The organism is Candidatus Avelusimicrobium sp. (assembly GCF_056976295.1).
In genome coordinates this window covers 1-115,343 of record NZ_DBMCTG010000004.1, presented here as the reverse complement: position 1 = coordinate 115,343, position 115,343 = coordinate 1, and the positions used below count along the sequence as shown (strand labels likewise).

The window sequence follows — 115,343 nt, the reverse complement described above, 5'->3', positions numbered from 1 at the left end:
GCCGTAAACGCCGGCGAAGCGTTCGTGCTGGCAATTACGCTGTTAATATAATCAGCCGCCACATCCTGCTGTAACAAGGGGGCAGCACCACCACCGCGGGCTACACCAACAGCCAAACACTCCTTGCTATTAAGCGTTTCATTGAACGGCTTGGCGCCACCTTTACCGTTTACGGAAAGCGTCGGAATTTGAAGCAAGCCCGTGCGTTCTTGGTATTTAGTGGGAATACCTTTGGTTCCGTTCATATTATCCGCAAACTGCAAGATTTTTTCTTGCGGATCGTTCCCGCTAGGTTTCACGTCCTTCTGCGGCGGCACAGGGTCCTGATCTTTATCACCGCCCAACTCCACCGGGAAGCCGATGTAATTGTTTCCGCCGTCGTCATACACGCAGGTAGCGGTGCTGACTACACGGCCCGGGCGGTCTTGGCCCAAAATAGCCGTAACTTTGCCTTTCTCGTCGCGTTCTTTGATTACACCATTTTGGCAGCCGCCTTTATTAATGCTTTCGCCGTCCACGGACAGGCTGTCGCACTGGCGGATTTCCCAAGTGATAATCGTACGGTTGGACGGGTTCGTTCTATCCGAACCGCGCAACTTTTTGATATTGGCGGAGTTCGCAATTACTTGGTAACCCGTGGCCAAATTCTGGGCATTGCGTTCCTTACCCAACGAGTTGGTTACAAAACCGGAGCCCGTCATTTGCTCGCTCCACGAACCTTTGTACGGTTTGATATCCATATGCGGAATATCATAATACTGGCCGTGTGCAATATTCGTAGAGGTGGTAATCGCGGACGCCACATCGTTATCTTCGCCCTGAATCATATACGAAATCAGGAAGCGGGATTTCATAGCGTTGTAAGCCTCGTCACCCGCCATACCGTTGGTAAACGTCAAGTGAGCGTACGGCATACCGTTAATCTTAGCGCCCTGGTTGGAAACCGTGGCGTGGTTTTCGCAAGTGATACGCACCAACGGATACGGACAGCGCGCACCCGTTACAAAGCCTTTGCCCTGTTTGGCACCTTTGGTGGAAACAGACAAAGAATCTTTGGCGTTGGTGTCGCCCGCATCTTTCATAATACCGCCTTTACGCAATACACCCAAGAATTTGGTGTATTTAATAGGCGTTTCCAAAGCCGCTACCTCTTCGGGGGAAACATCACCACCAGAATCAGCCGTGGCCGTGCCCGAGGAAGCCTTGGTAGGCGCGGGGGTATTTTTGCTACCAGCATCAGCCGTAGCCGTGCCCGAGGAAGGCTTGGTAGGCGCGGGTTTATCTTTTCTAATCTTTTTATTTTTAATAGCAACGCTTTCCACGAACAACGGCACAAAGTCTTTGCGTTTCGTCATTGCCGAGATGTTGCTGTTAAATGTAGTACCTCTATCAATGTAACCCACCACCAATTCTTGCGCTTGTTTGGTAGGCGTCATTTTATAGTATTTAGACAACATATCCGTAGGAATACCTACCACATAGTGGAACACGGTCCATTTGCCGGCATCTTTGGTGCTGTCAAAGTCGGCGGTATAGATACCGTCTTTGGCAAAGGTGTTGCAGTCGCCTGCTTCGGCAAAGGTCCCTTTGTTTTTACCAAAGAGTTTGCTCCACATTTTGCCAAACGCGCCGCCCAAGCCATTGCTCAGGCAGTCAATACGCTGGCTGAAAAATCCCAAACTTTCACTGTTTTGGTTGCCACCGCTCCACGGGTCCTTTTGACCGTCATCACCCTTGTAGTTAAACAAGCCATGGCAAGCATCTTTGCCAAATTCACCAAAACTGCGGCATCTTTCGCATTTTGCCCAACTTTCGGCAGTATATTTACCGCATTTGTCGGCATTACCAGCACCCTTAGCGGCACCAAACACTTTACCCATAGCACCGTCTTCGTCGCCGGTAACTAAACAGTTAAACGCACCAGCCAACCAGGTCTTTAACAGGTTATCTTTCCACTTAATCCAGTCCCATTTGCGGTTAAATTCGGCTTCCCATTCTTTCTGGGCGCGGGTTTTCATCATATCCCACCACCAGGGTTCTTTGCCGTTATAGGTGAATTTACGGTCCAAATTGCCTTTACCGCCGCCGGGGCCAAAATTGCCGCCGCCCAAACCGCCGATTTTGCCGGGTTGGACAGGCTTCATCTGCGCGTCCATTAATGCCTGCATAGCATTGGCTTTGGACATAGCATCCTTAGAGCGTCTGGCTTCGGCCGCAGACCCATTACCAAAAGAGGTTCTGGACGGTTTGCCCGCCGCCTGCAAGGGCTGCAAGGAAACCGGCTTAGGGCTGTTGCGCGGACCAGAGGCACCCACTTTGCGGGCAGCCGTTTTCATACCGCCGCCCCACATACCTACACCCAATCTGCTACCGCCGCGGGAGGTTAAGCCAGCGGAAGAAAGCGGATTGATTTTGGTAGCCGCACGGCGGAAAGCCGCACGCGTGGCAGGAGCCGCGGCACGTTTATAAATGTTAGTATTATTCTCTTCCACTTCCGTACTGGTAGAGGATTCTTGCGAAGCGTCGTACCCGTCGTGGGAAGGAATATAATCATTGGTTACTTCGTCCGTAGCGGAAGTATCATCGCCCATTTTAATCAAACTAAGCGAATCGCGCCCCGCAAACTGGGCGATTTGACCGTCCGGGTTGCCCGTGGCGGTATCAAAGCCGTACCGTTCGGGGTCAAACACGGATTCCTCACTCCCGGGAGTAACCATAGGTTCTTCGCTCACTTGTCCGCTGTACTTATACAAGAACGGCAGTAACAAGAGCGCCACCAAAGCGGCGATGAAGAACGGCGCGTCCCGTCTGGTTCTCTCAAAGAGAGTTTGTCTGGGTTTGCCGTCGCTCCCGATTTTGGAGGAAACACGATTAGCAAAAGATTTAGAACCCATAGGCTTGCTGTTCTTAATCTTATCGCTAAAGGTAAAACTGTCTTTATTATCCTTTTTGGCATCAGACGCGCCTAAAAAGGGGAATAAAGACTTCTTTTTATCTTTTTCCTCTGGCATAAGTGCCTCCTATTAAAATAAAACTGCTGGGTCAGGCCCTTTTTTACAGAGCCAAGGGATTTTTTTATCCCGATACATAAATAAAGAAATTCGTTGTTCGGAACTGGATACCCATCCCGTAACAACTTTCTTTATGCGTACTCCCTTACTTCTATTATACAATTAAATCGCCTTTTTTCAAGGGGTTAATTTCGTATCTTTCAAATTTTCCCCGATAGACGAGCCCCACTCCGGTTCCGGAAAGAAGTCCGCCCCGCGCGCAAAAGTGTCATTAACCGTGGCTTCAATATCCGACGGGCGGACACCCTCGTAATCAGCCGATTTTTTACGCGCTGCCATACAGGACTCCTGCTCTTCTAGCGTAGCCAAAGTTTGGCAGCGTTCCTTTTCCTGCTCGCAATAATTGGAATAAGTATCGTACTTATCTTCCAAGCGCAGGGTGGTGCATTTTTCGGTTTGGGCGTTTTTCATTTTCACGCCGCAGGTACTGTTTAAATTGGAATAGGCTTTTTCAACCGCCTTGCAACTATTGCGGATGCCTGCCAAATTATTGGTAAAATTTCCGTTTACGTCGTCGCAACTGGCCGGAAAGGAACCGGGTAAACTTTTAATGGCTTCGTACGAACTGGAAATTTGCTCGTCAATACTCCCGCCCGTATCCTTTAAAGTGGCGTTACACATTTCTTCCTGGTGCAGGGCCATTTTGATACTGTCCATTTCCGCCACCATACTGTTGGGGTCAATGCCCATTCCTCCGGCCATACCCGAGGAATCAAACACGCGCTTGGGCATTTCCGCCCCGCTAAAACCCGCCCCCGCCAACATTTTGCTAAGGCCGGGATTCTTGGCTCTTTTGGCCGCCATACTCGTCAACCATACATAATATAAGTCTCTGCGGGCTTTGTTCGTGTTAAAATCGGCATTGATATTCAGCGGGGTCAGCCCGCCGCCCTTTTTTAGCGTTTGGGTCAGTGCAGTAAGGCCCGAGTCCATACTCCTAGCCTTATCCACCGCGTGCATAAACCAATCCGTACCGCTACCGCCTGCAATATTGGCGTTGGCAATTTTTTTAAGCGTTTGGGTGGAATCAAAACCGTCCTTAGGATTACGGGCAAGCGCGGAGGAATCCGTGCCGAAATACACCTCGGCCTGCTGGGTGGAGTTGGCCTGCGTTTTGGCCACGGCGTTAGTGGGCACAGCCACTCCCGGGCGCTTGATACCGTCGCCCGTATCCACTTGGCTGTATGCGGTGGCAAGGGCGTCCATCGCACGGCCCTGACGGGCCAAGGATGCGTTTAATGCGCGCAAATTGAACAGTTGGGAAGCCTTAGCCTTTTCCAGTTGCTCTTTTAACGAGCCGGAATCGCCCGCAAACACATTTGAGCCGTCGGGGTCCTGGCGTTCGCCGTTCATAATTTTATTATGTTCGTTCCAGGTTAAAAGGGCCTTTAAAAAGGATATATTTTCCGTTTCCTCAGGCGAATATCCCATAGCCCACGCCAAATTGCGCAGAAACGGAATTTTCCCCACAGGGACCACAGAGCCTAACAACAGTAAAACCAAAAAAACCGCCGCCACAATGCGCACATTTTTGGAGCGCGCAAGATTTTTAACCTCTTGCCATAACAGCGGCAAAGTTTTTATATCTTCTTCCTGTTCGGTCGGTTTATTTGGTTCTGCCATAATTTCACGCAAAAAGGCGGGGACGGCACACGCCCCCGCCTATAAGTTTTATTTATCGTTTATAATATCTGTGCCCACTTTTCTCAACTGATTAAGGCCTTCTGCCTTGGCAAAATTTTTGCCTTCCTTCATAGCAAACTTCTTCATTGCGCCCGTTATTTTATTCATAAAGGTATGAAGCGGGCTCTTTTTGTTAGCAAAGGCCGCCGCAATCGTAAAGCCCAAAGCACCGACACACAAACCACTGATAATACTTGCCGCTATGGGAAGAGCCCCCCCTCCAAAGCGCGAGGCATACTGCCCTGCTTTTACCAAGGTAGCGATAGAACTTGCCATTGCCGCTGCAATAATAGCCATACCAGCAATAATTTGCCAAGTGCCGGCCAGACTTTGCTTGGTACCATTCCAAATTAAGTTATACCCAAACACAATAGCCGCCGCCGTGGTCGCCACGCTGGCTAACAGCAAAATGGTAAGCGTATTGCGGGCTTTTTGACGCGCTTTGGCTTCGTCTTCGGTTTTTTTAGCGGCATTGCCGACGGCTTTCAAGCGTTGGTTCGTCGGCGTTTTAAAATCAGCCGAACCCGTCGTGCCGACTTCCACACCACCTTCCACGCGCATACCGCCCGAGTTGTTGGAACCCGCCAAAAAGGCCGTAGAACCTTCGTTTGCGCCACGGTGGCTGTTGCCGGCTACATCAGCAGAGCGTTTGGCAATAGCCTGCAAGTCATTTCCGCCGCGGGAAAATTTACCGCTGGCAATAGTTGTCTGTCTGCCACCGGGAACAAAACCCGCCGTCTGTAATCTGGCGCCGGAACCTGTGTCCATAGCGGACACCAAGTTAGACCCGCTAGGCATTGCGCCCGAAAATTGATAATCACTTCCGCCCGCCGAACCGTTTGAGCCGGAGCGTCCGCCACCCAAGGCGCCGGAGGCTTGGTTAAACACATTTCCGCCGGAAACAGAGCCCATAGAGGCGCGCGTTAAGGTATTAACCGGACGCCCCCCGTTATTGGCCGCCGCGCGGCGGGCCGCATTGTTTACAGCCCCGCCCGCAGAATAGCGGCGAGCTTCGCCAGTGGTAGAATTATTCACTTCCGTAGCCACGTTGGCGTTCATCCCTAAACCGTCAGAGCCGGAAAGTTGAACGGCTTGACCTAAGGAACCCGCCACGTTATCTACTTTATCCAGTCCAAAGCGGCTAGCCGAGCCGTTATCGCCCAAGCGGGCGACATCATCCGGATTAGCCAGTTTATTGCTGGAATCTACAATGTTAATAGAGGTCAGTTGTCCGTTTCTTTCCTGCAACCCCTCATAAGAGGAGGCTGTTCCCGCCACAGAGGACAAAGAACGGACGGCTAACTCCTGCTTGCCCTGCTCGGCACCCACGCCAAACAAGGTGGCCGAAGCAATACCACCCACAGCAAGCGCGGTAACGGAGGTATTAAGCACCGTCAGTTGCACCTTGCCGGAGACGCTTCTTAAAAATTTAAACACGTTCATAATTTTCTCCTTACCGTTTAAACGCGTCCACAGCGTTTTGCACGCCGGACGGCTGCGCTTGCCGTTGCAGAGCGGCGCGGCGGTAAGAGGCCGCTCTTTCCAAGCGTTCCTCCTCGCGCTGTTGCGCCTCTTTTTCTGCGCGCACTTTGGCGGACAGTTGGGCACTTTCGTAATAAATTACCGCGCCCCATACCGCCCACAACGCTACTAGCAAAAGCGCAACCACACGCCAAATAGCATTGTGTTTATTCCACGGCTCAATAATCAAATTTCCAATTTGCATACCTTATTTTCCGTTTTAAGGTTTTGGCAGGGCATCAGGTCTAAATATCTTTCCCGCTGTGCCCGTTGCTCTTTTTGTTGTTGCACTAGCGGCATCTGCCCCTTTTAACCCCAATTTTTCTCCAATAAATTTATAGAAATCCTTAAAGGCTCTTCTAAAAACCCAAGCCATAGCAACCCCGGCGGCCATTAAACCGCCCACTATCATTACGGTTGTGGACATACCCGAGCCGCCCCATTTATTGGCAAACTGGCCACCCTTAACAATCGCCATCGCCGCAACAGCCAACGCCGCCACGGAAATAGCAATCGCCGCAAAAATACCCCAAAAAGAGTGCTTTAACAGCGGAATCGCAATCATTGCGGCCAAGCAAGTGGCAATCGCACGCCAGAGCCATTTTTGCAGGTTTTGGCGGTCAAGCATACGCTGAGTGGCTTCATCCACCGCGCTTTGGGTCCACTTGCCAATGCCGCGCAAATTCGCCTCATTTACATTATCAAAATCCTTAGAGCCTTGCCCTTGGCCGATAGCCACGGTGTCGCCCACAATGCGCATACCGCCCGAAACCTTGGTGCTTGCCAAGAACGCGCGGGAGCCTTCGTTGGCGGAGCGGTTGCGGTTACGGGCCGCATCTGCGGAACGCTTTTGAATAAAGACTAAATCTTTGCCCTCTTTGGACGAGCGGGCGTCGCCTACGGACAAATCTTTATCCGTGCCCAAGGAGTTATTGCCCGGGCCAAAATTGGAGCGGGAACGCATTTGCATCCCCTCTACGGTGCGGTTGGCCTGCGCCTGCGCGGAAGCAAAAATGTTACCCACTTCTTCGGGCGAACCTGCCCCGGCCACAGCGCGGGAACCTGTATTTTTACCGCTGTTTTGAATTACAAAAGAGGAATTAAATGCCTGACCGTGCCCTGCCCCGGCAGAACCCGCACTCGTACGTTTGGCACTTGCCAAAGTGGCTTTACCCGGTTTTTCTTCCGGATTTTGCGCCCCCGCTTGGGCTTGCGCCTGTGCCTGCGCACGGCTGATAACATCTTTCATACCGCTCATTGTGCCCTGTATAGCCGCTAAGGGATTTCCGTCCAGGCCCTCGCCTTTGCCGTCGTTTGCGTTCATCCCCAAGCCTTCGGTTGCACCCATTTGATAGGCGGACGGCGTGGGAGACACGGAAACAGAGGGAATTACGTCATCCTCCATAGCCTGCGCCTGCTTCTGCGCCAAGGTCATTTTTTCGGTCATTTCAATCGCCTTGGAAGGTTTGGCGCGAAAAGCAGATTCCACCTCGCCATTGGCACCGTAAGCGCCGCCGGACGCCCCGGCGACATAAACCACCTCGCCCGGGTCGTACTGGGCGGCGGGATTGAAGGCCGTGTTGTCGGCGGGTGAATCTAAATATTGCCAAGCGGCAATACCGGCCACCCCCACCACGGCAGAAAGCCCCACCGCTTGCGCGGCGGAAAGAGCCATTTTTCCGGCCCGGCCTGTCAGCCATTTAAAGATATTCATAAATTCCTCCTAACTTAAAAACTAAATTTTTTATGCTCGCTGCAACCTATATTTATTATTTTACACTTGCTGCAATCCATATTTTCGTATTCGTTCTTGTTCTTCAAGGCTCTGCTCGTTACGCTTACGTTTAGCCTCTTGCTCTTGCTTATACAATTCTGCCTTCTTCTTATAGGAATCCATCTTCTTAAACCACTCTGCTTTTATTCGTTCGTATTCCTCGAATCCTGATTTGGAATCCCCTTGTACAGGCACCACTTCCTGCTTGCTGTGTTTAGCGCGGGAATTGTACGCCGCCACACGCGTGCTTTGGTACCGGCGAGAAAGATCACCTTCCCCACTGCTTAAAGCCGGGCGCATAGCCTTGCCAAAAGCCTTTTCTTCTTTGCGCAATTCTTTGTTGTAGCGGGCCATCTCTTTATTATAAGTATCGTCTTCTGCGGAAGCCGTCGGGCTGGACGTACCGCCGGAAGGATTATCCGACGAGGCGGTACGACGGACAGGCTCCGCGGGGGCCTCGGCACCCGTAGATTGACGATAGAGAGAACGGGCAGAGCCACTAGGCGGTAACTTATCGGCAGTTGTACCCATAGCAGAAGCAAATAAACTCTTCTCTTCCGGCGTTAATTTTGATATATCTTTGTTCAAAATTTCTTTACCAATCTCAGCCGCATAATTGTTACCCGCCTTGTTGGCAGAGATATTGGCCATCCACGTATCAATGCCTTCGCTTAACTGTTGCATACCAAGATCTACCGCTTTGGTAAGCACTTGTTTCCACAAATCGTTCGCCAAGGTATTGCCAAATTTTTCATCCTCTTTCTTTTTTTCGTCTTTACCTTTTTGATTGGCATCGTCAATCTTTTTATCCAAATTGGATAAGTCGGCAGACGATACGGGGGCATTGGTATCCAAATTAAGGCCGCCCGCTTTGCTCAAATCTACCGCGCCCGTTTCGGAAAACGCTTCACTGCCTTTAATTCCGGCACCCATTAACGCGCGTTTGGCATTTATGCTTTTGCCGTCCTTTAACCCCGCCGCCGCGGCACTTCCGCGCGCAAACTGGGATAAAGCCTTTTTGGCGTCCGTATTTTTTAACTGCAAGGGGGTTTCGGTGCCTTTATCCTGGCTTTTATAAGGAGAAAAGTCCCCTTTAGGCGCACCCCAAGTGGCACTAATGCCGCTGCCGCCCGACCCGCGCATACTGGCTGAACCCAACTGGCCGATTTGCGTAGGCGTTCTGGCCCCGCCACGGCCCGAATAACCGCGCCCGGAATAGCCGGAATAAGACGAATCCGCAGAAGCCGTATCGGACGAGGTATCGCCGGAGGCCTCTTCCTCGGCCTGTGCGGCATCTTCCGCCTGGCGCTCCTCTTTTTCGGACGAACTGTAAAGCATAGTAGAATTATTACCCTGCATATCGGGGTATTTGGATGCTAATAAATATTCTTCGGCCTCGTCGTTTACAAAGGGCATTTGGGCCAAATCGTACCCGCGGGAATTAAACCCGTCAAAAGAAGAATCGTCCGCCTTGCCCAAAAAGGAAGCCATTGTAATTAATGCCACAAACACCACCACCACAATCGCCCCCAAAGTATAGGCCTGTTTGCGGTCCATTTTATTTATCTTTTGGAATACATTTCCCGGTTTTAACTTAAACATACAAAACCCCTTCACATAATAATAAAAACTACTCTTGTTGACCCGCACCCGGGGGTGCGCTCAAACACAGAGTTATATTTACCTACTTTTAGTATAGGCAGAAAACACCCTCTTGTCAAGGGTATTTTCTATGATGTTACCGTCCTTCCGGGCGCTGGTACGGCGAAGGACGCTCGTTCGCGCCTACATATTTGGTGCTGACGACCTCGCCCCCGGTTTCGCACAAATAGTTATAGCCTTTTACGCATTTGGCATCCTGTTGGCAAATCTGGTCGCGGTTGTACTTGCACAAAAAGCGGATCCGCGGCGGACGCGTGCGGGCCGTAATTACTACCTTCGTCCAAGTGCCGGAAGTGTTAATATCCAGTTTTAATTCATTTAAACTTAAAAATTTCTTCATACCCGGATTATTAAAACCCAAGTAGTTTTCTATCTTTTTTTGAATATCTTTCTTTAAAAACCGTTTATCCCAAGTGTTTGCATAATAGTCCGTTACGTGCGACTGCAACTGAAAACGCCGCCCGGCATAATAACCTGCGATTTCCATTTTTTGGCTCAAAATCAGCAAACCGAAGATTTTGATAATAAACAAAATAAAAATAACAAAAATAGGAAACAGCAGTACCACTTCGGTAGTGGCCTGCCCGCGACGGGAGCGAAAGAGAGAAAAGTTCTTCATCATCATAAATATCAGGGCGCCAGCGTTACATTATACTTAGGCAACGGGTTTGGCCACACGCAGTTATTATTGGCGCGCGGGCATTGTAATTTAACGGTGGTACGCACATACGGTTTATATTTTTGTTCCAAATTAATATTAAAATGGTTTTTAGGCAATGTATAGTTTTGTTTCAGCACAATACCGCGCCCAAACTGGCGCAAGCGAGTGCGGGACCCGGGGTCCAGATACGCAAACTGGAACATTTTGCTCTTGACGTTTTCCTCCATATTAAAATCCAAGTTATATGCGCCGTAGTGCGCGCCGGAACGGGAGGAGTCGGATAAGAAAAAACGCACGTTATTTAAGTAAAAGGGCTGTGAGTTAAGCGGCAAATAGTTGCGCAATTTGGCGGCACTCTGGCGGGCGCAGTCGGAGCGTTTGCAGTTACTTACGTTTAAATAATATACGGAACGGAACATAACGGCATTTTTACTGTTTTGTTTATACACATACGTCTGGGAATCATAAGTAGAGCCCACATACAAAAACATTTCCAAATAATATTGAATTACGTTTTTGGCAAAGTCCACACCCGGGATATAATAGTTTTCCACCAGGTCGCGGCTCATCACCGGCACCCACTCGCCGGACGAAGGCTCCTTGGGCGATTCCTTTTCCCAATCGGTGCGGGGATAGTGGTTTTCGTCCTTAGTGGTAATAGCGGGGTCATAGCGCAACCCCCAATCGGTAGATTCGGCTTTCGGCGGGGGGTTAATACCGGTTTCATAATCCGGCCCGATAGCGGGGATTCCGCCGCCGTGGTAAAAAAGTTCATAAACGCTTACCTGTGCCGGGCGGCCTTGGCGTTTGGCCTCGTCGGTAGCGTTGACCTTTTGGTCTTTGTAATAAAGCATTACACGGTAGGGGAGCGGCCCGTTGACCATACCCAAAGCGTTTAAATAAGTGCTGGCGGCAGACACCTGCGTATAGGCGGCATTATCCAAGGCAAATTGTTCGCGGACCTTAGCCATAGACACCTTGGCGGTTTCAAACAGCAAATAAATAACCAAGATAAAAATAGGCGCAAGAAGCACCGAAGGCAACAGAATTTGAGCCTTTTTCTCTTGGAGTTTGTGTTTTATACGCTGCCAATTAAACATTTTTAACTTGCCAGTAACTGCCCGATAAAGATAAACAAAAACCGCACAATATGCGTGTGAAATGCCGTTAAAAAGGCCGACAGCACCACCACCACCGTGGCAAGCATAAGCACATATTCAATAGTGGCTTGCCCGCGGCGGTGCCGAAAAAGTGCAAACGGCCCTTTTGATTGCATAGATTATTCTCCGTCCGTATCGTCCGAAATAGTCCGGCCTTCCGACGAAATAAGCCCTTTTTCAATAGCCTTTACCACGGCTTCCGTACGGCTGCTTACGCCTAATTTATGAAAAGCGCTGTTCAAATGGTTTTTAATCGTTTTGACGCTGCAATCTAACTCTTTGGCCAGTTCTTTATTGCTTAACCCTTTGCCCAAATAGTCCATTACCTTAATTTCGGTCTTTGTCAGCGTAGCCTGGGAGGGCATACCGTTATCCCCCATTTTGCGCAGGCCGTGGAGGAGTTTGCCCATTAACTGCTGGGGAATCATTAAGCCCTCGCTGGTAAAAGTTTTAATAGAGTTGACGAGTTCGGCAGCCGGAAGCATTTTGGACAAATAGCCGTTGGCCCCCGCCTGAATAGCATCTAAAACGTGGGCTTCGTCCTCAAAACTGGAAAGCATTAGTACATTTACTTCGGGGCACTGTTGGCGGATTTGGCGCGTGGCATTAATACCGTCCATTTTCGGCAGTTTGATATCCATCAAAACCACATCGGGTTTCAATTTTTTTGCCTTAGCAACCGCTTCCAATCCGTCGGCGGCTTCCCCAACCACTTCAATCCACTTCTCCCCGGTCAACACATCTTTAATCCCTTCCCGGAAGAGCGTTTGGTCATCAGCAATCAGTACCGTTACTTTTTTCTTCTTATTCATAGCAACTCCCCTGTATATTGTAAAATGTTACGAATTCATAATAGGCAACGTAAAGTTAAACGAAGCCCCTTTCCCTAAGCCCTCGCTGTGGGCCCAAATGCGCCCTCCGTGGTTTACGACGATATCCTTAGCAATGGACAAACCTAATCCCAAGCGGCCGACGCGGCTCCTGTCGCCTACTTGCGTAAAACTGGTAAACAAATTGGGCGCCTGCTGGGGATCAATACCGTCCCCAGAGTCCGCTACTGACACTTTAACATTTTTTTCATCTATTTTGCTAACGACAATTTCAATCGTGCCGTTATCGGGCGTGTGGCGGACCGCATTTTCCAAGATGTTAGAGATAACTTGGCGGACGCGTTTCTCGTCGGCAAATACCGGTACCGCTCCGCAACTTTCAAAGGTAACGCGGATATTGCGCTTGGCCCCCTTGGCGCGGAAAATTTCCGCCGTCTTTTTTAAACTTTCCGTCAGTTCAAAGCGGGCTTTTTCAATACGCAGTTTGCCCTTTTCAATAGCGGCCCAGTCCACTAAGTCCTTAATCAAATGCTCAATTTGGCCAATGGATTCGTCCATAAACATCATTTTTTTCTTTTGGTCGTCGTCCGGCGTGAGTTTCTTTTTGAGCATATCAAAACTCATTTTAAGCGTCATCAGCGAGTTGGATAAGTCGTGCGACACAATGGAAAAGAATTTGGACTTCATATTATTCAAGCGGTCCAAATCGTCGTTGCGCGTTTTTAACTGGGCAAGCAATTCTTTGTTGCTTTGTTCCAAGAAATATTTATCCAAAGCGCGGTTAATGGTGCGTTTTAAATAATCAAAATCCACCGGCTTAATCAAAAAGTCGTAAACAGACTCCTGCATTGCTTCCATAATGGCATTTAACGAAGCATAGGCGGTAATCATAATAATCTGCGTATCTTGGTTAAAAGAGCGGATTTTGCGGATAAGTTCCATACCCGTTTCGTCCGGCAGGTTGTAGTCCATTAAAATCACGTTAAAAAACTCGTTGGAACACAATTCCAAGCACTCTGCCGCCGTGCCGGCCTGATAGACTTTATAACCCTCAATTTCCAACAAATCCACCAGTGTTTCGCGCAGGTTGTTGTCATCATCCACTACTAAAATTTTAACTTGCTTCTCCATAACTCGTATCTCCGGGTTTTTTATAAATTTTCAGATAAATCTGGAAGCAGGTTCCCTTGCCCGCTTCGCTTTGAATAAAAAGTTTACCCTTGTGGCGGCCGATAGCCTTGCCTACCACGGCCAGGCCAAGCCCCGTTCCGCGGGCCTTTGTGGTAAAGAACGGCGCAAACATTTTATGGCGCACTTCCTCACTTATGCCGGGGCCGGTATCGGCGATATAAATACACACCACGCGGCGGCCTACTTTTGTACCCACGGTCAGCGTTCCGCCGCCGTTCATTGCTTCCACAGCGTTGGAAACAATGTTGCGGATAGCCTGTTTGATTTCTTCCGCATCTACTTTAATACGCACCGATTCCGGGTCCAACTCATCTTTCAGCGTAATACCCGGGATAAACGGATATGAAAGCAGAATTTCACGCAAATAACTGTTCAAATCAATCGTACTTAAAATCAAATCGCGCGTGCGGGCATACCCCAAAACCTCGCTGATAATGCTGTTGGCCTGTTTAATTTCCGCCTCAATGATGCCAAACTGTTTAAGCAACTTGGCATCCGGCGTGCGCACCAGCATTTTGATTAGGCGGGTAGCATTACTGATAACCGCCAGCGGGTTGCGGATTTCGTGGCTGATAATAGAGGCCATTTGTCCGATAGCGGCCAAACGCTCGGATTTAACCAACTCCCGCGTGGCAGCCTTTAACTCGTGGGTGCGCTCCTCTACGCGCTTTTCAAGAGCCTGGTTCATTTGAGCCAGTTCCGTCTGCGCGCCAATCAATTCCTGCCTGCGGGTATGCAACGCACCCGACATATCCACAAATGCCTGCGCCAGTTCACCAATTTCGTTATTTGGGATATCCAAATCCTCCGGGCGCACCACATAATCGCCGTTTTCGCGCTGTTTAACCGCGGCCCGGCGCAAACGCTCCAAGGGGCGCGTAATCGGTTTAATTACCCAATAACTCACCACTCCCACAAACAGCAACATCATCAAAACAATTACCGTAACGTCCCACAACGAGTGAAATGTGCTTTCTTTTAATAACTGTACGGTTACGTCGGCCGGCTGGTCCACATACACGCGCCAGCCGGAAATCGGCAAATCGGCCTCCGCCACTAAAATCTTTTCACCGGAAGACAATTTAATTTCCTTACTGGAAGAACTGCCTAATAACTTTTTTATTTCCAATACACGGTCCGTCATTTCCGGCTGCGGTTCGGCCGCCAGACCGCCGGGAGCCCCGTTATACGAAATAACTTGCCCCTCCTGCGTGGCAATCAACGCGTTCATATCCATCGGATACACCTGCAACAGCGTCTGCCCCAGTTCCGCAAGGCCTGTTTCCGCCACCAAAACGCCCGATACGCGGCGGTCGTTTAGGTGCTGGCGGATAGGAAAAGCCATCAGCATAAAAAGCCCGTCTGTGGAAGGATATACCCCGCCCAGGTAATACGGTTTTTGCTCTTTTACGCACGCTTGCAAAACAGATTTTATTTCCTGCGTCCAATTTACACTTTCTGCGCGTTTCCCGGAAGAAAGCAATAACTTTCCCTCCGTGTTTAAGGCCGCCAAGTACAAAACGGACGGGTTACTGCGGCGCAGGTATTTTAAGTCAGCGGCGTTGATGAAATTATGTCCGCCAAAATCGGTATGCAAATCCACAAAGACGGAAAAATACTGCGTACTGTGGGTAATGTTAAAGCGTACTGCCGCCGCCAAACGGCTGGCTACCGTTTGCTGCTTTTGTGAAATTTCATTTTTCAGCACGCGGCTGTTTACATCCATTAAGTGATACCCGATAACGAACATCGGCACAATGGAAATTAAAATCAGCACAAAAACCGCGTTAGAAAATAACCCGCGAAACAGACTTCCTTTTGTCTTCATAGAATCAGCATTTATCTTCAAAATATCCGGGCCGTAAGCCTGGGGCCTACCGCCCGGGTACTTTGCAAAACGGGGGCCGGGAAGTTATTTCCCTGCCCCCGTATTTTATTCAAATCAGTTTAGCAACTGCCGGCAGGAGCCGCGGCGGCCGCACCGGATTTGGCGGCGTTCGGGTTCAAGAACCCAAAGCCTTCAATTTCCGAGGCGGAACCGAAGTCCAACTGCACTTTGCCTTCCCATACAAAGGACGGGGAAGCATTGATGCCGTATTCCTGCGTATATTTGGCTTCGGCCTTCAACAATTCCACCCCTTCGGTATCAAATTTCTTCATAATTTTTTTGGAGTTGATACCGGCTTCGTCCATCGCTTTATCCCAGCGGCTGGAACGGTAGTCTTTATTGCGGATTTCCAAATATTTCCAGAATTTTTCCGGGTAGTATTTGGCAATTAACAGTTGGCGGATGTTTTCTTCCCATTCACCGGAGCCGTGCAGGCTGGAAAAACCGTCTTTGTCGCTGTAATTGACGATATAGCGCACGCGGATATCTTTTCCGGCGGGCATTTTGCCGTCTTTTTGGGCTTGGATAACCAAGTTTTCAGCCATTACGCCGTAGGGGCACTGGGACATTACAAAAATTTCCATTACGCCCGGTTTGGGGGTTTTGTTGTTAAACACACCTTGGCGGGTTTGGTGCGGCAAGATAATGTAGTCCGCATTTTCTTGGGCATAACCGTATTGCAGGTGTTTTTCCAATTTGGCGCGGATAGCATCAGTCTTTTTAATCAAATAAAGCGGCAAGAAACTGTAATCCAAACCAGCCAATTTTTCATTGGAAACAGCATCTTTATAAGATACCTTGGTTACAGCAGGCTCCGCTTCCAAAAACTGGGCGATACCGGCAGTCAGTTGGGGATCTTCCTGACCCGCTTTGTATTCATCCGATTCAATGATGACGAATTCAGCCTTGGCAGGCGCTTTTTTAGCGGTTTTGGCCGCTTTTTTGGCCGGAGCGGCAAAAGCAACACCCGCAACGGCACAAACTACTAAAATGGCAATAAGTTTTTTCATTAACCCTTGCTCTCCTTTTTATTTATCTTCCAACTCTACGTGTACCCCACGGATACCGATAGAGCACAACAAATTGTAAGCCAGTGCAAACAACACCGACGACACCAAGAACAACAAAGTGCCTTGGATAGCGCGCATAATCAAACCCATTACATAGGCAACCGTAAAGGAAAAGTCGGGATTGAATATTTCCATAAACGCGCTTAACAGCATCACCACAAATACTGCCAATGGAAAAACAGAAAACAACAACGCTGAAATATTAATTTTTTTGATTTCTACTTTCATATCTTCTCCTAAATCTTATTTTTCGGGTTCCAATACCAGCACAATGCGGTTCTTACCGGCATCGTCAGGCAGTTGAACGGCTTTTACCAAACATTTTACATTTTTATTGACAACCGTGCCGCGCAAAACCTTGGTTGGGTTTTCAAGCGCTTCGCCCACAACCTGGATAATTTCCTGCTGGCGGCCGTCAAAAATATCCAACAAGTGCACTTTTTCTTTGCCCGGCACTTTGAGTTCAAAATTAGTATATAAGATGTTGTTGTTTTCGTCAATAACCAACGCGCGGGAACCTTTCGGCACCGTTACGGCCAAAATGGTTTTCCACCAACGCTGTTCCTTTTCAAGCGACATAATTTCAACATTTTCCATACTCTTAATATCCTCGCGGATTTTAACGAGCAAACTGGAAACAGACTGCGCAACGCCGCCAATTTCATCTTTACGCGGAGGGAACGAAAGCGCTAAATTGTTAAGCGAAACGGCATCCACACTATCTTTTAAAGCCCCCAACGGACGAATAATTTTAAGCAGCAGGAACAAATACAGCACACCGCCGATGAGCAAAATCATAATAAACGCCCCGCAGGCATAGCGCACCATAGAGGACTGAATCAATTTTTGGGCATTTTCGCGCGATACGGTTACATTGACCACACCAGCCACGGCATTACCCTTGGCCAAAAGCGGAATAGCCATATCGTAATATTCGCCGCTGGATGTTAAAATGGCGCGGGGGAGACCGTCTCTAATCGCTTGAACAGCGGCATTGGAATCAAACCCCACGGACGCGTTATAATCGGCATACGACATACCTAAAAACTTGGTGTTTTCGTGCCAACGGATAGAACCGTCGTAGTTCAAATACACCAAACTGCGGATACGGTTATCGTTGCGTTGGAGACCCTTCATAATTTCGGCCTCACGGAAGGTAGCCGCGCCCTTGGGTCGGGAAGCCAGCCACTGCACCAAAGACGGCGCACGGAAACGGACCATTTCCACCATTTCGTTTTGGAGTTTTTTATCAAAAACAAATTTAAACAAATTGTAATAGAACAGCCCGCCGATAACAGACGCATACACCGTTACCAGAACGAACCACAAAAGCCATTTAGATGTCAGTTTCATATCAAAAGCAGAACTCCTATTTCATTAATTCTTCCAATTTGCGCAAGCCCAAGTCCGCATCGCTATTGCCCGGATCCAGTTGCTTAGCCACAATCCAAGCCTGGCGGGCGCGTTCATAATCGTCCTGGTTATACGCATCCAACCCTTCAATAAATTTAGCGCGGGATGCAGCGCTTGCTTCGGCAGACACCGGATTCGTGGTCGTACCCGTCAAGGTGGGCAGGGTTTCGTTCGCCCCCACCGTGCCAACGGAGGAACCGATGCCACCCGTAGCCGCACCCGGGATAACCGTTCCGCCCGTCATACCGGGCACGTTGCCGTCCACCATCACGGTTTCGGGTTGTTCCGGCAAGGTTTCCTCTGCCTTTTGTTCGGCTTTATTAGCAGCATCTTCCGCCTTTTTAGCGGCCTGTTCCGCTTTGGTAACAGCCAGTTGCGCCTGCTGTTGTTTTACGCGCAAATGGTTTTCCTTGGCGTTGCGGGCCCGCTTGATGAGGCCGTCCATCGTCGTTGTATCAGCGCCCCATTTTTTAGCGTTCGTCCAGTACGAAACGGCTTGGTCAAAACGATTGGCATTATACGAGCGGTTGCCCGCCTGATAATAACCCGCGGCAATTTCGTTTTTCAACTGGGACATATATTTTTGCACACGAGGATCGCCAGGTTGTATTTTTGTAATGCGTTCAAACACCGCGTAAGATTCCACATACTGGCCCTTGTTATAAAATTCCAGGGCTTGTTTCATAGATTCTTCCACCTGCTGTTTGCGCAATTTATTTTCCGTTTCAGCAATTTTGGATACGAGTTTCGGGTCGTCCTTACGCATCAAAAGGGCATTATACCAAGCATCCAAAGCGGCCTGATAATTGTCGTTCTTATAGGCTTCGTCGCCGCGACGGGTATATTCTTTGGCAATATCGTAATCAATTTTGCGCTTCCAAGCCTGGGCCTTGGAGTTACCGGGCTGAATCGTCAAAATTTCGTTTAATTTATCGTTGGCTTCCACCAAGCGGCCGCTGTCATAAAGGCGGATGGTTTCTTGGAATTTAGCCTCAATCACTTCGGCTTCCGAGGTCGTGCCGTAAGTGCCCATATGGCTGGCCTGTTTGGCGAGCGTTTGGGCCTGTTTAAAGTTTGGGTCAATACTTAAAATGGTTTGGGCCATTTCCTGCGCGCGCTGATAATCACCGCGTTTATAGAGGAGATAGGCATTTTCATACACCATACGCAAGGTGTAGTTTTGGATGCGCTGTTTTTCCAGTTGGACGGTGGAAAGATACTGTTTTTTCTCCTCCACGTCGTTCAAGGTGCCCATAGAAATTTTGCTCAAATCTAACAACATTCCCTCTTCCTTGCCGTGTTGGCGGACGGGAATTTCCTTGCGGAAAGTATTGGCCGCTTGCAACCACGCGGGGGCAAGGGCTACAACAAATGCCAAGGTGAAATATTTTTTCATATGTTTATCCTCTAAAAACCTGCGCCGCCGCTGACCAAACCGCTAATCATCGGGGCTAAAATTAAAATAAAAATCGTCGGGAAAATGAACATAAACAACGGAAACAACATTTTGGTAGAAGCCTGTGCGGCCAACTTTTCGGCGCGGCTCAAACGGCGGGAGCGCAGGTCGGACGAGAAGTTGCGCAACAAATCTACCAAACTGGTACCGAGTTCATCAGACTGGATAATCAAACTGACTAACGAACGAACCTCGGCTACCCCCGTGCGGGCGGAAAAGCGTTCCAATGCCTCTCTGCGGGAGTACCCCAGTTTAATTTCATTAATCGTCTTTTCCAGTTCTTCTTCCAAAATCGTTTTTTCTTTGGCAATTTTGATAATTCTTTCAAAAGCGGTCAAATAGTCCAAACCGGATTCAATAATCAGGGCCGCCAAATCTACCGTCGTAGAAAAGTTACCCAAAATTTCGGCCTGGCGTTTTTGGATTTTGCTTTTAAGCAACACATCCGGCACCATAAAGCAAAGCGGTACCAAGAAAACCGGCCAAACGGCCTGAAACAACAGCATTATCGCCGCCGGGATAGCCAAAGAAGCGATAATTTTAGTATATAAAATATCCACAGGCTGCGGGTTATCGGGGCTGCCCAGTTGCATATGCAACTCTTCCAAACTTTTTTCCAAGTGAAAGTTATGCAGGCAGAATACGGCCAAGCGGTCCATAATTTTTTCTTCCGGTTTCAAACGCGCAAAACTGGAAGTGGATTTAAAGCGGCGGACAGCCACGTCCACAATTTCTTCCTTTTTGGGTTTAGGGGCCAGCAAGCCGAAAATCGTCAAGAATACGGCAAACATCCCCACCGCCAGCAACAAATTGAGCCCTAAGGTAAACGCTAAACTGTTCATAATTATACCCGCACTTCTCCCATTTTTTTAAGTACCTTCATACCGATACCAATCCAAATGACGCAGAATAAGAATACAAACATTCCCACCGGGCTGGTGTAGAATGAAATCATTTGCGACGGGTTGAAGATAAACATAACCAGCATCATCACAAACGGCATAATACTGACCACGATGGACTGGATTTTCTGCTGGGCGGTCATTGCCTGCAATTTTTCTTCCAGTTTGCTTTCTTCGCGGATGTTTTCCACCAAGCGGGCGAAAATAACCGTTAAGTTACCGCCGACCTGGCGCTGAATAATAATAGCCTTGATGATATACGAAAGCATACGGCTTTCCACACGGTCGGAAAGGCCGTCCAAGGCTTTTTCAAAGGGAGTACCCAACTGGTAGTTTTTTACCACCAAACCGAACTCATCGGCAATTGGCGGGAGCATATCCTTAGACACGAGTTCAAACCCTTGTACAATATCCATACCGGAGCGTAAAGAGTTGGAAAGCAAAATAAGGGAATCCATTAATTGTTTATTAACGCGCTTACCGCGGCTCTTTTTAAGTGCGTCCAACACCGCCGCCGGCATACGGATACTGACAAAAGCCCCCATCAGCACCACCATTAAGAACACAAACACGCCAAAGAAGCCGCCTACCATTAACCCCAAGAACAGCCCAAACAGGGCAAACAAGCCCACCGTACCAAATACGATATATTTGATATCAATGGTTACGAATTGGCGGTTAAAATCCTCCGCCCAAGCCACGCTTTTTTGGCGGTAATCGGCCGTTAATTTGGCAATAGTATCTTTTTTGCCGTCCAACAACAAGTACACGGCAAAACCAGCCAGGGCAGAACCCAACAACACCATAATCAAACTGATAAAGCGTTCTGCGGCGGTTGTTTTGTAAATATCGGGTTTCGGCGGATAGGCAGGGATAGGCGCCGCAAAAAATTGGGAAAACAGGTGATTGGAAAGCACCACTACGCCGATAACGGACTGGCGGTATTTGTTTTCACGCTGGGAAATAGGACTGGAAAAGGATTCAATCGTGCTGAAAAACTCGCTGTTCATCAGTTCTAATGTGGAAAGCATAGAGCGCGCACGGCCTTCCATACTATCCTTCATAATAAGCGGCTGTTTGCCGCGCAGCAAGTCTTTATTCAAGCGGTCCAAGGCCGCCACCAAACGGATACGGTCGCTGACAAACCCGCGGGACAGTTGGTCCAATACCACCGGCTGTGTAGGGTCCAAAGACTTATCGGCACGGTCCAAAAAATAGTACACATTGGAAAAAGCCTGGCGCCACAAGTCCACCTCGCTGTATGTTCCTTCGTTGGGCACATAGATAACCTTGTTTTTATCCATACGCGCCAGTTCAGAAGCAAACCACTTTGGCATTTGCACCACTTTACCGGCAGCCCCACCACATTGCTCCGGCAGTTTATACACCTTTTTATCGGCAGGCAGGCTGACGTCAAAAAATTCCGCCATAATGCGCATTTTTTCCTGGGCGCATTGGATGCGCGCGCGGTCGTTTTTATTAAGCGCGCGGGCAAGCACGCTGGCAGGCGCACATAAAAACGACAGCAACATAAGGGCCAAACACAACACTTGAATTTTCTTCGTCATAATCCTTTTTCTTTTTATTAAAATTTTATGCTTTAACCGGGGCTGGCGGTGGCGGCGGAGTTTGTTTTCCGGCGGCCATTTGAGCCTGCAAACGGTGCACAGCGTTTAAGTCCGGGTCTCCGTCCGGGCCGACCGGCACGGCGTTCTTCAAAAATACCTCTTTGTCCACAGGCTGACCTTTGGCCGCAAAATCTCCAAAGAAGGTCGGCAGTTCGCCTGTCGGCGCGAAAACACCCTGCACCTTGCCGTTTTCGTCCACGCCTGTCTGCACATAGCGGAACAGGTCGGTAGATTGGATTTCGTTATCCTTTTGACCGTGCATTTCGGTAATATAAGTTACCTTTCTGGAACCGTCCGAAAAACGCGATAACTGGACAATCAAGTTGACGGCGGAGGCAATCATTTCGCGGATTACATAAATCGGCAAATCGGCGCCTGTCTGCATACACATTGCTTCCAAACGGGACACCCCGTCGCGCGGCGTGTTGGCGTGAATCGTGGTCAGAGAACCTTCGTGACCCGTGTTCATTGCCTGCAACATATCTAACGCTTCGCCGCCGCGGCACTCCCCGACCACAATGCGGTCAGGACGCATACGCAAGCAGTTTTTTACCAAATCCTGAATTGTAATAGCACCCTTGCCTTCCACGTTTGGCGGACGACTTTCCAAAGATACCCAGTGCGGCTGCTGCAAACGAAGTTCCGCGGTATCTTCTACGGTGATGATACGTTCGTTATGGGAAATATAACCGGAAATGGCGTTCAAAAAGGTAGTTTTACCGGTACCCGTACCACCGCAGACAATAATGTTTTTGCGGATGCGGACGCATTTTTCAATAAATGCCATACACTCCGGGCTAATCGTACCAAAGCGGTAGTAATCTTCGGGGCCGAAAGGCTTTTGGGAGAAGCGGCGGATGGTCAGCGTCGGGCCGGAAACAGCCAACGGCGCGATAATAGCGTTCACACGGGAACCGTCCTTTAAACGGGCGTCCACGAGCGGTACGGATTCGTCAATGCGGCGGCCTAACGGAGCCACAATACGTTTAATCACCTGTACCACTTGTTCGTTATTGCGGAATTTGTATTTGGTTAAGGTCAACTTACCTTTTTGTTCAATAAAAATCTTATCAAAGGCGTTGACCATAATTTCGGTTACGGCCGGGTCGCGCATTAAGACTTCCAACGGACCCAAACCTAAAATTTCGTCTAACAATTCCGACGAGAAACGCGTTCTCTGGTCGCGCGAGAACTGCAAGTTGGGCTGCTTTTGCAAGATATCATCTACAATCGCGGCCACGCGCTTACGTGTCTGCGCACTGGCGGAACTTTCGTCGCTGACGACAATGTGTTCAATTTCCAGCGTATGAACCACTTCTTTGTGGATTTTTTGTTTTAAATCGTCCCAGAAAGACAACTTCGTTTTTCCGGCTTCCTCCTCCGGCTCGGCAATATGACTCTCTGCCGTCGTGGTTTTGCCGTCGTCAAAGAGCACCGGGCTCCAAATTTCTTTGGAGGCTTGGGCAAATTCTTCGTCAGAAACGGAAGCGACCCAATCTTTGGGGGCCGGTTTCAAATCGCGGATTTTAGCCAACACCAGGCGCAAGCCCTTTACCCACTCGGATTGCGGATTGGTAATAATTTCTACTTCCTTACGGTTGGCAGTTGCCATTACGTCTTCGTCCCACGGCAAAAACACGTCCATTTCGCGGCCAAGGGAGGAATAGAAGCGTTCCACTTCTTCGTAAGGGATAGAACCGGGCATATCATATGCGTTGCAAATAATGCTAACGCGGTCCATAGGATAATGCTGTTCTTTATAATCGTTAAAAAGTTGGACGGTGGAATTTAAGTGCGTGCGTGTGGCTTGCGACACCCAAAAAATCTTGTCCGCGATATCAAACGAAAACGCCTGCATCGGGAAACTGGATTCCACATCCAAGAAAATATCAAAGGTTTGTGATAAACGGGATAAAATCGGGATTAAAATTTTCGGGCTGATGGCAGACACCTGCGCACGCGTATTGCCCAAAGGCAGCACCCCTACGCCCCATTGGGACATAGAAATTTTACCGCGGAGCAACCCCCCCACCACAGCGATAGAGGTATTGCCAAGCGTTTGCAAAATATCAGACACGCTGACGGGCTTTTTGATATCCAAATAGAAACTATGCTCCTGACGGGCCAAAGGGTCCAGCGGTACAATCAGCACCGGACGCTTTTGGATACCGGCCCAACCCAAGGCCAGGTTCAGTACAAGCGTGGTTTTGCCGGCGCCTTCTTTCGGGCCGGCAAAAGCGATAATCTTTGCTTCATTTTTGGGGGTGTCTTGTTCTTCTGCCATAAAAACTATTCCACAATTTCAACCGTAATAAACAGGAAGAGCGAGCGTTGTTCTTCGGTTACGTCTTTGTTCTTAAACAATAAACCGATAAGCGGAATTTTGCCCAAGAACGGCACGCGGTCCTCGGACACGTTGCGCGCACTGTTTTTCAAGCCGCCAATTACCAAGGTTTCACCGCTGTTGATTTCAACGTGTGTTTCCACATTGCGGTTCGTAAAGGAAGGGGCCGTAGCCGTACCGATTACCACAGTTCTGGAATAGTCCACGGTGGAAACTTCCAACTGGACCTGCAAGTCAATCAGGTTGTTGCGTTCCGGCATAATCGTAGGCAAGACGTTAAGCAAAATGCCGTATTCTTCCAACTGAGAGCCAACCCCCTGGTTGTTTACCACCGGTATCGGGATTTTGCCGCCTACGTTGATTTTGGCGGCATTGCCGGAAGACGTTACAATCTTCGGGTTGGAAAGCACTTGGGCGCGGCCTTCGGTTTCCATTAAGCGCAAGCGGGTAGCAACCGCCGTTTTGCGTTCAAACTCACCCAAAGACAGCACACCGGGGATAGCGGCCTCTTCAAAGTCAAAGAGTTGGTTCCAAGAGAAACCTTTTACGCTCTGCATCGTACCGCTGATTTCCACCACGTCGGCGCTGACCGCCACCAGCCGCGTTTGTTTGGCAAACGCGCCCGACGGCAACAGCACACCTAAAAGCAAGACGGTCAGAAAAACTTTTGAGATAAACTTTTTATTCATCATTGATTTGTCCTATTTATTGAAATAATTTTTCAAAAGTGGCTACTTCCATCAAGTAGTTCGTTACGTCGCCGTGCGAACGCAAGATAACCGTTACCGCCCCGTCAGACTGGGCAAGCGCCAAGGCCAAATACTGCGCATCACGCGGAGACAGAGATAAAGACAAGGCCGTCTGGTCGGAATAGGCGGCGGCATCGTCTTCTTTGCTCTTCATTGCGCTAGCGGATTTAGCATCTAATCCCTGGCCCAAGTCGGAACCGACACCCAACACTTTTACGTTCTGCAACAGGGTAACCGTTACCGTTTGGCGTTGGCCGCTCTTCATTGTGGCTTCAAACGTAAGCAAAATATCCACGTTATCATCCGGCTTAATCATACTGGCGGTGGATATCGGCACATTGGTAAGCACAAAACCTCTCATTTGCACCGGGATTTTGCTAGACAGACCGGCCTCGGGAGACAGCGAGGTTACGGCATACTTGGAAATCTGGTTGCCTTTGGGAATTTGAATACGCGCCACGGCATTTTCAATAGATTTGAAATCAGCGGGCGTGGCATAAGTGAAAGCATCCTTCTGCAAATAAGCGGCCGGCACGGGAACAGGCTTAATATAGTCGCGCTTAATCACTTCGCGCTCCTTAATGTCGCGAATCGGCACAAAAACCTGTTGGATGTTTTTGGACGCGTTAAGTTTCTTTTCCGCACTGCTGACAATCATCGCGTACACGATGGCCGCCAAAATGGCTACCACCAACGGAAGCATTATTCCTTTTTTCATTTCGTCTCCTTAAAACTGCTTTAAAAATTAATAAGTCAAATCTATTTCGTATCCGAACTTAAATATGCTTTTTCTATCGGCATACGGGTAACGGATTGTATGCGGCGCATCCCTTCGCGCCGCGGTTCGGTGGCCAGAATATAACTGGTACCGGGGAAGATTAACCGCACAGGATACGTTACCGTTACAATTACGTCCTCGTGGCGGTGCTTTCTGTACATAGGGTCCACGCCGGTAGTTTCCACCTTTACGTTTACCCCCACCCGTCCGGCATCTGAGCCAAAAACCCGCGTTTTTGCGTGGTTTATTTTCTGCGTGATGACCGTTCTGTCCGGCCTGCCGCTGGGCTTTTTAACAGCCACAAGCGAGCCGATACGGGCAAATTCATAGGAAGCGTGGTTGATAATAATCGTGTGGTATGCAATGTTGCCGTATTCAAGCACAAAGAAAATCAGTAGCATAAATACCGGCAAAATCAGCATCAATTCCGCAGTTACCTGCCCACACTTCCTACGAAAAAGTTTCATACGGCTCCAAATTACATTTCGTTCATACTGCCGGTGATTTTGTTTTTTACCTGGTCAAACAAATCCGGCATAAACTTCTTAATGAGCACACCGGCCAAACCGGCTACACCCACGACCACGACGAGCATCAATACATATTCAATCGTGTTCTGCCCTTCTTTCTTTTTCAGGCAACCCAAAGCTTGCGCTTTCAGGGCGTCCATTTTGTTTTGTAAAGCAACGATAAACTTCATATAACGTCCTCCTGATTTTTTAAAATTTAATTTGCATCATAATCCGACAAAATTATTTTAGCCCCTTGGTCAAACTGCTGCGGCACCAAATGGGAATACAACACATAGAAAGAAATGAGAGCCGTTAAAAGCCCGGCCGCCGTTACGATATATTCTACCGCAGTTTGGCCCTTTTTGTTTAAAAAAGTTTTTCTTTCATAGGTGTTCTTCATACATTAAAACTGGATAGCCAATGCAATCTGCTGCGAGGTGCCCAGCGCGCCAAACGGCGTAACGGCATAATCAATAGACGCCCCGTAACCAAACAATTCGGAACTGTAAATACCGAACCCGAAGGAAACCTTAGAGGTTTCAGCCAGACCTAAATCGCCCACCCAAGAATCTTTTTCGTTGGTGCCCGTATTCGTGCGGGTATAGTAACCTACACGCAAATCAAAGCGGGCCACTTGAAGCATATCCTCAGGGATGTGCACTTCCAAGCCAACGCCATAGCGGGCTTTATCGTCGCGGTATTTCATATATTCGCCGGACACGGTAAAATAACGGGTATTCAAATCGGCACCCAAGCGCAAACCGCGCGGCATTTCTTCTTTATCGCCAATGTTTACGAGCGCACCGCCCAGCCCTAACCAGTTGACAAGGCGCAACTTGGCCCCTACATCAAAACCGACGTTATCATAGCGGTCGGTATCCAATTTTTCGCTGATATACTTAGCCGTACCACCGATTTGGAGTTTTTGGTTGAAGAATCCGCGGGCAATAGAAAGACCGCCCACAAAGTTCTGCACCGGAACACCGACTTCGGGCTGTAATTCCCCACGATCTCCGCGAAAATCAAATCCGTCCATATCCATATAGTTCAGCGTTACACCGATAATGGTTTTGCCAATAGGCTGCAAATAAGCCAAAGTGCGCGCTTTATAACCCTGTAAATAGTCCAAATACGCAAATTGGAGTTCGCGCGTAGAGGCAGAAGCGGCACCCGCCGGGTTCCAGAACAAGGCTTCCGGGCCGTCCGCAATAGACACATAGGCATTACCTAATGCCTGGGCTCTGGGGGAGCCGGCGTCAATCTTTAAAAACGCGCTCGCGCTAGTACCGGCATTGGAATTGATAGATTCCGCCTGTGCGCCTGCGCTTAAAAGACCGACCGTTAAACAAGCAATTAAAACTTTTATTTTTATATTCATAAATCTGTTGTTGCCGGACACCCGGCCCTATTTACGGCACTAGCGGCACAATGTCCGCAGGCCCTTGGGGTTTTGCCCCAAGGGCTGTTAGGTTACGGAACCAAAATCTTTACAACTTTCTGGCAATGCTCTCGGCCGTTTTGGGCTCTAAAATCTACCAGGCCGAAATACACGCCGCGGGCAACCTTTTTGCCGTGTTGGTTGGTTCTATCCCATTTGCAGCGCAGGGCTGCGTTGCGGATATTGGGGAACGCATCCAAACCGTCGTTATCCAGTTTTACAGAGCCTTCCGGTGTATTATCCGGGTTGAACTGCAAACTGCTGCCCATAGTTACCTGGTAGTTGTTGGCATCCACGCAGGTATAGTTGCTATCGCGCACCAAATCGCCCGCCAAGTTGAAATATTTAATAGATACCGTACCGGGCACCGGCATTTTGGTAATTTCCAGCGTACCTTTGCTGGCTACGCGCAACGGGTTCGGATAGAAGAATACTGTCTTTTCCCAGTCTTCGCAGACAAAGCGTCCGTCGCCAATGGCTACCGTGGCTTTGTGCAAGTTTTGATACTGGTAAGTATCGGCCACTTTTTCAATGCTCCACTTGGCGGCATCAGCCGAGGTATCATCCGAGCCTAAAATTTCGCCGGTTACGCTGTCAATATCGGCGGAATCAAGCGCCGTTACGAAGCGGAACGGATATGTACCGTCCGGCACTTCCTGCTGGGCATAGTCGCGGCCGTCCCACACTTCTTCAATAAGTGTGGTGGCGGGACGGATACCCACAATAGCCTTTACCAATACTTCGTGGATATCTTTCACTTCCGTACCCGTCGTGGGGTTACGCAAGGTGCCCTTTTGGTAATCGTAAATCGTGGTACCGGGTTTAAAGATTTGGATAGCCACTTTCATCGGAACGGAAATCTGGTAACCAATCTTCATATCCGTATCGCGTTGGTTAAGCGCATAACCGTCCGCTTCCAAGAGGTCAAACACTTTTAACAAGTCGGCATTAATGCGGATAACCTTAACCGTTTCTTGATAGAGGTGCGGATCCGGGTAGTTTTTGGCAATCAAGCGGACCTCGTAAATGCCCGGCTTGACGTAAACACCGTTATTATCCGTACCGTCCCAATACACTTTGCGCACGGTGTTAGGGTCAAAATTGCCCGTATTGGCAATCGTCGTAGTGGAAAGGTATTTGCATACCGCTCCGGCGGCGGCGTTGCGCTCGGTCAACTTGCCGGTAGTGTCGTAGCACATATTGGGTTTCAAGGCCACAATGGCGACCTCTACCGTTGCCGCGCGGGAAACGGAGAAATCAATTTCGTACGGCGGGATAAACACCGGGCCAGTAGAAGCATTGAACAACTGCGGGGCATTGGGATATACCGTTGTAGAGCCGTCCAAGAAATACACCGAACCGCGGGTAATATTAATCTTGCTGGACACCTTATCCGTAGCGTACCAGAAAGGTTCCTGTTTTACTTCGGCAGGAGTTTTAAACGGAGCGCCGACGATATAATTCTTCGCCACACCGTTTTCCGTATATGTCTCGCCGGACTGCGCATAATAGCGGTCAAACGGTTCGTTGGAGCGGGCAGAGATAAAGAACGGATATTGTCCGTCCGGCACCGTTTCGTACGGGCAGTCTTTCAAATTCGTTTTGCCTTTGCACGCGCCGGGCTGCTGGGTAGAGGTCGGGTTGTAGAAAGACACCGCATCCCACTCCTCGGTAATCATAATGCCGTCGCCCGTCTTGGTAGAGGTGCGGTCAAAGGTTTTAATCGGCTGCAAACGCACATCCAACTTACCTGCGGCCGCATCTTGGGCATTGGCCGGGTAGTTGGTAAAAGTGGTATCGTTTACATAGATACATTTAGTATCTTGCGCCGCTACTTGGGCCGGGTCCACATAGCCTGCCGTAGCAAACACAGCGACATCCGTCGTTTTGTTACAAATACGGGGCGGCCAAGAGGTTACACCCGTGGAGAGCGTACCGATTTCGCGCTTCAAAGTTACATAGTATTGCAGTTCCGTCGTAACCGTGGAACCCACCACATAGTTCGGGTTTTCCACCACCGTTACCGTATCGCGCGTATAAGGGTTAGCCGTACCTGTAAGGGTGGTATTCGTACCAATACCAGGATTCGTCAATGTCGCAAACGGAGTGGTTACACCCATTTCGTACACATCTACACTCGCCAAGTTGGCGGCGTAACCCGTCGCCCAGGTAGAGGCATTTACCACAAAATCGCTGTAATCGCCACCCTTGGTGTTGTAGGCGGGGATGACGACATCTTTATTATAGATGTTGATTTGTACGTTCATCGCCTTGGACAACATATAGGAAATCGTAGCCTTGGCAGCACTATCGCCATATACATCCGTAGTGGCTACATCCACCACGCGGTACATATCCACCGGGAACACAGCCGAGGCTTTGTTGGTTACCGCCGGGAACATAGCGTCCTTGCTTTCCACTACAAACATATAAGTACCGGGGGTTACCATACGGCCTTGGTCGTCGCGCCCGTCCCAAGACAGCGTATTCATCTGCTGGGCAACCTGCGTGATGCCGGTTTTGGGCGTTAAGTATTTCACATCCACGCCCGCCGAGTTGGTAACTTTGGCTACCACATTGGCTTCGCGCACGATAGAATATTTAAAGATGAACGGGTCCAAACCGTAAGCGGTCGGGCTGGAACCCACGGTGGAATAACTGACCGGCTGGATAGTGATATCCACAAATCCGCGTTCAATAGCCACCTGACCCGTGTAGTAACTGAGGGTTTTTACACCCGTAAATTGTTTATTGTTGTTGGCTTCGCTGGCCGCGCAAGCGACCCCGGCATCAAATCTCGGGGTATTAGCAGTGCCGCCCAAGGCATTGTAATAGCAGCCGTTGTACGGAATTTCCGCCCACAGCACATATACATAGTTGCCGTCCGGCATCGGGGCACCATAAGCAAACTGTTCGGTGCAGGTAGCATCTGGGCAGGTAATGCCGGTGGACATTTTTTCGTTCTTGGCATAGGTGCGCGTGCAAGAAGTCGGTTGTCCGTTAGCATCTAATGCTCCGCACAGGCCGTCCCACTTAGAGGTAAAGTTCATACGGCTGGTGCGGTCTTCGGCAGAACTATATACCAAAGTACCAGTTCCATCTACAAGCTTCGGGGCCATACCCGTAGGCTGGGAGGAATTGGTGTTAATCGTATTCGTGCCGGAGTTGGTACCGGCAAAAGTGGTACCGGGCGTGTAAATATTCCAATAGACTTTGGACGCTTCCGTCGGAACGTAACTAATAGAAGCGTACGCCGTAGATTTTTTGTTCAGACCCGTAACGGCAATATCCGTCAACTTCAAGGGGTCCAACGAAACTTGGCGCGTAACGGCGCGGGAGAAATCAATGCCCGGCCACTCGTCCTGCGTTTTGGCTTGGATAGCCGCAATATAGTTGCCCGCGGGCAGGAGCATACCGCTGTCGCTGCGACCGTCCCACGAGTCGGACTCTACAATTTGTTTATCGCTTTCCACCCCTTTTATACCTTCGCCCACGCGCGGCTGCCAATCAACCAAGGTGCGAACGATTTGCTTCTCACCCGTAATTGTGCTAGCAGCACTGGTGCCATAGGATTTACTGTCATCGCTAGAAGCATCCAAAATAGCGATACGAACATCCGCGTCTTTGCTCAAACGATAAGCAAAGGTGTAGGGTTGGGCCGGCACAGCGGTAATATCCCCCACCACGGTAGGAGTACTGCGCACGGTATGTACGTTGGTTACGTCCACCTGTATCGGGATTTGGTTTTCGCCGGGGTAGGCAATCGTGGAGTTAAATTCAATTTTATCTACGGCTACGTTATCGCCGGGGAAGTCCGTCGCCACGGTGGCGCGGAAGGCAAAATCCCCATTGGATTTACCAAATTCGCCCGCAATATCGTAAGAACCGTCCCACGCGGCGCAGAAAGGAATTTCCGAGCCAGAAGGCTGCCCGTCATTGTTAAAAATAATATAGTTACAGTTCTTATTGGCGCAGTTTCCGCTGGTACCTGCGCTTAATGTATCACTACATTGCCCAGACGCCTCGGTAGTGGTGCCTAAGTTATAACATTTATTACCACGCTTTTCATAAAGAGGAGCGGTGCAAGTGTACCCGTCATTCGGCCCACCCGGGCAACGATAAGAACCACATTTAGCGGTATTATTGTTGATATCCGGATATAAATCAATAGAGCGGATAGCCGGGGTGCCTTCCGCATCTTTAATATTTTTGCCGTTATAGTATTTAACAATATCAAAAGAAATATTCTGCAACGGAAACGCAATAGAATAAGTGGCCTGGGCCATAGGTCTGTTGGTGCAGACTACCTGCATACACAAGGCTAAACAATGGTTGGGGTATTTATTATCATTAACCGTAGTATTTGGATACGGCTGATCATACTCAATCAAAGCCGAACTCACCCACGGATCTGTACTGTTTTGGTTAGACTGCGGAGCCGAGGTGGTTGTAAAACTGCGGTTATTGTCGGTAGAAATAACGCCGGTGCCCCAGTTACAATAGAGTTGTTGGGCCTCGCTCGTTGCCGTTCCCGTCGGCGCGGTATCAGCATAATACACCCCTGCGCTTCTTACGTCGGCGCGTTGGGCAAACAGCGGCGAGCAAGCCGCGACTAACAACAAAGCCAAAACGGCGCGAAGCACCGTCCGGCCCGATAAAACCCGGATTAAACTTTTAATTCTATTCATTGTGTATGTATCCATTTGGGGACTTAATTCCCGTCTAAAAATTATATTTTTTACAAATCTTTTCCGCGCCAAAAACAATGCGCACGGAACGGCGGCTGATTATAAAAATAAACAGACGCCGAACCTATACTCTTAAATTTTTGCAACTTTTGGGGCAAATGTCAACTGTTTTTTGCATTTTTCCCCGTCTTATTAGGGAAATGGCACCATCCCCTAATTTAATTAACGGCAAATTTGATATAAGAACACTTTAAAAATAGCACATCAAACGGCCACAACAAACAGCCCAATCGGTAGATCCTGAACTAAATTCAGGATGACCTCTTGTAATAACGACAGATCCCCGACTAAAACACTCGGGGATGACGAAAACATTTCAAGCACCAAGGGGAAACTCCTTAAAATAAGGGGTCATTCTGAACTTGTTTCAGAATCTACCTTTTGGGCCGTTTATTAAAAATAGCAATTCCCCATATTATAAAATAATCTCGTCATATAAGTCTCGCCACGTGGGATTGGAACCTGCAATTAAATTTTCCTTCCACGGCCGGTGCCAATTTTTAAGTTGCTTTTCTCGGGTAATCGCCGCTACAATATCGTTAAACTGTTCGTAATACACCAAACGATTTACCGAATAATCGCAAGTAAACCCTTTTAATAATTTATTTTTATGTTCATATATCCGGCGCACCAAATTATTGGTTACCCCAATATATAATACGCTATGGGTGGAATTGGTAAGGATGTAAATGTAAGCATTCATAAAATAGGGAACACAACCTGTATTAAAAACAACACAATCGGTAGATCCTGAACTAAATTCAGGATGACTCTCTTTGTAATAACGACAGATCCCCGACTAAAACGCTCGGGGATGACAAAATAATAACCCTGTTTTTTATAGGGGATGACGGCACAGGAAACCCTAAATTTCCCCCGCAGGATAACCGCCTTATTTAATCAAACTTTTTTTAGCGCATTTGGGAGCCACGGGCATTATCCGCGCCGTCGCCCGTCTGTGCCACTTGGTCGGCTACTTCGCGGTACACCGCAAAACTGCCGCGCCCGTTCTGCTTGACCACATACAGGGCTTTGTCGGCTTTTTCCAAAAGGGCTTCCGACGTTTCCCCGTCAAACGGAAAGCAGGAAATGCCTTGGCTGATACTCAAATGGACGGCTTTTCCGTCTGTATAGCGGTCCGGCAGCGTGATAGCGCAAATGCGCTCTTTTAAGCGTTTGGCAATAATTTTGGCCTCTTCGCTATTTGTGCGCGGAAGCATAACCACCATTTCGTCCCCGCCGAAGCGGCAAGGCACGTCCGTTTGGCGCAGGCTGGTGCGAATCACCCGGCTGACCTCTTTTAAGGCCCAATCGCCGATTTGGTGGCCGTAGCCGTCGTTAATTTGCTTGAACCAGTCAATATCCATAATAATCAGGCACATCGTCAAATCAAAGCGTTTGGAGCGGTAAATTTCCTCGGCAAATTTTTCATTAAAATAACGGCGGACCGGCAGTTTGGTCAGTTCGTCGTAATTGGACAGTTCCTGCACGCGCTCAAACAAGCGGGCGTTGTCAATCGTCAACGCCATTTGGGTTGCAAACTGCTGTAAAGAAATAAAGTCCAAATACCCTACTTTGCGGCGCGATAAAATATTGTCAAACGCCAAAAAGCCCACCTTGGTACGCTGGACTTTAAGCGGAATATAAATAATACTGCGGGTGGAGCGGTAAGTGGCGGCAGAGTCAAAAACCTCTTTGAGCAAGTTTTGCTCGGCCGCCGGGAGAGAATCCCCCGCCTGTTGGGTTACCTGGCCGGAAATATCCACCCCCAAAACAGACTTTATTTTGTTACCTTCGCCGTCCGTTAAATACAACCGGACGCGGTCAAAACGAAAGTATTTTTGCACGCCCTTTAAAATCAGTTCCAAGCCGTCATTTAACCGCAGGGAGGACGCAAAAATGGTTGATAAATCATTGAGCGCGGTGGAAACATTTAAACGCTGGTTTTTGGCTTGGTCAATTTCCGTATTGCGCAAATTGTGGGAAATTTCCTGCCCCAAGGCTTTAATTAATTCCTTTTCCTCAGGTGTAAAACCGCGGTTCTTGCGGAAACGTTCCAGGCGCAACACTCCCACCTTTTCCTGCATAAAACTGTGCACTTCGCCCGATTTTAATTCCACGCTGGGGCGTTGCCATTTTACCAATACATAAATAGCGGGATAACTTAAATCGGTTGTTTCGGCCTCGCCATTTTGCAAAAGTTGCTTTAAAAAAACAGGCTCGTTCAAAACGGAAATATCTTCCTGCATATCCATACAGTATTCCTTTTTGCACATCATACGCAAGGATAACAGCGCGCGCTCTTGCTGCCAATCAAAAAAGTACACGCGGTCCAATTTAAACAAGTTGCGCAAAGCGGGCAAGGCACACTCCAACAGTTCCCGCTTGTTTTGGAAAGACTGGTTCAACTGTTTGTGAAATTTATAGAGCGTATAAGATTTTTTATCAAACATAGCGCTATGCCTCGTAAATGGACAACAAATATTCTATTTCTTTGGCGGTCAAGTCCAAGTCCCTATCCAAGGCGGCCTGGCTGAAACGGCCCTCTACAATCTGCGTGGCGCACACGGCCAGCACGCGCTTTAAAATTTCCATAACCGTACCCGTAATGGTGATATTGGGCAAGGTGCGAGCAGAGGACAAAATATTGCTGTATGTGCTTAACCGCTGGGTGGAAGAAAAAATAAACTGCTCAAAGGCATCTTCAAACGCAGGGAAGGCATCTATCTTAGAAGCATATTGCAGTTGGACATCCGGCCGGGCGCAGAATTTAATAAATTTTAAGGCGTTCTTTTTTTCCTGCGATTGGGTGTTGATAAATAAGTTCATCCCGGACAGATAGGAAAAGTACATATCGCCCGTCGTAGGCACCGGGAGCGTGCGCACGCGGATACCGCGCCGGGCATTAAAGGTGCTGACACCCTGTTTGCGGGAAATCATCATACTGGCCTTGCCGGAAACAACCGTACCTAATGAGCCGCGCTCTCGCAAAATGGGCATATAGTTTTTAAGGGCTAAATTGATATAATCACGGATACCCTCTTTAAATGCTTTGGTACCTACTAATGTCGTGCCGCGGTCGGCGGATAGTATATCCGAACCGCGCCCCCACACGCACGGCAGGGCATTACGCATAGAAAGAGAACCGCGCCAATCGCTGTTTTGCATCGGGTAATAGCCGGGAACGTCTTTAAACTGCTCGCGCAAGGCTTCGCAGGTACGCAAAAGTCCGTCCCAAGTGGCCAGGTCTTGCTCCGGTTTAGAAGTTACCAATTTTAAATGGTCTGCCCGGTAGTGCAGGGCGCTCAAATCAAACCACCACGGATACGAATAAATATCCTTGGTGCCCGGTTGGTAACAATGCGCTTTAAGCGGAACAAGGCAGTTCGCCAACGAAAGGCCGGGGTCCAATTCCGACAAGTTTTCCGCTACTCCTTCGCGCACCAAAAGGGCGGTCCAGTAATGCGGGATTTGAATCAAATCCGGGACTTCTTCCTCGTGGGTGGGATGCTTGATAGTAAACATACGCCGCCAAAGCACGTTACGCGTGAATACGCGCATCGTAACATCTACGGACGGATTTTCTTTTTTAAAAAGAGAAATAAACGAAGCGTAAACGTCTTTGCTTTTATCGCCCGCATCGGGCATTACCCACAAAATCATTTGGACTCCTTACACTAATCCCAACTGCGAACCTTCATATTGGGATTAATGTCTATATTCTTTTTAACCGGTCTGCCGGTATTCTCGGCGTGTTCCAATTTTTTATAAGCGGCCAAGGCAATCATGGCGGCATTGTCCGAAGATAATTTGCGCTCCACAAAGTGAACCTCTATACCGGCCTTTTGCGCCTGCTCTTGCATCTTTTCGCGCAGGAGCGAGTTCGCCGCCACCCCGCCGCCGACAGCAATATGTTTTACCTTATATTTTTTGGCGGCTAAAAGTGTTTTGGTTACCAAAGTTTCCACCATTGCCTCTTCAAAACTGGCACACACATCGGGTATAGAAAAATCTTTATGGTCGCGCAGATAATAACTGACGGCCGTTTTGATACCGCTGAACGAAAATTCCCACGTTCCCGGCAACAGCGGCCGCGGGAAATGAATAGCATCCCGCTTGCCCGAAAGTGCCTGTTTGGATACCTGCGGCCCGCCCGGATAAGCAAGCCCTAACAACTTGGCTACTTTATCAAAGGCTTCGCCTGCGGCATCGTCGCGCGTTTTACCGAGCACTTTATAATCGCCGTAATTTTTAACGTACCATAATTCCGTATGCCCGCCGGAAACCACCAAGGCAATTAACGGAAATTGCAATTTATTTTTGGCTTCGCTTCCTTCAAAATCGCAAGCAAAAATATGCCCTTCCAGGTGGTTTACTCCTATTATAGGCACTTTTTTAAATTTTGCAAGCGTTTCCGCCGCCACGCGCCCCACCATTAAGCCGCCGGGCAGACCGGGGCCGCTGGCAAAGGCTACATAATCAATCGGGTGGTTTTGCAAGGCTTCACCGATAACGGTGGCAATTTTGGCGGCGTGGGCGCGGCTGGCCAGTTCCGGCACGACCCCGTGGTATTTTTTATGCTCATCAATCTGGGAATAAATAACATTGGATAAAATCTCTTTCCCCCCTTTTAAAAGGGCGGCGGAGGTTTCATCACAAGTGGATTCAATACCTAAAATTGTAAAATCTTTCTTCATTTGGAGGCTTCCTTTTTCCCGGCTTTTTTATCGTCCGTTTTGGGGGACGCTTTTTTATCCGCTTTTTTGGCTTTACGTTCTTCGGCTGCCTTTTTAGAAGTTTCTTTGGCCTCTTCCAGGCTTACTTTTCCCGTCAAAATTTCCACCGCCTTATCCAGTACCGGGTCGGCTTCGGTAAATTTCATATCGGGCGTTTTTTGGCCGGGCGTATGCACAATATTATTATACTGCATAAATACCTTGGCTTCTTTATCCGCAGGAAAGACAACTTCCACATCCGGCACAATGCCGCCCTCGTCAGCCTTTGTTTTATCCCGGTAATCGCGCTGGATTAAGCGGCCCGAAGGAGTGTAATAATGCGCAATCGTTAAACGCAAACCCGCCCCGCCGGAAAGAGGCATCACCTGCTGGACACTAGCCTTACCGAAGGTGCGCTGCCCCACGATAAATGCTCGTCCGTTATCTTGCAATGCGCCCGAAACAATTTCGCTCGCGCTGGCAGAGCCTTGGTTTACCAACACCGCCAACGGGATATCCGGATAATCCGGGCGGGCAGAAGTTTTAAATTCCTGGTAATAATCAGGTTTGCGCCCTTGGGTATAGACAATCATTTCATCCTGTGCCAAAAAGAGTTTGGCAATATCCACCGCACCAGTTAATAAACCTCCGGGATTAAAACGCAAGTCCAATACCAAAGAGGTCATCCCCTGTTTTTGCAATTCTTTTAATGCTTTTTTAATAGCCTCGGTGCTGTGGCCCGAAAAATCTACCAAATACACATATCCCACCTTTCCCGGCAGCATACGGGAATACACCACTTCGGGCACGATTTTTTCACGCTTAAATTTAAAGTCCGGCAAATTTGTATATTCGCCCTTATCGTTTTTACGGCTAATGGTGATTTTTACTTTACTGCCCACAGGCCCGCGCATCAATTCCACGGCTTCGTCCAAGGGCATATTTTTTACATCTTTATCATCCACCGCCACAATGCGGTCTCCCGGCATTACCCCGGCCTTAAAGGCGGGCGTGCCCGGCATAGGCGTCATTATCGTAATAAAGCCGTCCACTTTTTGCAAGCGGATACCCAAACCGCCGAAATCGCCGCGGGTATCATTTTTGAGTTCCTTATAATCTTTCGGGTCCAGATATTGCGAAAAATCGTCCAATTCTCCCACCACGCCCTTAATCGCACCGGAGACCAGTTTGTCCGTATCGGTCACTTCTACATAATTTTCTTTAACATATTCCAACACATCCACCAAGGTACGCAGTTGCTTTAAACTGTTATCCGCCGCAGCATATGCGTACGGAAACAGCGTTCCCATAAAAAACAACACGCCCCCCAAAACAGCGTAACGATTTAATTTTTTTGATTTCATATTTTCCTCTAAATAGTTATTTCAGCCACTCCTGCGGATTTACCGCGGTAGTGCCCTGGCGAATTTCAAAATACACCGCACTCTTGCCCGTGCCGGAGGAGGACTGCGTGTCCTGCCCCGCCGTGCCGATTACGCCCTGCACCGGGAGTTTATCCCCCACAGAGGCGCTGATTTCCTTCAAAAATCCGTAAATAGTAAAGAACCCTTTGTTGTGGTCCACAATAACCACATTGCCGTACGAGCGGAACGGCCCGGCATAAATCACGCTCCCTTCGGCCGCTGTGCGGACAGGTTCACCCGCCTTGGCGGAAATTTTGATACCGTCGCGGAAAATCCAAGTATTCAAATCGGCACGGTATTCTTTACCGAATTTGCTGATAACCGTACCTGCCACCGGCCAGGGCAAAGAGTGGCGCGAAGCATCTATGCGCGGCCTGGTTGACGATTTTTTAACCGGTGTTTTGGAAGCGGCGGCCTTTTTGGCGTCTGCCGCTTTACGCTTACGCTCAAACGAGGCAAGTAAATTATTGAGTTCCGCCGCGGATTTATTCAGTTCGTTTATTTCTTTGCGCACGGCATCAGCCTTGCGCCGGGTAACATCTAAATCCTTTTTCTTTTTATTAAACGATTGCGAAATGACGGCCTGTTCCTGCTTGATTTGGGAACTTTGCGCCATTAATTTTTTATTGCGCTCCTCAAACGAGTGCAACCGTTCCTTGGCTTCTTTATTTTCTTTTTTCAGTTCGGCGGCAAAGGCGGCCTTGTGCGTAACCATACGATCCACAAAAATATCCTGCTCCAAACTGTACCCGCCCGGGCAAGCCGCACAAACAGGCATAAAATAATATTGGACTAACTCCGCCTGCACCACCCCTTGCCACATAGGCATACTACGCTCTAACGCGGCGCGCTTGTCCTCAATAGACAGCAAATTTTGCTCCACATAGGTAATATCGGACTCCACTTTATTTTTACGCTGTTCGGCGCGCGCTTTTTGGTTCTCCAAAGCAGAAATTTCCTGTGAAATCTGTTGGGCCTGCTTGCGGTACTTTTGCAATTCCCGTTCTTTCGCAGCCGCCGCATTTTTCAATTTTTCCAACTCCTGCTTACGCCGTGCAGCCTCGTCGCAATAAAGCGGCGAAGCAAACACCAAAAGAGCCAATAAAACGCTTAAAATCTTTGCCATTTAGATAACGTCCACCCGAAAAGCCCGCAAAAGGCAAGTAGCAACAACTGCCGTCCAACCGAGGTAAACTGGCTGGCGGCTTCGTACAAAAAGCCCGTAGGATATACGAGCACCGCAAAAAACAGACAGGAAGCCAGCCCGGCCAAGACGCCGGAAACGGCTCCGCCCAAAAAGTGCGCACGCGGCCCGGCCGACGGATAGGCCTCCACCAAAAACATAAAAGCCAAAAATAATAAGAGCGCAAAAACCACAGCCAAATTTAACAATTTGGCGCACAACCCCACATAAAAGAGCAACTGCGCGTGCTGTGAATTATAATGCGGTGTTAAAAACGGATATTCCGCCGATAAATTATCCGCAAACGGACGGATATTGTTAATGGCCTTGTAACTTAAACGCAATTCGTAATAAGCGGGCATTTTGTTTTTGCCCATTAAAAGCATCGCATCAGCCAGTTGCGGGTTTTGGCGGCGGACCTCCGCCAAGGCATCCTGCGGGGAGAACAATTGTACATCCGTGATATCCTCTTTTTGGTTTAAGGAGTCTCCCGTCTCCGCCAGTTTTGCATTATCCGGCGTGCCGTTGACGGTTAAAATCATTTTAAACGAGCGGTTTAATGCTTGGTAATAAGTATCCAACCGCATATTTATAAACACCGCCGTTTGCAACAAAACAGCCACCGCAAACACCAGCAAAAACAGTCTGCGGTGCAAGTGAAAAAGGTGCTTGGGAACTTTAACCGTTTTCGGCTCTTCCAAAAATTCTTCCATATTTTACCACCCCAAGGCCGCCTTCATACGCGGCAAAATTTCCGTATTGTGGTACAGGCCGGAAAACTCATCGGCCTCCTCGCCATAGGCTACGCTTAACAACGGCAAAGACGAGTGGGACGGGGTGGCCCATACAATGCCGCGATCCTCGTCCAACTGTTTAAAAAGGCCGTCCAAATCCGCCGGGTTTTTAAAGCCGGAAATATCCACCGGATAACCCAAAGCGGCAGTTAATTGTCCCTGCAAAAAAGCCGGGGTTAATGTAGCGGCTGGCAGTTTTTTCAACTCTTCTTTCAAATTATATAAACTGCGTTTTTGGAGCAGAAACTGATGATACGTTTTAAAGGAAGCATAGTCCACATCTCCGTCGTAAATCACTTCTCCTTGTTCCGTTTTTTTCATTGCTTTTTTTCTGCCAATATGCCGGTAAGTAAAGGCTCCCACGCCCGTATCGTGATCTGCATTTAAGTACACCAAAGTATCGGGTGTTTTATCCGCATAAGCCAGCACATAGCCTAGCAAGGTATCTAAATTTTGCATTTCCTTAAACCACGCGCCCGCATCGTTTCCGTGGGCAGCCCAGTCAATTTTTCCGGCTTCTACCATTAAAATAAAACCGTTAGGGTTTTGGCTTAAAATTTCCACCGCCTTTTGGGTTTGCTCCGTAAGCGTGGGGATTTGCGGCTGCATATACATTTCTACCGTCATCGGCAACGCTTGCTCGGCAAACAACCCAAGGACCTTGCCTGATTTGATTTTGGCCAGTTCCTTTTTGTCCGTGGCAATATGGTAGCCTTTCTTTTTGGCCTGCTTTAAAAGTTTTTTATTTTCCCCTGTGGAAAAATATTTAAGTCCGCCGCCCATAATCACTTCCGGGCCGAACGCAATCATTTGGCGGGCAATATCCATTTTCTGGCGGCGGTTTTGCGTATGCGCCGTAAAGGCAGCGGGAGTAGCATCGGTAACATATGCATCCGTAACCACGCCGACGGACATTCCTTTTTCGCGCGCCATTTCCAACAAAGTTTTGGCGGTAGCACCGTTGTAATCCTCGCCAATGACACCCGGGCGGGAGAATTTTCCCGTTGCCATTTGCGTAGCCGCGGCGGCGGAATCGGTTACCAAAGTATCATAGGTGTTATTAAAGAACATACCCCAGGTACCGCCGTTTAACATACGCTCCAAATTGGAGGTTTTTTCGGGGTAGTCCGGCAAGTTAGCATAGCGGACGCCTTGGGTAAAAAAACCGATGGCCTCCGGCCCCATACCGTCCCCAATCACCCAAATAAGGTTCTTTACGTCCCCGGCCCATGCAGGGCCCGCAAGTAAAACGAAAGCCAAAAGTACAAATAAAATACGGCGAATATTTTTCATTTTATCTCCTAAATCAATGTTTTGCGGTACAAATCCAAATAGGCTTGCGCCGATTTATCCCACGATAAATCCTGGCGCATCGCGTTGCGGACGAGTTTCGTCCACACCGGGCGGTTATGCTGGTAAAGGGCCAAAGCCCCTTCCAATGTAGCATAGATACCATTTTCGGTAAAGTTGTTAATAAAAAAGCCCGTAGCCGTATCCTCTTTGCCAGGCTCATACCCTTTCACTGTATCCACCAACCCGCCTACTTTTGACACAACAGGCAAGGTACCGTACTGCATTGAAATCAACTGCGAAAGGCCGCACGGCTCAAAGCGAGACGGCATTAAAAATATATCCGCGCCCGCATAAATGCGGTGAGCCAAATCTTCATCCAAGCGGCCGTTGTAACTAACGGATGTAGGATTATTACGCGCCAAACCCTGATAAGCCTTCTCTAACATCGGGTCGCCCATACCAAGCACTACAAACTGCGCGCGGCCTTTTAAGCGTTCAATCAAATTGACGACCACATCCAAGCCCTTTTGATAGTCCAGGCGCGACACAATACCGATAAGCGGCTTTTCTGCCTCTTGGGGTAGTTTGCATTGTTGTTGCAAAGCCAATTTAGCGGCTAATTTACCTTTTACCACTTCGCTTACGTCGTAGCCAATCGGCAAAACGGGGTCCAATTCCGGGTCCCACACGTCGGTATCAATTCCGTTTACAATGCCGCAGAAATTTTTACTGCGGTAGCGCAAAAGCCCCTCCAAGCCAAAGCCCATAGCGGGGTCCGTTTGAACTTCGCGCGCGTAGTTGGGGCTGACGGTATTTACGTTATCGGCAAACACGATGCCGCTTTTCAAGAAACTGATGCCGCCGTAATATTCAAATTTATCAGGTGTGTAATCCACCGGGTGAAAGCCCGCCTTGCGGAACGAGGAATACGAATAATGCCCCTGGTAGGCAATATTATGAATAGTGTATAAACTGCGGGTGCGGGTATAGAAGGCATCCAACTTATAGACCGTTTTTAAATAGGCGGGAATTAAGCCCGTCTGCCAATCGTGGCAATGGATAATATCCGGACGGAAACCGATAAATTTGCACCCTTCCAGCACCGCGCGGCTAAACAAAATAAAGCGCTCGTCGTTATCGGGATATTCGCCCATTTTGGTACGGTAGAGTTCGGGGCGGTCAAAATATTTACGGTTGCCCACAAAAAACACAAGCACATTACCCCAATTAATATACGAAAGCGAAACCTGTTCAATTCTATCCCCAATCGGGATTAAATACACTCCGGGAACCACTTTTAAAGAGGACACCCGCACAATGTTGCGGTAGTGCGGCAGGAACAAAAGCACTTTATTGCCTTTGCGCATAGAAAACTGCTGACAGAGTGCCCCCACCACATCGGCAAGTCCTCCGGTTTTACAAAACGGAAACGCCTCGCTGGCGGCCAAAACAATGTTCATAGTTATTTATCCTCCTGTTTTTCTTGCGCGGGCTGTGCCGCATCTTCGTCCTCACGGTGCGCCTGCAAAGAGGCCAATGCGTTATCAGGCGCAGTTACCTGCTCGTTCATTTTTAAAGCAGGGTCCGTATCCTGCGCGGGTTCATTTGACACCACGCTTACAGCCTCCACCGGGGCTTTTTCCTCGGCAGACAAGGCGGCTTGCTTTAAGAGTTCCGGGGCGGCATCATTGGTAAAAATATCCCCGCGGTTGTAACTGTTGCGCGTAAAGAACGGGTCCGCAGAGGACGCATCCAAAGCCTGTAATTTTTCCTCGCCTTCCAATTCTTCCAACGGAATAATGGCCGGCTCTTTCAAGGGAGGCAAAGGCTCGCCAAACGGCAATTCTTCTTGCTTTTCGCGCAAGGTTTTAGAAGCAAATTCCTGCAAATCGGGCAATTCGGAAATCTTGTTAAGCCCGAAAATTCGTAAAAATTCATCTGTTGTGCCATAAACCATCGGGCGGCCGATAGTATCTTTTTTGCCCACCACCCGCACCAGCCCGCGCTCCAACAAGCGTTCCAACGGCCCGGCCACATCTACCCCGCGTATGGCTTCCATTTCCGCGCGGGTAAGCGGCTGCTTGTAGGCGATAATCGCCAATGTTTCCAAGGCCGCATTGGAAAGTTTGGTCGTCATTTTTTCGTTATACAAACGGCGCACCCAGCGGCCAAACTCCGGCTTGGTGGACATTTGAAATCCGCCGCCGATTTCCACTACGCGGATAGCGCTTTGGCGTTGGACGTAATCCTCTTGAATTTCCAAAATCATTTCGCGCACGCGCCGTGCATCCACGCCGTCAATTACGTCGGCAATGCGGGAGGGTTTTATCGGGCGGTCGGTAATAAACAATAAAGTTTCCACAATCTGCTTAAATTCACTCGTCGGCACCAGTTCAAAGGGCCGTTCGTCCGCAGGCTGGACGGTTTTATCGGCTTGCATAGGCGTTGCTTGCGATGTGGCTTGAACAGGGGTTATATTTTCTTCGGTTGGCATAAATCCTCCGGGCGGCTAATTAGCCTCGCCGTGCATAAGGGTTTTAAAATCTTTATCTTTATTTTCCGGATTTAAATAAATACGGATTTGCCCCTGCTGTGCATCTTGCCGGGCAATAATTTTTTTAATCTTCATCAGTTCCAATAAGGCCATAAAACAGGTAATCACGCCGCGTTTTTTGGTTTCCCCCACAAAGATATCGTCTAAAAGCACCCACTCGTGCTTTTTAAACATATCCACCACCTTTTGCATCTTCATTTCAATAGGAAATTCTTCCACATTTAAAAGTTCAATGCGTTTGCGCTCGTCTAACCGTTCAAAGGCACGCTTGACGGCGGATAATAAATCAAACAGTTGCAGGTTAATGATTTTTTCCCCGTCGTCAAAAATAGGGGCAGAGCGGTAAAAATTGTCTTTATTTTCCTCAAACTTTTGTTCCAAAAATTTGCTGGCTTCTTTGTATTTTTGGTACTCTACCAACTTGGCGATAAGTTCCTTTACAGGGTTGGGGCCTTCGTCCTCGGTCGTCGGGGCTTGCGAAGGCAAAAGCGTTTTGGCTTTAATTTGCATTAATGTACTGGCCATTACCAAAAATTCGCCCGCCACCTCCAAGTTCAGTTCCTTCATTACGTTTAAATAATCCAAATACTGCTTGGTGATTTCGGCAATGTTAATATCGCAAATATCCAAGTTGTCTTTTTTAATTAAGTGCAACAACAGGTCCATAGGACCCTCAAACACGTTGATATGCACATTAATCGGCGCAGGATTAATCATTTAAACGCTCCGCAATATATTACAAAGTTAAAATTTTACTTAATAAGCCGACAATTATCCGGGTAGGCGGCAATAAAAGAAACTGCACCGCACCCGTTAAAATAAGGGCGAAAACCACCCACATTCCAAAGCGGCTGAAAAACAGTTCGTATTTAAAGGCGGTCCGCATTGGCAATAAAGCCGCCACCACGCGCCCGCCGTCCAAGGGCGGGATAGGAATTAAATTAAACACGGCTAAAAATACGTTAATAAACATACCATATTGCAGAAATACAAAAACCTGCTCCAATGTCTGCACGGTAAAATGGTTCTGCGTTAAGAGAAAAATCTTCATAACAAGCACGCAGATAAGTGCCAACAGCAAGTTGCACGCCGGACCTGCCGCCGCCACTTTGCCCATATCTTGGCGCGGGCGCGGAAAGCGCATGGGGTTTACAGGCACGGGCTTGGCCCAACCAAACAACGGAAAATGCAAAAAGTAGCACACCGCCGGTACTACCAGCGTGCCTACCGGGTCAATGTGTTTAAGCGGGTTTAAGGTCAGGCGGCCGGCATAATAGGCGGTATCGTCGCCCATACGGTATGCCACCCAGCCGTGTGCAAATTCGTGCAGGATAATAGACAAAAATAAAATGGGTATAAAGATAATTACTTCCATATATTGTATTTTACTAATTTATATTCGTTCCTGCACACCGCCAAGGTCAAAAATGCCCTATAAAAAGCGGGTAAAAAATATTATTTGCTGTTTTAGTTTAAATTAGTTATAATAAATTAACCTTAATTAATCATTAAGGCTTCAACTAAAACAAAGCAACCGAGGGCTGGACCTGTGCACAAAAGCAGCACACGGCAGAGCCGTAGGAACGCAAAACCCCCGGACTAAACCGGGGGTTTTAAATTTGTCTGCCTGCGGTGCAGAGAGGAGGTTGCACCGATACCCGGCGTTGTCTATGCGGGAAAATGCTATTTAGAACAAATGCGAAGAAGATATTTATAAAAATTCTCGTCATTCCCGAAAGTCGTAGTCGGGAATCTGTTGTTATTAATAAGTATTGCATTATTTATTGCCACGACAGATCCCCGCCCCCAGCGGGCCGCCAAAACTCTCGGGGATGACGGCAAACGACAACAACAACTAATACAAGAACACTCCACAAGGAAAGCCCCAGGAGTCATTTCACTCTCTCGGGGCTCATTTACACTAAAAACACCTTATGGTTTGGCAGATACATCTAAGTCTGTATTTTCTTTAAAGTCCAACGGTCCAGAACCAGAACCAGCACTACAATTTTGCCCTAAAAAATTCTCAGGCACAATGCACTTAGATAAATCATCTGTCTTAGCGCATTTCAAACAAGACCAACCTATTTTAGAAACAGAATCAGCAGAAGCACCGGGGGAATTCGAACAGATATATGTTTCATTATATAAGTAATATTGCCCAGGCGTACAATCAAATTCTTGGCCTTTTTGAGGTGTAACATAACCGCTATGGTGCGCGGTTTCGCTACCGCAAACCATACTCGTCCAATAGTTTGTATAGTGCCATTGAAAAGAATAGGTATCCACATAAGCACCAAATGTCGTAACAGTCTTTGTTTTCCAAGTGCTACTCGTAAAGCAAGTATATTTCCCAGAAGAATCAGGGCATTTTGAAATTTGAATATACCGGCATTTTGTATAGTCCCAACGGTAGTCCGCATAAATATTATCTTCCCCCGCACATCTCTCGCTATATCTTTCTTTCCCATTTTTTGTAGGAGTACAACTATCGCCAGAACTTTTACTTTTGAGCAAAAAGGAAGTATAGATTTTTGTATTCAATTTAGCATTACCGGTAGAATCGTAGTCCTTGGAATACTGGTTGCTCCACTCCATCGTCTGCCCCAAGTTTGCAGAATTTTGCGCACCCTTGGTAATTTTGGCGGTGGAGGCAATTTCCATATTGTCCGTTTTTCCACCCATTACGGCTGCATCATTGGTGTAAATCGTGTTTGTTACGTTACTCTTATGGAAATTCGTATCTTTAAAAGTAACATCATTCGCCATTAACCGCCCTGCCGTTACCGTTCCGCCGTTTTCAATGCTCATATTTTCACCCAAACGGTATTCGGGCGTATTGGTGCTACCCAAGGTTGTTCCGTTTTGGATATTTACTTGGTTTAAATACGCACCCGCACCTTTGATGATAATATTCCCCACGCTAGAACGCGTATTACAAAAGTTAAGATACCCACTGCTACTATCCCCGTCTTTGCCCACACGCGTAAAGTGTGTAGGATCTGCCGCGTCCAAGTGAGCAAAGTTACCCACCGGGGCGGACATTGTGGTTACAAACTGCATTTGTTCTGCGTTGGCGGCTGTAAATAACAGCAAAGCGGCAGAAAAAAATATAAATTTCTTCATCTTTCCTCCTTTTTGGACACCTTTATATTTTAGTAAAAAAGCCTTTTATATTCCAAACTCATCCAATATACAGAGTCCTCATTAATAGAATTATAACAAAAAAGAAAAATAAAACAACCCCTTTATGAATAACTACTAAACAACAGATCCCCGACTAAATTCCTCGGGGATGACAGCAATAACAACGAGAACCCGTATAAAGACGCTACGGGATGACAAAGAAAAACAATAAAAAAAGCCCGTCGTCCTGAACTTGTTTCAGGACCTACCGTTTGGGTCGTTGGTCGTCTATAAAAATAAAGGTCATATTGGAAGGTTTGCCGATGCGGAGTGTTACAGTATCCGTTGTTTTCCTTTTTTATAACAACAGATCCTGGACTACGACTTTCCAGGATGACGGCGACAACAATACAAAAAACAAACTACCCAAGCAGTAGATCCTGAAACAAGTTCAGGATGACCTCTTTTTTCATAATATCGTCATTTCCGAAGGCCGTAGTCGGGGATGACGGCAAACGACAACGGCAACAACAATACAAAAACACTCCATAAAAAAAGCCCCGGACTAAACCGGGGGCTTTTATATCCACCAAATAAAACCAATTTTTAATGTGCTTTGAGAAAGGCCTGCGCTTCCTCGCGCGTTTTAACCTCACCCGCCCATTGTGCCTGGCGTACGCGGTCTAGCGCGCCCGATATGCGCCGCCCGGCCAAGCCCAAATCTTTTAGTTCCCGCCCGCGCACAAAACACGGCTCCAAGGCCATTGGAGGAAGCCCGGGGACAACCGCCTTTAAAATTTCCTTTTGCAAAGGAGAAAGCGACCCCAACGGACTCATTTTTTCGCGCGTTACCTTCCACGCGCCCAAAATTTCTTGCGTAAATTCCTTCGGCAAATGCAACGAACGCAAAAAATCTTCTCCGCTTGCGCCCAGCATACAAACCAATATGCCCACCCGCTCTTGCACATCTTGCGAGTTCAGCAAAGCATCGTGCCATTGAAGGCCCGGCCAGGCAAATTTGAGCATATCGTATTTTTCCATTAACATAAAAATTTTTTTAATTTTTTCTTCTTTGAGCACTTTTAAAAATTCGCGGCTGAACCGCTCCCGCGTCAAGAGCAGAGGATATTCCCCTTTTACGGCCTCACGCAATAAGCGTTCCGTTTTAGGCGCCAACGTCCACCCAAAACGGCCCGCAAAGCGTGTCGCCCGCAACATACGCGTAGGGTCATCTAAAAAACTTTTATCGTGCAAAATGCGTATAATGCCGCCATCAATATCCTTTTGCGAACCAAACGCATCATATGTTTGACCAAAAGTATCGGGCAAAATAGAAAAACACCAGGAATTTACGGTAAAATCGCGCCGGAAAAGGTCGTCCTTAATTTTGGGTGAAAATTCCACCTGCGGCAAGGAACCGGGATACGGATATTTTTCCTTGCGCATGCGGACCATATCAAATTTTAGCCCGTCCGCCATATTCACGCGGAACGTACCAAACTGCGAAAACTTCCTTTTTCCTCCCCCCCATTGTTTCACGCAAAACCCGGCAACAGATTCCTGGTTGCCGCTAAAAGCCAAGTCAATATCCAATGTAGGACGCTTTAAGTAAAAATCACGCACCGCACCGCCCGCCACCCAGGCCGACAGGCCCAGTTTTTTGGCATAGGCACCTACGGAATATAATTGTTCCCGGTATTTTTTAGGTATATCAGAGGAGAGGTTTATGTTCATAGCACTCTTGGCGGCTGTGCGCCGTCCTCGCTCATCCGGTCGGCGAAGTTGCGAAGCAGAGTGCTGTTAAGACCGCTCTTTAACACCTTGGCGGCGGCCACAGCATATTCGTTGGCCGAGTGATTCTTAGTCGGCGTGGGAACATAAAACGGAAAATGATGTTCCCGCGCATAAGACGGTTTCAAACGCGTTACCGCAAACCCTTGCGCGGCGGACGCAGCCGCCACGGCTTCGGATTCGTAGGACGCTTTTTCGTCCGCCTGCAAAAGCAGTTTCAGTTCTTCCAACCCGAAAACGGATACGGGCGGATAATCCATATTGAGTTGCTTCAATAAAACGTGTTTAATAGTTTCGTAATCGTCCCGCATACGCTTGGCCAATTCCGGCTCGCGCTGGCGGTCTTTTTCGGAAAACACAAACACCAAAATTTCACTTGGAGCGTCAAAATAAATCAAATCGCCGTCGTGGTGAAAAAACTCGCCGCACTCCGGGCAGCGTACCAAATTTAATTCTCCGCCCATAGCGGCGGTTTTCAAATCGGGGTCCTGGTCGGCCCGAATGAGCGACCAGTATTCTACATCAAAAGGTTCACACTTGTGGGGACAATGCGCAGTCCCTTCGTTTTTAATAGATTTCATATGTATAATTTAGCATAAATTGGCGCAAGCGGTCATTTTTGCAGGGCAAAAAATTTAATTAGTTTTGTAATTTGCTAAAATATAAAGAATAAGCCCCGTTAGCTCAACTGGATAGAGTACCGGTCTTCGGAACCGGTGATACGAGTTCAAATCTCGTGCGGGGCACTTTTCCGCTTAATCTGTTTTTCGGCATATTAGCCGCCCCAATTTTCCCCTTTGCGCCTAACGGCATATTTTTTATTTTCTGTCTGTTATATCCCTATATATAAAAATTTGCTAAAATAGAAGTATCTAAATTTGCAGTAAGGAGCGCACCTATGGGTGGACATTCGCATTGGGCCGGCATTAAACATAAAAAGGCCCTCGTTGATGCCAAAAAAGGCAAAGTATTTACTAAAATTTTAAGAGAAATCACCATCGCCGCAAAAATGAGCGGCGGTAACCCGGACCAAAACCCCCGCTTGCGTAAAGCCGTGGACGACGCCCGCGCCGCCAATATGCCGTTTGATAACGTCAAACGCGCTATTATGAAAGGTACAGGCCAGTTGCCCGGTGTTTCATATGAAGAAATCACTTATGAAGGCTACGGTCCCGGTTCCGTGGCCGTCATTGTGGAATGCACCACGGACAATAAAAACCGCACTTTCTCGGAAATCCGCAAAATCTTTACCAGCCACGGCGGCAATACCGGCACCGCGGGGTGCGTATCCTATATGTTCAAAAACAAAGGGATGATTGTCGTTAAAAAGGAAGATATTTCCGAAGATGATTTGATGAATTTGGCCTTGGAAGCCGGCGCGGAAGACGTCCGCACGGCGGGTGATGTGTATGAAGTTATCACCAACCCGGATATGAACGAATTGGAAGCCGTCAAAAAGGCCATTGAAGCCAAGGGTATTACGCCCGAATCGGCCGATTTGACAATGATTCCCGATACGGAAGTTTCCATTACTGACGAACATACGGCTGAGACCTTGATGAATATGCTTGAAGCGTTGGACGATCACGACGACACCAAAAACGTCTATGATAACTCCAACATTGACGAAGCCGTTATGGCTAAGTTGGAAGCCAAATAAGAGGCCTCTTGCAAGAGCATACAACCACAGTTTTAGGTATAGACCCTGGTTTAGACAGAACGGGATGGGCAATCCTCACACGGAACGCCCGTTCCGTTTTGTCTTTACGCGCCTGCGGGCTTATCCACACCGGGGCCGACCAAGAACTGCCCAAACGTCTTTCCTACATTTTTGACGAACTGACAAGTATTTTGCAAACCTATACTCCCGACCAGGTAGCAATGGAACAAAACTTCTTTTTAAAGCGCGCTACCACTATGGCCAATACGGTTATGACGCGCGGCGTGATTATCCTCGCGTGTGAACAAGCCAAAAAACCGATTACCTTTTATCCGCCCAAACGCGTAAAACTAATGATTTGCGGTACCGGCACCGCAGACAAGAAACAAGTCCAGCGTATGGTACAACTGACACTTAATTTGGATAAAGCCCCCTCGCCCGATGACACCGCTGATGCGGTGGCGATTGGAATATGCCACTTAAAAACAGCACCGCTCAACAATATGATTAACATCAAGGCGGCCTTTTTAGCCAAATTAAAAGCCGCCAAAGAAGCCCAAATCTCTAAAAAGCGCTAGTTTATGGAAAACGTCATTTTGGCGGGTGTAACCCTCAAAACCACCCCATACGATACATCTTCGTTGGAAGAATTAAAACGTCTTGCCCACACGGCAGGCGGTACGGTTGTGCATACCTTTCAAATCCGCGTACAGGCCTTTAACTCGGCCACACTTATCGGCAGCGGCAAAATGGAAGAAATCGCCGAAACAGTGCGACTGACAAATGCCCAAACGGTTATTTTTGATGACGAAATTTCCCCTGCCCAACAAAAAAATTTGGAAGAAATTATCCCCGCAAAAGTCATTGACCGGACCCGGTTAATTTTAGATATTTTCGCCCAACGCGCACGCACGCAAGAGGGTAAGTTGCAGGTAGAACTGGCGCAATTAAAATATTTGCTTCCGCGCTTAGGCGGGCAAGGCACCGCACTGATGCAACAAAAAGGCGGTATCGGCCTGCGCGGACCGGGGGAAACCAAACTGGAATATGACAAACGCCGTCTGCGCCTGCGTATCAGCAAACTGGAAAAGGAAATTGAACAGGTAAAAAAAGAGCGCGGCTTACGGCGGGAACGCCGCACGCAAATTCCTTTGCCGCAAATTGCCATTGTGGGTTATACCAATGCGGGAAAAAGCACCCTTTTAAATGTGCTGACGCGTCAAAACGCGGTTTATGCGGATGACAAACTTTTTGCCACATTGGACCCGACCACCCGCCGCGTGCATATGCCGGCCGGCGGAGAAATGCTGTTTACGGATACCGTGGGATTTATTCAAAAATTACCGCACAGTTTAGTAAGTTCCTTCCGCGCGACTTTGGAAGAAACCTCATTTGCAGACGTGATTTTACACGTCCACGATGCGTCGTCCCCCCACCGCAACGCTCAGGCAGAAACCGTGCGCCAAATTATTACCGATTTGGGCGCGCAGATGATTCCGGTTATTGATGTTTTTAATAAAATTGACTTACTTTCCCCCGCACGGCTGGCCCTCTTGCAAGCGCAGAACCCGCAAGGTTCGTTTATCAGTGCAGGAAACAAACTGGGCCTTACGGAACTATTGGAACAAGTAGAAGAAAATGTGGCGCGCCGCTGGAAACTGCGCCGCCTTACCTTGGAGCCAAAGGAGCGCGGGCTTATCGGTTTTATCTACGGCAAAGCCCTGGTCAACGGGCAAAAAGAATTGCCGTCCGGTGCTTTGGAATTAACCCTTATGGCCACAGACGGCAACTACCACAGTATTCTAAAAAAACTCACTTCTTTTTAGCGTTTTTGGGGGCTGTCTTTTTGACGACCTCTTTTATCTGCCCGTAACTTTCCAACGGTTGCACATTGGGGGTGTCGCGGTATTCGGTTAGTACCCGCCGGATAAAGCCCAAAGTAGTGTTTTCGCTAAATCCGTTGAATAAAAATATTTCACTCCCGTACAAGGCATAGCGTTTGCGGGCCGCTTCGGGCAGTTGGTTTAACGATTTGGCAGACACAATTCCCACCAAGCCGGAGGCGCGCTTTTTCCCGCCGTTATACACGGGCAAAAATACCCCGCCGCCGGAATTGCCTTTTTCCACTCCAAACCCCGCCGAAAGCCACGGGGCGGCATTATCACCAAAGTATAAGATTTGTCTGGGAGAAGAAAGCATTTCAAATGCACCGCGTGTCCAGCGCGGCACTAAAATATTACTTAACAAAAATTTTTCGTCCTTATCGCTGTATGTAAGCAACGGCGCCAAGCGCGGAGCCATTGCTCCGTCCCATTGTCTTTTGAGTAAAGGCGCGGCTTCGGCGGCGGCGCGGTATTCGTCCGCATCCTGCTCCAACGCCTGCGCTTGCTCGGTCAGTTGGCGGGCAATTTGCGCTTGTCCGTCTGCCGCATATTGGCGGCTCTGCTCATACAGCCGGGCTGACTCTTTTAAAGCCTCATCCGTCTTTTTTTCCCAAAAGCCCCTATCCAATGTGAGAAGGAAATCCTTTTCCTTAACCTTTCCGTAGGCATCATAATATTCATAGCGCGCTTGGCGGGCATTAAAATAAATAAGCGCCATATCCCACGCAGGCAGTTCCCCGCGCCTAGGCTGCACACCGGGCGGAAGCGTGTATTCGTCTTGGTATTCCTCGGGGAGGAAAACATTTTTTTGCGAAAGCACCGCCGCCGCACGCGCCGGGCCGACAGCCAGCCACATACGCATTTGGCACGAGTAATTTTTACACGGGCTTACACAATGCGCCGCCGTCAAAAACCAATTTTTATGAAACCGTACCGCCTGGCAAGACACGGTTTGCGTTTTGCCCCGCACGGTAAAAGTTAATTCATATTCCTTTTGGGCATAGTCAAAGGCATCCTGCGCACTCGCATAACCGGCCCCCAAAAGAAAGAGCGATAAAAGATAAAAACGGAGTTGTTTCATATTGTTAGTATATATAAAAAACCTTTAAAATACCAATGAAACCACAAATAAATGCCCTAAATTTAATATAATGAGATATATGATTACTACAATTACTATCCTCGTTTTGTTTAGTTACTTACTCGGGTCCGTCCCGACCGGCTATATGATTGCCAAACACGTTATGGGTATTGATATCCGTCAACACGGCTCCGGCAACCCCGGCGCGGCCAATGTGTACCGTACGGTGGGTAAATGGGCCGGCATCAGCACCTTTTTAATTGACGGCTTAAAAGGCTTTATCCCGGTGTGTCTGGCGCGCCATTTCTGCCCGGACAATTACTGGGTGGCTATTGCTTGCGGGGTAATTGCCATTTTGGGCCATATGTGGACGATTTATTTAAAATTCCGCGGCGGAAAAGGGGTAGCCACCTCTGCGGGCGTATTTGCCGCCCTCCTGCCTATTCCTACCGCAATTGCGTTTGCCTCGTTTGTGGTGTGCGTAGCGTTATGGGGCCGCATTTCCATTGGTTCTATTTGCGCCTGCGTGGTTTTGCCTGTATGCAGTTTTCTTATCGGCAATCATCCGCTGTCCGTTAATTTAATGGTAACTGCCGTCAGCGCATTGGTTATTTATAAGCACGTTCCCAACATCAAACGGTTGCTCCAACAAAAGGAATTAAAATTTGAAGACGGCGCCAAAAAGAGAAAAGAAAATGAACATAAATAAAATTACCGTTTTCGGCGCAGGTATTTGGGGCAGTGTAATTGCCCAACACCTCGCGCGCAAAGGATACAATGTCAGCCTGTGGGAATACAACGAACAGTTGTTAAATGTTCTTAAAACGATGGGCAGACATCCCAATATCCCGAACTTTAAAATTCACGACAATATCCGCTTAACCGGCAATGTGGCCGAAGCGGTCAAAGATACGGATTTAATCATTTTTGTCATTTCGTCCAAGGCTATCCGCACTTTCTGCCGCGAACAGTTAAAGCCTCTTTTAAATGGGCGTGTCGTACCTGTGGTAAGCGCGTCCAAGGGGATTGAGGACAAGTCTTTTAAAACAATTTGCGAACTGATTGAAGAAGAATTACCGCAATTAAAGGATAAAGCATTAGCCTTTTCCGGCCCGAGTTTTGCGCTGGAAGTGGCGCAAGACGTGCCGACCAAAATTATGCTTGCAGGAAAGGACCCTGCATTGGTGGACGAAATCCGCGACATAATGAGCGGGGACCCGATTATTGTAGTGCCGTCCTCCGACAGGCGCGGGGTAGAATACGGCGGCGGTATTAAAAATGTATTGGCTATCGGCTGCGGTGTCATTGACGGCATTGGCGACGGAGCCAACGCAAAGGCCGCCCTCATCACGCAAGCCTTGCAGGAAATGAACGATATTATTGTCAGTCAAGGCGGGCAGTCCAATACCGTGTACAGTTTGGCAGGCTTTGGAGATGCCATTTTGACAGGTATGTCTGCTATTTCCCGCAACCGCCGTTTGGGCGAAAAACTAGGCTCCGGTCTCTCTCTGGAAGAAGCCAAAAAGGAAGTGGGAACCATTGCCGAAGGTGTAAATTCCGTGCAAAGCGTTTACGACATTGCACGCAAAAACAATTTAAAAACCCCTATCGTAGATGCTATTTGGAAAATTGTCTGCGAGGGTAAAAAACCGTGGGTGCTGTTGCACGCTATGGGCTTTACCAACCGGGGAAACAAATAATTTTACCGCTTGGGCTGTTCAAAAGCCCGGCACAAGACAGGATTGCAATATGAATAAGGACGACGTAATAAGACATCTCACCCGGCACGTTTTGGATAAAAAGCAAGCCAAAATGTCCGTAGATAAAGTATTTGAAATTATCAAGCACGGCTTAAAGCGCGACGGCAAAGTGGTTATCAGCAATTTTGGCTCCTTCCACTTAAAAACAGCCCGCCCTGTTACACGCCGCAACCCCAAAACGGGCGACAAAGTGCAAGTGCCCGCCAAGGAAAAAGTGCGCTTTAAACCCTCCGAAAACATTTTAAAGAAATAGTTTTCCTGATATAAAAAGTCCCCCGGTTTTATAGCCGGGGGTTATTTTTATGCTACAAAGAAATTACTTAAAGCACTTGTTTGAGTTCTACGGGCAGGTTCCGTTTGGCTACGCGCACCACACTGTGTGTATTGGTCTTTTTATCCATACCAAAAATGTTCACACGGTACAGCACTACCATTTTGCCGTCTTGCTCAACAACATCCTGAATTTCAAACACCTTATCCGGCCAGTTCCCCGTAGATTCTAACGTAATAATATTATCCTTAGCAAAGTTGGCCTGCGGGTATTTGCCACGCGCCACGCGTTTAAAGGCTTTGTAGTCGTCCGCCGTTTTGATGACACGCACCTGCACGGGCACGCTAATCATAGAGATTTTACTTTCTTCCTCCGGCAGTTGCCGGGGCATTGTAGCATTGGGGACGATATGGTCCGCCGAGCCTAAATGAACGGGCGTTTTGGGTGTTTTGGGGGCGGGTTCTTCCTCTTCCTGTTGGGTTGCTGATGGCAGAAAGGTAATCTTTTCCACCCCTTGCATTTTGATATTGGGCAAATGGCTGGGCACGGCAGAAGCGTCCTTGTAATCTTGCGGGGGCTCGTCCTCACCCGGCAGGTCAGCAGGCCCCGTGGGGTCAGCAAGATTAACCAGGAGCAGAGAACTGCTGCCCGGCACCTCGGCTACCACAGGCTCCGGCATACGGAAGCAATCCCACACGCGCATACACGCCACCCCGGCTAAAAACACCAGTACAAACGCGCACGCCAACCGGATATTGCGCTTATTTTTCATTTGTTTTCTCGTAATGGGCCGTAATTACAGAGCGCAAGCCGCCGCGGGGCGTAAACACGCCGGTAACAGTGGCTTTTTTGGGGTGGCAGGCTTTTACTACATCATCCAAAATTTTATTGGCGGTATTTTCCATAAAAATACCCATATCGCGGTATTCCAACAAATAGTATTTCAGCGATTTGAGTTCCAGGCAAAGTTCATCGGGGATATACTCAATCGTAATGATGCCAAAGTCCGGCAAACCCGTCTTGGGGCAGACAGACGTAAATTCCGGCAATTCAATTTTAATATTATAATCGCGTTTGTACTGGTTGGGCCAGCATTGGATTTCCGGCAAAACAACATCCGCATTTTTGCGGGCGTGTGCAGTAGTATAACCAAAGTCAATATCGTTTGTATGTGTCATTTTATGTTAAGCATCCTTGTTGAATTTAAAAAGACAAGCCCAGCCACCGCTAACGCGCCGCCGACAATCCACGTCCACCCGGCCTGGGGCATAAACCATATCAGCCCCGCACAGCCAACAAACGTAACCAAAACTGCCAGCAACACATTAACCGTGATAATCCGGTGCAACTTCTTATTTATTTTAAATAAATCTGCCACCGGGTACAAGTCCCGGCTTTTAATTAGTACGTCCACCCAGTTATTATATACGTTCCGGCCGGAGGAATAAACCACCCCGGCATCAGCCCGCAACAAAGCAATAATATCGTTAAAACCGTCCCCCACCATTAATACGCGTTTGCCCAAAGCACGCAAGTTGGAAATAATTTCCGCCTTGGTTTTGGGCAGTACATTGGCATTTATTTTTGCAATGCCCGCCTCTTTGGCAATTGCCGACACGGAAGATTCGTTATCCCCGGAAATCAAAATAACTTCTTTACCCAGTGATTTTAAGAAAGAAATCACTTCTTTGGCTCCCGGACGCAATTCGTCCGCCAACGTTAAATAGCCCAAATACTTCCCATTTTTGGCTACGCAAATGACGGCTTCGTCCGCGTGGACAATTTTGGCCGCCGTTTTAATGTTTTGCTCCTCTAACCATTGGGTCCGGCCCGCCAAAATTTTATCCTCGCCGCTGGTGGCTGATACTCCCAAACCGGGGAGCACATCAAAGCACAAAAGCGGTTTAGGCGATATTTTATGCTCCTTGGCGCACGCGGTTACGGCATCGGCAAACGGGCCGTCCACCAGTTGTTCAGCGGTGGCAACCGTTTCCAATAATTGGCGTTGGGAAACTTTTTTGGCCGGATAAATGCCAGATACCCGCAATTCGCCATAAGTGAGCGTACCTGTTTTATCAAAAAACACCGTATCGGCGCGGACAATTTCGTTCAAGGCGTAAATATTTTGCAATTTAATTTTTTTTGTGTGCGCGCCACGGCGGGCAAAAAAGGACGGGGATACCGCGGCAAACACCAAGGCCGCCGGGCAGGACACCGCCAACATAAATAAAAAAACCCCGGAATATAAAAACCACTCTTTACTGCCCGTTGCGTAAAGCAGGCCCGCATAAGCCCCCGCCGCAAACAAAACAGACAGAGGCAGCACCCAACAGGCAAAACCGTCTAATGCACTTTTAAAACCGCTGCGTGCCAATTCGCTTTTTTTTATGGCAGAAACCACACTCATCAAGGCAGACGCGGATAAAACCTCGGTAACTTCCACATACATTTCCGCCGATTTATTGAGCGTCCCCGCAAACACCCGGCTGCCAACATTTTTAGAGGTAGGCAACATATTGCCTGTAATTAATTGCTCATCAACAGAGGTTTTACCTTGCTTAACGGTCCCGTCTGCGGGCAAGCGTTCTCCGGGTTTTACAAAAATAAGGTCGCCTTTTTTTAATTCCCCGGCAAAGACTTTTCTAAAACTGCGCCCCACGCACAAGCGGCCCGATTTAGGCAGGAAATCATCTAATTTTTTAACAAACACACGGGACCGCTCCTTTTCTTTTACCAAGCGGCGCTCCGCCCATAAAGAAAGCGTAATAAAAAGCGAGGTGTACAAATACAAATCCGGCACCGGGCCAAAAAGCGGAACCGTTAAAAACACATTTAAGGCCGAATATAACAACCCGGCCGTAGTAACCGACGCCGTCAACACCGCCCAAGAAATATTCCCGCTCCAAACATCTTTTAGCGCTGTGCGCAAAAATACGTCTGCACAAAACAAATAATTCATCAAACACAAAATAAAAATGCCCACGTCCGCGTGGCGGAACGTGAGCGAGAACAAAATAAGCACCAGAAAGCAAAAGGACAAGAAAAAACGGTATGTATAAGCCTTGGACGGCACCGAAAGCGCCGCCGAAACCGGGCGGGAAGACTTACGCAAGATTACCCCCATACTTTACCGCGGGAAAAACCGCGCCGCCAAGACCTTTTCGCGCCCTTGTTCAGTGCGCATCATTTGAATCTTAGCATCATATTTAGCCGCGTGAGCCGGGTCCAACTTTTTAGCAACCATATAGTTGGCCGTTGCCGCCACGGGGTCCTCTACCGCCAACATATCGCCCATTAAATCATATGTCGGCACATACTGGCTGGCCAATTCCTTAGATTTGACAAGCAACCCGAGCGCATAATCTTTTTCCCCTTTGCGGTACATCAAATCACCCATATAATAATAGGCTAACGCATAGGTTGGCTTAATGGTTACGGCTTCTTCCAAATCGGCATACGCATTGGCAGGGTAACCCATTTTAATAAAGGCGCGGGCGCGCTCCAAATAGGGGCGGGCATTATCAGGGTCCAAAGACATCATATAAGTATAATCATCAACCGCAGATTCGTACTGCCCCAAAGCAAAGTAAGTAAGCCCGCGGTTTAAGAACAAAAGGGGTTCGTCTTGGCGGAGTTTAAACGCACTGTTAAAATCAGCCAAGGCAGAAGACGTGCGGCCCAAGCGGTAATATGCCAAGGCGCGGTTCATATAAGCCGTAAAATAGCGCGGGTTGCGGGCCAAGGCTTCGGTTAAGTAGAAGGCTGCATCCATATTGCGCCCCGTATCTACATAAAGAGCGCCCAAGTTGTTATACGTTTCGGGCAAATTGGGATTAGCCTCAATGGATTTTAAATAATCCTGCTCAGCATACGAGCGGTTCTTGGCACGCTCCTGCGCGTTTTTAACGGGCAAGCGTTCCCACAAAAGGCCTCTGTTCGCCAAAGCGGCGGCATTTTGGGGCTGTTGTTTCAACAAGCGGGTATAGAGTTGGATAGCCTGCGTAAAATTTCCCTTAGAAGTTGCCATTTGGGCTTCTTTAAATAACCGAGTGTCGCTGCTGCAAGCCGCGGCCAATAACAAGGCCGCCAAAACGATACATACTTTCTTCATTTAGCCTCCCGTTTAGTAGCGTGAAAAAATAAAGACAATACAAATAAACACGCACCAATGGTAATGAACGAGTCCGCCACGTTAAACACGGGCCAAACCCGAAAATCTAAAAAGTCCACTACAAAGCCTAACGTTATTCTATCATAAAGATTGCCCAATGCACCCGCCAAAATGAAAACAGCCCCCCATTTGACGAGTTTCCCGTGCGACGTTAGGTCCTTCCAACTAAACACCATATATGCAATTACGGCGAGCATTACAAAAATAAGTGCAAAATTGCCGTTTTGCATCATACCAAAAGCCGCGCCCGTATTTTCCACATACCGCAGGTGGAAAAACGGGCACAGTTCCAAAGGATTTTCCGGCAGCAGATACAAAGCCAATACTTTGGTTATGCGGTCCAAAAATAAAATTCCGGCAACGCCCCACAGCACCGCTTTGTTCTGCCCGCACCAAGCAAGGGCGGTTTTCAGCCCTTTAAGCATGGGCTTTTTCCTCGTTGTCCACTTGGATATGCTCTTTTTCAAGCACCTCGGCACAGCGGGCGCACAAGTCGGCATATTGCGTATTGGAACCGACATCTTCCTTCCATTGCCAACAGCGGGCGCATTTATGTCCGGCGGCGTGCTCGCAAGATACGGACAGTTCATCTGCTCCGTCCGCAATTTCCGCCGCAGAGACAATGGCAATTTCCGGCCACAGGTCTTTGGTTTCCTGCAAAAATTCCTTCATTTCCGGTTTAGATGTTTTGAAAATGACCTTGGCTTCCAAAGACGAGCCAATCACTCCTTTTTGACGGGCATCTTCCAACACTTTTTGTACGGTTTCACGCACGCGGCGGATTTTGTTCCATTTTTCTTCCAACTTCACATCCGGAATCAGCGAAGCGTTTGCCGGCATATTGGAAAGGAAAATACTCTGCGGTAATTCACGCCCTAAGGCCGTTTTGCGCAGTTCCTGCCAGGCTTCTTCGGCCGTAAAGGACAGCACCGGCGCCATTAATTGAAGCAAGGTTACCGCTATTTCCGCCAACACGGTTTGCGCACTGCGGCGCGCCGGAGACGAAGCTCCGAGCGTATATAAGCGGTCTTTGGAAGCATCCAGCATAAAGGAGGACAAATCCAAAATACAGAAATCGGTAATAGCACGCATAGCACGGCGGAAATTAAATTCCTCATAGCCAGCGTGGACTTCTTGGATTAACGCATCCAAGCGGCCCAACATATAGCGGTCCATTTCGGCTAATTCTTTACCGGGGACCTGGTGTAAGGCCGGGTCGTAATCGGACAAGTTACCAAGCGCGTAGCGCACCGTGTTGCGGATTTTGCGGTAGGTATCAATCGGCCCGCCCAAAATCTCGTCCGAAATGCGCACGTCGCCTTGGTAGTCGGCAAAGGACACCCACAAGCGCAAAATATCCGCACCGTATTTGTTAATTACATCTTCGGGATCAACGCTGTTGCCCAACGATTTGTGCATCGGGCGGCCTTGCTGGTCCAACACCATACCGTGCGTTAAAATGGTTTTAAACGGAGCGGTTCCCTCCAAGGTGAAAGACGGGATATACGAACTTTGGAACCAACCGCGGTGTTGGTCGGAGCCTTCGGAATATACATCCGCCGGAAAGTCCAAGCCGCGGTCCTTCAACACCGCCGCCCAGGACACACCGGAATCCAACCAAACGTCTAAAATATCCGTTTCCTTTCTAAATTCGTGGCAACCGCAATCACAATGGTATCCTTCCGGCATTAATTTTTCCACCGGGTCGGTAAACCAGAAATCGGAGCCTTCGTCCATAGCGCGCGTTTTAATGAAATCAAACAACTCGTGGTTGACCTGGGCTTTGCCGCATTTTTTGCAATACAAAATCGTTACGGGAGTACCCCAGAAGCGTTGGCGGGACAAGCACCAATCCGGGCGCAAACCAATCATAGAGCGCATACGTTCCGCGCCGCCGGCAGGATAGAATTTGACATTGGAGAGGTTGTCCATTAATTTCTGGCGCAAGCCGTCTTTATCAATACTCATAAACCATTGTTCCGTCGCGCGGAAAATAATCGGGTTATGGCAGCGCCAGCAATGCGGATAACTGTGCGTAATTTCCTGCTCTTTAATAAGAGCGCCGGTTTCATCTAATTTTTTGACCATTAACGGGTTTGCTTCAAAAACGTGCATCCCTTCAAAAATGCCCGCATCCTTGGTATAGCAACCCTTTTCGTCCACGGGACAGAAAGTTTCCAAACCCCATTGTTTGCCGGCGCGGAAATCGTCCTCGCCGTGGCCGGGAGCAATATGAACAATACCCGTACCCGCATCCATAGTTACAAAGTCGGTCCAAATAATCGGGTTTTCCTTGTGGGTAAGCGGGTGAAAATACTTCATCCCCACCAAATTGGCACCGGGCACTTTGCCCGCTTGGGTGCAATCCAAGCCGGATACTTTCAAAAATTCTTCCGCCAATTTTTCAGCCAAAATGTAATATTCCCGGGTGTTGGAATCTTGTAAAACAACGTAATCCTCGGTATTGGAAACGGCCGCCGCCATATTGGACGGAATCGTCCACGGCGTGGTAGTCCAAATAACAAGGCTGATGGGTTTTGCGTAATCCAAATCGCCCAATACTTCTTTATTGGGATTAGCCAATTTAAAGCGCAAATAAATAGACGAAGATTTTACATCTTTATATTCGGTTTCCGCATCGGCAAGGGCCGTTTCGCAATGGGAACACCAGGTAATTGTTTTTTGGCCCTTATAAACGTATCCTTTTTCAATTAAATCTAAAAATACACCAATGGTAATGCCTTCGTAGCGCGGGGACATCGTCAAATACGGGTTATCCCAATCGCCCTGCACGCCCAAGCGCTTGAAACCTTGGCGTTGGATATCAATAAACTTTGCCGCAAAAGCGCGTGCTTTTTTGCGGAAAGCGGGCACATCCGTAATGTGCTTTTTATCTTGTTTTAATTCTTTTAAAAGCGCCTGCTCAATCGGCAGTCCGTGGCAATCCCACCCCGGCACATACGGCGTATAACAGCCGGACATAGCGCGGCTTTTTAAAATAATATCCTTAATGGTTTTATCAAGTGCGTGTCCAATATGAATTTTTCCGTTGGCATAGGGCGGCCCGTCGTGCAAGACAAAGTGTCTGCCGGCCTCGTTCTTTTTGAGCATTGCTTCGTACAAATGGATAGATTTCCAAAAGTCTAAAATTTTAGGCTCTTTTTGCGCCAAACCGGCACGCATTGGGAAGTCCGTCTTGGGTAACAAAACGGTATGGGAATACTTATTTTTTGCCATTGAAAAATTCACTCCAAATATAAGGATAATTATATTATAGAAAATTTAAAGAAAAGAAAACGCACCTAAACGCTAAAAACTCCACCACTCCGATCCTTCCTGTCGCGCACCCATTGCTTTACAAAACCGGGCACCCTCTTTGGCTGCTTGGGCATCCACCTCCGCGGTAGTAAAAGAACATTCCCGGCCAAAAAAACCTTTCCCATCCAAAAGCCACGGAATAAACGTAATACGAAAAGCGGCTGGAAGCGTATCATCAACTCCTAAAACAGTAAGGAAAGGCTCCTTTATAATGATAAGTTCTGTTTTATTTTTTCTATATGTAGAAATAATTTCCGGGTTTGGGGAAAAATTGTGAAATTCGCCATTTGAGCCGGACACTCCATTTTGAAAACCACTAAATGAAATATCCAAATCTTCCCAGTTTTGGGTAAATGTACCATTTGCCAAATAATACATCCGCTCCGCCTTGTAAATTTGCTCCACATAGGAACGCAAATTTCCATACTTTACCCTAGCAACAGCCTTTTGGTATTGGGGCACGGAAACCGACACCAAAATACCTAAAATCAAAACAACCACCAACATTTCTACAAGCGTAAAACCTTTCATATTATCTTTCCTCGTCCGTTTGCTTGTGCAAATAATCGTGCAGTTTTTCAAGTGTTTCGCGGCTAATGGTATGCTCCATTTTACAAGCATCAATATCAGCCGTTCTTGGCGTTACGCCTAACACTTGTATTAAAAAACGGCTCAAAATAGCGTGGCGCTTTTTAACGTCCTCAGCGGCGCGGCGGCCTTTGGCGGTCAGTTCAATGCCCTTATAGGGTTGGTGAACCATATATCCGGCTTCCGTCAGCGCCTTTACCGCTCCCGTAACGCTGGGGGTTTTTACGCCCAACATATCGCGGATATCGCTCACGCGGGCAATGCCTGCCTCGTTGGCACAAAGCGAAACGGCCTCTAAATAATCTTCCATATTAGACGTTAATTTCATACTTTTCCCCCGTAAGGCATTTGTGTATATCTTAACATATTTTTATTCTCTTGCTTTTGCCCGGTAGATTTGCTTATATGGGAGTATCCCCCTCCAAGGAGCATTTATGGACACGAATACTTACATCGCCGGTTTTATGGAAACACAAGTAAAAAAGGACCCCGCCCAAAAGGTTTTTCATCAGGCGGTGTTTGAAGTAGTCAGCACCTTAAAGCCCGTTTTGGAGCAAAAACCCCTGTACATAAAAGAACGCATTTTAGAGCGTATCGTAGAGCCGGAACGCACCATTATTTTCCGCGTGCCGTGGCAGGACGACAAAGGCGAAATTCACGTCAACCGCGGGTTCCGCGTGCAATACAACAGCGCCCTAGGCCCTTATAAGGGCGGGATGCGCTTTCACGCCACAGTTACGCAGGACGTACTTAAATTTTTAGGGTTTGAACAAGTCTTTAAAAACAGTTTAACCACCCTCCCGTTAGGCGGCGGAAAAGGCGGAAGTGATTTTGACACGCGTGGCAAGTCCGACAGCGAAGTAATGCGCTTTTGCCACTCCTTTATCAACGAACTTTACCACCATATTGGCTATCACACCGATATCCCGGCAGGCGACCTGGGCTGCGGGGCGCGCGAAATCGGTTATATGTTCGGGCAATACAAAAAATTAACCAACGATTTTACGGGTGCGTTTACCGGTAAAAAACCCAACTGGGGCGGCAGTCTTTTACGCCCGGAAGCCACCGGCTACGGCGTGGCGTATTTTGCCCAAGAAATGCTGGCAACACGCGGGGACAGTTTAAAAGGAAAAACGTGTATCGTTTCCGGCACAGGCAATGTGGGTATTTACGCCATAGAAAAATTAACGCAGTTGGGCGGAAAAGTTGTCGGGTTTATGGACTACGACGGGAGCATCTACGACAGCCACGGGGTAAATGAGGAAAAACTGGCCTTCTTAAAAGATTTGGTATTTGTCCGCCGTGGAAGTTTAAAGGAATATGCCCAAAAATTTAAAGAGGCCCAATTCCGTCCGGCCCAAAAGACGTGGGATATCCCGTGTGAGGTGGCCTGCCCCACCGCGTGCGAAAACGAACTGAACGAAACAGATGCCAAAACGCTCCTTAAAAATGGTTGCAAATGCGTCTGCGAAGGCTCCAATATGCCTTGCACGCCGGGCGCGATTGCGGCTTTTCAAGCGGCAGATATTTTGTATTCCCCCGGCAAGGCTTCCAACGCGGGAGGTGTGGCGGTGTCCGGTTTAGAGATGACACAAAACAGTATGCGCGTGTATTGGACACGCGAGGAAGTGGATAAATACTTACAGCGCATTATGTCCAATATTCACGCCAGTTGTTTATCCTCTGCGGCGGAATACGGTTTGACGGGCAATTATATGGCGGGTGCCAATATTGCGGGCTTTAAAAAAGTAGCCGACGCTATGATAGACCAAGGGTTAGTGTAATCACTCTGCTGTCTTTTGATGACAGATAATGTAAAAATCCGGGTTCCCACCTACAAGGAACCCGGATTAATAATTTTTACATCTTTCTTGCTAATTGGCCGGCGCACCCGGCGCAGGCTGTTGCGGGGCGCGGCGGGAATATATTTTATTCACTATGACCGCAATAGACCCGTCCCCGGTTACGTTGCACGCCGTACCAAAAGAGTCCATCGCAATATAAAGCGCAATCATTAGGCCGAGTTCCGCTTCGCCAAAGCCAAGCATACTTTGCAAAATGCCCAATGCCGCCATAATGGCCCCACCCGGCACACCGGGAGCCGCCACCATTGTTACCCCCAGCATACAAATAAACCCGGCAAACTGTTCAAAAGGCATATTCATCCCACTCATAAATACGATTGCCAAAGCACAGGCCACAATCTTCATTGTACTGCCGGAAAGGTGAATCGTAGCGCACAAAGGCACCACAAAGCCGGCCACCTCTTCGCGCACGCCTATTTTGACCGTTTGTTTAAGAGTTACGGGAATTGTAGCCGCAGAGGACTGCGTTCCCAAAGCCGTCATATAGGCAACCAACATTGTTTTGAGCATACTAAATGGATTCTTCCGCGCAATTACACCCGCCAACACAAATTGCAACACAAGCATTACGGCCGTTATCGCAAAAATAAGTACGATAATTTTGGCAAATACGCCAAGTACAGACACAACCTGCCCGGCAACCGTCATATTTAAAAAAATGCCAAAAATGTAATACGGAAGCAGCGGGATAATCACACGCGCAATCACGCGGTCAATAATATCGCGCAAATCCAGCATTACCCCCTTTAAACGGCTCCCCTGGATAACCGCCATACCAAGCCCCAATGTAAAAGCCAGCACCAGGGCTGTCATTACGTCCATTAAAGGCGGCATTGCCACCGTAAAATAGGGCTTTAATTCCGCCCCTGCGGCAAACTGCGTCGTTTTAGCGGTGGTATCCAGCAAATAAGGGAAAGTTAATTCGGAAATGCCATAACTAAAAAACCCTGATGCCAGCGTAAACCCATATGCAAGCACAGCCGTAATAAAAAGGAGTCTGCCCGCACTGCGCCCCAATTCGGCAATTCCCGGGGCCACCAAGCCCACAATCAGCAACGGAATAATAAAACCCAAAAAGTTGCCAAACAAACCGTTAAAGGTTAGCGACACGCGCACCAGCCACTCCGGAAAGAACAGACCGCACGCAATACCCGCCGCAATAGCGCAAATCACGCCCGGCAGTAAACCCCATTTTAATTTAAGGTGTAATTTTCTTTTTTTGAATTTAATCATATATACTCTTTCGGCACAACATTTCTATTATACGAATTTGAACTAAACAGCGGTACTATTTTATCTGCGTGCGCCCATTTGCTAAAATGTGGATATGCAAGTAAAAATTAATATTGACGGCGGCAGCCGCGGAAATCCCGGGCCGGGGGCCTCGGCCTATGTGATTTGCGCTATGGACGGAAAAATTTTAGCGCAAGAGGGGCATTTTATGCCCCATTGTACCAACAACCAGGCGGAATACACCGCGTTGAAACTCGCGCTTATCAAGGCTGCGGAACTGGGGGCGACGGAACTTTTTATTATTTCGGATTCCTTACTTTTAGTAAAACAATATTTGGGTGAATATAAGATTAAAAACCCCGATTTAGCCGCCCGTATGCTGGTTATCCGCCGTTTGGCCGCACGCTTTACTGTGCATATCAAACACGTTTTGCGCCATTTGAATAAGGCACCTGATGCGCTGGCCAATAAGGCAATGGACGCCAAACAATCGGTCGGGTATAACCCGATTAAACACTTGCCGGAAGATGACGAGATTTTTGATGCACCGGCGGATAAAACCAATGTCGTAAACGGTGTAGAGATAGCCCCGGTCGTGCGGGAAGAAAAAAAGCCTGCCGCTAAAAAGGGAAAAAAGCAAGCCCCCGGGCAAATGGATTTGTTCGGCGGGTTTTAATTAATTTTGCTACAATATTTTGGGCAACCCAGATAACCGCTCCCGGCCAATTTCGGTTTGGGGGAGGAACTTCCGGACTCCACAGGGCAAGTGCGCCGCTTGAAAAGGCGGGACGGCGGGGCCATATCACCCCGCTGGACGGAAAGTACAACAGAAAACAAACCGCCCGCAAGGGTAAGGGTGAAATGGTGCGGTAAGAGCGCACCGCGCGTTTAGCAATAAACGCGGCACGGCAAACCCCGCACGGAGCAAGGCCAAACCGGTCCACACGCGGCCCGCGTTCGCGACCAAGTAGGCCGCCAAGAGTAATGGTTATCACAGCCTGAAAGGGCTGACAGAATCCGGGGTATCGGTTGCTTATCCGCGCTTTCAACCAGGGAGCGCGGATTTTTATATATAGGACCCATATCAAATTTAGGTCTTTTGGCTCTGTTTTTTTGCTCAAAAAACTATTATACTGATAATATTAACGGAGAACTTATGCTAAATACCAAACAACTTCTTTCTTTTGTACTCATTGCAGCATCCGCTTGGCCCGCGCAAAATGCCGTTGCGCAAGCAGTAAAGCCTGGGTCCGTAGTAAAAGCAAATTCCGCCCTTGCCAAAGGGCTTGATAAGGCGGCAAACCAAGCGTTAAAAGCAACAGCAAAAGTAACTATTCCCGCCGTTGCCCCAAAGGTAGCGCACTCGGTTTATCCGTCCCAAGCGCTTAGTTTTATTCCTTCTAATAAAGCACCCAAAAACACGGTACTGAACCCCAAAATTCCAGTTACACCCAGGCTGGAAACGGTGTTAATTTACGGAACTGAGCGGGAGCGTTATGCGGCCGTGCGTGAAGAATTACAAAATCTTTCTATCCAAATGCCGCCGGAGCAATCGGCCAATATCTCTAAATATCTGCGCCATTCGGTTCCGCCGGAAACTATGCGCTATATGCAAGAGCGTTACCAACAGGTTATCAACCTTATTAATGACCACAAACAAGGAGTTACCGCTTTCTTTACCTATGCTTCTCTGCCTGGGGAAGGACGTGTACCGAATATGCAAGAAAAAAACTCTTTAAGTAGCGCAATGTATAATACGTTAATGGCTATCCGCAACTTAAAAGCGGACTTGCCGGATGATCCGTTCCTCGCAATGCAGGATGAGTATTGGGCCACCGCATACGAAGGATTTAACCCGTTATTGTCCGGCTATATCCGCACGCAGGCCGTAATGCCCCGGGGAGATTTACGCAAATTTGACAATAAGGAATTTGACTTAATGAACCCGGACGGTACAGATTATGTACTGCCGCAGGCCGATACATTGATTTTGGACCCGGATGATTTGGATGAGTTGGACTCTTATGCCTATGTGCGTATGCGCCAGAAAAATCCGCCCATTACGCCCGAAAATGCCGCTATTGAACGGACAGAACTGCTGAAACATATTCCGGCAGGTATGCACATTGCCGTTATCAACGATGATGCCCTGCCTCTTATTAACTTTAAAGCCTGGGGCGATAAGGGATATTTGGGCGAAGGCGCCGTCGTGGATACCTTTAAGGATGGCTTGCAATTCTTAAAGTCTATGAAATATGTCAAATATGATTTAATTCTCACCGATTTACTGGTACCAGACGGCGGCAAGAAAATGATGAAGGAATTACGCGCAAAAGACGGACGTGTCCCCGTAATTGCTATGAGCAAATATGACCGCGGGGAGGCCGGCGAGCAAGGTTTGTTTGACGTCGGTATGGATGGCTACTTGTGGTACAATAACAACGTAAATGAAGGAGCGTATGGATATATTGAGGTGCTGCGCGCTCTTAAAAACTACTATCACTACAAAGGTTTACATAATTGGATAAGATAATTTAATTCTTCCGCAAATAAAAAGGCTCCGCATAGGCGGGGCCTTTTTATTTAAAGGGGAAATAACCTTTTGCTATTTGGAGACCGAGGGCTGCTTATTATCCGCAGTTCGGGGAGATATCCCTTGCTTATGAGCCTCTGCCAAGGTTTGCGGAATGGTAAACCAAAAAATCGACCCTTGCCCCAAGCCCGCGCTTTCCACGCCGATATCTCCGCCGTGCGCGTTTATAATTTCCTGTGCAATGGAAAGGCCCAAGCCCCAACCTTGTTTTTTTAGCGTCCGGTCATTTTCGGACTGGTGGAACTTTTGAAAAATTTTGCTCTTTTCGCTATGCAAAACCCCAGGGCCGTTATCAATTACTTTAAAGGTCAGCCATCCGTTTGACACATAATACCGCGCTTCCACGCGTCCGCCTTGGGGCGAAAATTTAAGCGCGTTGCCAATCAAGTTGTTAATCACTTGTGAAATACGGAAACGGTCCGCTTCTACGGTTACTTCGGCGGGATATTCACACTTTTGCAGAAAAATACCGCGCTTTTGGGCATTGACCAACTGCAAGGTGATGACGTCGTTTAAAAGCGCATTAAAGTTAAACGGACGCATATCCATTTTAAACCGCCCGGACTCAATCATAGAAATATCCATTAAGTCCGCCATCAGCATATTCATATTGTCCGTGGCTTTTAAAATATTGTTTAAGGCGATTTGCTCGTTTGTGCCGCCTGTGCCCTGAGGATTATCCATCATCAATACGGAAGTAAATCCCTGAATAGAAGAAAGCGGTTGGCGCAAATCGTGCGCAACGATAGACATAAATTTGGCGCGGATTTCGTTTAACCGGTTGAGTTCCTGATTGGACAGACGCAACTTTTCAACCATATGTTCCAGCACATTTACCTTGCCGGATAATTGCATTTGCAAGGTAGCGATTTGCTGCTGGTAGTTGTGCTCGGCCTTCATAATGGTACGTTTCATTTTTTTGAGCACAAATTTGCGTGTCAGCCAATAAGTAAGTAGCGACAACAACGACGCCACCAACAACGAATAAGAAGCGATAATTTGCCAAAAGGTCATTTCGTTCTCCTATTTTACGGTTAAGGTTTGCCCTAACGTCTTTTCCAAATCAGCACGGGGAACGCCCCCCTCGCGCAAGAGCCGGGGTTCTTCCGTCAAATCCACCACGCTGGAAGCCGTGGGCGATAACTGCCCGCCCAAGAAAATATAATCCACTTTTCCGTCAAATGTCTTTAAAATGGTTTCTTCGTCCGTCAGTACGGGCTGTCCGTGCAGGTTGGCACTGGTGCAAGCCATCGGGTGCGACATTTGGGATAATAACTTCACCAAAAACGGATTTCCGGGCACACGCAGCCCCAACCCTTTAAAGCCGCGCGTTAAATTTTCCCCTTGGGGTGTAGGCGGCAAAATAATGGTAATCGCCCCGGGCCAATAGGTTTGCGCCAAGCGTTCTGCCCCACCAGAAAATTGCGCCACAGCCTCGGCCTGCGCCAGAGAACCCGTCAAAATTTGAAGCGGACTGGTGGCAGGACGCGCTTTGATTTGATAAATGCGCAAAACGGATTCTTCACAAAAGGCTCCCGTGCCGATACCATACACCGTATCGGTGGGGACAACGGATACGGCCCCTTCGTCCAACGCGTGCGCGGCGGAGAGCATATCTCTTTCCGTCATTTCGCTAACTTTAAAAATACGGGTCCGGCTCATCGGTCGCCTCCTCTGTCTGTGCCGGTCGGTCCAAAATCATTACAAACTCGCCCTGCACTTTGCTCTTTTTGGATAATTCCTCCGCCAAAGAAACCGCCGTTCCCCTAATCCACTCTTCGTATACCTTGGAAAGTTCCCGAGCCAAAATAACCGGGGTTTCTCCTCCCAACGTTTTAGCCACCAATTCCAGCATTTTTACCACACGATAGGGAGATTCATACAATACCACCGGGTGATTTTGGCTATATGCCGCCGAAAGTAATTTAGCGGCCTTACCCGGCTTGCGCGGCAAAAAGCCCAAAAAGGTAAACGCTCCGCCCGTAATCCCCGCACCGGCCAAGGCACACGCCACCGCACTAGGCCCCGGCAAAGAAGAAACTTTAATGCCGTTTGCCACAGCCTCTTTGACGAGTTTCCACCCCGGGTCCGAAATACACGGTGTGCCGCAATCGGACACCAACGCACACTGTTTTCCGCTTTTCAACGCTTCCAAACAACGCAAAACGGAACGGTCGTCGTTTTCGTTATAGCGGTAGAGCGGCTTGGAAATACCAAAATGGGAAAGTAAAATCTGGGTGCGGCGCGTATCCTCGCACAAAACGGCATCGGCGGTTTTGAGCGTTTCCAAAGCGCGCAGGGTAATATCTTGTAAATTGCCAATAGGCGTAGGAACAATATAAAGCATATAGTAAAAGTATATAAAAAAGAAAGGATAAACGGAAAATTACAAAAATAAATGTGCCATATACCAAGCGTATTTAGTAAAATATAACTTTGTTATTTAATTCACTTCAACAGAGGAAAAACAGAAGGAAATGTCTAAAATTCTGTCCAAAATCAAACTCAACACCTTCGCTATTATTTTATCTATCGTAGCGGTGGTAGCCGCACTGACTTGGATTGTGCCCAGCGGTGCTTATGACAAAATGGACGTGGACGGCCGCCAGGTCGTCGTAGCCGGAACGTATCACACGGTGCCGGCCAACCCGCAAGGTTTATTTGATGTGTTAAAAGCCCCCATTAAAGGGTTTTCCAACACGGCTGAGGTAATTGTATTTCTGCTTGTTATCGGCGGAGTGCTTGCCGTGGTGGAAAAAACAGGCGCAATCGCCGCCGGTATTCAGGCCGCCAGCGGATTCTTCCAACGCAAACCGAAACTCCGATTTCTGTTTATCCCGCTTGGAATTATTGTATTTTCGCTGTGCGGCGCTACATTTGGTATGTGCGAAGAAGCCCTTATCTTCATCCCTATTTTTATTCCCTTAGCACTCTCGCTGGGTTACGACTCCGCCCTCGGTACGGCTATTCCGTTTATCGGCGCGGGGGTGGGTTTTGCGGCTGCATTTACCAACCCTTTTACCGTCGGTATCGCGCAGGGTATCGCCCAGGTGCCGCTTTATTCCGGCATCGGCTACCGCTTTATCATTTGGATTATCTGCACCACTGTTGTTATCAGTTGGTTAAGCGTTTATGCGCGCAAAATCCGCAAAGACCCAACCAAAAGTTTAACCTATGAATTTGATATTGAAAAACGCAAAGAATTAAAACTCAATAAAGAAGAAACCAAAATGACCCGCCGCCAAAAATGGGTGCTCCTGGCTTTCGGCCTGGGGATGGTGGGTTTGGTTATCGGTGTTTTAAAACCCCAAATCTGCGAAATGATTAAAGGGATGTGGGGCGTGGATTTAATGGAAATCTTACACTTGGAAGCCGAAGGCTGGTACATTACCGAAATTGCCGCCTTGTTCCTGGGTGTAGGCTTTTTGTGCGGTTTCTTGGGCAAAATGAATATGCAGAAATTTACCGATGCGTTCTTTGACGGAGTGCGCGGTATGGCGGAAATTGCAATGCTTTTGTGCTTTGCGCAGGCGATTGTGATTATCGCCAACAACGGGCATATTTTGGACACAATGCTTGACTGGATGTCTGCCGTTATCAAACACTTGCATCCGGTGTGTGCCTCGTGGGCGGCTATGATGCTGCAAACGGTAATTGACTTTTTTATCCCCTCGGGCAGCGGCAAGGCCGTACTGACAATGCCGATTTTGGCCCCGTTAGCCGACCTTATCGGTATTACGCGCCAAACAATGGTGCTCGCCTTCCAGTTGGGAGGCAGTTGGATGAATATGGTTATTCCGACCGACCCCGTAACCATTGCGGCTATCGGTTTTGCGCGTATTGCTTACCCGAAATGGCTGAAATGGATGCTGCCTTTATTGATTGTAATGTATTTGTTGTCGTTCTTGCTGTTAGTGCCGCCGTATTTTATGAAGTGGCAATAGTTTTTTTACGTCCCGCCGCAATTTTTGGATTTTTATATTAAAATCCTTGTTTGAGCCGGCGGGGCGTTTTTTATTAAAAAAATGCCGTACCTAAAAAGAGGAAAACAAAAGTAAATGAAAAAAATGCTGTGTAACACCTATTTTTTGGTGTTCTCCATTATGCTGTTCGTGGCCGCGCTGACTTGGATTGTCCCCTCCGGCCAATATGACCGCTTGGAGCAAGACGGACGCACCTATGCGGTGGCCGGCTCCTACCACCAAGTGGACCGCAACCCCCAAGGCGTAGGCGACATATTAGCCGCCCCGGTGGAAGGGTTTACCCAATGCGCGGAAATCATCGCATTTATTTTAGTAGTGGGTGCGTTATTTACGATTATTGAACGCACGGGCGCTATCAATACGATGATTAAAAAGGTCAGTCTGTTCTTTTCCAACAAGCCCCGTTATAAAAAACTGTTCATACCTGTATGTATGTTTCTGTTTTCGCTATGCGGAGCCTTGTTTGGCATGGAAGAAGAAACGCTTATTTTTATCCCCATCTTTATTCCGCTTGCACTCTCTTTGGGGTATGACACCGTAGTCGGTATGTCTATCCCGTTTATCGGTGCGTTTACAGGGTTTTCGTCCGCATTTGTAAACCCGTTTACCGTCGGTATCGCGCAAACGATTGCCCAACTGCCGATGTATTCCGGTTGGCAATACCGTCTGCTGATTTGGTTTGTCTTTACGTCCGTAGTGGCAGGGTTTTTTACCTGGTACGGCGAACGGGTACGCAAAAACCCCACCAAGAGTTTAACCTATAAAATGGACTTGGAAAAACGCGCCGAACTGAAAATCATTAACGATATAGTCGTAGATGACTCCTTCCGCTTAACACGCGCGCACAAACTGGTAATTGCTTCTTTTATTATCGGTATGGGCGTTTTGTTCTACGGGGTTATCCGCTACCAATGGTATATGATTGAAATCGCCGCAGTGTTTTTGGGTGTATCTATTGCCAGCGCGTATTTTGGAAAACTAACATTAGACCAAGCAACCGATGCTATTATTGACGGTGCAAAATCAATGATGGGCGTATGTATTTTAATGGCCCTTGCGCGTTCTATTGTTATTGTTGCCACCAACGGACATATTTTAGATACATTTCTGCACGCAATGACCCAAAGCATCGGCAGTCTGCACCCGATTATAGCCTCCCAGGCAATGTTCGTTATCCAAACGGTGCTGAACTTCTTTATCGCTTCCGGCTCCGGCCAAGCGGTATTGACGATGCCGATTATGGTGCCGTTGGGCGACCTGGTAAATGTTTCGCGACAAACAGTCATTTTGGCCTACCAGTTCGGGGAAGGCTGGGGCAACCCGATTATTCCCACCGCTCCCGTTACAATGGGAGCACTGGCCTTGGCCGGTATTTCTTATCCGGCGTGGGTAAAGTGGTTCTTAAAATTAGAGATTATTTTAGTAGCACTCTCTATGTTATTGCTGATACCCGCCTATTATATTTGGTAAAATGACAATAAGCCCCTTGGCCTGCCAAGGGGCTTTTTAAAATATGGTAAACGAATTAAAAACAATTTCTTATTTTCATTGGTTGGACTGGACGGTATTTTTTGCCGTACTGTCCGCCACGGTGGCTGCCGCTGTTTATGGGATGCGCCGGATAAACAAAAAGCGAGAAAACAAACCCGCCAAGGCATTGGACTATTTGTTAATGGGGCGCCAACTCACCCTCCCGCTGTTTGTGGCTACACTGGTAGCCACTTGGTACGGAGGAATCTTCGGCGTGAACGAAATTACGTTTAACTACGGTATTTACAATTTTGTTACGCAAGGAGCCTTTTGGTATATTTCCTACTTAATTTTCGCCTTTTTTATTACCGATAAAATTGCCCGCTTTAAATCTGTTACCCTGCCCGACTTAACAGGCCAAATGTTCGGCCCGAAGTCAGCCAAGGTGGCCGCCATATTTACCTTCTTTTATATTACCCCGGTGGCTTATGTGCTCAGTTTGGGAATGTTTTTGCATATGGTATTTGGTATTGGCATACTGCCCGGTATGGTATTGGGCACACTCTTTACGGGCTTATACAGCGCGTGGGGCGGCTTCCGCTCGGTGGTATTTTCCGACTTGGTACAATTTTTTGTAATGTGCAGCGCGGTGCTTTTAGTAGTATTGTTTTCCGTAGGAACCTTTGGCGGCTTATCGTTTTTAAAGGCAAACTTGCCGGCCTCCCATTTTACCCTGACCGGAGGGAACTCGTGGCTCAATACGCTTATTTGGGGCTTTATTGCGCTCTCCACACTTATTGACCCCAGTTTTTACCAACGCTGTTTTGCCGCAAAAAATCCCCGCATTGTCAAAAAAGGCATTTTAATTTCCACCTTTATTTGGTTCTGCTTTGATTTATGCACCACGGCAGGCTCGTTGTATGCGCGGGCGGTTTTACCGCAAGCCGAGCCGGGACAGGCGTATTTCTTTTACGCTATCCAATTACTTCCGGCGGGTTTAAAGGGATTTTTTGTTGCCGGTATTTTGTCTATTATTCTTTCCACCCTAAACTCTTTTCTGTTTATCGCATCCAATACATTAAGTTTTGACTTATTGCGCTTCCGTATTAAAAATATTGTACTTTCTAACCGCGTGTCTATTTTTCTGGTAGGAGCCTTGGCGATTTGTATGGCACATATGTTCCACGGCAGTTTTAAGGAAATTTGGCTCGTACTCGGCTCCTATTTTTCTGCCTGTTTATTGGTGCCGATTTTAATGGGATACTTGTATCCGGGCCGGATAAGCGACCGCCTGTTTGTGGTTTCTTCGCTTACCAGTGCGGCGGCAATGACGGCTTGGCGCCTTGTTCCCAAAAACGAATTGTTAGAAGCATTAGACCCGTTTTATGTTGGAATTTTGACAGGACTTGTTATCCTGCTGATTTTCCGCCAAAGAGGAGGAACTCCTATTGCGCGCATTACTTATTGGTAACGGGGAAACCCAAGAAGCCGCCTTTCTACAACACCTTGCCCAACAGGCCGATTTGATTTTGGCCGCAGACGGCGGGGCTGACCGCGCTTTATCCGCCGGGGTCCGCCCGGACGTGATTATTGGGGATTTAGATTCCGTATCTCCCCAAGCCAAAAAAATATTGCCGGCAGAAAAATTTATTTTCGTCAATAACCAAAACAATACCGATTTAGAAAAGGCTCTTGACTATCTTATCGCGCACCAATACACTCAATGTACCTTGACGGGCTTTGTCGGCGGACGGTGGGATTTTACGTTTGGAAATTTTTTATCCGTTTACCCCTATTTGGACAAAATGGATATTTGCGTGGCGGGAAAAGGGTGGAAGATTTGGCCGCTGACACACTCCGTAACAAAGACCGTCCGCCCCGGCGCCCGGGTAAGCCTTATTCCGGCGGCTGATTGCCAAAATGTTACCTTGCAGGGGCTTGTTTATCCGCTGGAACACGCCAATTTATCCTTAGGACACACAGGCCAAACATTAAGCAACGTGGCTAAACTTTCCGAAATAACCATATCATTTGATAAAGGTTTTTTATTACTTTACATAGAGGACTAAAAAAACGCGCCCCAAAAGAGCGCGTTTTTTTACTTTATTTTTTTGTATAACTTTTCTGCGGCTTTTATTTCACGGCGGGCCAGTTCCAAATATTTTTTTGCTTCGGTCTGTTGACCCAGAGCCACCAAAACGGCTCCGTAATGGTACGCAATTTCTGCGTTGGCAGAGAATGTTTCTGTATCAAGAGAAGTAAATAAATCGCGCGCCAAATCGGGTTTATTTTGTTTAAAATAAATCCAAGCCATTGTATCTATAAAAGAAGCATCTTGCGGGCTTACAGCTAATGCTCGGGCCGCATACCCGGAGGCCTCGTTTAGACGCACACCGCGCTCCGCCAACGAATACGCATACAAATTTAAAGCCGCCGCATTTTGCGGATTTTCGCCTATCAACATTTCCAACTGTTCTTCTAGTGCCTTATACTTTTTAAGTCCGTCTAACGCATAGGCATACTGCATCCGGGCTTCGGTGTAAGAAGGATTGGTATCCAACACCTGCTCCAACACGCGCGCGGCTTTCTTATATTGTGCATTATCATTTAAAGCCACCCCATAAAAATACGCAACCTCTACATTACCCGGGAATTTTTGGTAAGCCTGCGCCAAAGTCTTTAAACTTTCTTGCGGCTGATTCAACCGCTGTAAATAAAAACTGACTTGCACCCATTTGGAAGCATTTTCGTTGTAGTCTGCCGCATCCCTTACATAGCCGGCAGCGCGGGCATAATCACCTTTTTGCTCCGCAATCAAAGCCAAAAAGTACGAGGTGGGAATATCCCCGTTATCATCGGCCTTAGCCTTTAAAAAGTAGGTTTCGGCCTTGGGCAAATCTTTTACCAGCAAAAAGACAGAACCCATACGCGAATATGTAGCCGCCGAACCGTAGCCGATTTTTTCCAATTCTTCCAGTTCGTGCAGCATTAAAAAATATTGGGAAGTTTTTTCATATACTTCGGCGCGGCCCAACATCGCCGCCGGATCTTTGGGGGATACGGCAAGAGCCTTGTCGTAATAGGCCAAAGCCTGTTGGTACTGCTTACTGCGCCCGTAAATATTTCCGGCCGCCGTATAAATATCCGCCGCCAGAGCCGGGTATTTTTCTGCCAGTTCCAGCAGTTTAGCCGCCGCCTGCATACTCCCCAAAGAAGATAAAAGCGACGCATACTGATACAAAACCTGCGAATTTTCCGGCGCAAGCGCCAGGGCTTTTTCGTAGGCTTTTTCAGCCTCCTCCACCTGTCCCAATTTCCATTGGTACGCGCCGTAAACGGTCCAATCTTCGGGGTCCGTGGAGTCTGCGGGCACAAAATCAGCATACGGCTGAGCCAATTCCGGCTTGCCCTCAGCCAATGCCTGCGCCACTAAAAGCCGTTTGATATAGGCAGAATCCGGGGAAAGTTTTAAGGCTTGCTGTAATAAAGCAAAGGAAGCATTATCATTAGTGCGTTGTGCATAGACCGCCTTTAAAAAAGCATTTATTTGGCGCGCTTCCTGCCGGCTTTCAGCCGTCAGCGGCAAGGCAAACGCAGGGGAACACACCGCACACAAGGCCCATATTAAAATTTTTTTCATAACTCTGCCCCCATAATCAGCGCATCGTCGGTATCGTTATAAAACTTTTCCCGGCGGCCCGTTTCTTTTAGTCCTGCTTTTTGGTAGAGAGAAATCGCCGGTATATTGCGCACATTTACTTCCAGCGTAACCGTCTGCCCTCCTCGGGCGCGGACTTCGGCAAAGGCCCTGGATAGCAGTAAAAAGCCTATCCCCCGTCGGCAAGCCTGCGGGCATACGGCCAAGTTTAATATTTCACAAAATCCAGCCGCCAAACGCAAGGCCAAAAAGCCCAATACTTCGCCGTTTTCCTCCGCACACCACACCTGCGCAAACGGGTGTATAATTTCGCCCGCCAAGCCTTTTTCGCCCCAATGCGCACTCATCGGCTGGGCCTCTTCTATCTGCGCCAACCGGGGGGCATCTAACGCAACGGCCGGGCGCAACTTCATTTGGGTTGCACCAGTTCAAAACGGGCAGGCTTTAAATAAAGCGGTTCCAACGCATTTTGGCTCCAAGAGTCCTCTTGCGCCATTTCAAGTAAAGTAGCCGGACGGACAAAGCAGTCCTTTTCACTAGCAAAGGCATACGAATTGCCCACCAATCCGGAAAGGGGATGAGCGTCTTTATCGCTACCCGCCAAGAAAAGCGGCTTGCCATAGGCAGACAATCGGCTTAATAACTCCTCGCGGGACAGCCAAGCCGGGCCTTTCTTTTCCTCATCAAAAATTTGCAAAAAGTATTCTTCTCTAAACGCGTGCAAAACCACCGCCAATGCGCCCTGTGGATTTTGCTTTTTCCAGGCAGCAAAAGCACGGGAGGATTCGGCCTGGCGGCAAAGGACCTCAAACATAGTCGCCCCGCGAACCTGTGTTTTATTCAAAAATTGCATCATAGAAGCAAACGTGAGCGAAATACGAATCCCGGTAAAACGCCCCGGGCCGCGGATGATAAAAATTTGTCCAATATCTTCCATTTGCGCCCCGGCTTTCGCAAGCAAGGATTCCAAGGCGGGAAAGAGTAGTTTTTCCTGTTTGACGCCTTTGCGGCGCACGGAAAAGATTTTGTCCCCCTTTTTTACAGTCAAAAGCAAAGGAGAACCAGACGTATCCATCCCCAAAGTTAATTTTTCGCGGCTTTGCATAATGCCTCCAACAACGCATCCGACACGCGCCCAAAAGATTGCAATTTAATCTCGCGTTCGTCGCCTTCTTTTAAAATAAAATCCATTTCCAACCGGTCCGCCGGCAACATCTGGCGAATCGGGTCCGGCCACTCGGCCAAAATAATGGCATTGTCATCTTCCAACATTTCTTCAAAGCCGAGGTTAAACACTTCGCCTTCCTCCAAGCGGAACAAGTCAATATGAAACAGGCGATGCTTTTTATTTTTGTATTCCTTCATCAAACTGAAACTGGCACTGGTGGGCGAACTTTTCAGTCCCAAAGCCGCCGCTATACCCTTTACAAACACGGTTTTGCCGGCGCCGATAGGTCCGCGCAGGAAAACAATTTCCCCGCCTTTAAGCGCAGAAGAAAACCGCTCGGCAAGAGCCAAGGTTTGCGCGCGGGAGTGTGTTTTTATTTCCGCTGTTTTCATTATTTCACCGTTTTGATGCAAATTTCGCGGCCGTCCACTTCGCGGCGGTCCAGGTTTACGGGGTCCAATACATCACGCCCGTCCACCGAAAATACATATTTATATTCTCCCCCCGTCAGCGCGACAGAGGTTTCAAAATACCCCTTGCGGTACGGTTTTAGCACGATAGGGTCTTTTCCCCAACGGTTAAAATCCGCCAATAATTCCACCTTTTGCGCCCCGGGGGCCGTCAAATAAAATTTGCGGTATTTGACCTCGGTATCATACGGTTGGCGCACCGGTTTAGCACTTGCCAACAGACTTTCTTTATTAAGCGGCGCCACGGAGGCGGAACTTTCAATCGTATCGGCGGCATAATCATAATAATCCTCCGACACGGCAAAAAACCAAGTCAGCACGAGTGCTATTAAAATCAAAAACAGCACAAAAAGGGCACCGGGCCTTTTAATCTTGGGCATCTAAAAAACTCCTTAAATAAAAGACAGCACCGTCGGCCTCGGCCACTTTTTTGACGGCCTCGGCATCCGCACCCGTTTTGTCCACGCAACTGGCTACCAGACGGTCAAAATGCGCCGCAGCACACAGACGGATAAATTCGCGCACGGCCTCGTAGCCGTTCTCAAAGCCGGATACCGGACGGACGATTTTTCGCCAAACAGATTCGTTTTCGGCATTCAAACTGACATTTACAATATCTACCACGCGGCGCAAGTCAGGCACGATATTTTTATGGTTAATTAAATTGCCTAACCCGTTTGTATTCAGACGGATTTTAAAGGGTGGAAATTTGGCTTGGGCCATCCAGCCTTTGAGTGTTTGCGCCACAAACAAAAGCACGTCCAGGCGCATTGTCGGTTCACCATAACCGCAGAAAACCACCTCTTTAAATGGGGCGGCTTTGAGTTCCTGTTCCAAGGCGCAGAGAACCTCATTAGACGACGGTTCGCCCGCAGACAAATTTAAATTGTTCCCGTGAAAATCCATATGCCACTTGGTTTTTATGCAAAAGGCACACAAGTTGGGGCAGCGGTTTGTTAAGTTGATATACACCCCGTTCCCAAAGCGGTAAACGATTTTAGGCGCAGATTGTTGTTCCATATAATACCTCTTATATGTATTATACCAATTTGGCCGGAGCCCCGCCGGGCAGAAAACAGACTAGGCAAGGAACCGCGAAAATTAATAAAATAAAAGAATATGGAGAGGTGGCCGAGTGGTTTAAGGCACTAGTCTTGAAAACTGGCGTGGGGCAACCCACCGAGGGTTCGAATCCCTCCCTCTCCGTAGAAATTGAAAACCCTGCGCGAGCAGGATTTTTGATTTCTATGAAAATATGAGGTGCGGCATAAATGACTTTATGCCGCAGGGATTTGAAGCCCGCAATGTGGTGTGAGTTTGAGGCCATTGGCCGAAAGGCGAACACAATGAGGGCGGGCCCGGGCAAAATTTCCGTCAGGAAATTTATGCAGGGCGAATCCCTCCCTCTCCGTTGTAAATTAAATCCCTCGCATATGCGAGGATTTTAATTTACAGGATAGTTGGAGCAACACCAAGCAGTTGGTGTTGCGTAGGAATTCGAAAGGCGGAGCGATGTTTTTGTTTGTGCGCTTACGGTTCCGCGGCGCACAAGGCAAAAACCGCGAGCCCAGACTGCATGCATTTTACATCAGTAAAATGACCGGAAGCCGAAGCCCCCTTCGCGCCTAGAACAAACTAGTTTTAGTTTGAAAAAGGACCGCTATTTTGGAATTGGAAAACCGGAAACTAGGGGCAGTGGCATTTTAACCTGGAATCCGAAACCCAGCACAAGATTTTCTTATTTTATGAATACAAAAATTACTTTTTTAGGAACGGGTAACGCGCTCGTTACCAAATGTTATAATACTTGCTTTGCCCTACAATACGCAGGCGACACTTTCCTCACCGATGCAGGCGGCGGAAACACCATTTTGGCCCAGTTGGAAAAAGCCGATATTTCCGTTTCATCTATCCGCCATTTATTTTTAACTCACGGACACACCGACCATATTTTAGGTGTAATTTGGATTATCCGCTTGGCTGCATCGCTCTACACCCGCGGCAAACACCCGGGGCTAACGATTTTCTGCCACGACGAGTGCGAACAGAAACTGCGCGCCTTCTGCCAAATGACCTTAACCGCCAAGTTACAAGCAGTGCTGGATAACGGCATAAAATTTGTGCGGCTAACAAACGGCGAGGCCTTTCAGGCCGGCCCTTTTCACGCAACAGCCTTTGATATTTTATCCACCAAAACCAAACAATTTGGCTACCGGCTGATACTTCCTGACGGGAAAATTTTGGTTTGTTTAGGAGATGAACCATATAACCCGGCTTGTTTGGCCTATGCCAAAGAGGCTGATTATTTACTGTCAGAAGCGTTCTGCCTGTATGGGGAGCGGGAAAAGTTTAAACCATATGAAAAGCACCACTCTACCGCCTTGGATGCGGCGCGTGTAGCGCGGGAACTGTCCGCCAAGAACTTAATTTTGTACCACACGCAGGACAATAATCTTTCCGCACGCAAAGCCCTTTACACAGCCGAAGCCAAAAAGGAATTTTCCGGCGACATTTATGTACCGGACGATTTGGAAAGTTTGGAAATTTAATTGCTTTTAAATGACAACGCCCCGTAAAAACGGGGCGTTCTTATATCTGATTTGCCGGAAAACTAACTGCGATACGGGTCCTCTTGTTCGTCCTCCTCGTCAAAATCTTCTTCCTCGGCGCGGATGTCTTGCGCAAATTGTGCCCACGCCTTTCCGTCCGCTTCAAAGGTTATCGTCAGCCCCGTATTGGAGTAAGGCCCAAACACTTTGTTCTCGCCCGCAAAAATATTTTGCTCCAATGTTACCTGCAAAATAAACGGGTCCGGGCGGTTAAAGGCCGAACAGCATCCCGCAGTCTGCCCCGGGTGCATATACAAGGACACCTTAGGCTCCAACATCGTCCAGTTGTTCTCTTTGCGTTCGGTGAGCGTTTCGGCAATAAAATCGGATAAATAAATATTTTCCTCGTCCTTTAATGCCACTAATTTATCGGTCCATTTTTCGCTGAAAATACTTTCTCCCCCGCAATACAACCCGATTTGGTATTCCATAAATTCCCCTTCGCTGCCGGGGTTAGACCAAATAGTTAAAGGGGAAATTTCCAACTCCAAATGTCCTTGCTTGCCAAATTTAATTCTCGCCATAAAACGCTCCCTTAAAAAATATCTTTGTATTTTTATTATAGTAATATTTCGCCATTTTGATAAAATATATATAGGGATTTTTTATGCGCTATATTTTATATCTTTTTACAATGGCCCTTTTGTTCGTGGGCGGAATGCTGGTAGGAAATATGTTCCTGCCGGAGCGTGCAGCCACGCTGTCGGCCACGGTTTCCGTCCCCCCGCTGACGCAAGATAATCCCGCCTTACAAACCTCCACGCGCGAGGCGGCCACCCGCAATTTACTTATTTTAAATGATGCCCTAAAAGCCTGCCCGGCGGTGGTAAATGAAGAAAAGAACCGCTTGGTTAACCAAATCCGCCTGCGCCTGGCGGTAGAAGATTTTGAATTAAAAAAAGCGCGGCTTGAACTGGAAATTGCCAAAAATACAGATACCAACCGCCCCTCGGCCCAATTTATAAAAGCCACCGAGGAGTACAATGCCGCGCGTTTATACGCCGAGCAACTGGCTGATGAACTTTTCCCCAAACCTGCGGCAGAAAAAGCGGAAGCGGAAAACACCCCAACCACCAGCGAACAAACAGCCAATAAAAAAGCCGCTCCCGAAAAGAAAGCGGCTGATACAAAAAAATAAACTTCTTTGTCCTTATCAAAAACCGCATCAAAGCGGTTTTTTTATTGTACTACACTACTAGCAAGCAAAGGTCGGGCCAGCGTTTAGTTGCGGCCCGTTTCCTTTAACAATTCCTTATACATAGCCAGTTGCACGCTATATGTTTCGGCGGCTTGATAGGGTGTATATTCACTGCGGTAAGTCCAATTTTGCTCGCCCACCGTTCCGGGGGTATTCACGCGGTCCGTTGTACCGATGATATCTTGCCACGAAAAAAGCGTAATGGCGGAATTGGAATCCAACACACGGCGCAAAATAGCGCGCTGGGTGTCCAAATTAAAGGGCACATTTCCGTCTGTTTTCTGGGCAGAAATCATTTCCCAAATATTCGCGCGCTCGCGTTGGTCCATTGTTTCCCACCAACCGCGCACCGTTTCCGTATCGTGCGTAGAGGTGGTGGCCAAGGATACAGCGGGATAATTGCGCGGTTCACGGTAGTATCCGTTGTCCTCGCGCTCCCAGCGCAACACCTTGTAGCCGGGGATACGCAAATCCACCAACATCCGGCGGACATAATTGGGGATTACGCCCAAATCCTCGCCTACGGGCAACTTTCCCTTGGCTTCATCTAACACCATACGCAAGAAATTATACCCGCGGTCAATTTGGTTTTGCTCGCCCTGAATATCAAAGCCCCCTTGCTCGTCGCCCGGTGCAAAAACATAGGTGCGGAAAAACCCCACCAGGTGGTCCAGCCGGAAGATATCATACAGTTCTGTTACCCGGCGGATTTTGCGCCGCCACAAGGTTAAATGATGGCTGTGCTGATATTGCCAATCATAGGCCGGCAAGCCCCAGCGTTGGCCGCCCTTGGAAAACTGGTCCGCAGGCGCACCGATTTCATACCCCAAGCGGTAATTTTCCCGCTCGGACCACACTTCGGCACTATCCAAATTGGTACCAAAAGGAATATCGCCGAAAATCAGCACTCCTTTTTCTTGCGCAGCCGTTTTGGCTTTACGCAGTTGCAAGTCCAAAATCCATTGTACATACGCAAAGAAATTGACATATTCGCGATATTTGGCTTCAAAAGCATTTACCGCACCAGGCTCAAAATTTTTAAGGCCGTCGGGCCAAGCGGTCCATGTTTGCCATTTGTAAAATTCCTTTACCGCGCGAAACAGTGCATACCCGTGCAACCAGCCGGACTGTGCGGCCTGATATGCTTCAAAGGCTTGAAAACGCGCGGAATTAACGGCGGCTTCTGCTTGTAAAAAATGCTTATATCCCAGCCACAAAGCCCTTAATTTCGCCTGCTTCACCGCATTAAACGGCGCACGTTTGGCTTGGTGCCACGCGGCAATATTGTCCGACAAAGAAGATACATATGCCGAGGCCTCTTGGCTCGCGCAAATATCCTCTACCGACGAAATATCTGCATACACCGGGTCGGTGGCAAAAGCACTCAATGCCGAATACGGACACGTTTCGCCGGGGGCCGTTTCCTGTAACGGCAAAATTTGCACGATTTTTGTCCCTAACGAAGCAAAAAATTCCGTCCACTCTATTAAGGAAGCAAAATCGCCCACACCCCAATCACGCTCCGTCTTCATAGCGGAAAGAGGCAACAAAATACCGTTTAAGCGCCCGGAAAGCACTTGGTCCTGTATGGTCATATTATTTTTTGGCGATGGCTTCAATTTCCACCGCACTGCCTTTCGGCAAGGCCACTACCTGAATTGTGCTGCGGGCGGGCGGATTTTCTTTAAAGAAAGACGCATAAGTCGCGTTCATTTCCGCAAACTTGGTTAAATCGGTCATATACACGGTGGTTTTGACAACGTGTTTTAACGAGCATCCGGCTTCTTTTAAAATATTTTCCAAATTATTTAAAATAAGTTCGGTTTGCACCTGAACATCACCGTTGTAAATTTCACCTGTAACCGGGTCCACCGGCAGCACACCGGACGTAAAAATAAAACCGCCGTCCTCTACGGCTTGGGAATAAGGCCCAATGGCTTTGGGCGCATTGTTAGAATTGATAACTTTTTTCATATACCCCTCACAAATAATTTCGGGCATAAAACCCGTTTGTTATATGGTAGCAAGAGGGGCGGGGGTTGTCAAACTTTTTAGCACAAAAATATGTTTGACGCAAAACCGGAAAAAGTGTTATAATAAATTATCAAGAAAAGAGCCGCTGGTAAGAAGTTAAAAAGAAAAAACAAATTTCTTGCACAACGGAAAAACTTTTAGTATAATATTTATGTTGGGTTTAACCCAAGAATGATTAAACCCAGATAGTTTTTTTGACTGCTTTTATGCGCTCGTAGCTCAGTGGTAGAGCATCCGCCTTTTAAGCGGGGGGCCGTGAGTTCAAGTCTCACCGGGCGCACATTTAAATGCCCTCTTCGTCTATCGGTTAGGACGTCGGATTTTCAATCCGAAAAGGGGAGTTCGATTCTCCCAGAGGGCGTTTTTATTTTGTATTCGCAGTTAGGCGTTTTACAAGGAAGAGGCCGAGATCCCTCTTCCTTTTTTGTTACCCTTTTTCCTAATCTCCCGACGGTAAAAACCCCCTGCCGCGCCAGAAAAGTTATAATATAGGTATGAAGAGATTACTTTCCCTTTTACTGGCTTGCCTACTGACGGCTTGCAGTTCAATGATTCCGTATAAGGACCAAAACCTGGACTATTTAAACGGCATTGAACAAAACCCCGACGCCTACCGCGGGCAAGTGGTCTCTTTTGGCGGTGTGGTGCAGGGCGTTACCGAAGACACCTTGCGCTTGCGCCTTGTATTAAAGATAGACGCGCCGCTTTACTATTATGCCACCGGGAAAGGAGATTCCCTTTCATACGAATTGCTTTTGGTCAGTTTTAATAAGAAGGGTATGCCCCAAATGACGGGTCTGCAAAAGGGCCGCCATATTAAGGTTTTAGCGCGCGTGAGCAGTTACGAAAAGCGCAAAAACTTTACGGGTAAAGACATCGCGGTTCTGCATTTGTTAGCCTTTGCCATAGCCGACCGCACCGCAAATAAAGATTTTTTCCGGCCGGAATCTCCGGATAAACAACTGTATGAATCTTGGAAAAAGGGCCGCTTATTTTTTGAAGACTCGGCACAGGATATTATTAAGAAATATCCCGCCCCCGCACCTGTAAAATTTGCCACCGCGCCCGTTCTCCCCCAAAAAGAGGCGGCTCCCGAGGAAAAACAGCCCGAAAAAGGCATTGTTTTTGACCCGGAGGACCCGCCCTTCGTCCTGCCGCCTGACCCACAGCCAGAGGAAAAAGAAACACCGCAAAATGCCGAAGCCGTCCCAGAACAAACTCCTGCGGAAAATGCGGAAACCGCCCCGGCAGAAACGCCCCAAACCTCCGTTTCTGAACAGGAAAATTCCGCGCCAAAAGCCGAAACCGCACCCGCCGAACCGGAAGAAAATTCTGCCGATTTGCAAAAAAATGACCTTTTGACCGAACAAAAAGAGGGCGAAACCGAAAAAATTTTCCAACCTGTTTCCGCTCCTGTTTTAGCCAATTCTTCCGACGATAAAAAGATCGAAGACATCCCCACTTCCGACGAAGATTTACCTCTCCCCGACGGGAAAAATACTCCTTTAAACTAAATTCCCAAAAATAATAAAAATTTTGCTTGCAAAATTCTAAAAATTTGTTATAATGGGGGAAAGAAGGAAAGGAGCGAGTGTATGAAAAAACTGTTAGTTCTTCTCTTCGCGTTATTATTAAGTAACACCGCCGTCTTCTCTCAAAATGCGTATAAGGTGTTGCGCTCTGCCCCTAACCGTGTGGGCAAAATAGCAACCCTTTCCAATCCGCGCATTACACGCCATTTGACAGCCCCCAGATCCAGTGCCAAATTAGCCCAACAAGTAGTTGCGTTGAACGCTCCGAAATATACCAATGTGTATTTCCGAAATACTACTTTTAAAAACAAGTACTGGCCGGCTACCACCGTTCCGCAGGTTGTTATTTCTACGGAGTTTAAAGTACCTCTTTTACGTGAACCCAGCACTTTATGGGGCAGTTACCGCTATTTAAAGGAACTGGTGCGCTTGTCGCAAGAACCGGGTGCAGTAGCCAAAGGTTACGAAAGAAAATGGCGTAAAATCCGCGATGTAGCCACCTATCGTGGCGTACACCATATTGTAAACAAAAGCACCTTGAAAGAAATCTACACACGCAAGAAAATTAAGTCCCAAAATAATCATAAGCCTTACCCTGTTCATTTAGGCGAAATGCAAAACGACGCGCCCGGCATTATCCACCCGTTCCACGGAAACCCGGAATTTGCCCCGATGTTCCATAACATCAATCATCAACTGGCCCTGTATGATGAGGGTGGCGTAAGAGCGATTATTCTTGACTATTTTGACCATATGCAAGAATTGCATAAACTCTATCCAAACGAAGCCCCGGCTATTTATCAGGAAATGGTGGACAACACCTTAAAGGAAGCGCAGTTGTGGGCAGAAACTTACCGCTTACGTTGGAGATAGAAAACATTTCAGATAAAAAACCCCCGCTAATGTAGCGGGGTTTTTTATGGAACAGGAACACATTGATAACGGCAGATTTCCGAACGCTCCGCGCCGGACCCTAGCGGGCCGCTACTTCGCGGGAAGGACGACTAAAAACAAATTTCTTCATATAAATCCCGCCAGGTAGGATTAAATTCATTAATTAAACGCTCCTTCCAACCCCTATTCCATTTTTTCAAAGTTTTTTCGCGTTCTATGGCCTTGGCAATATCAGCAAAATGTTCATAATAAATAAGTTTATTTAAGTGATAGCGTTCCGTAAAACCTGTAACTACTTTTGTTCTGTGTTCATACACCCGGCGGATAAGATTATTAGTAACCCCGATATAAAGGACGCTATTGGTAGCATTGGTAAGAATATAAATAAAAGCCATAGGAGCATTATAGCAAATAAGGCAAGAGTAATTGATAACGACAGATTCCCGACTACAACACTCGGGAATGACGACAATTCCGCTATTTGGGCGTCATCCCCGAAGGTTTCTGTCGGGGATCTGTTGTTATGAAATAAAGCAGGGTTTTAATGGACAGAGGTTTCATAGCCCGTAACAGGCGGCGGGCAGGTACTTTCGCCATTATTACAGCAAGTTTCCACAGGCTCGCTAATGCCGCAGTAATCTGCGCATAATTCCCGTCCGCGCTCATTGTCGCCATAACATTGGGTCAAATCGCTTGCGTAAAAGCGGGTTAAGTGGTAATGATACAACAAACCGTCGTCATCTGCCTTGCCGTCAGCGGTGCGGGTGGCGGTGGCGAAACCGTCGCCATAAGTTACCACATCCGAAAGAGCCACCGTAAAGCCGTTGCCTTGTGGGCCTTTGGTGTAAAAGGTGTTTCCGTCCCCTGCGTTTGTGCCCGTGGCGGCATTAACGTCCAACCCTTGCGCCCGCGAGGTATAGCGACTAATTTGCATATATTTGCGTGTCTGCGCCTGGGAAATGGAATCCAACAGTGTTACGGCTTCCATCATACGGGCGCGCTCTACCGCCTTAAAATAAAGCGGCACAGCGGCCGAAGCCAAAATGCCCATAATGAGTACCACAACTAGCAGTTCTATTAAAGTAAACCCGTTTTTCATATTACTCCTTAAAACTTAAACTACATATAGTTTAGCAGTAAAAAAAGGCTTAATGCAAGTGGGTTGTTTTAGATAAAATCACAGAAAAAACGGCAACGACATTAACAACAGATTCCCGAACGCTCCGCGCCGGACCCTAGCGGGCCGCTTCTTCGCAGAAATGACGACAAGTCCGCTTTGGTTGTCATCCCCGAGTGTTTTTGTCGGGGATCTGTTGTTATGAAACAAAGCAACGACAACAGAAACGACGGATTCCCGACTACGACTTTCGGGAATGACGACGTGGAAAAATGGGGCATATCTCACCCCAGTTATACTTGGGAATGATGGATATTTCACATTCAAAAACGGACAGAAAAAACCCCGCTCTTCCGAGCGGGGTTTTTTGGTATTAACCAAATAAAACTTCGTTGCTACTAGTCGTTGTTGGCCGGAACACCGCAAGCTTTTCCGGCACCAGTAGCATCAGCGCCTTGAGAACCGTCACTGCAACAAGCCGTGTTTGCCGCCAAGGAATCTACGCCACAGAAATCAGCGCATAAAGCAGCCCCGTTATTATCCGTACCAGTGCAACTCGTATCGCGGTTGGCATAGTAGCGGGTCAAGTTGTAACTATACTGCAAGGTGCTGCCAGATTCCGGCACACGGGTTGCAGTAGCAATACCAGCATTATAAGCGGTACCAGCCAAGTCAATTTTGAAGCCGTTTTTGCCCGAACCTTTGGTATAGTAGGTAGCACCAGAGGCACCTTTCGGAGCAACATCTAAACCGCTAAAAGCAGTAGTGTATTTGTTCACTTGCATATATTTGCGTTGTTGCGCCTGCGCAATGTTCGCGAGCAAGGTTACGGCTTCCGTCATGCGGGAGCGTTCAACCGCTTTAAAATACTGCGGCATAGCCATAGCAGCCAAAATGCCGAGGATCAATACGACCACCAGCAATTCAATCAGGGTAAAACCCTTCTTATTATTCATAAAACCTCCTACAGTTTTATATATAAGTTTAGTTTTATAGCCCCCTAGGGGCTACCATTTCATTTTAATAAGGATTAAAACGGTTGTCAAGCCCTAAATTTTAAAATAGGACCTTAATTATTTTTTCGTTTTTCCTCTTCGGGGGTGGCGGGGCTTTCCCGTTGCGGGGTGCGGAGTTTTTCCAGTTCCACCGTCAATTTATTGCACAGGCGCTTGGCAATTTTTCCCTCGGCTTGGCAAGCAAAAATGCCCTCGGGCAACGACATTTCCAAGGTGTAACCCAACAGCCCGCCCTTGCGTACAGCCGTGGCGGTACCTTCCGTTTTTTCTTTATTTAATTGCAAATCAAGCGCAAAGCCATCCTGGCCCGTGGCGGCATCTTTGACGGTAAACGCAAAAAAACGTGCATATCCCGCCTTGGGCGCAGCCCCTAAAAAGCCTTGTTTTTTGGGTATCCGGGGTAAATGTTTGTCCAAGGCCGACCAATCGTAAGTATAGGTTTTGTGTTTAATAAAATACTGGTTTTCCGCCGTAGCCACATTTAAAAGAACGCTGACCGCCGCCGCGGCCTTGCTACCCTCCACGGTGCGTTCGTAAAACGGAAACAACCCCGCGAGCAACAACAGGCCGATAAATAAAATAAGGCTAAAACTTTTAAGTTCAAATTTTTTCTTTTTCATTGAATTTTTCCCCTTTTTTATAATGACAACCACAACGACAGATTCCCGACTACGACACTCGGGAATGACGACCTGAAAAAACGGGACATATCTCACGCCGGCTACACTCGGGAATGACGCAGATGATACTGCTTTTATTAAAAAGTCATACTGGAAGGTTTCTGTCCAGTATCTATTCCTTGTTTTAACAACAACAGTTCCTAGACCGCTCCGCGCCGTGCCAGCCCTTTACATCATACAGGCGGCCTAAAACAAAAGCCGCCCGTTCGGTTAAAAATCATCTGCCAAACTTATTTTGGGTACCATTGGGTCGCCTGTGAGGTCCGTCTGATTGTCCACACCCATATAATCACAGCAGACGCTTACGTCGTTTTCGTTTTCCCACACCGGCACGCACACCGTCTGCGTACTGCCAAAGGGCCGCACCAAGTGATAAGTGTATTTATCAGATTTGCCCACACGTCGCGCCACAACAAACCATTTGTCGGTAGCGTCCTGCTCAAACGAAATTGCAAAACCCTCATTTAAAACACCGCTCTCCACACCGCCGCGCGTGTAATAAATAGTATTTTCCGCACCGTTGGCAAAATCGTTATGCTCTTTGGGCGTGCGGACGGCCACCGGGGCCGCATCCAATTGGTGCCAATAGGGCGTATATTGTTGGCGGCGCAGGAAAAATCGTTCCTGAGCGGAAAGCATAGTTCCCATTAAACTTTCTGCTTCGCCAATGCGCACGCGCTCCACGGCTTTGCCGTAATATGTTACCGCCACGGTGGCTAACACCGCAATAATCAGCACCACTACCACTAATTCCAACAGCGTAAAACCTTTTTTCACGAGAACCCCCGTTTAGAGCCACACTTACTGCACCAACGCCCACCACACAAGCCGCGCGAACTCTTTATTTATAAACTCATAAATGTAGAAATGCCGCCCATCACCATATCTACGGACATCAAAATAAGAATCATACCCGTCAAGCGTTCAATGGCAATCAAGCCACGTTTCCCCAACAAATTGCTAATGGGAAAAGAAGCCATCAAAATAATGGAGTTGATGATAGAGGCCACAATTACCGCACCCAACGTAATAAATTTATTGGACTGCTGTGCCGCCGTAATCATCACCATAGACAAGGCCGCCGGCCCCGCCACCAAAGGAATAGCCAACGGAACCACAAAGGGTTCATCTTCCTTGGGGTCGTTTTTGGGTTCCTCATCCCCGCCAAAAACCAACTTAACCGAGATGATAAACAAAATAATACCACCCGCAATGCTTAACGAATATTCGTGGATACCAAATGCGCGCAAGAACCATTTGCCCAAGAACAGAAAGGCCACCATAATAATCAGGGCGATAGCCAACTCGCGGATGAGTACGGTTTTGCGGCGTTCCGGCGCCACCTTTTTTAGTGCGGCAATAAACAGAGGAATATTGCCGAAGCCGTCCATTACCAACGCAAGCGTAATGACGGAAGAAATAAACGAATCCATAAAAACTCCTTGCAAATTGTTCAATTTTCCGGGAAAATGTTTTTATCCCGGGCTTCATCCTATATAGTATAGCAAAAAACACTCCCCCCCGGAGCAGTGCACAGATAACCTTTTTTTACTCTGCAAGAGGAAAGGGCAATTTAGTAAGATATTAATTATGTTAGACGAACACCGTACAAATTTTATTAATATTGTTAAATGGTTTTTATTGGCTACCGTCATTGGCGCGCTGGTGGGCGTGTTGGACGCGGCCTTTTTAAAGATACTGGACGCCTCTATTGAGTGGAGAAACGGGATTCCGCTGTTTTATTTGGGGCTGCCCGTTTTCTTATATATCGTAGCGCTACTGGGCCGGAAAACCGCCAAGCGCGATAAAGACTTTTCCACAGATGCGGTCATCAATAAAATCAATGCCCAAAGGCCTATTTCTTTTATTTCTATTTTAAAAGGGTTTACCTTGCCTATTGTAACAATGGTTTCCGGCGGTTCGGCGGGTAAAGAAGCCCCGTGCGCGGACGTGGGGGCCGGAGTATCCTCTATACTGGCGCGCCTTTTGCGTATGGACCCGGAAAACCAACGCAAAATGATGATTTGCGGCGTAAGTGCGGGCTTTGCGGGTGTATTCGGCGTGCCGATATCGGGCGCACTGTTCGGGTTGGAAGTATTATGGGTAGGACATATTTTTTATGAAGTGATGTTCCCTGCTTTGGTTGCCGGAATAACCGCCTTTCAAGTTACCTCTTTTTTAGGGGTAGATTACATTTATCATCCATTGCATTTTGTGCCCGTGTTTTCGGAGCAGTTTTTCCTCAAAATGATTGTGGCCGGGATGTTCTTCGGACTGGTGTCTATCCTGTTTATTGAAATCAGCAAATTTGCCCGCGTGGTATTCCGCTATATTGCTTTGCGTACGCGTCTGTTTTGGGCGTGTATGATTGGAGGGCTTGTTTTAGTGGCGATAGGATATTTTGCTTCGCCCATTTACCTGGGCTTAGGTATGCCCGGTATTGATATGGCCCTAAACGGAGAGCCGCTCTTGTCCCCTTTTGGCTTTTTGTATAAGATTATTACCACCTCCGTTACCTTTGCCGCCGGAGGAATTGGCGGCGTGGTTACGCCGATTTTCTTTGTGGGGGCGCAAGCGGGAGCAATGCTGGCCGATTTTATGCGTGTGGATAGTGCTACATTAGCCGCCCTCGGTTTGGTGGCTGTTTTGGCGGGTACGGCCAATACACCTTTGGCGGCCAGTATTATGGCCATAGAACTTTTTGGCCCGGCGATTGCGCCCTATGCCACAGTAGTATGCGTGATTAGTTTCTTAATTACCGGGCGGCAAAGCATTTACCCGAGCCAGCGGATTTCTATGGACAGCGGCAAAACATTAGAGGAAGAACCCGCCCTCCACCATAAGCATTACGGCCGCCGCGCAAGCGACCGAAAACAACGGATTCACCCGCGCAAGACCTTACTTAAAAAAGCAGTACGGGAAATGGTCCGCCACTTAATACCCAACCCCAAAGGCTTTGACGAGCAAAAATAAAGGTACAAAAAGCCCCGGCGAAAACCGGGGCTTTTCTATCGGTAATAGGTTAGTACAATGGAATATTATACTCGCGGGCCAAAGCATTGTAGCGGTCAATTACTTTGCGTACAAAGCGGCGCTTTTCCACATAACTTCCCGGGAAGAACCCGCTCTTAAAGCCTGCAATTACAATGTTTTTCAGTTCCTTGGGAGCCAGTTCCACATTGCGGACCAACAGTTCCATTTCCTTGGTAACAGTGGTATTGGACACCAAGCGGTTATCCGTATTAATGCTGACGGGAAGCCCGCGCTTAATCATTTCTTTAATTGGGTGGTCCTTTACCGATTTGATTTCCGGCAAGGTCTGCAAATTGCTCGTCAAACAAACCTCAATACCGATGCGTTCGCTGGCAATATAATCAGCCAATGAATTGACGTAATCTTCTTTATCCTGTACCCGTTTGTCTTTAATCATAGAGGCGGCAAATAAATGCGTGCCGTGGCCCAAACGGTTGGCGTAACAATCGGTAATGGCCTGAAAAATAGATTCCGGACCATAGGCTTCGCCGGAGTGAACCGTCTTGCGGATAAAATGTTTATGCACATAACGGTAGGCCGCCAAATGGTCAGCCGCCGGATAACCGGCCTCCTCACCCGCCAGGTCAAACCCGACAACAGGCAAGTGTTCGTCCTTGGCCAGTTTTACGACCATTTTCGCCAATTCCAACGAAGCAATGCCGAAAATTTCGCTCTTGCTGGATTGGGAAAGGGCTTTAATCAAATTGGCATAATAAGGAGACATAAACTGGTTAAAATTACGCATCGCACACGCAATTATGCCAAAATAAAATTCCAAATCTTCCTCTTTTTTAACAGCGTCCGAAGCGTTATGTTCTTCCTGTGCGCGTTTCAACCCACGCACCACGGCGCGAACGGCATCCTGCGCCGATAAAGTGTCGCTCACGTGCAACTGGGGTGCAAAACGCACCTCTAAATAACGCACACCCTCATCAATTGCATCTAATCCCAGTTCATAGGCCACCCGCTCAATATTGGCGGCATTTCTCATAACTGCCCCGGTGTAGGAAAAGCCCTTTAAATATTCTACGAGCGAAGCATACTTATCTTTAAAAACCTTTTCGCGCAATCCTTCCTCGGTATAGGCGGGAAGTTCAACTCCCTCTTTTTGGGCCAGTTCAATTAACGTGGAAAGACGCAGAGAGCCGTCCAAATGGACGTGCAAGTCCGCCTTGGGAATTCGCTGTAAAAACTCACTGGGAATCTTCATCATATTATTTTTTCTCCGCTTGTTGGCCCTGGGGTGTATCTTTTACAACATACCCCAACCGGGCAATGGCGTCGCGAAGTTCATCGGACTTTTTCCAATCCTTCGCACCGCGGGCTTCGGCACGCGCTTTTAAAAGGCCGGCTACTTCTGCCGGTAATTCGCAAGCGGCGGCCTCCTGTTTTTTAAATAAATCAAGCGACAAAATCGTATCGGCAAATTCCAAAAATGCCAATTTTTCCCCAGCCGCCAAATCGCAGGAGCGGACGGCTTCCCAAGTAACAGCCAAGGCCTTGGGGGCATTTAAATCGTCCTCCATAGCGGCGGTAAATTTATCCTTCCAGGCTTGGACTTTTTCATTTTGAACGGGAGTGCCTTTGGCTTCGTCTTGGGCTTGGCAAGCCAAAGTGCGAAGATTTTTAAGGCTTTTCGTGGCGCTATCCATACTTTCGTAAGAAAATTCCAACTGTGTGCGGTAATGCGCGCCCAAGCACAAATAGCGGTAGGCCAAAGGCTCATAACCTTTTTCTTTCAGCACATCCAGCGTAACAAAAGTACCGCCGGACTTGGACATTTTACCAGAACGCAAAATTAAAAATTCACCGTGCACCCAATAGTTCACATACTTCTCTCCGGTGGCGGCTTCGCTTTGGGCGATTTCGTTGGTATGGTGAATCGTAACGTGGTCAATCCCGCCGCAATGGATATCCAGCGTATGGCCCAAATATTTCATCGCCATAGCGGAACACTCAATATGCCACCCCGGGAAACCGACTCCCCACGGGCTATCCCACTCCATTTGGCGTTTTTTATCTTTGGGGGAGAATTTCCACAAGGCAAAATCGGTCGGGTTGCGTTTCTCGTCGCTCATTTCCACGCGGGCACCGCCCTGCAAACCGCGGATACGGGCGTGGCCGACCAGCGCATCATAACGGTCAAACTTGGAAGTGTCGTAATAAATACCGTCCGAAGTACGGTAGGTATAACCCTTTTCTTCCAAGGTTTTAACAAGGGCAATCATTTCCTGAATATGTGCAGTTGCGCGGCTGATAACCGTCGGGCGGGTACAATGCAAGGCGTCGTAATCCTGCCAGAATTTTTGTTCATAAAACTTGGCAATATCCCACGCACTTTTTCCCTCGCGAGCGGCACCGACTTCCATTTTATCCTCACCGGAGTCCGCATCTGACACCAAATGCCCCACGTCGGTAATGTTCATAACGTGTTTAAGCGGGTAGTGCAAGCGGATAGTGCGGGAAAGTAAATCTTCAAAAATATAAGTACGCAAATTGCCAATGTGCGCAAAGTTATACACAGTCGGCCCGCAGCAGTACATTGTTACCTGCTTTTCGTTCTGCGGTTTAAATTCGTCTTTATGGTGCGTGGCGGTATTATATAAGTACATCATTGGTTAGCCTCTTCTTTCAGTTGCAAATAAGTGGATTTAATCGTATTAAAAAACAGCGTGCAGGTGGACTGGCCCACCTCGTTGGCGGAAGTTTCGCTGAGTTTACAGTTTACAGTAATGTCGGAAAGCGAATTGACCGCGCCTACGCTGGACATAGAATAAGTAAAGCCCACCGGGCGGTATTTTTTAAGTGCTACCGCGTAGGCCTTATCAAGAGCCTTTTGAAACAAGTTCATATCCTTGCGCGTAGCGGAAGCCCCCAACTGAAATTTACGAGTAGCCACGCTGACTACCACGTCGCCATAGTTACCATAGGTGCTGGCTAAATTTTCGGAGGTAAAATCTTCATCTTCCCCCAGTTGCGCTTCCTCGGCGGACGGAGCCGTGGTTTCCGTACCGGCGGGAATGCTTTCGGGCGGGAAAGGCGAGGTAAATTCGTAATACGCCTGGTTGCCCGGATAGCGGGAATAATCAATACCTTGGGTTACTTTTTTATGGGAACGGTAATCGGTACTGCTGCACGCGGCCACTAAGCCCGCCAAAACCAAGGTTAAAATAAAACGAATTTTCATAGGTACAACTCCTTACTTTTGAATTTTTAACGTAGCCACCGCGTGGCACATAGCCGCTTCCCCGCGGCCAATTTCTCCCACGTGTTCGTGGCTTTTTGATTTAAAACTAACATTTTCCAAGGGCATTTCAAACACTTCCGCCAAAGACTTGCGGACCGTTTCATAATGCGGCTTTATTTTGGGCTCTTGGGTGATAATAGTTGCATCAATGTGTTCAATCTGCGCGTGGTGGGAGCGGACAATTTCCAATACTTTTTTAACAATTTTTACGCTGGAAATCCCTTTAATAGATTCGTCCGTAGGCGGGAACAAAATGCCGATTTCCCCTGCACATAACGCACCTAAAACAGCGTCGCACAAGGCGTGCAGAACTAAATCTCCGTCGCTATGTCCTAAAAAGCCCTTTGTATGCGGGATTTCCGCCCCGCCAATAAACAATTTGCGTCCCGGTTCCAAGCGGTGTAAGTCAAAACCGAAACCGGTGCGGTAAATAACAGAATTTTCCAAGAGAGCCTCCGCAAATATTAAATCTTCCGGCGTGGTGATTTTATTGTTCTTGTAGGAAGACGGTACCACGCGCACCTTTATCCCCAGTTTTTCAACCAGTTGGGATTCATCCGTCGCCCCTTCCTCTTGCCCGAATTTTTCCAAGGCTTCCGCCAATACCGGGCGGCGGTAGCATTGGGGCGTTTGTGCGGCCCACAAAACCGCTCGGTCCAGCGTGTTTTGCACAAAACCGCCCTCACAAACTTTAACCGTGTCCTTAACAGGCACAGCCAATACCGCTGCGCCGTATTGCCGTGCGGCCTGCAAGCACGCGCTGATATGAGCGGGCTCCACCAAGGGGCGTGCCCCGTCGTGTACGGCCACTAATTGGGATGCGGCGGAAGTTTTTAAAAAACCGTTTTTTACCGACAAAAGCCTTGTTTTTCCGGGATCTGCAAAGACAATTCCAGGAAACCGCTTTTGCAATTCCGCGCGGTTCTCAGACGGCGTAACCACCACAATTTCTTTAATTTCCGGCGTCTGTAAAAACGCTTCCACCGTGCGAACAAGTACGGGCTTTGCGCCAAGCGGCAACATTTGCTTGGGGCGGCCCATACGGCTGCCGCTTCCCCCCGCTACAATTACCGCTGACGAAAAGCCCGTCTGTTCAGACATAAAAAACCTTATTTAACTTTGGCAAAAATCATCCGGCCGGAAGATGTTTGCAAAATAGAATATACAGCCACTTCCGTGCGTTTGCCGATATGTTTGCGGCCATCCTCTACCACGACCATTGTGCCGTCATCCAGATAGCCGATACCCTGCTCTTTTTCTTTACCGTCTTTCATAATAAAGAGGGACATACTTTCCCCGGGCAAGACCACTGGTTTTAAGGCGGTAGCCAAATCCGCCACATTAAGAGCAATTACATTGTAAAGCGCGGCAATTTTATTTACATTAAAATCAAGCGTTACCACTTCGGCATCCAAACTTTTAGCCAATTTTACAACGCACTCCTCCAAGGTGTCGGCCTTTGGAGTTTTGCTTGTAATGCGGACGGAAATTTCCGAAAGTTCCTGCAAGCGGGAAGCCACATCCAACCCACGGCGGCCTTTGGCGCGTTCCAACGGGTCCTTGGAGGAGACCATTTTGTTTAATGCGTCTAAGACAAACACCGGCAGCACAATCACGCCGGAGAGGAAATTAATTTCGCACAAATCTACAATGCGCCCGTCCATCAGCGCGGTAACGTCAGCCACCTTTAAGTGGTGCCCCTTGTAAGAAAGTCCCTCCAAATCGCGCGACTTAAACAAACTGGCCAACACCCCAAAAACCAGCAGACCGATTTCAAAAGAACGCTGATGCTGGTTCCAAAAAGCCATTACGTCGCCATTGGCAAAGTTGTTCATCCCATAATCAAACAGAACAAACAACATATAGCCCAACAAAAAGCCGGAGCAGGCAATCATAATTTTAATAAGGCGCAAGCGTTTGAACAACACTTCGCCCGCCACGACGAGCGCACCGCACAAAAGACCCGCCAGCAGGCTCATCCACTCTTTATCAATAAAGTTATACGTTAGAAACGGAAATGCTACCAACGTGGAAATACGAAAAATCCAAATAGGCATATGCCCTCCAAAAATAGGGGAACCTGTCCCCGGATAAGACTAGTTATATTCTAGCACTTTGCAGGCTATTTTTACAGCGTTTCTTTGACGGCGCACCCGCCGGATTAACGCAATTTAAGCGCCAAAGCGTTCAAATCGGCCAATTCCACAAGGCTCATTGCACTCAATTTTTGCTTTTCGCCTTTGGTTACCGAGGCTGAAAAGCCTTTCTTAAAACCTAACCGCTGGGCTTCTTCCAGTCTTCGGTCAATAAGCGGCACCTTGGCAACCTGCCCCAAAATGCCCACCTCAGCCATAAACACACAATCCGGCGCAACCGGAATTTCCTTGCACGAACTGATTACCGCCGCGCAAACGGCTAAATCCAGGGCCGGGTCCTTCAATTTTACGCCACCCGCCAAACTGACAAAGATATCTTTGTTGTCCAAAGACAGCCCGATATGCTTTTCCAACGCGGCGAACAACATTAAGCAACGGTTTAAATCTACCCCCGTAGCCACTCTGCGCGGGAACGGATAGCGTGTGGGCGATACCAAAGCCTGGACTTCGGTCAAAATTGGTCTGGAACCTTCCAAGGCCAAGGAATATGCCCGGCCCTTCATAGCACTATCACGCGAAGTTTGGGCGAAATATTCGCTGGCATTTTCCACCGATTCAAGTCCGTGGCCCGTCATTTTAAACAAACCGATTTCGCCGGTAGAACCAAAGCGGTTTTTATGCGGGCGCAACAGGCGCAGAACGTTATCCTTTTCCGTGTCAAAATAGAGCACACAATCAACCATATGCTCCAAAATCTTCGGTCCGGCCAGTTCGCCGTCCTTAGTAACGTGGCCCAATACAAAGGTAATAATGCCCTTGGGTTTACACAAGCGCACCAATTCGCTGGTACACTCGCGCACCTGCGCCACCGTACCGGCGGAGGAGGTAAATTCCGGGTGGTAAACCGTTTGAATAGAATCCAAAATCAGCACTTCGGGATTGACCTGTTCCACGGACTCTACAATTTTTTGGATATCCGTTTCACACAACAGGAAAATATTGTCGCCATTTACTTTTAGCCGTTGGGCACGGCCCGAAATCTGGCCGATGCTCTCTTCGCCCGAAATATACAGCACCTTTAACGTCTTGGAAAGTTCCGCCGCCACCTGCAACATTAGCGTAGATTTACCAATGCCGGGGGCCCCGGCCAAAAGGCTCAACTGCCCTTTGACTAGGCCGCCGCCCAACAAACGGTCAAACTCGCTGATGTGCGTTTGTATGCGCGGCTCTTTTACAGCCTTGCTGTCTGCCAGTTTTACAATCTCGGAAGAAAAATCCGTAAAACTGCGCGTACGCTGTACCGCCTTTTTGCTTTCCTGTTGTTTGACTTCTTCCACCAATGTATTCCACTCCCCGCATTCCGGGCATTTACCCGCCCATTTGGGGGATTCGTAACCACACTTTTGGCAGACGAAAACTGTTTTAAATTTCATACCTTATCTGGCTCCGGCCGCAGCCGCCATACCAAAGAAAGAAGAAATATCCTGGTCATTAAACGACAGATTGGCCTTTACCGCAAATTCGTTGGTTTCCATCGCGTCGCGCATCCACGCGCCCACGGAGAAATAACGGTTCACGCGGAAATCTAATCCGTACGTCAAATTGGGCTTATTGAAGCGGCGCCCGTTAATCACGCGGTCGCGGCCCCAATCATAGAACTCCCCACCCACAGTAAAGCGGCTTAAAAATTCGTCGTCATAGAACGGCTTTAATTCCAAGGCCACCCCACCGCCGCCGCGGATTAAACCGGCGGAAACGGTCGCCCATTTGTTATAGAGACCAAAGCGGACGTCAAACTTGTTCTTTTCCAAATAGTCGCCATCTTTAAGTTTATCATCCTCGTTACCGATATTGGCCATACCTACGCGGTAAAATGTATAACCGCTGGACGGGAAGATTTCAAGTGCCAGGTCGCTGGTGGCCTGACCCGGGCCGGGCATATAGAAGAAGTCGTAATCCCAATACACGCGGAATCGGCTCATCTTGCCCACAAAGGTTTTTACCTCGCCCATTGTTTCCTTCAAATCTTTTACGCTGTCTTTTACGTCCTTCTTCATTTCGGGGTCCTTAATCAAACTGCCGATAACCCCTTCCCCGTTTTCCAAACTGTTCATCAAAGAGTCCGCCTTAGCCAGCACCTCTTTCAATCGTTCGGAGGCTACATCTAGATTTTCCACAGAATTTGTCAAATACGGACGCATTTGGGCCACTAATTGGTTCAAATTAGCCGATAACTGGCGCACATCGTTCATTGTTTGGTTGAGTTTTTCCCCAAATTCGCCTTGGTTATTTACGCTATCCACAAATTCTTTAATACTGGACATTGTTTGCGAAATCATCACATCCATCGGCTGTTCGTTAAGCCCCGGCACATACTCGCCCGGCTGGATGAGGGGGGCCGAAAGAGGGCCTTGCTCGGTTTTTAAATATTTGGAGCCGATAATGCCCGTCATCGCCACGCTAAACTGTGCCCCGCGGTGCAGTTCCACCCCGTCATTAATAGAGGCTACTACAACCACCTGACCATTTTCAATTTTGATTTTTTTAACCTTCCCCACTTCTACCCCCGATAGTTTAACGGGAGCCTGCACGGCCAGGCCGGACACGTCCGCAAACGTGATGTTAATATCGTGTGTTTTGGTTACGGACAGCCCGCCCAAAAAGTAGAGCGAAAAACCAAAGATAAAAAGACCTAATACGGTAAATATCCCCAATTTTGTTTCCGGTTTCATTGTTTATCCTTTTCCTTAAAATAAAATTATGCTTTTAACAACTGCATTTGGATAGGCCCTTGGCTGCTGCCCTCCACAAATTGTTTTACATACGGGTTATCCGTTTTTTTAAATTCTTCCGGCGTACCATACATCAAAATATGTCCCTCGTACAAGAACGCAATATAATCGGCAATTTTAAAGGCCGAACGCATATCGTGCGTAATCACGACCGAGGTTACCCCCAGTTTGGCTTTTAACCCGATAATCAAATCGCTGATAATATCGGACATTATAGGGTCCAACCCGGTGGTTGGCTCGTCATATAAAATTACTTTCGGCTCCACCGCCAGCACGCGCGCCAACGAAACGCGCTTTTTCATACCGCCGGACAGTTCGCTGGGGTTTAATTTGGCTACATCCTCTTTTAGCCCCACCAAGGCCAATTTTTCCTTAATTACCTTGGGATATTCGCTTTCCGGCACTTCGGTTAAATATTTAAGACCAAAAGTAACATTTTCGCCCACGCTCATAGAGTCAAACAAGGCTCCCTCTTGGAATAAATAACCAAACTTGCGGCGGATAGCGGCCAGTTTAATTTCGCTGTGAATTTTTGTAATATCCTTTCCGTCCACCCATATATGTCCGCCCGTGGCTTCTTCCAACCCGATAAGGCATTTGATTAAGGTGCTTTTGCCCGAGCCGGAACCGCCCAAAATGCAAGTGGTTTTGCCCTCTTCTATTTTGAGGTTTATATCCTTTAACACCTGTTTGGGGCCAAAACTTTTTTTCAAATCTTTAATTTCAATCATATTAAACCCCGAACGCCGTTAAAATGGCGGTTAAAAAGTAATCCAATACCAAAATAAGCACAATCGTCGTAACTACGGCCCCGGTGGTAGATTTCCCCACTCCTTCGGCACCGCCGCGCGTGCTGACCCCTTTGTAGCAGCAAACCGTCGCCACCATAAACGCAAACACAAACGATTTAATAAAGCCGTGCATAAAGTCCTTCACACCCATAAACGAGGTAATATCCGTAATATATACCTCTCCGGCAACTCCCAGCGCATAAACCGCCACCAAATAGCCACCCAAGACTCCAAACAAGTTGGAAAAAAGTGTTAAAACCGGCATTGTAAACACAAAGCCAAACATCCGCGGGATAACTAAATAGCGGATAGGGTTCGTACCTAATGTATAAAGCGCATCAATCTGCTCGGTAACCGCCATTGTGCCGATTTGCGCCGTTACCGCCGCCCCCGCACGGCCGGAAACAACCACCGCAGTCAGTACCGGCCCTAATTCACGGATAAGCGAAAAAGTAACAATCGTTCCCACGAAAATAGGTTCTCCGAAGATATTGCCAATCGTGTTTCCTGCCTGCAACGCCAACACCATACCCGTAAACAAACTGGTAAGCGCCGTTACGCCCAAAGATTCTACGCCAATCGTTACGCTCTGTTCCACCGCCTGGCCAAATTCAAAGCGGGAGTGCGTCAGCCAGAACAAAGACGAGCGGACCATTTGGGCGGCTCCGCCCACTTGGCCGAACAGGTTGGACATATATTTACCGATAAGTGTAAACATTATTCTTTGTAAATCCTCGGTACGCGCATCATTAAAAGAGTGCACAATTCATAATCAATCGTGCCCGCCTTTTCAGCCAGTTCCGCATAAGTAATTTCTTCGCCGCCTTGGCGGCCTACGGCTACCGCTTCGTCGCCCACTTTTACGGACCCAGCATTGGTAATATCCACCATCATCATATCCATTGTGATATTACCTAACACCCGGCAACGCTTGCCGTTAATAAGCACCTCTGCTTTATTGGAAAGAGCGCGCAAATAGCCGTCCCCATACCCCAAGGGCAAAGTGGCTACCTTCATTGGGGCCGGAGCAATAAAACTGCGGTTATAACTAATACTCGCCCCGGCGGGAACGTCCTTTACATATACCACACGGGTTTTTAAGGACAAAATCGGCTCAAACCCGGCTTCTAATCCGAACGCGCTGTGGCCCGTGCGGACCATATCGTAATGCACATCGGGCCGCGCGGTAATAGCCGAAGAAGCCGCCACGTGGCAATAATTGATATGGATACCCTTTAAATGAACATTGGTTAAGGTATCTCGGTAGTAACCGATTTGTTCCTCAGTATAGGCCGGATCGGTCTCCACGCTGGAAAGGTGCGTAAAAAGGCCGTCCAAAATAACGTACGGATTTTTATCCAAATATTCAATCACATTAAAAACTCCGCCGCGGCGCGTGCCGATACGCCCCATACCGGTATCTTGCTTAACGTGGCAAAGGGCTTTTTTGCCTATTTTTTCCGCAATTTCGCATACAGCCTTGGCTGCATCTAAACTGGCAATAGTGATGGCGATATTGTTTTTAATGGCATACTCAAACGCTTCAAACGGGTAAATACTGCCCAAAACCAAAATAGGCAATGATATCCCCGCCTGGCGCAACTGCAATGCTTCCTCCACCGAGGCCGCGCCAAAAAAATCGCTTAGTTTGTTTTTTTCCAAAAATAGACCCAAAGGCACCGCTCCGTGGCCATAGGCGTTCGCCTTCAAAACAGTCAAAACGCGCACGCCCTCTCCGGCCTGCTCGTGTACCTTACGCATATTGCGGGCCAGTTTTTTTAAATCCACTTCGGCAACCGTCGGTCTTAAAATAGGCATCATATACATTACTCCGGAATCGCCATTGTGGTATTTCCGCCCACATTCTGCGCTGATTCCAAAGATTCAGGTGCGGGATTTGTGAACAAGGCATATTCGCCAAAGAAAGCCAAGTCAATATCTCCCACCGGGCCGTTACGCTGTTTGGCAATAATCAAGGTGGCTTTATTTTTTAGCGTTTCGTCGTCGCGTTTATAATACGCTTCGCGGTGGATTAAAGCCACCACGTCGGCGTCCTGTTCAATAGAGCCGGATTCGCGCAAGTCGGAAAGTTGCGGCTTATTGTCTTGGCGGCTCTTATCCTCGTTTTTGCGGCTTAACTGCGAAAGAGCCAAGACAGGCACATTTAAGGTGCGGGCTAAATCTTTAAGCATACGGGAAATTTCCGATACTTCCTGCTGTCTGCTTTCGGTACGGCGTTCACCGCCGCGGATTAACTGCAAGTAGTCAATCACAATAAGCCCCAACTCTTTGCCTTGTTTTTTTAGATCGGTAGCCAAACGGCGCGCGCGCATACGCAGTTCGGTAATGGAAATACCGGACGTATCGTCAATATACATCGGCGCAGAAGCCAAGCGACCCAATTCGCGCGTTAAATCGGACCATTTGCTCTGCTCGTAATATCCGGTACGCAACTTATAAATTTCCACCATAGAGGCCGCGCCGAGCATACGTTCAAAAATAATGTGCCGCCCCATTTCCAGCGAGAAAAATGCCACCGGGAACCCGCACTCCACGCAAGCGTGGTGCGCAATATTTAAGGCCAAAGCGGTTTTACCTTGGCTGGGACGCGCCCCTAAAATAATAAGGTCAGATTTTCTAAGCCCGCCCGTTTTTCGGTCAAACTCATCTAATCCAGTCGGCACCCCTTGAATAGCGTTTTTATTGCGTACGGCTTTTTCCAAAATTTCAATCACTTCGGGGGCCAAATCTTTTGAAGAAACAAAGCCCGTAAGTTTCTGCTTTTGACTTAACTTATAAATTTGGTCGGCGGCAGAGTCAATCAGCACCTGAGGATCGTCGTCCTCTTCCTTATAGCAGCGTTGGACAAGTGATGTGGCCGTGCGAATTAAATCGCGTACGACGTACTTTTTATAGACGATTTCCGCATAGTGCTTAATATGGGCGGCAGTGGAAACCTTATCCACCAGTTGTGTTAAATAAACTTCCCCCCCCAACTGGGCCAAAAGGTTATTTTTTTTCAGTTCCTCACTAAGCGTAATGATATCAATCGCTTGGCCCCGGTCCGCCAGGTTCTTCATTGCGGCAAAAATCTTTTGGTGGGATTCTTTATAAAAATGTTCGGGCTTTAAAATTTCCAACGCATCGGTTACAGCCTCCGCATCCAAAAGCATTGAGCCTAAAACAGCCATTTCCGCATCTATTGCCTGCGGAGGGATTTTTTCTTCCAGTAAATTGCTTGCCATAAGTCCTCTACAACTAAAAAATGGGGCAACGCTCTTACTCCCCGGTAAGGCGCGCTTTTTATTATTGTAGCAATTTAGACGCTTTTAATGCCACCCGAACAAGGGTTAATTGGGCAATTTATAACAAGGAGTTTGAGAAGAACCGTATTGGCAAATCTGGTACTCTGCACCCCCGATTTTGGCACATTTGTCTTGTCCCATACAAAAAACCGTGCGACCGCACTAAACAATGCTGTTGGCATCATCCCCGAGAGTTTTGGCGGCCCGCTAGGGTGCGGCCCGCAGGGTTCGGGAATCTGTCGTTCTGTAAGAGAACAACCACGGCAAAAACAAATTCCCGATTACGACACTCGGGAATGACAACAATAACAACGAAATCCCAGACAAAAACACTCCGGGATAACTTCCTAATTTAATACCAACAAAAAACCCCCGCACGGGGCGGGGGTCATTACAAAACGCAACTAGGTTGGGAGTTATTTGGCTTCTGCCGCCGCTTCTTTGGCTTCCGGCTTAGCATCGGCTACTTTTTCTTCCACCGTGGTCAAGGGGTTAATTTGTACCTTGATAACCGCGGTAACGGTGGGCTTCAAATAAATGCCCACTTCGGTTTCACCCAAAGCCTTAATCGGCATATTGAGTTCAATGGCGTCCTTGGCAATGTTGTGGCCCAAGGCATTCAAGGCTTTAAAGATATCGGCTTTGTTTACGGAACCGAACACCACGCCGTCGCTGTTGACGGTTTTGGTGAACGGAAGCACGACACCGGCCAATTTTTCGGCGATGGCGCGGGCTTCGGCGAGTTCCGCTTCAATGCGTTTGGCGCGTCTTTCGGCGCCCAACTGCCAATTCTTAATAGCGCCTTCCGTGGCGATTTCGGCCAAGCGGTGCGGCACCAAGAAATTGCGGGCATAGCCGGGCTTTACATCAACGATGGAGCCCATCATACCCAAATTTTTTACGTTCTGTTTCAAAATAACTTTCATTTCTTGCGTCCTCCGGCTTATTTCTTGGGCAAAGAATACGGCAAGATAGCCAAGTTGCGATCGCGTTTGATAGCCTTGGTAATCTGGCGCTGGTGTTTAGCGCAGGTGCCGGTAATTCTTCTGGAAAGGATTTTGCCGCTTTCCATAGTAAAGGACTTTACGAACTGAAAGTTCTTGTAATCCACATTGTCAATTTTTTCAGCGCAGACTTTGCAGACTTTTCTTCTGCTTTCAAAGCGCTTTTTGCCCATAAACGGACGCGCCGGTCTTTCGGAGCGGACGGCCGGAGCAGCGGCATTGGCCGCAGCGGGGGCTTGCGTGTTTTTAATTTCTTCGGACATTTGTTATCTCTCTTTGGTTCCTGTTAAAAAGGCACGTCGTCTTCCATTACGTCAGTAGTGGGGACGTCGTCCTTAGCGGCCGGAGCGGCATCAGCGGTGTGATAACCGCCGGCGGCGTTATTTTCCAGTATTTGGATTCTACGGGCTGTTACCTGCAAACTTCTGCGGGTTTGACCGGTAGTTTTATCGGTGTATTCGCTGCTGGTGAGGCGGCCCTCCACGGAAATGGGGGTCCCTTTTTTCACCCGGTCTTTACACCGTTCGGCGGCAGCACCCCAAACCACTACGGGAACGAATACGGTGTCATCTTTCCACTCGTTTGTGGCAGTATCCAAATATCTGCGGTTGACCGCAATGTCACAACGGCACACTGCCTGACCTTTCTGCGTAAAAGAAACGTTAGGGTCACGTGTTAACCGTCCGACTAGAAATACAACGTTTTGTTCCGGTAATTTGATTTGTGCTGGCATAGCGACCTTATTTTGCAACGGCAGGAGCCGGTTTTACCTTCACTTCTACGGCGCACATCGTCATAGAGCGGAGGACTTTTTCGTTAAGTTTCAAAGCATCTTCAAAAACTTTTACAAATTTCGGTTCGGCTTTGAACTTTAAATAGAGGTAGAAGCCATCGCGAACGTGATTTACTTCGTGGGTGAATTTTCTTCTGCCCAATCTTTCTTCGCTGACAACTTCGCCACCGTTTTTCGTGATAAGGTCTTTGGCCTTAACCACAAATTCGCCCACTTCTCCGTCGGAGAGTTGGGGTTTCACAATAATTACGCTTTCGTAAGTTTTCATATACCAATTATTCTTTTTTGCGTTTTGCAGAGTCAAAAAACACCAAGGGCTTACGCCCCGTATAATTTGCTCTATGGATATTATAACAAAATTAGAGGAATTTATATAGCCAAATTAGGCGCGTTTTAGGAAAATTTTAGCCGGAGAGGTGGCCCCTTTGATAAGAGAGAGTTTGTTTTCGGGCAAATTGAGGTGTTGTGCCAGCAACGCGCGGACTGCCTCGTTGGCACGGCCCTGTTCGGCGGGAGCTTTTACCCACAGTTCAAAGGTATCCGGGGCTTTTTGAACAAGTTTGTTCTTCTTTTCCCCCGCGTGGACTTTTACCTTAATATAACTTTCCATATTTCTATTTTACTTTTTTGCGCAAAAGCCCGCTTATCCTTTTGCTCCGTTTACAAAAAAATCACTCTTGCGGAGGCCCCTTTGGGAGAGAACAAGCGCAAAAGTGATTTTTATAATCGGAGTTTTACTTATTATTTGCTGACAATTAAACTCTTGGCCGTCATATCGGCAGGCTTTTTAAGGCCCATCACGTCCAATACCGTTACCGCAATATCGCCCAAGTTGCCCGTGGCGGCCATTTTGGCGTTTTTGTGGTTGTTGCTGACATATACAAAATCTACCAAGTTGGTCGTATGGGCGGTTTTGGGCATATTGATTTTATCGTCCCACATTTCTTCGGCATTGCCGTGGTCGGCGGTAATAAACACAGTGTAACCGTGCTTCAAGGCATCCTCTGTTACCAGGCCCGTGCACTCGTCCACCACTTCTACGGCCTTGACCACAGAGTCAAATTTGCCCGTATGACCCACCATATCGCAGTTAGCAAAGTTAATAACAATAAAGTCATACTTGCCAGAAGCGATTTGTTTGAGGGCTTCATCCTTAACGATATAGGCTTCCATTTCCGGATGTTCGGCAAAGGTGGCCGGGTCAAAACGGCCCTTGATTTCAATGCGGTCCTCTCCGGCATACGGTTTAATTTGTTTGCCGTTAAAGAAGGACGTAACGTGTTTGAATTTCTGTGTTTCGGCTAATCGCAGTTGCTTTAAGCCGGCATCTGAGATTACCTGCCCGAGCAGGTGGTCCATACCGCCCCCGTCTGTCATAGAGGGCAAGGCATTAAACGGGAAGGCATCATAGTATTTAGTCAGGCCGCAATACACGCACGGCACGCGTTCGCCGCGGTGGCCCGGATAGTTATCATCAATAAACGCACGGGTCAGTTGGATAGCGCGGTCTTGGCGGAAGTTAAAGAAAATCACGCTGGAACCGGCTTCCATACCTTTATAATCGCCCAATACGGTCGGCGGGATATATTCGTCCACCATCGGCGTATTGGTGGGGGTCTTCATTGTTTTGTAATCGGTTTCCACCACTTCTTCGGCGGTATTCCCGTGCAAGCCTTGTGCGTGCACAATTAAATTATAGGCTTTATCGGTCAGGTTCCAATCCTCGCCGCGGTCCATAGCATAGTAGCGGCCCTGAATAGTGGCAATTTTTCCGACACCGTATTCTTTAATTTTTTCTTCCAAGGTGCGGATAAACCCGATAGAACTTTGCGGCGGCGTATCGCGTCCGTCGGCAAAGAAATGTATATATACATCCTTAATGCCCTTTTCGGCGGCATATTTCATAATGGCGTGCAAATGGTCCTGGTGGGCGTGTACCCCTTCATCTTGTACAAGGCCCATAACGTGCAGCGGTTTATGGTTTTTCAGGCAGTTATCAATGCAGGCGGCAAACGGGGTGGATTTAAATAAAGAACCGTCCTCAATGGTGTCTTTCAAGCGTTTGAGTTCCTGTACCACAATGCGCCCCGCACCCATATTGAGGTGGCCGACTTCGGAGGACCCCATATACCCGGCGGGCAAACCTACTTGTTCGCCGGAGGCTTCAATTTGCGTATGCGGATATTCGGCCAAATATTTCGTCATATTCGGCGTTTTGGCATTGGTTACGGCATTGTGCGGACCGGCTTTGGCATCGCCCCAACCGTCGCGAATAATTAAAACTACTTTTTCCATAATTAATTCTCCTTAATTAAATCTTTCCAACGTTTTTGTTGGAACGAACTTAACTGTTCCAGTGTAGAAACACCGTGCTTGTTAAGTTCGGTTAAAAAGTAATAAAAAATCTGTTCGGCCATTTTTGTATCAGCCATTGCCCGGTGCCACCCCGCGCAGTTAATTCCTAAATCAGCGGCAATACAGCCCAAGTTGTTTTTGGCAAATTTACCGCTCTTGCGCGCCAGTTTGAGCGTATCAATCACGGGATAGGGCGGAAAGCGCATTCCGCATTGTGCAAATTCGCTACGTAAAAAGTTTACGTCAAAATCAGCATTGTGCGCCACTATAACACAATCATCCAACAAACCCAAAAGTTTGGGCAATATATCGGCAAATTTGGGGGCACTTGCCACCATTTCGTTTGTAATACCGTGAATAGCAATTACCTCCGGGTGCATTGGCATACCGGGGTTTAACAAGGTGGAAAATTCCTCCACCGGGCGGCCGCCCTGGGATACAGACACTGCCAGTTCGCAAATTCGTCCGCCGTCATCCGGCGACAAACCCGTCGTTTCCGTATCCAAGCAAGCAAATTTAATTTTAGAAAGTTCCATATTTCACCACACCAAATAAAATCTCAGGCGTACCAAAAAACCTACCAAAACAGCCCCAAATACCCCTATATAAAAAGCCGCGTGGGACACGTCCATTAAGCGTATTTTTCGGGCATACACACAAGCCCCGTACCACACCAGCAGCCACACCATCCACCGCCAACCGGGCAAGAGCATTATTAAAAAGAAAATAGCACGCACCATCATCAGCAGCCACCGTTCGTCAAAGGTGGGATAATCCCGCCCGTAGCGGTCCTGCTCAATGGAAAAGATAAACCAACCTATCACGCGGGTAGCGGTTACAAGCCCCACCAAAAAGATAACCCACGATTCGGCAAAGAAATTACCTGTTTCGTACAGCACTCTAAACGGTACGCACAGAAACAAAAAGAGGAGGTTGGCAAAGATTTTCGTAAAAAATGTTAAGACATACCCGTGGCGCATTTTGCCGCCAAACTGGAAAAATCTGTCCGAAAAGACGTGGAACGCACAGCACAGCAAAATGCACATCCAACCGGGCAGATGGAAAAGTTCCAAAAAAGGCCAAGGCATTGTTAAATAGCCGTAGCACAGCAAATAGGCCCAGAACAAAAACACTGCACTATGCAAAGCCGAGGCTTTGAGCCAGTTTTCTTTTTCCAACTGGTTAATCGTTTTGTGAAAGAAAACGAAATCCGTCAAAAAGAAGGTTAAAAACAACCGCCAAAAAACAATCATTTCTGCTCCTTGGGGATAGAAAGCGTAAACACGCTGCCTTCGCCCTGTTTAGAAGTTACGCCCAACGTCCCGCCGTGCGCCTGCATAATTTGGCGGCTGATAAACAGCCCCAAGCCGTAGCCTGAACGGTCCGTGTGGACTTGATGATATTTTTGAAAAAGTCCCTTTGCGTCTTGTTCACTAATACCTATCCCGCTGTCAGCCACCGACAGATAATATCCTTTTTCGTCTTGCCACGCACGCACGCGGACAAAACCCTTGTCGGTAAATTTAATCGCGTTAGATATCAAGTTCATTATAACCCGCTGCAAAAGTTTCGGGTCGGCCGGCAAACGCTCCACCGCGATATCTGCGGAAAGGGCCAAGCCCTTTTCTTGCGCGGCGGGGGCTAATGTATCAGTAACGTTTTTAACAAGTTCCGGCAATGATACACTTTCTTTTTTGGGTAACATCATTCCGGCCTGAACGCGGGAAACATCTAACACGTCTTCCAACAAAGCAGATAGATTTTTAGCCGCTTTGCTCATTAAGTCCAAATATTGCTTTTCTTCGTCCTTAGACACTTTGCCGCTTTGCAAAATATATAAATACCCCTGCAACCCCAAAAGGGGCGCGCGCAAGTCGTGCGCAACCGCGCGGAACACCTGCTCCTTCATTTCGCTTACTTGGGCTTGGAGTTGCAACACTTGGTAATCTTTCAAATCAGCGGTCATTTTATTAAAGGAAGAAATCAACTGCTTAAATTCCCCCCAGCCGATTTCTTCGTCTATTTTTTCGTCAAAATTACCCGCGCTGACCTCTTTGGCCGCCCGCGAAAGCGCGCCTATCGGCTCGCCTAACCGCTCTGCAAAAGTAAGCGCGCCGAAATAGGCCAAAGTGGCAATAGACAACAAAAACAGGGCAATAATAATGTTCGTGTAATAAATACTGCGGTAGGCCTCGCTCTTTAATTGGAGCACGGTGGCATAGGCTCCTAAAATGGGAGTAGGCGCAAAAGCCCCCACATAAGTTTCCTGCGGGGTGTTCAATTTTTTAATCAGGCGGCTTTTGGACGAAAAGGCGTTCTTTAACGCTTCCGCATCAAACGCAGGTTTGTATTGGTAATCGTTGGCATAGACGGAGCCGTTTTGGTCCACAATGTAAATGCGGCCCGTCTGGCCGATACGCTGTTCCTGCACGCGCGACAACAGCCCAAAGAAACTCATTATTCCGTATAAAAAATCCCCATTGGAAAGCGGATAAATAAATTCGCTAATCGGGCGTCCGTCCATTACATCAAAACTGCTGACAGACAAGCGGCCTTCTTTGGCAAGAGCAGGCAAGGAGTCGTCGCCCGACAAATTAAGCGGTGGCAGTTGCTTTAAAATCTGTTTATCTCCGGCGCGGTATAATTCTTTTCCGGAGGAATCCAATACGGCCAAAATCAAAAAGTCAGGGTTTGCCCCCAAAGCATCTTGTAACTGGCGGGTGGGGTTTTTATGTGAAGCAAGGGCAGACGTAATATTTTGCGCGAAAGACAAGCGCCAAGTAAGGTCCTCTATGTGTTGGTTCATAGACGAGGACACAATTTGCGCCAAATTCGCGTGCGTTTCCAAAATATTATTTTTCAAATGAACCTGGTAGTAGGCCAGCAGCAGCACCATAGGGATAAGCGGCATAAGCACCACAGCCAAGAACAATTTGAAAAGTTTAGAAAATAAAGACATAATCCACCTTATTTAGATTATATCAATTCGGAGGGCGCAAACGGGAATTTTTGTTACGCGGTGAAAATTGACGCCCCGGGTTTTAAACCCGGGGCGAGATTAAAAAATTACCACAACTGTTTATACTCGCCAGAATCTTGGCATTTCAAATAATACCCATGACACCGAGTTTGTCTGTACCCTTGGCTTACTGGGGTTGAGACACAATTTGTATTTTTAGGCTTGTAATAACAAGTAAATCCCACTTTTGCACATATTCCATCAGTGGGACCACAATCACCATCAAAAGACTCCCTATCATATAATCCCTCCCTGAGAGTAACATATGTATAAACAGGAGAATAGCACACCGTATCGGTTTTAGCGGCGGACGGACAGCACTCGCTCTTGTGAGCGGCCTTATAAGTAGCGTTAGAGCAATCGCCCGTGGACGGAGGAGTAGTTCCTCCGCAATTTGCCAAGGCCAAGAGTTTTACCTTTTGGTTGTTGCTTGTTACGCGCTCTTCCCATTTTAAGGTGCAGTTGCTAAGTGCCGCGCCTGTATTGACGTGCGAAGATGTCGGCTGTGGAATATCGTTCCCGGACAATGTAAACCCGTCCGTTGTGGCTTCATCATAAAGGCTTGCATCCTCTGAGCCACTGACAGATAACTTATTCGCGCGCAGAGTGGCCGCCTTTTGTTTTAAGCGGTTTACTGCGTCCAACGTGGATATATACGAATCGCTTTTGACCGTTGTCGTTCCGCCGTTTACATACACATTATTTAAAAGTGCATTAGGTGTACCCGTATTGACAGCCTGATAATTATCATAAGTATTGGCAGCCGCTCCGTGGATAGCCGTGTTCGGCATATCAAGCGCAGAGCCGGACTCCCCCACCACAGCGGGAACATTATAATTTAAATTAGGTGAACTGGCACTCACGGTACCGCCGGAGCGGACCGTCATCGTGTTGGCTTCAATACCGCCTTTTAAATTGGCCTTATCGGCTACCTTTAAATAGACGTAATCGCCCATACGCGACGGATTATACGACACCGCGGAAATGATTTCCGCCGGAGCATTTACCGCCGCAAATAGAGTAATCAGAAACAAAACAACCAACCGTTTGACAAAGGCTCTTGCCGTGCGGCCACTTGTTGTTAAACCGTCATCCCCGAGGAATTGGTGGCCCGCTGAGTTCGGGAATGACACCATAGAAGTAACTCCTTTCATTTTTTCTCCTTTTTAAGGTCTTTATATTTGGGCAAAAAGGCCTTTTATACGCGTTTTTATATACCGGATACATCCGGGTATATCCACCGCGATTCGTCAAAATTTTAACAAAAAAAAAAAAAAAAACAACCCTTTTAGAAAAA

At 48.0% G+C, this 115,343-nt stretch carries 108 protein-coding genes, 4 tRNA genes and 1 other RNA gene (1 of these 113 running past the window's edge); 23 read left to right on the top strand and 90 right to left on the bottom strand.

Annotated features, from left to right (window positions below):
• The 41 genes from ACZOTW_RS02995 to ACZOTW_RS02795 all read right to left on the bottom strand — a co-directional run.
• Positions 1-3,011: the 5' portion of a hypothetical protein gene (locus ACZOTW_RS02995; RefSeq protein WP_483997443.1), read on the bottom strand. 898 nt of this gene lie to the left of the window's left edge; the window shows 3,011 of its 3,909 coding nt (coding positions 1-3,011); its start codon is at positions 3,009-3,011; its stop codon lies off the left edge, out of view.
• A gap of 177 nt (positions 3,012-3,188) precedes the next feature.
• Positions 3,189-4,694 (bottom strand): hypothetical protein, encoded by a 1,506-nt coding sequence (locus ACZOTW_RS02990; RefSeq protein WP_483997442.1) that lies wholly within the window; start codon positions 4,692-4,694, stop codon positions 3,189-3,191.
• Positions 4,695-4,742: 48 nt separating this feature from the next.
• Positions 4,743-6,197, bottom strand: a complete 1,455-nt coding sequence (locus ACZOTW_RS02985) for a hypothetical protein (protein WP_483997441.1) — start codon at positions 6,195-6,197, stop codon at positions 4,743-4,745.
• A gap of 10 nt (positions 6,198-6,207) precedes the next feature.
• Positions 6,208-6,480 carry a hypothetical protein gene (locus tag ACZOTW_RS02980; RefSeq protein WP_428040292.1) on the bottom strand — a complete coding sequence of 91 codons (273 nt, stop codon included), beginning with the start codon at positions 6,478-6,480 and terminating at the stop codon, positions 6,208-6,210.
• A 15-nt stretch (positions 6,481-6,495) separates the two neighbouring features.
• Complete coding sequence (locus tag ACZOTW_RS02975; protein ID WP_483997440.1) at positions 6,496-7,989, bottom strand: hypothetical protein; 1,494 nt, start codon at positions 7,987-7,989, stop codon at positions 6,496-6,498.
• Positions 7,990-8,049: 60 nt separating this feature from the next.
• Complete coding sequence (locus ACZOTW_RS02970; protein ID WP_483997439.1) at positions 8,050-9,651, bottom strand: hypothetical protein; 1,602 nt, start codon at positions 9,649-9,651, stop codon at positions 8,050-8,052.
• Between the two features lie 136 nt (positions 9,652-9,787).
• A complete protein-coding gene (locus tag ACZOTW_RS02965; RefSeq protein WP_177748193.1) occupies positions 9,788-10,336 on the bottom strand; it encodes a hypothetical protein in 549 nt (182 codons plus the stop codon).
• A 5-nt stretch (positions 10,337-10,341) separates the two neighbouring features.
• Positions 10,342-11,472: a hypothetical protein gene (locus tag ACZOTW_RS02960; RefSeq protein ID WP_428040295.1), complete on the bottom strand. Its 1,131-nt coding sequence runs from the start codon at positions 11,470-11,472 to the stop codon at positions 10,342-10,344.
• A 2-nt stretch (positions 11,473-11,474) separates the two neighbouring features.
• Complete coding sequence (locus ACZOTW_RS02955) at positions 11,475-11,648, bottom strand: class III signal peptide-containing protein (protein WP_177748199.1); 174 nt, start codon at positions 11,646-11,648, stop codon at positions 11,475-11,477.
• A gap of 3 nt (positions 11,649-11,651) precedes the next feature.
• Positions 11,652-12,344, bottom strand: a complete 693-nt coding sequence (locus ACZOTW_RS02950) for a response regulator (RefSeq protein ID WP_177748202.1) — start codon at positions 12,342-12,344, stop codon at positions 11,652-11,654.
• Positions 12,345-12,371: 27 nt separating this feature from the next.
• Positions 12,372-13,493: a sensor histidine kinase gene (locus ACZOTW_RS02945; RefSeq protein ID WP_177748205.1), complete on the bottom strand. Its 1,122-nt coding sequence runs from the start codon at positions 13,491-13,493 to the stop codon at positions 12,372-12,374.
• On the bottom strand, positions 13,477-15,381 hold the full coding sequence (locus tag ACZOTW_RS02940; RefSeq protein ID WP_483997438.1) for a sensor histidine kinase: 1,905 nt from the start codon (positions 15,379-15,381) through the stop codon (positions 13,477-13,479). The genes ACZOTW_RS02945 and ACZOTW_RS02940 overlap by 17 nt, the downstream gene beginning before the upstream one ends.
• Before the next feature lie 119 nt (positions 15,382-15,500).
• Positions 15,501-16,451, bottom strand: coding sequence for a DsbA family protein (locus tag ACZOTW_RS02935; protein WP_483997437.1), 951 nt, complete (start codon positions 16,449-16,451; stop codon positions 15,501-15,503).
• 18 nt (positions 16,452-16,469) lie between these two features.
• On the bottom strand, positions 16,470-16,739 hold the full coding sequence (locus tag ACZOTW_RS02930) for a hypothetical protein (RefSeq protein WP_177748213.1): 270 nt from the start codon (positions 16,737-16,739) through the stop codon (positions 16,470-16,472).
• Positions 16,740-16,754: 15 nt separating this feature from the next.
• The gene (locus tag ACZOTW_RS02925) at positions 16,755-17,864 is read right to left on the bottom strand and encodes a HAMP domain-containing protein (RefSeq protein ID WP_177748216.1); all 1,110 of its coding nucleotides are present in this window, start codon (positions 17,862-17,864) and stop codon (positions 16,755-16,757) included.
• A gap of 16 nt (positions 17,865-17,880) precedes the next feature.
• Positions 17,881-19,320 carry a tetratricopeptide repeat protein gene (locus ACZOTW_RS02920; RefSeq protein WP_428037699.1) on the bottom strand — a complete coding sequence of 480 codons (1,440 nt, stop codon included), beginning with the start codon at positions 19,318-19,320 and terminating at the stop codon, positions 17,881-17,883.
• 11 nt (positions 19,321-19,331) lie between these two features.
• Positions 19,332-20,222 (bottom strand): type II secretion system F family protein, encoded by an 891-nt coding sequence (locus ACZOTW_RS02915; RefSeq protein ID WP_177748222.1) that lies wholly within the window; start codon positions 20,220-20,222, stop codon positions 19,332-19,334.
• A 2-nt stretch (positions 20,223-20,224) separates the two neighbouring features.
• On the bottom strand, positions 20,225-21,850 hold the full coding sequence (locus ACZOTW_RS02910; protein ID WP_177748225.1) for a type II secretion system F family protein: 1,626 nt from the start codon (positions 21,848-21,850) through the stop codon (positions 20,225-20,227).
• A 25-nt stretch (positions 21,851-21,875) separates the two neighbouring features.
• The gene (locus tag ACZOTW_RS02905) at positions 21,876-24,194 is read right to left on the bottom strand and encodes an ATPase, T2SS/T4P/T4SS family (RefSeq protein ID WP_428037700.1); all 2,319 of its coding nucleotides are present in this window, start codon (positions 24,192-24,194) and stop codon (positions 21,876-21,878) included.
• Positions 24,195-24,199: 5 nt separating this feature from the next.
• A complete protein-coding gene (locus tag ACZOTW_RS02900) occupies positions 24,200-24,946 on the bottom strand; it encodes a type II and III secretion system protein (RefSeq protein ID WP_177748228.1) in 747 nt (248 codons plus the stop codon).
• Between the two features lie 13 nt (positions 24,947-24,959).
• Complete coding sequence (gene cpaB, locus ACZOTW_RS02895) at positions 24,960-25,721, bottom strand: Flp pilus assembly protein CpaB (protein ID WP_483997436.1); 762 nt, start codon at positions 25,719-25,721, stop codon at positions 24,960-24,962.
• A gap of 41 nt (positions 25,722-25,762) precedes the next feature.
• Entirely contained in the window at positions 25,763-26,248 is a 486-nt protein-coding gene (locus tag ACZOTW_RS02890) for a TadE family protein (RefSeq protein WP_177748235.1), read from the bottom strand.
• An 11-nt stretch (positions 26,249-26,259) separates the two neighbouring features.
• A complete protein-coding gene (locus tag ACZOTW_RS02885; RefSeq protein ID WP_177748238.1) occupies positions 26,260-26,481 on the bottom strand; it encodes a hypothetical protein in 222 nt (73 codons plus the stop codon).
• A 26-nt stretch (positions 26,482-26,507) separates the two neighbouring features.
• Positions 26,508-26,693, bottom strand: a complete 186-nt coding sequence (locus tag ACZOTW_RS02880; RefSeq protein ID WP_428039491.1) for a hypothetical protein — start codon at positions 26,691-26,693, stop codon at positions 26,508-26,510.
• 3 nt (positions 26,694-26,696) lie between these two features.
• On the bottom strand, positions 26,697-27,671 hold the full coding sequence (locus ACZOTW_RS02875; RefSeq protein WP_177748245.1) for a PorV/PorQ family protein: 975 nt from the start codon (positions 27,669-27,671) through the stop codon (positions 26,697-26,699).
• Between the two features lie 92 nt (positions 27,672-27,763).
• A complete protein-coding gene (locus ACZOTW_RS02870) occupies positions 27,764-32,419 on the bottom strand; it encodes a hypothetical protein (protein WP_483997435.1) in 4,656 nt (1,551 codons plus the stop codon).
• A 475-nt stretch (positions 32,420-32,894) separates the two neighbouring features.
• Positions 32,895-33,182 (bottom strand): GIY-YIG nuclease family protein, encoded by a 288-nt coding sequence (locus ACZOTW_RS02865; RefSeq protein ID WP_428055408.1) that lies wholly within the window; start codon positions 33,180-33,182, stop codon positions 32,895-32,897.
• 208 nt (positions 33,183-33,390) lie between these two features.
• The gene (locus ACZOTW_RS02860; protein WP_177748253.1) at positions 33,391-34,932 is read right to left on the bottom strand and encodes a sensor domain-containing diguanylate cyclase; all 1,542 of its coding nucleotides are present in this window, start codon (positions 34,930-34,932) and stop codon (positions 33,391-33,393) included.
• A gap of 4 nt (positions 34,933-34,936) precedes the next feature.
• Entirely contained in the window at positions 34,937-36,142 is a 1,206-nt protein-coding gene (locus tag ACZOTW_RS02855) for an extracellular solute-binding protein (RefSeq protein WP_177748255.1), read from the bottom strand.
• Between the two features lie 14 nt (positions 36,143-36,156).
• Positions 36,157-37,176 carry a tRNA (adenosine(37)-N6)-threonylcarbamoyltransferase complex transferase subunit TsaD gene (tsaD, locus tag ACZOTW_RS02850; protein WP_428040302.1) on the bottom strand — a complete coding sequence of 340 codons (1,020 nt, stop codon included), beginning with the start codon at positions 37,174-37,176 and terminating at the stop codon, positions 36,157-36,159.
• Entirely contained in the window at positions 37,173-38,558 is a 1,386-nt protein-coding gene (locus tag ACZOTW_RS02845) for a S41 family peptidase (protein WP_483997434.1), read from the bottom strand. Before ACZOTW_RS02845 ends, tsaD begins: the two co-directional genes overlap by 4 nt.
• 16 nt (positions 38,559-38,574) lie before the next feature.
• Complete coding sequence (locus ACZOTW_RS02840) at positions 38,575-39,744, bottom strand: murein hydrolase activator EnvC family protein (protein WP_483997433.1); 1,170 nt, start codon at positions 39,742-39,744, stop codon at positions 38,575-38,577.
• Complete coding sequence (locus tag ACZOTW_RS02835; RefSeq protein ID WP_483997432.1) at positions 39,729-40,514, bottom strand: hypothetical protein; 786 nt, start codon at positions 40,512-40,514, stop codon at positions 39,729-39,731. The genes ACZOTW_RS02840 and ACZOTW_RS02835 overlap by 16 nt, the downstream gene beginning before the upstream one ends.
• A gap of 3 nt (positions 40,515-40,517) precedes the next feature.
• Positions 40,518-41,888: an alkaline phosphatase gene (locus ACZOTW_RS02830; protein WP_483997431.1), complete on the bottom strand. Its 1,371-nt coding sequence runs from the start codon at positions 41,886-41,888 to the stop codon at positions 40,518-40,520.
• 8 nt (positions 41,889-41,896) lie between these two features.
• Positions 41,897-43,348 (bottom strand): glycogen synthase, encoded by a 1,452-nt coding sequence (locus tag ACZOTW_RS02825; RefSeq protein WP_177748271.1) that lies wholly within the window; start codon positions 43,346-43,348, stop codon positions 41,897-41,899.
• Positions 43,349-43,350: 2 nt separating this feature from the next.
• A complete protein-coding gene (gene scpB / locus ACZOTW_RS02820; RefSeq protein ID WP_428042455.1) occupies positions 43,351-44,382 on the bottom strand; it encodes an SMC-Scp complex subunit ScpB in 1,032 nt (343 codons plus the stop codon).
• A 15-nt stretch (positions 44,383-44,397) separates the two neighbouring features.
• Complete coding sequence (locus ACZOTW_RS02815) at positions 44,398-45,159, bottom strand: segregation and condensation protein A (RefSeq protein WP_428040308.1); 762 nt, start codon at positions 45,157-45,159, stop codon at positions 44,398-44,400.
• 19 nt (positions 45,160-45,178) lie between these two features.
• Positions 45,179-45,817: a site-2 protease family protein gene (locus ACZOTW_RS02810; RefSeq protein ID WP_428040309.1), complete on the bottom strand. Its 639-nt coding sequence runs from the start codon at positions 45,815-45,817 to the stop codon at positions 45,179-45,181.
• Positions 45,818-46,374: 557 nt separating this feature from the next.
• Complete coding sequence (locus ACZOTW_RS02805) at positions 46,375-47,568, bottom strand: hypothetical protein (protein ID WP_483997430.1); 1,194 nt, start codon at positions 47,566-47,568, stop codon at positions 46,375-46,377.
• A 606-nt stretch (positions 47,569-48,174) separates the two neighbouring features.
• Positions 48,175-49,302: a tRNA nucleotidyltransferase/poly(A) polymerase family protein gene (locus ACZOTW_RS02800; protein WP_428042047.1), complete on the bottom strand. Its 1,128-nt coding sequence runs from the start codon at positions 49,300-49,302 to the stop codon at positions 48,175-48,177.
• Positions 49,299-49,940: a CpXC domain-containing protein gene (locus ACZOTW_RS02795; RefSeq protein WP_483997429.1), complete on the bottom strand. Its 642-nt coding sequence runs from the start codon at positions 49,938-49,940 to the stop codon at positions 49,299-49,301. Before ACZOTW_RS02795 ends, ACZOTW_RS02800 begins: the two co-directional genes overlap by 4 nt.
• Before the next feature lie 92 nt (positions 49,941-50,032).
• Here ACZOTW_RS02795 and ACZOTW_RS02790 point away from each other — a divergent pair.
• The 4 genes from ACZOTW_RS02790 (at position 50,033) to hflX (ending at position 52,845) form a co-directional block, all read left to right on the top strand.
• A tRNA-Arg gene (locus tag ACZOTW_RS02790) sits at positions 50,033-50,105 on the top strand.
• A 152-nt stretch (positions 50,106-50,257) separates the two neighbouring features.
• Positions 50,258-51,019 carry a YebC/PmpR family DNA-binding transcriptional regulator gene (locus ACZOTW_RS02785; protein ID WP_428042049.1) on the top strand — a complete coding sequence of 254 codons (762 nt, stop codon included), beginning with the start codon at positions 50,258-50,260 and terminating at the stop codon, positions 51,017-51,019.
• A gap of 8 nt (positions 51,020-51,027) precedes the next feature.
• On the top strand, positions 51,028-51,597 hold the full coding sequence (gene ruvC / locus ACZOTW_RS02780; RefSeq protein ID WP_177748294.1) for a crossover junction endodeoxyribonuclease RuvC: 570 nt from the start codon (positions 51,028-51,030) through the stop codon (positions 51,595-51,597).
• Positions 51,598-51,600: 3 nt separating this feature from the next.
• Complete coding sequence (gene hflX / locus ACZOTW_RS02775) at positions 51,601-52,845, top strand: GTPase HflX (protein ID WP_483997428.1); 1,245 nt, start codon at positions 51,601-51,603, stop codon at positions 52,843-52,845.
• Here hflX and ACZOTW_RS02770 read toward each other — a convergent pair.
• Complete coding sequence (locus ACZOTW_RS02770) at positions 52,832-53,983, bottom strand: hypothetical protein (protein WP_428039476.1); 1,152 nt, start codon at positions 53,981-53,983, stop codon at positions 52,832-52,834. The genes hflX and ACZOTW_RS02770 overlap by 14 nt on opposite strands.
• A 79-nt stretch (positions 53,984-54,062) precedes the next feature.
• Between ACZOTW_RS02770 and plsY the strand changes: the two genes are divergently transcribed.
• Genes plsY through ACZOTW_RS02755 form a run of 3 tightly spaced genes read left to right on the top strand, consistent with a single transcriptional unit; the run spans position 54,063 to position 55,996 of the window.
• The gene (gene plsY / locus ACZOTW_RS02765; protein ID WP_177748303.1) at positions 54,063-54,692 is read left to right on the top strand and encodes a glycerol-3-phosphate 1-O-acyltransferase PlsY; all 630 of its coding nucleotides are present in this window, start codon (positions 54,063-54,065) and stop codon (positions 54,690-54,692) included.
• Positions 54,679-55,683: an NAD(P)H-dependent glycerol-3-phosphate dehydrogenase gene (locus ACZOTW_RS02760; protein ID WP_483997427.1), complete on the top strand. Its 1,005-nt coding sequence runs from the start codon at positions 54,679-54,681 to the stop codon at positions 55,681-55,683. The genes plsY and ACZOTW_RS02760 overlap by 14 nt, the downstream gene beginning before the upstream one ends.
• Positions 55,684-55,732: 49 nt before the next feature.
• Positions 55,733-55,996, top strand: coding sequence for an HU family DNA-binding protein (locus ACZOTW_RS02755; RefSeq protein ID WP_177748310.1), 264 nt, complete (start codon positions 55,733-55,735; stop codon positions 55,994-55,996).
• Between the two features lie 67 nt (positions 55,997-56,063).
• On the opposite strand, the gene ACZOTW_RS02750 is transcribed toward ACZOTW_RS02755, so the two are convergent.
• The 8 genes from ACZOTW_RS02750 to ACZOTW_RS02715 form a co-directional block, all read right to left on the bottom strand.
• A complete protein-coding gene (locus tag ACZOTW_RS02750; RefSeq protein WP_428042461.1) occupies positions 56,064-56,786 on the bottom strand; it encodes a hypothetical protein in 723 nt (240 codons plus the stop codon).
• Positions 56,776-57,192, bottom strand: coding sequence for a preQ(1) synthase (gene queF, locus ACZOTW_RS02745; RefSeq protein WP_177748316.1), 417 nt, complete (start codon positions 57,190-57,192; stop codon positions 56,776-56,778). The genes ACZOTW_RS02750 and queF overlap by 11 nt, the downstream gene beginning before the upstream one ends.
• A complete protein-coding gene (locus ACZOTW_RS02740; RefSeq protein ID WP_483997426.1) occupies positions 57,189-59,138 on the bottom strand; it encodes a heavy metal translocating P-type ATPase in 1,950 nt (649 codons plus the stop codon). Before ACZOTW_RS02740 ends, queF begins: the two co-directional genes overlap by 4 nt.
• A 3-nt stretch (positions 59,139-59,141) precedes the next feature.
• A complete protein-coding gene (locus ACZOTW_RS02735; protein WP_428040316.1) occupies positions 59,142-60,125 on the bottom strand; it encodes a tetratricopeptide repeat protein in 984 nt (327 codons plus the stop codon).
• A complete protein-coding gene (gene lspA, locus ACZOTW_RS02730) occupies positions 60,122-60,610 on the bottom strand; it encodes a signal peptidase II (protein WP_428039473.1) in 489 nt (162 codons plus the stop codon). The genes ACZOTW_RS02735 and lspA overlap by 4 nt, the downstream gene beginning before the upstream one ends.
• Positions 60,603-63,422, bottom strand: a complete 2,820-nt coding sequence (gene ileS / locus ACZOTW_RS02725) for an isoleucine--tRNA ligase (RefSeq protein ID WP_483997425.1) — start codon at positions 63,420-63,422, stop codon at positions 60,603-60,605. The genes lspA and ileS overlap by 8 nt, the downstream gene beginning before the upstream one ends.
• A gap of 72 nt (positions 63,423-63,494) precedes the next feature.
• On the bottom strand, positions 63,495-64,034 hold the full coding sequence (locus ACZOTW_RS02720) for a type IV pilin protein (RefSeq protein WP_428050227.1): 540 nt from the start codon (positions 64,032-64,034) through the stop codon (positions 63,495-63,497).
• A gap of 1 nt (position 64,035) precedes the next feature.
• Positions 64,036-64,419 carry a metal-dependent transcriptional regulator gene (locus ACZOTW_RS02715; protein ID WP_177748328.1) on the bottom strand — a complete coding sequence of 128 codons (384 nt, stop codon included), beginning with the start codon at positions 64,417-64,419 and terminating at the stop codon, positions 64,036-64,038.
• 106 nt (positions 64,420-64,525) lie between these two features.
• Here ACZOTW_RS02715 and gdhA point away from each other — a divergent pair, with 106 nt between their 5' ends.
• Entirely contained in the window at positions 64,526-65,875 is a 1,350-nt protein-coding gene (gene gdhA / locus ACZOTW_RS02710) for an NADP-specific glutamate dehydrogenase (RefSeq protein WP_428063641.1), read from the top strand.
• A gap of 90 nt (positions 65,876-65,965) precedes the next feature.
• On the opposite strand, the gene ACZOTW_RS02705 is transcribed toward gdhA, so the two are convergent.
• Complete coding sequence (locus tag ACZOTW_RS02705; RefSeq protein ID WP_428039468.1) at positions 65,966-67,189, bottom strand: dicarboxylate/amino acid:cation symporter; 1,224 nt, start codon at positions 67,187-67,189, stop codon at positions 65,966-65,968.
• Positions 67,190-67,283: 94 nt separating this feature from the next.
• Between ACZOTW_RS02705 and ACZOTW_RS02700 the strand changes: the two genes are divergently transcribed.
• The 3 genes from ACZOTW_RS02700 to ACZOTW_RS02690 all read left to right on the top strand — a co-directional run bounded on the left by ACZOTW_RS02700 (position 67,284) and on the right by ACZOTW_RS02690 (position 69,722).
• Entirely contained in the window at positions 67,284-67,865 is a 582-nt protein-coding gene (locus ACZOTW_RS02700) for a ribonuclease HI family protein (RefSeq protein ID WP_428040323.1), read from the top strand.
• A gap of 20 nt (positions 67,866-67,885) precedes the next feature.
• An RNA gene (gene rnpB, locus ACZOTW_RS02695) (RNase P RNA component class A) lies at positions 67,886-68,229 on the top strand.
• Between the two features lie 116 nt (positions 68,230-68,345).
• Positions 68,346-69,722, top strand: a complete 1,377-nt coding sequence (locus ACZOTW_RS02690; protein WP_483997424.1) for a response regulator — start codon at positions 68,346-68,348, stop codon at positions 69,720-69,722.
• Positions 69,723-69,794: 72 nt separating this feature from the next.
• On the opposite strand, the gene ACZOTW_RS02685 is transcribed toward ACZOTW_RS02690, so the two are convergent.
• Genes ACZOTW_RS02685 through rsmI form a run of 3 tightly spaced genes read right to left on the bottom strand, consistent with a single transcriptional unit; the run spans position 69,795 to position 72,129 of the window.
• Entirely contained in the window at positions 69,795-70,796 is a 1,002-nt protein-coding gene (locus ACZOTW_RS02685) for a sensor histidine kinase (protein WP_483997423.1), read from the bottom strand.
• A gap of 9 nt (positions 70,797-70,805) precedes the next feature.
• The gene (locus ACZOTW_RS02680) at positions 70,806-71,444 is read right to left on the bottom strand and encodes an L-threonylcarbamoyladenylate synthase (RefSeq protein ID WP_483997422.1); all 639 of its coding nucleotides are present in this window, start codon (positions 71,442-71,444) and stop codon (positions 70,806-70,808) included.
• Positions 71,422-72,129, bottom strand: a complete 708-nt coding sequence (gene rsmI, locus ACZOTW_RS02675) for a 16S rRNA (cytidine(1402)-2'-O)-methyltransferase (RefSeq protein WP_483997421.1) — start codon at positions 72,127-72,129, stop codon at positions 71,422-71,424. The genes ACZOTW_RS02680 and rsmI overlap by 23 nt, the downstream gene beginning before the upstream one ends.
• A 130-nt stretch (positions 72,130-72,259) precedes the next feature.
• Between rsmI and ACZOTW_RS02670 the strand changes: the two genes are divergently transcribed.
• The 4 genes from ACZOTW_RS02670 to ACZOTW_RS02655 all read left to right on the top strand — a co-directional run bounded on the left by ACZOTW_RS02670 (position 72,260) and on the right by ACZOTW_RS02655 (position 77,304).
• Complete coding sequence (locus tag ACZOTW_RS02670) at positions 72,260-73,726, top strand: YfcC family protein (protein WP_483997420.1); 1,467 nt, start codon at positions 72,260-72,262, stop codon at positions 73,724-73,726.
• Positions 73,727-73,840: 114 nt separating this feature from the next.
• On the top strand, positions 73,841-75,235 hold the full coding sequence (locus tag ACZOTW_RS02665; protein ID WP_483997419.1) for a YfcC family protein: 1,395 nt from the start codon (positions 73,841-73,843) through the stop codon (positions 75,233-75,235).
• A 43-nt stretch (positions 75,236-75,278) separates the two neighbouring features.
• Positions 75,279-76,706 (top strand): sodium:solute symporter family protein, encoded by a 1,428-nt coding sequence (locus ACZOTW_RS02660; RefSeq protein WP_483997418.1) that lies wholly within the window; start codon positions 75,279-75,281, stop codon positions 76,704-76,706.
• A complete protein-coding gene (locus tag ACZOTW_RS02655) occupies positions 76,684-77,304 on the top strand; it encodes a thiamine diphosphokinase (RefSeq protein WP_483997417.1) in 621 nt (206 codons plus the stop codon). Before ACZOTW_RS02660 ends, ACZOTW_RS02655 begins: the two co-directional genes overlap by 23 nt.
• Positions 77,305-77,333: 29 nt before the next feature.
• On the opposite strand, the gene ACZOTW_RS02650 is transcribed toward ACZOTW_RS02655, so the two are convergent.
• Genes ACZOTW_RS02650 through ACZOTW_RS02625 form a run of 6 tightly spaced genes read right to left on the bottom strand, consistent with a single transcriptional unit; the run spans position 77,334 to position 81,551 of the window.
• Positions 77,334-78,875, bottom strand: coding sequence for a tetratricopeptide repeat protein (locus tag ACZOTW_RS02650; protein WP_483997416.1), 1,542 nt, complete (start codon positions 78,873-78,875; stop codon positions 77,334-77,336).
• A complete protein-coding gene (locus tag ACZOTW_RS02645; RefSeq protein ID WP_177748354.1) occupies positions 78,872-79,306 on the bottom strand; it encodes a GNAT family N-acetyltransferase in 435 nt (144 codons plus the stop codon). The genes ACZOTW_RS02650 and ACZOTW_RS02645 overlap by 4 nt, the downstream gene beginning before the upstream one ends.
• Positions 79,303-79,998, bottom strand: a complete 696-nt coding sequence (gene tsaB / locus ACZOTW_RS02640) for a tRNA (adenosine(37)-N6)-threonylcarbamoyltransferase complex dimerization subunit type 1 TsaB (RefSeq protein WP_483997415.1) — start codon at positions 79,996-79,998, stop codon at positions 79,303-79,305. Before tsaB ends, ACZOTW_RS02645 begins: the two co-directional genes overlap by 4 nt.
• Positions 79,977-80,453, bottom strand: coding sequence for a tRNA (adenosine(37)-N6)-threonylcarbamoyltransferase complex ATPase subunit type 1 TsaE (tsaE, locus tag ACZOTW_RS02635; RefSeq protein WP_483997414.1), 477 nt, complete (start codon positions 80,451-80,453; stop codon positions 79,977-79,979). Before tsaE ends, tsaB begins: the two co-directional genes overlap by 22 nt.
• Positions 80,453-80,911 (bottom strand): glycogen-binding domain-containing protein, encoded by a 459-nt coding sequence (locus ACZOTW_RS02630; RefSeq protein ID WP_177748360.1) that lies wholly within the window; start codon positions 80,909-80,911, stop codon positions 80,453-80,455. Before ACZOTW_RS02630 ends, tsaE begins: the two co-directional genes overlap by 1 nt.
• A complete protein-coding gene (locus ACZOTW_RS02625; RefSeq protein ID WP_428037314.1) occupies positions 80,898-81,551 on the bottom strand; it encodes a TatD family nuclease-associated radical SAM protein in 654 nt (217 codons plus the stop codon). Before ACZOTW_RS02625 ends, ACZOTW_RS02630 begins: the two co-directional genes overlap by 14 nt.
• 101 nt (positions 81,552-81,652) lie before the next feature.
• On the opposite strand from ACZOTW_RS02625, the gene ACZOTW_RS02620 reads away from it, so the two are divergent.
• Both ACZOTW_RS02620 and ACZOTW_RS02615 read left to right on the top strand, forming a co-directional pair.
• Positions 81,653-81,737, top strand: a tRNA-Ser gene (locus ACZOTW_RS02620).
• A gap of 539 nt (positions 81,738-82,276) precedes the next feature.
• Positions 82,277-83,080 (top strand): MBL fold metallo-hydrolase, encoded by an 804-nt coding sequence (locus tag ACZOTW_RS02615; protein ID WP_483997413.1) that lies wholly within the window; start codon positions 82,277-82,279, stop codon positions 83,078-83,080.
• A 62-nt stretch (positions 83,081-83,142) separates the two neighbouring features.
• Here the strand turns inward: ACZOTW_RS02615 and ACZOTW_RS02610 are convergent, their stop codons facing one another.
• Entirely contained in the window at positions 83,143-83,664 is a 522-nt protein-coding gene (locus ACZOTW_RS02610) for a hypothetical protein (RefSeq protein WP_177748365.1), read from the bottom strand.
• Between the two features lie 83 nt (positions 83,665-83,747).
• Between ACZOTW_RS02610 and ACZOTW_RS02605 the strand changes: the two genes are divergently transcribed.
• Complete coding sequence (locus ACZOTW_RS02605; protein ID WP_483997412.1) at positions 83,748-84,278, top strand: hypothetical protein; 531 nt, start codon at positions 83,748-83,750, stop codon at positions 84,276-84,278.
• Between the two features lie 83 nt (positions 84,279-84,361).
• Here the strand turns inward: ACZOTW_RS02605 and malQ are convergent, their stop codons facing one another.
• Positions 84,362-85,933 (bottom strand): 4-alpha-glucanotransferase, encoded by a 1,572-nt coding sequence (gene malQ, locus ACZOTW_RS02600; RefSeq protein WP_483997411.1) that lies wholly within the window; start codon positions 85,931-85,933, stop codon positions 84,362-84,364.
• 1 nt (position 85,934) lies between these two features.
• Positions 85,935-86,312: a RidA family protein gene (locus ACZOTW_RS02595; protein WP_177748372.1), complete on the bottom strand. Its 378-nt coding sequence runs from the start codon at positions 86,310-86,312 to the stop codon at positions 85,935-85,937.
• Between the two features lie 268 nt (positions 86,313-86,580).
• On the opposite strand from ACZOTW_RS02595, the gene ACZOTW_RS02590 reads away from it, so the two are divergent.
• The 4 genes from ACZOTW_RS02590 (at position 86,581) to ACZOTW_RS02575 (ending at position 88,777) form a co-directional block, all read left to right on the top strand.
• Positions 86,581-86,652: transfer RNA gene (locus ACZOTW_RS02590), tRNA-Lys, on the top strand.
• Between the two features lie 9 nt (positions 86,653-86,661).
• A tRNA-Glu gene (locus ACZOTW_RS02585) sits at positions 86,662-86,733 on the top strand.
• Between the two features lie 133 nt (positions 86,734-86,866).
• Entirely contained in the window at positions 86,867-87,886 is a 1,020-nt protein-coding gene (locus ACZOTW_RS02580) for a hypothetical protein (protein WP_483997410.1), read from the top strand.
• Positions 87,887-87,967: 81 nt separating this feature from the next.
• The gene (locus ACZOTW_RS02575) at positions 87,968-88,777 is read left to right on the top strand and encodes a hypothetical protein (protein WP_483997409.1); all 810 of its coding nucleotides are present in this window, start codon (positions 87,968-87,970) and stop codon (positions 88,775-88,777) included.
• 131 nt (positions 88,778-88,908) lie between these two features.
• Here ACZOTW_RS02575 and ACZOTW_RS02570 read toward each other — a convergent pair whose 3' ends face one another.
• The 6 genes from ACZOTW_RS02570 to ACZOTW_RS02545 all read right to left on the bottom strand — a co-directional run bounded on the left by ACZOTW_RS02570 (position 88,909) and on the right by ACZOTW_RS02545 (position 93,044).
• Positions 88,909-89,193 (bottom strand): GIY-YIG nuclease family protein, encoded by a 285-nt coding sequence (locus ACZOTW_RS02570; protein ID WP_428039450.1) that lies wholly within the window; start codon positions 89,191-89,193, stop codon positions 88,909-88,911.
• Positions 89,194-89,339: 146 nt separating this feature from the next.
• The gene (locus ACZOTW_RS02565) at positions 89,340-89,897 is read right to left on the bottom strand and encodes a type IV pilin protein (protein ID WP_483997408.1); all 558 of its coding nucleotides are present in this window, start codon (positions 89,895-89,897) and stop codon (positions 89,340-89,342) included.
• A 416-nt stretch (positions 89,898-90,313) separates the two neighbouring features.
• The gene (locus tag ACZOTW_RS02560; RefSeq protein ID WP_483997407.1) at positions 90,314-90,871 is read right to left on the bottom strand and encodes a type IV pilin protein; all 558 of its coding nucleotides are present in this window, start codon (positions 90,869-90,871) and stop codon (positions 90,314-90,316) included.
• 113 nt (positions 90,872-90,984) lie between these two features.
• The gene (locus ACZOTW_RS02555; protein WP_483997406.1) at positions 90,985-91,551 is read right to left on the bottom strand and encodes a hypothetical protein; all 567 of its coding nucleotides are present in this window, start codon (positions 91,549-91,551) and stop codon (positions 90,985-90,987) included.
• 270 nt (positions 91,552-91,821) lie between these two features.
• Positions 91,822-92,388: a prepilin-type N-terminal cleavage/methylation domain-containing protein gene (locus tag ACZOTW_RS02550; RefSeq protein WP_428039447.1), complete on the bottom strand. Its 567-nt coding sequence runs from the start codon at positions 92,386-92,388 to the stop codon at positions 91,822-91,824.
• A 68-nt stretch (positions 92,389-92,456) separates the two neighbouring features.
• Entirely contained in the window at positions 92,457-93,044 is a 588-nt protein-coding gene (locus ACZOTW_RS02545; RefSeq protein ID WP_177748385.1) for a MarC family protein, read from the bottom strand.
• 157 nt (positions 93,045-93,201) lie between these two features.
• On the opposite strand from ACZOTW_RS02545, the gene ACZOTW_RS02540 reads away from it, so the two are divergent.
• The gene (locus tag ACZOTW_RS02540; RefSeq protein ID WP_428037303.1) at positions 93,202-94,584 is read left to right on the top strand and encodes a chloride channel protein; all 1,383 of its coding nucleotides are present in this window, start codon (positions 93,202-93,204) and stop codon (positions 94,582-94,584) included.
• A gap of 49 nt (positions 94,585-94,633) precedes the next feature.
• Here ACZOTW_RS02540 and ACZOTW_RS02535 read toward each other — a convergent pair whose 3' ends face one another.
• The 21 genes from ACZOTW_RS02535 to ACZOTW_RS02435 all read right to left on the bottom strand — a co-directional run bounded on the left by ACZOTW_RS02535 (position 94,634) and on the right by ACZOTW_RS02435 (position 115,200).
• Positions 94,634-95,857, bottom strand: coding sequence for an adenosine deaminase family protein (locus ACZOTW_RS02535; protein ID WP_428037302.1), 1,224 nt, complete (start codon positions 95,855-95,857; stop codon positions 94,634-94,636).
• 1 nt (position 95,858) lies between these two features.
• Complete coding sequence (cysS, locus tag ACZOTW_RS02530; protein ID WP_428040346.1) at positions 95,859-97,259, bottom strand: cysteine--tRNA ligase; 1,401 nt, start codon at positions 97,257-97,259, stop codon at positions 95,859-95,861.
• A complete protein-coding gene (locus tag ACZOTW_RS02525) occupies positions 97,256-97,831 on the bottom strand; it encodes a hypothetical protein (protein WP_483997405.1) in 576 nt (191 codons plus the stop codon). The genes cysS and ACZOTW_RS02525 overlap by 4 nt, the downstream gene beginning before the upstream one ends.
• A 12-nt stretch (positions 97,832-97,843) precedes the next feature.
• Entirely contained in the window at positions 97,844-98,992 is a 1,149-nt protein-coding gene (gene ispD, locus ACZOTW_RS02520) for a 2-C-methyl-D-erythritol 4-phosphate cytidylyltransferase (RefSeq protein WP_428063608.1), read from the bottom strand.
• A gap of 8 nt (positions 98,993-99,000) precedes the next feature.
• On the bottom strand, positions 99,001-99,948 hold the full coding sequence (locus ACZOTW_RS02515) for a PIN/TRAM domain-containing protein (protein ID WP_483997404.1): 948 nt from the start codon (positions 99,946-99,948) through the stop codon (positions 99,001-99,003).
• A 104-nt stretch (positions 99,949-100,052) separates the two neighbouring features.
• Entirely contained in the window at positions 100,053-101,420 is a 1,368-nt protein-coding gene (radA, locus tag ACZOTW_RS02510; RefSeq protein ID WP_428063606.1) for a DNA repair protein RadA, read from the bottom strand.
• A gap of 3 nt (positions 101,421-101,423) precedes the next feature.
• Positions 101,424-102,719 (bottom strand): MlaD family protein, encoded by a 1,296-nt coding sequence (locus ACZOTW_RS02505; protein WP_483997403.1) that lies wholly within the window; start codon positions 102,717-102,719, stop codon positions 101,424-101,426.
• A 26-nt stretch (positions 102,720-102,745) separates the two neighbouring features.
• Complete coding sequence (locus ACZOTW_RS02500; protein ID WP_428039438.1) at positions 102,746-103,510, bottom strand: ABC transporter ATP-binding protein; 765 nt, start codon at positions 103,508-103,510, stop codon at positions 102,746-102,748.
• A 1-nt stretch (position 103,511) separates the two neighbouring features.
• Entirely contained in the window at positions 103,512-104,288 is a 777-nt protein-coding gene (locus ACZOTW_RS02495) for an MlaE family ABC transporter permease (RefSeq protein WP_177748404.1), read from the bottom strand.
• On the bottom strand, positions 104,288-105,391 hold the full coding sequence (gene alr, locus ACZOTW_RS02490) for an alanine racemase (protein ID WP_483997402.1): 1,104 nt from the start codon (positions 105,389-105,391) through the stop codon (positions 104,288-104,290). Before alr ends, ACZOTW_RS02495 begins: the two co-directional genes overlap by 1 nt.
• A gap of 5 nt (positions 105,392-105,396) precedes the next feature.
• Positions 105,397-106,815, bottom strand: coding sequence for a replicative DNA helicase (gene dnaB / locus ACZOTW_RS02485; protein WP_177748408.1), 1,419 nt, complete (start codon positions 106,813-106,815; stop codon positions 105,397-105,399).
• 476 nt (positions 106,816-107,291) lie between these two features.
• Positions 107,292-107,801, bottom strand: coding sequence for a 50S ribosomal protein L9 (gene rplI, locus ACZOTW_RS02480; protein WP_177748410.1), 510 nt, complete (start codon positions 107,799-107,801; stop codon positions 107,292-107,294).
• Between the two features lie 17 nt (positions 107,802-107,818).
• Entirely contained in the window at positions 107,819-108,142 is a 324-nt protein-coding gene (rpsR, locus tag ACZOTW_RS02475; protein ID WP_177748412.1) for a 30S ribosomal protein S18, read from the bottom strand.
• Positions 108,143-108,165: 23 nt separating this feature from the next.
• A complete protein-coding gene (locus ACZOTW_RS02470) occupies positions 108,166-108,612 on the bottom strand; it encodes a single-stranded DNA-binding protein (protein WP_177748414.1) in 447 nt (148 codons plus the stop codon).
• Positions 108,613-108,619: 7 nt separating this feature from the next.
• The gene (gene rpsF, locus ACZOTW_RS02465; RefSeq protein ID WP_177748416.1) at positions 108,620-108,940 is read right to left on the bottom strand and encodes a 30S ribosomal protein S6; all 321 of its coding nucleotides are present in this window, start codon (positions 108,938-108,940) and stop codon (positions 108,620-108,622) included.
• Between the two features lie 114 nt (positions 108,941-109,054).
• Positions 109,055-109,282 carry a DUF167 domain-containing protein gene (locus tag ACZOTW_RS02460; RefSeq protein ID WP_177748417.1) on the bottom strand — a complete coding sequence of 76 codons (228 nt, stop codon included), beginning with the start codon at positions 109,280-109,282 and terminating at the stop codon, positions 109,055-109,057.
• Between the two features lie 131 nt (positions 109,283-109,413).
• On the bottom strand, positions 109,414-110,967 hold the full coding sequence (gpmI, locus tag ACZOTW_RS02455) for a 2,3-bisphosphoglycerate-independent phosphoglycerate mutase (protein ID WP_483997401.1): 1,554 nt from the start codon (positions 110,965-110,967) through the stop codon (positions 109,414-109,416).
• 2 nt (positions 110,968-110,969) lie between these two features.
• Complete coding sequence (locus ACZOTW_RS02450) at positions 110,970-111,563, bottom strand: 3'-5' exonuclease (RefSeq protein WP_177748418.1); 594 nt, start codon at positions 111,561-111,563, stop codon at positions 110,970-110,972.
• Positions 111,564-111,566: 3 nt separating this feature from the next.
• Positions 111,567-112,280, bottom strand: coding sequence for a hypothetical protein (locus ACZOTW_RS02445; protein ID WP_177748419.1), 714 nt, complete (start codon positions 112,278-112,280; stop codon positions 111,567-111,569).
• Positions 112,277-113,986: a HAMP domain-containing sensor histidine kinase gene (locus ACZOTW_RS02440; RefSeq protein ID WP_428045516.1), complete on the bottom strand. Its 1,710-nt coding sequence runs from the start codon at positions 113,984-113,986 to the stop codon at positions 112,277-112,279. The genes ACZOTW_RS02445 and ACZOTW_RS02440 overlap by 4 nt, the downstream gene beginning before the upstream one ends.
• Positions 113,987-114,093: 107 nt before the next feature.
• Positions 114,094-115,200: a hypothetical protein gene (locus ACZOTW_RS02435; RefSeq protein WP_483997400.1), complete on the bottom strand. Its 1,107-nt coding sequence runs from the start codon at positions 115,198-115,200 to the stop codon at positions 114,094-114,096.
• Positions 115,201-115,343 lie beyond the last annotated feature (143 nt).

Excerpts from the sequence above, each read along its gene's own strand:
- ACZOTW_RS02990 (WP_483997442.1), bottom strand. The coding sequence starts at position 4,694 with ATGGCAGAACCAAATAAACCGACCGAACAGGAAGAAGATATAAAAACT.
- ACZOTW_RS02985 (WP_483997441.1), bottom strand. The coding sequence starts at position 6,197 with ATGAACGTGTTTAAATTTTTAAGAAGCGTCTCCGGCAAGGTGCAACTG.
- ACZOTW_RS02980 (WP_428040292.1), bottom strand. The coding sequence starts at position 6,480 with ATGCAAATTGGAAATTTGATTATTGAGCCGTGGAATAAACACAATGCT.
- ACZOTW_RS02975 (WP_483997440.1), bottom strand. The coding sequence starts at position 7,989 with ATGAATATCTTTAAATGGCTGACAGGCCGGGCCGGAAAAATGGCTCTT.
- ACZOTW_RS02970 (WP_483997439.1), bottom strand. The coding sequence starts at position 9,651 with ATGTTTAAGTTAAAACCGGGAAATGTATTCCAAAAGATAAATAAAATG.
- ACZOTW_RS02965 (WP_177748193.1), bottom strand. The coding sequence starts at position 10,336 with ATGATGATGAAGAACTTTTCTCTCTTTCGCTCCCGTCGCGGGCAGGCC.
- ACZOTW_RS02960 (WP_428040295.1), bottom strand. The coding sequence starts at position 11,472 with ATGTTTAATTGGCAGCGTATAAAACACAAACTCCAAGAGAAAAAGGCT.
- ACZOTW_RS02955 (WP_177748199.1), bottom strand. The coding sequence starts at position 11,648 with ATGCAATCAAAAGGGCCGTTTGCACTTTTTCGGCACCGCCGCGGGCAA.
- ACZOTW_RS02950 (WP_177748202.1), bottom strand. The coding sequence starts at position 12,344 with ATGAATAAGAAGAAAAAAGTAACGGTACTGATTGCTGATGACCAAACG.
- ACZOTW_RS02945 (WP_177748205.1), bottom strand. The coding sequence starts at position 13,493 with ATGGAGAAGCAAGTTAAAATTTTAGTAGTGGATGATGACAACAACCTG.
- ACZOTW_RS02940 (WP_483997438.1), bottom strand. The coding sequence starts at position 15,381 with ATGAAGACAAAAGGAAGTCTGTTTCGCGGGTTATTTTCTAACGCGGTT.
- ACZOTW_RS02935 (WP_483997437.1), bottom strand. The coding sequence starts at position 16,451 with ATGAAAAAACTTATTGCCATTTTAGTAGTTTGTGCCGTTGCGGGTGTT.
- ACZOTW_RS02930 (WP_177748213.1), bottom strand. The coding sequence starts at position 16,739 with ATGAAAGTAGAAATCAAAAAAATTAATATTTCAGCGTTGTTGTTTTCT.
- ACZOTW_RS02925 (WP_177748216.1), bottom strand. The coding sequence starts at position 17,864 with ATGAAACTGACATCTAAATGGCTTTTGTGGTTCGTTCTGGTAACGGTG.
- ACZOTW_RS02920 (WP_428037699.1), bottom strand. The coding sequence starts at position 19,320 with ATGAAAAAATATTTCACCTTGGCATTTGTTGTAGCCCTTGCCCCCGCG.
- ACZOTW_RS02915 (WP_177748222.1), bottom strand. The coding sequence starts at position 20,222 with ATGAACAGTTTAGCGTTTACCTTAGGGCTCAATTTGTTGCTGGCGGTG.
- ACZOTW_RS02910 (WP_177748225.1), bottom strand. The coding sequence starts at position 21,850 with ATGACGAAGAAAATTCAAGTGTTGTGTTTGGCCCTTATGTTGCTGTCG.
- ACZOTW_RS02905 (WP_428037700.1), bottom strand. The coding sequence starts at position 24,194 with ATGGCAGAAGAACAAGACACCCCCAAAAATGAAGCAAAGATTATCGCT.
- ACZOTW_RS02900 (WP_177748228.1), bottom strand. The coding sequence starts at position 24,946 with ATGATGAATAAAAAGTTTATCTCAAAAGTTTTTCTGACCGTCTTGCTT.
- cpaB (WP_483997436.1), bottom strand. The coding sequence starts at position 25,721 with ATGAAAAAAGGAATAATGCTTCCGTTGGTGGTAGCCATTTTGGCGGCC.
- ACZOTW_RS02890 (WP_177748235.1), bottom strand. The coding sequence starts at position 26,248 with ATGAAACTTTTTCGTAGGAAGTGTGGGCAGGTAACTGCGGAATTGATG.
- ACZOTW_RS02885 (WP_177748238.1), bottom strand. The coding sequence starts at position 26,481 with ATGAAGTTTATCGTTGCTTTACAAAACAAAATGGACGCCCTGAAAGCG.
- ACZOTW_RS02880 (WP_428039491.1), bottom strand. The coding sequence starts at position 26,693 with ATGAAGAACACCTATGAAAGAAAAACTTTTTTAAACAAAAAGGGCCAA.
- ACZOTW_RS02875 (WP_177748245.1), bottom strand. The coding sequence starts at position 27,671 with ATGAATATAAAAATAAAAGTTTTAATTGCTTGTTTAACGGTCGGTCTT.
- ACZOTW_RS02870 (WP_483997435.1), bottom strand. The coding sequence starts at position 32,419 with ATGAATAGAATTAAAAGTTTAATCCGGGTTTTATCGGGCCGGACGGTG.
- ACZOTW_RS02865 (WP_428055408.1), bottom strand. The coding sequence starts at position 33,182 with ATGAATGCTTACATTTACATCCTTACCAATTCCACCCATAGCGTATTA.
- ACZOTW_RS02860 (WP_177748253.1), bottom strand. The coding sequence starts at position 34,932 with ATGTTTGATAAAAAATCTTATACGCTCTATAAATTTCACAAACAGTTG.
- ACZOTW_RS02855 (WP_177748255.1), bottom strand. The coding sequence starts at position 36,142 with ATGATTTTGTGGGTAATGCCCGATGCGGGCGATAAAAGCAAAGACGTT.
- tsaD (WP_428040302.1), bottom strand. The coding sequence starts at position 37,176 with ATGAAGAAAGATTTTACAATTTTAGGTATTGAATCCACTTGTGATGAA.
- ACZOTW_RS02845 (WP_483997434.1), bottom strand. The coding sequence starts at position 38,558 with ATGAAATCAAAAAAATTAAATCGTTACGCTGTTTTGGGGGGCGTGTTG.
- ACZOTW_RS02840 (WP_483997433.1), bottom strand. The coding sequence starts at position 39,744 with ATGGCAAAGATTTTAAGCGTTTTATTGGCTCTTTTGGTGTTTGCTTCG.
- ACZOTW_RS02835 (WP_483997432.1), bottom strand. The coding sequence starts at position 40,514 with ATGGAAGAATTTTTGGAAGAGCCGAAAACGGTTAAAGTTCCCAAGCAC.
- ACZOTW_RS02830 (WP_483997431.1), bottom strand. The coding sequence starts at position 41,888 with ATGAAAAATATTCGCCGTATTTTATTTGTACTTTTGGCTTTCGTTTTA.
- ACZOTW_RS02825 (WP_177748271.1), bottom strand. The coding sequence starts at position 43,348 with ATGAACATTGTTTTGGCCGCCAGCGAGGCGTTTCCGTTTTGTAAAACC.
- scpB (WP_428042455.1), bottom strand. The coding sequence starts at position 44,382 with ATGCCAACCGAAGAAAATATAACCCCTGTTCAAGCCACATCGCAAGCA.
- ACZOTW_RS02815 (WP_428040308.1), bottom strand. The coding sequence starts at position 45,159 with ATGATTAATCCTGCGCCGATTAATGTGCATATCAACGTGTTTGAGGGT.
- ACZOTW_RS02810 (WP_428040309.1), bottom strand. The coding sequence starts at position 45,817 with ATGGAAGTAATTATCTTTATACCCATTTTATTTTTGTCTATTATCCTG.
- ACZOTW_RS02805 (WP_483997430.1), bottom strand. The coding sequence starts at position 47,568 with ATGAAGAAATTTATATTTTTTTCTGCCGCTTTGCTGTTATTTACAGCC.
- ACZOTW_RS02800 (WP_428042047.1), bottom strand. The coding sequence starts at position 49,302 with ATGAACATAAACCTCTCCTCTGATATACCTAAAAAATACCGGGAACAA.
- ACZOTW_RS02795 (WP_483997429.1), bottom strand. The coding sequence starts at position 49,940 with ATGAAATCTATTAAAAACGAAGGGACTGCGCATTGTCCCCACAAGTGT.
- ACZOTW_RS02785 (WP_428042049.1), top strand. The coding sequence starts at position 50,258 with ATGGGTGGACATTCGCATTGGGCCGGCATTAAACATAAAAAGGCCCTC.
- hflX (WP_483997428.1), top strand. The coding sequence starts at position 51,601 with ATGGAAAACGTCATTTTGGCGGGTGTAACCCTCAAAACCACCCCATAC.
- ACZOTW_RS02770 (WP_428039476.1), bottom strand. The coding sequence starts at position 53,983 with ATGAAACAACTCCGTTTTTATCTTTTATCGCTCTTTCTTTTGGGGGCC.
- plsY (WP_177748303.1), top strand. The coding sequence starts at position 54,063 with ATGATTACTACAATTACTATCCTCGTTTTGTTTAGTTACTTACTCGGG.
- ACZOTW_RS02760 (WP_483997427.1), top strand. The coding sequence starts at position 54,679 with ATGAACATAAATAAAATTACCGTTTTCGGCGCAGGTATTTGGGGCAGT.
- ACZOTW_RS02755 (WP_177748310.1), top strand. The coding sequence starts at position 55,733 with ATGAATAAGGACGACGTAATAAGACATCTCACCCGGCACGTTTTGGAT.
- ACZOTW_RS02750 (WP_428042461.1), bottom strand. The coding sequence starts at position 56,786 with ATGAAAAATAAGCGCAATATCCGGTTGGCGTGCGCGTTTGTACTGGTG.
- queF (WP_177748316.1), bottom strand. The coding sequence starts at position 57,192 with ATGACACATACAAACGATATTGACTTTGGTTATACTACTGCACACGCC.
- ACZOTW_RS02740 (WP_483997426.1), bottom strand. The coding sequence starts at position 59,138 with ATGGGGGTAATCTTGCGTAAGTCTTCCCGCCCGGTTTCGGCGGCGCTT.
- ACZOTW_RS02735 (WP_428040316.1), bottom strand. The coding sequence starts at position 60,125 with ATGAAGAAAGTATGTATCGTTTTGGCGGCCTTGTTATTGGCCGCGGCT.
- lspA (WP_428039473.1), bottom strand. The coding sequence starts at position 60,610 with ATGCTTAAAGGGCTGAAAACCGCCCTTGCTTGGTGCGGGCAGAACAAA.
- ileS (WP_483997425.1), bottom strand. The coding sequence starts at position 63,422 with ATGGCAAAAAATAAGTATTCCCATACCGTTTTGTTACCCAAGACGGAC.
- ACZOTW_RS02720 (WP_428050227.1), bottom strand. The coding sequence starts at position 64,034 with ATGAAAGGTTTTACGCTTGTAGAAATGTTGGTGGTTGTTTTGATTTTA.
- ACZOTW_RS02715 (WP_177748328.1), bottom strand. The coding sequence starts at position 64,419 with ATGAAATTAACGTCTAATATGGAAGATTATTTAGAGGCCGTTTCGCTT.
- gdhA (WP_428063641.1), top strand. The coding sequence starts at position 64,526 with ATGGACACGAATACTTACATCGCCGGTTTTATGGAAACACAAGTAAAA.
- ACZOTW_RS02705 (WP_428039468.1), bottom strand. The coding sequence starts at position 67,189 with ATGATTAAATTCAAAAAAAGAAAATTACACCTTAAATTAAAATGGGGT.
- ACZOTW_RS02700 (WP_428040323.1), top strand. The coding sequence starts at position 67,284 with ATGCAAGTAAAAATTAATATTGACGGCGGCAGCCGCGGAAATCCCGGG.
- ACZOTW_RS02690 (WP_483997424.1), top strand. The coding sequence starts at position 68,346 with ATGCTAAATACCAAACAACTTCTTTCTTTTGTACTCATTGCAGCATCC.
- ACZOTW_RS02685 (WP_483997423.1), bottom strand. The coding sequence starts at position 70,796 with ATGACCTTTTGGCAAATTATCGCTTCTTATTCGTTGTTGGTGGCGTCG.
- ACZOTW_RS02680 (WP_483997422.1), bottom strand. The coding sequence starts at position 71,444 with ATGAGCCGGACCCGTATTTTTAAAGTTAGCGAAATGACGGAAAGAGAT.
- rsmI (WP_483997421.1), bottom strand. The coding sequence starts at position 72,129 with ATGCTTTATATTGTTCCTACGCCTATTGGCAATTTACAAGATATTACC.
- ACZOTW_RS02670 (WP_483997420.1), top strand. The coding sequence starts at position 72,260 with ATGTCTAAAATTCTGTCCAAAATCAAACTCAACACCTTCGCTATTATT.
- ACZOTW_RS02665 (WP_483997419.1), top strand. The coding sequence starts at position 73,841 with ATGAAAAAAATGCTGTGTAACACCTATTTTTTGGTGTTCTCCATTATG.
- ACZOTW_RS02660 (WP_483997418.1), top strand. The coding sequence starts at position 75,279 with ATGGTAAACGAATTAAAAACAATTTCTTATTTTCATTGGTTGGACTGG.
- ACZOTW_RS02650 (WP_483997416.1), bottom strand. The coding sequence starts at position 78,875 with ATGAAAAAAATTTTAATATGGGCCTTGTGTGCGGTGTGTTCCCCTGCG.
- ACZOTW_RS02645 (WP_177748354.1), bottom strand. The coding sequence starts at position 79,306 with ATGAAGTTGCGCCCGGCCGTTGCGTTAGATGCCCCCCGGTTGGCGCAG.
- tsaB (WP_483997415.1), bottom strand. The coding sequence starts at position 79,998 with ATGCAAAGCCGCGAAAAATTAACTTTGGGGATGGATACGTCTGGTTCT.
- tsaE (WP_483997414.1), bottom strand. The coding sequence starts at position 80,453 with ATGAAAACAGCGGAAATAAAAACACACTCCCGCGCGCAAACCTTGGCT.
- ACZOTW_RS02630 (WP_177748360.1), bottom strand. The coding sequence starts at position 80,911 with ATGCCCAAGATTAAAAGGCCCGGTGCCCTTTTTGTGCTGTTTTTGATT.
- ACZOTW_RS02625 (WP_428037314.1), bottom strand. The coding sequence starts at position 81,551 with ATGGAACAACAATCTGCGCCTAAAATCGTTTACCGCTTTGGGAACGGG.
- ACZOTW_RS02615 (WP_483997413.1), top strand. The coding sequence starts at position 82,277 with ATGAATACAAAAATTACTTTTTTAGGAACGGGTAACGCGCTCGTTACC.
- ACZOTW_RS02610 (WP_177748365.1), bottom strand. The coding sequence starts at position 83,664 with ATGGCGAGAATTAAATTTGGCAAGCAAGGACATTTGGAGTTGGAAATT.
- ACZOTW_RS02605 (WP_483997412.1), top strand. The coding sequence starts at position 83,748 with ATGCGCTATATTTTATATCTTTTTACAATGGCCCTTTTGTTCGTGGGC.
- malQ (WP_483997411.1), bottom strand. The coding sequence starts at position 85,933 with ATGACCATACAGGACCAAGTGCTTTCCGGGCGCTTAAACGGTATTTTG.
- ACZOTW_RS02595 (WP_177748372.1), bottom strand. The coding sequence starts at position 86,312 with ATGAAAAAAGTTATCAATTCTAACAATGCGCCCAAAGCCATTGGGCCT.
- ACZOTW_RS02580 (WP_483997410.1), top strand. The coding sequence starts at position 86,867 with ATGAAGAGATTACTTTCCCTTTTACTGGCTTGCCTACTGACGGCTTGC.
- ACZOTW_RS02575 (WP_483997409.1), top strand. The coding sequence starts at position 87,968 with ATGAAAAAACTGTTAGTTCTTCTCTTCGCGTTATTATTAAGTAACACC.
- ACZOTW_RS02570 (WP_428039450.1), bottom strand. The coding sequence starts at position 89,193 with ATGGCTTTTATTTATATTCTTACCAATGCTACCAATAGCGTCCTTTAT.
- ACZOTW_RS02565 (WP_483997408.1), bottom strand. The coding sequence starts at position 89,897 with ATGAAAAACGGGTTTACTTTAATAGAACTGCTAGTTGTGGTACTCATT.
- ACZOTW_RS02560 (WP_483997407.1), bottom strand. The coding sequence starts at position 90,871 with ATGAATAATAAGAAGGGTTTTACCCTGATTGAATTGCTGGTGGTCGTA.
- ACZOTW_RS02555 (WP_483997406.1), bottom strand. The coding sequence starts at position 91,551 with ATGAAAAAGAAAAAATTTGAACTTAAAAGTTTTAGCCTTATTTTATTT.
- ACZOTW_RS02545 (WP_177748385.1), bottom strand. The coding sequence starts at position 93,044 with ATGGATTCGTTTATTTCTTCCGTCATTACGCTTGCGTTGGTAATGGAC.
- ACZOTW_RS02540 (WP_428037303.1), top strand. The coding sequence starts at position 93,202 with ATGTTAGACGAACACCGTACAAATTTTATTAATATTGTTAAATGGTTT.
- ACZOTW_RS02535 (WP_428037302.1), bottom strand. The coding sequence starts at position 95,857 with ATGATGAAGATTCCCAGTGAGTTTTTACAGCGAATTCCCAAGGCGGAC.
- cysS (WP_428040346.1), bottom strand. The coding sequence starts at position 97,259 with ATGATGTACTTATATAATACCGCCACGCACCATAAAGACGAATTTAAA.
- ACZOTW_RS02525 (WP_483997405.1), bottom strand. The coding sequence starts at position 97,831 with ATGAAAATTCGTTTTATTTTAACCTTGGTTTTGGCGGGCTTAGTGGCC.
- ispD (WP_428063608.1), bottom strand. The coding sequence starts at position 98,992 with ATGTCTGAACAGACGGGCTTTTCGTCAGCGGTAATTGTAGCGGGGGGA.
- ACZOTW_RS02515 (WP_483997404.1), bottom strand. The coding sequence starts at position 99,948 with ATGCCTATTTGGATTTTTCGTATTTCCACGTTGGTAGCATTTCCGTTT.
- radA (WP_428063606.1), bottom strand. The coding sequence starts at position 101,420 with ATGAAATTTAAAACAGTTTTCGTCTGCCAAAAGTGTGGTTACGAATCC.
- ACZOTW_RS02505 (WP_483997403.1), bottom strand. The coding sequence starts at position 102,719 with ATGAAACCGGAAACAAAATTGGGGATATTTACCGTATTAGGTCTTTTT.
- ACZOTW_RS02500 (WP_428039438.1), bottom strand. The coding sequence starts at position 103,510 with ATGATTGAAATTAAAGATTTGAAAAAAAGTTTTGGCCCCAAACAGGTG.
- ACZOTW_RS02495 (WP_177748404.1), bottom strand. The coding sequence starts at position 104,288 with ATGTTTACACTTATCGGTAAATATATGTCCAACCTGTTCGGCCAAGTG.
- alr (WP_483997402.1), bottom strand. The coding sequence starts at position 105,391 with ATGATGCCTATTTTAAGACCGACGGTTGCCGAAGTGGATTTAAAAAAA.
- dnaB (WP_177748408.1), bottom strand. The coding sequence starts at position 106,815 with ATGGCAAGCAATTTACTGGAAGAAAAAATCCCTCCGCAGGCAATAGAT.
- rplI (WP_177748410.1), bottom strand. The coding sequence starts at position 107,801 with ATGAAAGTTATTTTGAAACAGAACGTAAAAAATTTGGGTATGATGGGC.
- rpsR (WP_177748412.1), bottom strand. The coding sequence starts at position 108,142 with ATGTCCGAAGAAATTAAAAACACGCAAGCCCCCGCTGCGGCCAATGCC.
- ACZOTW_RS02470 (WP_177748414.1), bottom strand. The coding sequence starts at position 108,612 with ATGCCAGCACAAATCAAATTACCGGAACAAAACGTTGTATTTCTAGTC.
- rpsF (WP_177748416.1), bottom strand. The coding sequence starts at position 108,940 with ATGAAAACTTACGAAAGCGTAATTATTGTGAAACCCCAACTCTCCGAC.
- ACZOTW_RS02460 (WP_177748417.1), bottom strand. The coding sequence starts at position 109,282 with ATGGAAAGTTATATTAAGGTAAAAGTCCACGCGGGGGAAAAGAAGAAC.
- gpmI (WP_483997401.1), bottom strand. The coding sequence starts at position 110,967 with ATGGAAAAAGTAGTTTTAATTATTCGCGACGGTTGGGGCGATGCCAAA.
- ACZOTW_RS02450 (WP_177748418.1), bottom strand. The coding sequence starts at position 111,563 with ATGGAACTTTCTAAAATTAAATTTGCTTGCTTGGATACGGAAACGACG.
- ACZOTW_RS02445 (WP_177748419.1), bottom strand. The coding sequence starts at position 112,280 with ATGATTGTTTTTTGGCGGTTGTTTTTAACCTTCTTTTTGACGGATTTC.
- ACZOTW_RS02440 (WP_428045516.1), bottom strand. The coding sequence starts at position 113,986 with ATGTCTTTATTTTCTAAACTTTTCAAATTGTTCTTGGCTGTGGTGCTT.
- ACZOTW_RS02435 (WP_483997400.1), bottom strand. The coding sequence starts at position 115,200 with ATGAAAGGAGTTACTTCTATGGTGTCATTCCCGAACTCAGCGGGCCAC.